Source organism: Pseudoalteromonas sp. T1lg23B, from assembly GCF_002964665.1.
Lineage (GTDB): Bacteria > Pseudomonadota > Gammaproteobacteria > Enterobacterales > Alteromonadaceae > Pseudoalteromonas.
In genome coordinates this window covers 1-115,343 of the sequence record NZ_PQBZ01000002.1, presented here as the reverse complement: position 1 = coordinate 115,343, position 115,343 = coordinate 1, and the positions used below count along the sequence as shown (strand labels likewise).

Annotated in this window: 86 protein-coding genes, 4 tRNA genes and 3 pseudogenes (1 of these 93 running past the window's edge); 45 read left to right on the top strand and 48 right to left on the bottom strand. The window is 44.2% G+C overall.

The features are described from left to right. On the bottom strand, positions 1-494 hold the start of the coding sequence (locus tag C2M32_RS00790; protein WP_105166652.1) for a malic enzyme-like NAD(P)-binding protein. Its footprint begins 763 nt before the window's first position; the window shows 494 of its 1,257 coding nt (coding positions 1-494); the start codon lies at positions 492-494; its stop codon lies beyond the left edge, outside the window. Between the two features lie 643 nt (positions 495-1,137). Further along, positions 1,138-1,353 (bottom strand): 50S ribosomal protein L31, encoded by a 216-nt coding sequence (rpmE, locus tag C2M32_RS00785; protein WP_070986469.1) that lies wholly within the window; start codon positions 1,351-1,353, stop codon positions 1,138-1,140. A gap of 234 nt (positions 1,354-1,587) precedes the next feature. Here rpmE and priA point away from each other — a divergent pair, with 234 nt between their 5' ends. The 9 genes from priA (at position 1,588) to C2M32_RS00740 (ending at position 10,273) form a co-directional block, all read left to right on the top strand. Beyond that, complete coding sequence (gene priA / locus C2M32_RS00780; protein WP_105166651.1) at positions 1,588-3,756, top strand: primosomal protein N'; 2,169 nt, start codon at positions 1,588-1,590, stop codon at positions 3,754-3,756. A gap of 7 nt (positions 3,757-3,763) precedes the next feature. Further along, the gene (locus C2M32_RS00775) at positions 3,764-4,291 is read left to right on the top strand and encodes an SPOR domain-containing protein (RefSeq protein ID WP_105166650.1); all 528 of its coding nucleotides are present in this window, start codon (positions 3,764-3,766) and stop codon (positions 4,289-4,291) included. Positions 4,292-4,370: 79 nt separating this feature from the next. Next, a complete protein-coding gene (gene hslV / locus C2M32_RS00770) occupies positions 4,371-4,889 on the top strand; it encodes an ATP-dependent protease subunit HslV (protein ID WP_070986472.1) in 519 nt (172 codons plus the stop codon). A gap of 11 nt (positions 4,890-4,900) precedes the next feature. Continuing rightward, positions 4,901-6,229, top strand: a complete 1,329-nt coding sequence (gene hslU, locus C2M32_RS00765; protein WP_105166649.1) for an HslU--HslV peptidase ATPase subunit — start codon at positions 4,901-4,903, stop codon at positions 6,227-6,229. A gap of 48 nt (positions 6,230-6,277) precedes the next feature. Further along, the gene (locus C2M32_RS00760) at positions 6,278-6,652 is read left to right on the top strand and encodes a gamma-butyrobetaine hydroxylase-like domain-containing protein (protein ID WP_105166648.1); all 375 of its coding nucleotides are present in this window, start codon (positions 6,278-6,280) and stop codon (positions 6,650-6,652) included. 122 nt (positions 6,653-6,774) lie between these two features. Then, positions 6,775-7,065, top strand: coding sequence for a hypothetical protein (locus C2M32_RS00755; RefSeq protein ID WP_105166647.1), 291 nt, complete (start codon positions 6,775-6,777; stop codon positions 7,063-7,065). Positions 7,066-7,370: 305 nt separating this feature from the next. Then, on the top strand, positions 7,371-8,807 hold the full coding sequence (locus C2M32_RS00750) for a hypothetical protein (RefSeq protein WP_105166646.1): 1,437 nt from the start codon (positions 7,371-7,373) through the stop codon (positions 8,805-8,807). A gap of 9 nt (positions 8,808-8,816) precedes the next feature. Beyond that, the gene (locus C2M32_RS00745) at positions 8,817-9,002 is read left to right on the top strand and encodes a hypothetical protein (RefSeq protein ID WP_070986477.1); all 186 of its coding nucleotides are present in this window, start codon (positions 8,817-8,819) and stop codon (positions 9,000-9,002) included. Between the two features lie 344 nt (positions 9,003-9,346). Further along, positions 9,347-10,273: a hypothetical protein gene (locus C2M32_RS00740; protein WP_105166645.1), complete on the top strand. Its 927-nt coding sequence runs from the start codon at positions 9,347-9,349 to the stop codon at positions 10,271-10,273. 120 nt (positions 10,274-10,393) lie between these two features. On the opposite strand, the gene C2M32_RS00735 is transcribed toward C2M32_RS00740, so the two are convergent. From C2M32_RS00735 to murB, 9 genes are all read right to left on the bottom strand, one after another. Further along, on the bottom strand, positions 10,394-11,194 hold the full coding sequence (locus C2M32_RS00735) for a VOC family protein (RefSeq protein ID WP_105166644.1): 801 nt from the start codon (positions 11,192-11,194) through the stop codon (positions 10,394-10,396). A 350-nt stretch (positions 11,195-11,544) separates the two neighbouring features. Next, positions 11,545-12,729: an elongation factor Tu gene (gene tuf, locus C2M32_RS00730; RefSeq protein WP_105166643.1), complete on the bottom strand. Its 1,185-nt coding sequence runs from the start codon at positions 12,727-12,729 to the stop codon at positions 11,545-11,547. A gap of 127 nt (positions 12,730-12,856) precedes the next feature. After that, positions 12,857-12,932 (bottom strand) — tRNA-Thr (locus C2M32_RS00725). A gap of 12 nt (positions 12,933-12,944) precedes the next feature. Continuing rightward, positions 12,945-13,019: transfer RNA gene (locus C2M32_RS00720), tRNA-Gly, on the bottom strand. 44 nt (positions 13,020-13,063) lie between these two features. Continuing rightward, positions 13,064-13,148, bottom strand: a tRNA-Tyr gene (locus C2M32_RS00715). Between the two features lie 46 nt (positions 13,149-13,194). Beyond that, positions 13,195-13,270, bottom strand: a tRNA-Thr gene (locus C2M32_RS00710). A gap of 121 nt (positions 13,271-13,391) precedes the next feature. Continuing rightward, positions 13,392-14,096 (bottom strand): type III pantothenate kinase, encoded by a 705-nt coding sequence (locus tag C2M32_RS00705; RefSeq protein WP_105166642.1) that lies wholly within the window; start codon positions 14,094-14,096, stop codon positions 13,392-13,394. Continuing rightward, positions 14,096-15,085 carry a bifunctional biotin--[acetyl-CoA-carboxylase] ligase/biotin operon repressor BirA gene (gene birA / locus C2M32_RS00700; RefSeq protein WP_105166641.1) on the bottom strand — a complete coding sequence of 330 codons (990 nt, stop codon included), beginning with the start codon at positions 15,083-15,085 and terminating at the stop codon, positions 14,096-14,098. The genes C2M32_RS00705 and birA overlap by 1 nt, the downstream gene beginning before the upstream one ends. Continuing rightward, entirely contained in the window at positions 15,078-16,091 is a 1,014-nt protein-coding gene (gene murB / locus C2M32_RS00695; protein ID WP_105166640.1) for a UDP-N-acetylmuramate dehydrogenase, read from the bottom strand. Before murB ends, birA begins: the two co-directional genes overlap by 8 nt. Positions 16,092-16,222: 131 nt before the next feature. Here murB and C2M32_RS00690 point away from each other — a divergent pair. Continuing rightward, a pseudogene (locus C2M32_RS00690) lies at positions 16,223-18,066 on the top strand (M1 family metallopeptidase). Between the two features lie 33 nt (positions 18,067-18,099). On the opposite strand, the gene C2M32_RS00685 reads toward C2M32_RS00690, so the two are convergent. Beyond that, positions 18,100-18,750 (bottom strand): DUF2057 domain-containing protein, encoded by a 651-nt coding sequence (locus C2M32_RS00685; protein WP_158678069.1) that lies wholly within the window; start codon positions 18,748-18,750, stop codon positions 18,100-18,102. 144 nt (positions 18,751-18,894) lie between these two features. On the opposite strand from C2M32_RS00685, the gene C2M32_RS00680 reads away from it, so the two are divergent. The 5 genes and pseudogenes from C2M32_RS00680 (at position 18,895) to C2M32_RS00665 (ending at position 25,926) form a co-directional block, all read left to right on the top strand. Beyond that, positions 18,895-19,266, top strand: coding sequence for a histidine triad nucleotide-binding protein (locus tag C2M32_RS00680; RefSeq protein ID WP_105166638.1), 372 nt, complete (start codon positions 18,895-18,897; stop codon positions 19,264-19,266). Positions 19,267-19,476: 210 nt separating this feature from the next. Next, a pseudogene (locus C2M32_RS00675) lies at positions 19,477-20,109 on the top strand (response regulator transcription factor); the annotation flags it as partial. Continuing rightward, positions 20,069-20,167: pseudogene (locus C2M32_RS21135) on the top strand (hypothetical protein); the annotation flags it as partial. The pseudogenes C2M32_RS00675 and C2M32_RS21135, both read left to right, overlap by 41 nt. A gap of 107 nt (positions 20,168-20,274) precedes the next feature. Further along, complete coding sequence (locus C2M32_RS00670) at positions 20,275-22,434, top strand: ATP-binding protein (RefSeq protein WP_105166637.1); 2,160 nt, start codon at positions 20,275-20,277, stop codon at positions 22,432-22,434. A gap of 201 nt (positions 22,435-22,635) precedes the next feature. Continuing rightward, the gene (locus tag C2M32_RS00665) at positions 22,636-25,926 is read left to right on the top strand and encodes a methyl-accepting chemotaxis protein (RefSeq protein WP_105166636.1); all 3,291 of its coding nucleotides are present in this window, start codon (positions 22,636-22,638) and stop codon (positions 25,924-25,926) included. 44 nt (positions 25,927-25,970) lie between these two features. Here C2M32_RS00665 and C2M32_RS00660 read toward each other — a convergent pair whose 3' ends face one another. Next, positions 25,971-26,756 (bottom strand): amidohydrolase, encoded by a 786-nt coding sequence (locus C2M32_RS00660; RefSeq protein ID WP_105166635.1) that lies wholly within the window; start codon positions 26,754-26,756, stop codon positions 25,971-25,973. Beyond that, positions 26,744-27,838 carry a methionine aminotransferase gene (locus C2M32_RS00655; protein ID WP_234401196.1) on the bottom strand — a complete coding sequence of 365 codons (1,095 nt, stop codon included), beginning with the start codon at positions 27,836-27,838 and terminating at the stop codon, positions 26,744-26,746. The genes C2M32_RS00660 and C2M32_RS00655 overlap by 13 nt, the downstream gene beginning before the upstream one ends. A 159-nt stretch (positions 27,839-27,997) precedes the next feature. On the opposite strand from C2M32_RS00655, the gene C2M32_RS00650 reads away from it, so the two are divergent. The 3 genes from C2M32_RS00650 to C2M32_RS00640 are packed head-to-tail and all read left to right on the top strand — an operon-like array spanning position 27,998 to position 29,831. After that, positions 27,998-28,612: a methylthioribulose 1-phosphate dehydratase gene (locus tag C2M32_RS00650; protein WP_105166633.1), complete on the top strand. Its 615-nt coding sequence runs from the start codon at positions 27,998-28,000 to the stop codon at positions 28,610-28,612. After that, positions 28,609-29,292, top strand: a complete 684-nt coding sequence (mtnC, locus tag C2M32_RS00645; RefSeq protein WP_105166632.1) for an acireductone synthase — start codon at positions 28,609-28,611, stop codon at positions 29,290-29,292. Before C2M32_RS00650 ends, mtnC begins: the two co-directional genes overlap by 4 nt. Further along, entirely contained in the window at positions 29,289-29,831 is a 543-nt protein-coding gene (locus C2M32_RS00640; RefSeq protein WP_105166631.1) for a 1,2-dihydroxy-3-keto-5-methylthiopentene dioxygenase, read from the top strand. The genes mtnC and C2M32_RS00640 overlap by 4 nt, the downstream gene beginning before the upstream one ends. Positions 29,832-29,871: 40 nt before the next feature. Here C2M32_RS00640 and C2M32_RS00635 read toward each other — a convergent pair whose 3' ends face one another. Together C2M32_RS00635 and mtnA are read right to left on the bottom strand one after the other, a co-directional pair. Further along, positions 29,872-31,830 (bottom strand): S9 family peptidase, encoded by a 1,959-nt coding sequence (locus tag C2M32_RS00635; RefSeq protein ID WP_105166630.1) that lies wholly within the window; start codon positions 31,828-31,830, stop codon positions 29,872-29,874. A gap of 45 nt (positions 31,831-31,875) precedes the next feature. After that, positions 31,876-32,892, bottom strand: a complete 1,017-nt coding sequence (mtnA, locus tag C2M32_RS00630) for an S-methyl-5-thioribose-1-phosphate isomerase (protein WP_105166629.1) — start codon at positions 32,890-32,892, stop codon at positions 31,876-31,878. Between the two features lie 123 nt (positions 32,893-33,015). On the opposite strand from mtnA, the gene mtnK reads away from it, so the two are divergent. After that, on the top strand, positions 33,016-34,218 hold the full coding sequence (gene mtnK, locus C2M32_RS00625) for an S-methyl-5-thioribose kinase (protein ID WP_105166628.1): 1,203 nt from the start codon (positions 33,016-33,018) through the stop codon (positions 34,216-34,218). Between the two features lie 63 nt (positions 34,219-34,281). On the opposite strand, the gene C2M32_RS00620 is transcribed toward mtnK, so the two are convergent. Next, complete coding sequence (locus C2M32_RS00620; RefSeq protein ID WP_105166627.1) at positions 34,282-36,057, bottom strand: DUF885 domain-containing protein; 1,776 nt, start codon at positions 36,055-36,057, stop codon at positions 34,282-34,284. 304 nt (positions 36,058-36,361) lie between these two features. On the opposite strand from C2M32_RS00620, the gene C2M32_RS00615 reads away from it, so the two are divergent. The 10 genes from C2M32_RS00615 to hemB all read left to right on the top strand — a co-directional run bounded on the left by C2M32_RS00615 (position 36,362) and on the right by hemB (position 45,528). Next, a complete protein-coding gene (locus tag C2M32_RS00615; RefSeq protein ID WP_105166626.1) occupies positions 36,362-37,363 on the top strand; it encodes a GGDEF domain-containing protein in 1,002 nt (333 codons plus the stop codon). Between the two features lie 126 nt (positions 37,364-37,489). Further along, positions 37,490-38,245 carry a bifunctional demethylmenaquinone methyltransferase/2-methoxy-6-polyprenyl-1,4-benzoquinol methylase UbiE gene (gene ubiE / locus C2M32_RS00610; RefSeq protein WP_105166625.1) on the top strand — a complete coding sequence of 252 codons (756 nt, stop codon included), beginning with the start codon at positions 37,490-37,492 and terminating at the stop codon, positions 38,243-38,245. 8 nt (positions 38,246-38,253) lie between these two features. Beyond that, positions 38,254-38,856, top strand: coding sequence for a ubiquinone biosynthesis accessory factor UbiJ (locus tag C2M32_RS00605; RefSeq protein ID WP_105166624.1), 603 nt, complete (start codon positions 38,254-38,256; stop codon positions 38,854-38,856). 10 nt (positions 38,857-38,866) lie between these two features. After that, positions 38,867-40,471 carry a ubiquinone biosynthesis regulatory protein kinase UbiB gene (gene ubiB, locus C2M32_RS00600; protein ID WP_105166623.1) on the top strand — a complete coding sequence of 535 codons (1,605 nt, stop codon included), beginning with the start codon at positions 38,867-38,869 and terminating at the stop codon, positions 40,469-40,471. Positions 40,472-40,534: 63 nt separating this feature from the next. Then, on the top strand, positions 40,535-40,765 hold the full coding sequence (gene tatA, locus C2M32_RS00595) for a Sec-independent protein translocase subunit TatA (protein ID WP_105166622.1): 231 nt from the start codon (positions 40,535-40,537) through the stop codon (positions 40,763-40,765). Next, positions 40,766-41,080 carry a Sec-independent protein translocase protein TatB gene (gene tatB / locus C2M32_RS00590; RefSeq protein ID WP_105166621.1) on the top strand — a complete coding sequence of 105 codons (315 nt, stop codon included), beginning with the start codon at positions 40,766-40,768 and terminating at the stop codon, positions 41,078-41,080. A 25-nt stretch (positions 41,081-41,105) separates the two neighbouring features. Further along, positions 41,106-41,849 (top strand): twin-arginine translocase subunit TatC, encoded by a 744-nt coding sequence (gene tatC, locus C2M32_RS00585; RefSeq protein WP_105166620.1) that lies wholly within the window; start codon positions 41,106-41,108, stop codon positions 41,847-41,849. A gap of 34 nt (positions 41,850-41,883) precedes the next feature. Then, positions 41,884-42,669, top strand: a complete 786-nt coding sequence (locus C2M32_RS00580) for a TatD family hydrolase (RefSeq protein ID WP_105166619.1) — start codon at positions 41,884-41,886, stop codon at positions 42,667-42,669. A gap of 1 nt (position 42,670) precedes the next feature. Continuing rightward, positions 42,671-44,503, top strand: a complete 1,833-nt coding sequence (locus tag C2M32_RS00575) for a sensor domain-containing diguanylate cyclase (protein ID WP_105166618.1) — start codon at positions 42,671-42,673, stop codon at positions 44,501-44,503. A gap of 14 nt (positions 44,504-44,517) precedes the next feature. After that, entirely contained in the window at positions 44,518-45,528 is a 1,011-nt protein-coding gene (gene hemB / locus C2M32_RS00570; RefSeq protein ID WP_105166617.1) for a porphobilinogen synthase, read from the top strand. Between the two features lie 38 nt (positions 45,529-45,566). Here hemB and C2M32_RS00565 read toward each other — a convergent pair whose 3' ends face one another. The 3 genes from C2M32_RS00565 to C2M32_RS00555 form a co-directional block, all read right to left on the bottom strand. Next, the gene (locus tag C2M32_RS00565; protein WP_105166616.1) at positions 45,567-45,965 is read right to left on the bottom strand and encodes a hypothetical protein; all 399 of its coding nucleotides are present in this window, start codon (positions 45,963-45,965) and stop codon (positions 45,567-45,569) included. 177 nt (positions 45,966-46,142) lie between these two features. Next, positions 46,143-48,230 carry an elongation factor G gene (gene fusA / locus C2M32_RS00560; protein WP_105166615.1) on the bottom strand — a complete coding sequence of 696 codons (2,088 nt, stop codon included), beginning with the start codon at positions 48,228-48,230 and terminating at the stop codon, positions 46,143-46,145. A 233-nt stretch (positions 48,231-48,463) separates the two neighbouring features. Further along, positions 48,464-49,765, bottom strand: coding sequence for a GntP family permease (locus tag C2M32_RS00555; RefSeq protein WP_105166614.1), 1,302 nt, complete (start codon positions 49,763-49,765; stop codon positions 48,464-48,466). A 1,088-nt stretch (positions 49,766-50,853) separates the two neighbouring features. Between C2M32_RS00555 and C2M32_RS00550 the strand changes: the two genes are divergently transcribed. Further along, positions 50,854-52,182 carry a sensor domain-containing diguanylate cyclase gene (locus C2M32_RS00550; protein WP_234401189.1) on the top strand — a complete coding sequence of 443 codons (1,329 nt, stop codon included), beginning with the start codon at positions 50,854-50,856 and terminating at the stop codon, positions 52,180-52,182. 21 nt (positions 52,183-52,203) lie between these two features. Here C2M32_RS00550 and ylqF read toward each other — a convergent pair whose 3' ends face one another. Then, a complete protein-coding gene (gene ylqF / locus C2M32_RS00545; RefSeq protein ID WP_105166612.1) occupies positions 52,204-53,148 on the bottom strand; it encodes a ribosome biogenesis GTPase YlqF in 945 nt (314 codons plus the stop codon). Between the two features lie 158 nt (positions 53,149-53,306). Between ylqF and C2M32_RS00540 the strand changes: the two genes are divergently transcribed. Both C2M32_RS00540 and C2M32_RS00535 read left to right on the top strand, forming a co-directional pair. After that, positions 53,307-53,843 (top strand): YaeQ family protein, encoded by a 537-nt coding sequence (locus tag C2M32_RS00540; RefSeq protein WP_105166611.1) that lies wholly within the window; start codon positions 53,307-53,309, stop codon positions 53,841-53,843. 8 nt (positions 53,844-53,851) lie between these two features. After that, positions 53,852-54,472, top strand: a complete 621-nt coding sequence (locus C2M32_RS00535; RefSeq protein WP_105166610.1) for a PGAP1-like alpha/beta domain-containing protein — start codon at positions 53,852-53,854, stop codon at positions 54,470-54,472. Here C2M32_RS00535 and C2M32_RS00530 read toward each other — a convergent pair. Beyond that, entirely contained in the window at positions 54,469-54,678 is a 210-nt protein-coding gene (locus C2M32_RS00530; protein ID WP_105166609.1) for a hypothetical protein, read from the bottom strand. The genes C2M32_RS00535 and C2M32_RS00530 overlap by 4 nt on opposite strands. A 371-nt stretch (positions 54,679-55,049) precedes the next feature. On the opposite strand from C2M32_RS00530, the gene C2M32_RS00525 reads away from it, so the two are divergent. Next, the gene (locus tag C2M32_RS00525; protein ID WP_105166608.1) at positions 55,050-55,523 is read left to right on the top strand and encodes a Dps family protein; all 474 of its coding nucleotides are present in this window, start codon (positions 55,050-55,052) and stop codon (positions 55,521-55,523) included. Here the strand turns inward: C2M32_RS00525 and C2M32_RS00520 are convergent. The 4 genes from C2M32_RS00520 to C2M32_RS00505 all read right to left on the bottom strand — a co-directional run bounded on the left by C2M32_RS00520 (position 55,491) and on the right by C2M32_RS00505 (position 62,444). Then, a complete protein-coding gene (locus C2M32_RS00520; RefSeq protein WP_105166607.1) occupies positions 55,491-55,916 on the bottom strand; it encodes a hypothetical protein in 426 nt (141 codons plus the stop codon). The genes C2M32_RS00525 and C2M32_RS00520 overlap by 33 nt on opposite strands. 28 nt (positions 55,917-55,944) lie before the next feature. Further along, positions 55,945-58,002 (bottom strand): S9 family peptidase, encoded by a 2,058-nt coding sequence (locus tag C2M32_RS00515; protein WP_105166606.1) that lies wholly within the window; start codon positions 58,000-58,002, stop codon positions 55,945-55,947. A 119-nt stretch (positions 58,003-58,121) separates the two neighbouring features. After that, entirely contained in the window at positions 58,122-61,265 is a 3,144-nt protein-coding gene (locus C2M32_RS00510; RefSeq protein ID WP_105166605.1) for an efflux RND transporter permease subunit, read from the bottom strand. A gap of 15 nt (positions 61,266-61,280) precedes the next feature. After that, a complete protein-coding gene (locus C2M32_RS00505) occupies positions 61,281-62,444 on the bottom strand; it encodes an efflux RND transporter periplasmic adaptor subunit (protein ID WP_105166604.1) in 1,164 nt (387 codons plus the stop codon). A gap of 259 nt (positions 62,445-62,703) precedes the next feature. On the opposite strand from C2M32_RS00505, the gene C2M32_RS00500 reads away from it, so the two are divergent. Together C2M32_RS00500 and C2M32_RS00495 are read left to right on the top strand one after the other, a co-directional pair. Beyond that, positions 62,704-63,888 carry a tetratricopeptide repeat protein gene (locus C2M32_RS00500; RefSeq protein ID WP_105166603.1) on the top strand — a complete coding sequence of 395 codons (1,185 nt, stop codon included), beginning with the start codon at positions 62,704-62,706 and terminating at the stop codon, positions 63,886-63,888. A 107-nt stretch (positions 63,889-63,995) separates the two neighbouring features. Further along, positions 63,996-65,768, top strand: a complete 1,773-nt coding sequence (locus tag C2M32_RS00495; protein WP_105166602.1) for a PKD domain-containing protein — start codon at positions 63,996-63,998, stop codon at positions 65,766-65,768. 151 nt (positions 65,769-65,919) lie between these two features. Here C2M32_RS00495 and C2M32_RS00490 read toward each other — a convergent pair whose 3' ends face one another. From C2M32_RS00490 to C2M32_RS00480, 3 genes are all read right to left on the bottom strand, one after another. Beyond that, positions 65,920-68,796, bottom strand: coding sequence for a TolB family protein (locus C2M32_RS00490; protein WP_234401188.1), 2,877 nt, complete (start codon positions 68,794-68,796; stop codon positions 65,920-65,922). 324 nt (positions 68,797-69,120) lie between these two features. After that, positions 69,121-69,972 carry a D-hexose-6-phosphate mutarotase gene (locus C2M32_RS00485; protein WP_105166601.1) on the bottom strand — a complete coding sequence of 284 codons (852 nt, stop codon included), beginning with the start codon at positions 69,970-69,972 and terminating at the stop codon, positions 69,121-69,123. Between the two features lie 124 nt (positions 69,973-70,096). After that, positions 70,097-72,055: a methyl-accepting chemotaxis protein gene (locus C2M32_RS00480; RefSeq protein ID WP_105166600.1), complete on the bottom strand. Its 1,959-nt coding sequence runs from the start codon at positions 72,053-72,055 to the stop codon at positions 70,097-70,099. A 187-nt stretch (positions 72,056-72,242) separates the two neighbouring features. Here C2M32_RS00480 and C2M32_RS00475 point away from each other — a divergent pair, with 187 nt between their 5' ends. The 4 genes from C2M32_RS00475 (at position 72,243) to katG (ending at position 76,837) form a co-directional block, all read left to right on the top strand. Then, entirely contained in the window at positions 72,243-73,469 is a 1,227-nt protein-coding gene (locus tag C2M32_RS00475; protein ID WP_105166599.1) for a porin, read from the top strand. A 130-nt stretch (positions 73,470-73,599) separates the two neighbouring features. Then, the gene (locus C2M32_RS00470) at positions 73,600-74,007 is read left to right on the top strand and encodes a YbaN family protein (RefSeq protein WP_105166598.1); all 408 of its coding nucleotides are present in this window, start codon (positions 73,600-73,602) and stop codon (positions 74,005-74,007) included. Positions 74,008-74,085: 78 nt separating this feature from the next. Beyond that, the gene (locus tag C2M32_RS00465; RefSeq protein ID WP_105166597.1) at positions 74,086-74,466 is read left to right on the top strand and encodes a VOC family protein; all 381 of its coding nucleotides are present in this window, start codon (positions 74,086-74,088) and stop codon (positions 74,464-74,466) included. 160 nt (positions 74,467-74,626) lie between these two features. Next, positions 74,627-76,837, top strand: coding sequence for a catalase/peroxidase HPI (gene katG / locus C2M32_RS00460; protein WP_105166596.1), 2,211 nt, complete (start codon positions 74,627-74,629; stop codon positions 76,835-76,837). A 49-nt stretch (positions 76,838-76,886) separates the two neighbouring features. Here katG and C2M32_RS00455 read toward each other — a convergent pair whose 3' ends face one another. Both C2M32_RS00455 and C2M32_RS00450 read right to left on the bottom strand, forming a co-directional pair. Continuing rightward, positions 76,887-77,534 (bottom strand): histidine phosphatase family protein, encoded by a 648-nt coding sequence (locus C2M32_RS00455; RefSeq protein ID WP_105166595.1) that lies wholly within the window; start codon positions 77,532-77,534, stop codon positions 76,887-76,889. 66 nt (positions 77,535-77,600) lie between these two features. Continuing rightward, positions 77,601-78,422, bottom strand: coding sequence for a 3-deoxy-manno-octulosonate cytidylyltransferase family protein (locus tag C2M32_RS00450; protein ID WP_105166594.1), 822 nt, complete (start codon positions 78,420-78,422; stop codon positions 77,601-77,603). A gap of 300 nt (positions 78,423-78,722) precedes the next feature. On the opposite strand from C2M32_RS00450, the gene C2M32_RS00445 reads away from it, so the two are divergent. Continuing rightward, a complete protein-coding gene (locus tag C2M32_RS00445; RefSeq protein WP_105166593.1) occupies positions 78,723-81,155 on the top strand; it encodes a TonB-dependent receptor in 2,433 nt (810 codons plus the stop codon). A 236-nt stretch (positions 81,156-81,391) separates the two neighbouring features. Here the strand turns inward: C2M32_RS00445 and C2M32_RS00435 are convergent, their stop codons facing one another. Both C2M32_RS00435 and C2M32_RS00430 read right to left on the bottom strand, forming a co-directional pair. Then, complete coding sequence (locus tag C2M32_RS00435; protein ID WP_105166592.1) at positions 81,392-82,492, bottom strand: response regulator; 1,101 nt, start codon at positions 82,490-82,492, stop codon at positions 81,392-81,394. A 14-nt stretch (positions 82,493-82,506) separates the two neighbouring features. Next, on the bottom strand, positions 82,507-86,973 hold the full coding sequence (locus tag C2M32_RS00430; RefSeq protein WP_105166591.1) for a two-component regulator propeller domain-containing protein: 4,467 nt from the start codon (positions 86,971-86,973) through the stop codon (positions 82,507-82,509). Between the two features lie 193 nt (positions 86,974-87,166). Here C2M32_RS00430 and C2M32_RS00425 point away from each other — a divergent pair, with 193 nt between their 5' ends. Then, positions 87,167-88,684, top strand: coding sequence for a response regulator (locus tag C2M32_RS00425; protein ID WP_105166590.1), 1,518 nt, complete (start codon positions 87,167-87,169; stop codon positions 88,682-88,684). Between the two features lie 34 nt (positions 88,685-88,718). Here C2M32_RS00425 and C2M32_RS00420 read toward each other — a convergent pair whose 3' ends face one another. The 3 genes from C2M32_RS00420 to C2M32_RS00410 all read right to left on the bottom strand — a co-directional run bounded on the left by C2M32_RS00420 (position 88,719) and on the right by C2M32_RS00410 (position 93,459). After that, positions 88,719-89,066, bottom strand: a complete 348-nt coding sequence (locus tag C2M32_RS00420; protein ID WP_105166589.1) for a hypothetical protein — start codon at positions 89,064-89,066, stop codon at positions 88,719-88,721. Positions 89,067-89,600: 534 nt separating this feature from the next. After that, positions 89,601-92,309, bottom strand: a complete 2,709-nt coding sequence (locus tag C2M32_RS00415; RefSeq protein WP_199886092.1) for a CHASE domain-containing protein — start codon at positions 92,307-92,309, stop codon at positions 89,601-89,603. A gap of 160 nt (positions 92,310-92,469) precedes the next feature. Next, complete coding sequence (locus C2M32_RS00410) at positions 92,470-93,459, bottom strand: substrate-binding domain-containing protein (protein WP_105166588.1); 990 nt, start codon at positions 93,457-93,459, stop codon at positions 92,470-92,472. A 243-nt stretch (positions 93,460-93,702) separates the two neighbouring features. Here C2M32_RS00410 and C2M32_RS00405 point away from each other — a divergent pair, with 243 nt between their 5' ends. After that, positions 93,703-94,758 carry a hypothetical protein gene (locus tag C2M32_RS00405; protein WP_105166587.1) on the top strand — a complete coding sequence of 352 codons (1,056 nt, stop codon included), beginning with the start codon at positions 93,703-93,705 and terminating at the stop codon, positions 94,756-94,758. A gap of 106 nt (positions 94,759-94,864) precedes the next feature. Here the strand turns inward: C2M32_RS00405 and C2M32_RS20705 are convergent, their stop codons facing one another. Beyond that, positions 94,865-95,188 (bottom strand): hypothetical protein, encoded by a 324-nt coding sequence (locus C2M32_RS20705; protein ID WP_234401187.1) that lies wholly within the window; start codon positions 95,186-95,188, stop codon positions 94,865-94,867. A 459-nt stretch (positions 95,189-95,647) separates the two neighbouring features. Here C2M32_RS20705 and C2M32_RS00395 point away from each other — a divergent pair, with 459 nt between their 5' ends. After that, positions 95,648-96,622 carry a transposase gene (locus tag C2M32_RS00395; RefSeq protein WP_105166585.1) on the top strand — a complete coding sequence of 325 codons (975 nt, stop codon included), beginning with the start codon at positions 95,648-95,650 and terminating at the stop codon, positions 96,620-96,622. Positions 96,623-97,130: 508 nt separating this feature from the next. Here C2M32_RS00395 and C2M32_RS00390 read toward each other — a convergent pair. The 4 genes from C2M32_RS00390 to C2M32_RS00375 all read right to left on the bottom strand — a co-directional run bounded on the left by C2M32_RS00390 (position 97,131) and on the right by C2M32_RS00375 (position 100,806). Continuing rightward, complete coding sequence (locus C2M32_RS00390; protein WP_105166584.1) at positions 97,131-97,373, bottom strand: hypothetical protein; 243 nt, start codon at positions 97,371-97,373, stop codon at positions 97,131-97,133. A 183-nt stretch (positions 97,374-97,556) separates the two neighbouring features. Beyond that, positions 97,557-99,377, bottom strand: a complete 1,821-nt coding sequence (gene glmS / locus C2M32_RS00385; RefSeq protein ID WP_105166583.1) for a glutamine--fructose-6-phosphate transaminase (isomerizing) — start codon at positions 99,375-99,377, stop codon at positions 97,557-97,559. A gap of 79 nt (positions 99,378-99,456) precedes the next feature. Next, a complete protein-coding gene (locus C2M32_RS00380) occupies positions 99,457-100,224 on the bottom strand; it encodes a DeoR/GlpR family DNA-binding transcription regulator (RefSeq protein WP_105166582.1) in 768 nt (255 codons plus the stop codon). A 285-nt stretch (positions 100,225-100,509) separates the two neighbouring features. Further along, positions 100,510-100,806, bottom strand: a complete 297-nt coding sequence (locus C2M32_RS00375; RefSeq protein ID WP_105166581.1) for a DUF6482 family protein — start codon at positions 100,804-100,806, stop codon at positions 100,510-100,512. Positions 100,807-100,985: 179 nt separating this feature from the next. On the opposite strand from C2M32_RS00375, the gene C2M32_RS00370 reads away from it, so the two are divergent. Both C2M32_RS00370 and C2M32_RS00365 read left to right on the top strand, forming a co-directional pair. After that, positions 100,986-102,272, top strand: coding sequence for a beta-ketoacyl-[acyl-carrier-protein] synthase family protein (locus C2M32_RS00370; protein ID WP_105166580.1), 1,287 nt, complete (start codon positions 100,986-100,988; stop codon positions 102,270-102,272). A 301-nt stretch (positions 102,273-102,573) separates the two neighbouring features. Further along, positions 102,574-103,854: a LysM peptidoglycan-binding domain-containing protein gene (locus tag C2M32_RS00365; RefSeq protein WP_442792688.1), complete on the top strand. Its 1,281-nt coding sequence runs from the start codon at positions 102,574-102,576 to the stop codon at positions 103,852-103,854. 54 nt (positions 103,855-103,908) lie between these two features. Here C2M32_RS00365 and C2M32_RS00360 read toward each other — a convergent pair whose 3' ends face one another. From C2M32_RS00360 to C2M32_RS00330, 7 genes are all read right to left on the bottom strand, one after another. Beyond that, complete coding sequence (locus C2M32_RS00360) at positions 103,909-104,433, bottom strand: hypothetical protein (RefSeq protein ID WP_199886091.1); 525 nt, start codon at positions 104,431-104,433, stop codon at positions 103,909-103,911. A 126-nt stretch (positions 104,434-104,559) separates the two neighbouring features. Further along, complete coding sequence (locus tag C2M32_RS00355) at positions 104,560-107,742, bottom strand: lantibiotic dehydratase (protein WP_105166579.1); 3,183 nt, start codon at positions 107,740-107,742, stop codon at positions 104,560-104,562. A 10-nt stretch (positions 107,743-107,752) separates the two neighbouring features. After that, a complete protein-coding gene (locus C2M32_RS00350; protein ID WP_105166578.1) occupies positions 107,753-108,961 on the bottom strand; it encodes a lanthionine synthetase C family protein in 1,209 nt (402 codons plus the stop codon). Between the two features lie 45 nt (positions 108,962-109,006). After that, on the bottom strand, positions 109,007-111,130 hold the full coding sequence (locus tag C2M32_RS00345; protein ID WP_105166577.1) for a peptidase domain-containing ABC transporter: 2,124 nt from the start codon (positions 111,128-111,130) through the stop codon (positions 109,007-109,009). 31 nt (positions 111,131-111,161) lie between these two features. Next, a complete protein-coding gene (locus C2M32_RS00340; RefSeq protein ID WP_105166576.1) occupies positions 111,162-112,406 on the bottom strand; it encodes an HlyD family secretion protein in 1,245 nt (414 codons plus the stop codon). 199 nt (positions 112,407-112,605) lie between these two features. Further along, the gene (gene glmU / locus C2M32_RS00335; protein ID WP_105166575.1) at positions 112,606-113,967 is read right to left on the bottom strand and encodes a bifunctional UDP-N-acetylglucosamine diphosphorylase/glucosamine-1-phosphate N-acetyltransferase GlmU; all 1,362 of its coding nucleotides are present in this window, start codon (positions 113,965-113,967) and stop codon (positions 112,606-112,608) included. 290 nt (positions 113,968-114,257) lie between these two features. Continuing rightward, a complete protein-coding gene (locus C2M32_RS00330; protein ID WP_234401186.1) occupies positions 114,258-114,929 on the bottom strand; it encodes a helix-turn-helix transcriptional regulator in 672 nt (223 codons plus the stop codon). Positions 114,930-115,343 lie beyond the last annotated feature (414 nt).

Here is a 115,343-nt window from a genome sequence, read left to right as displayed (position 1 = left end):
GTGCCATGTTGATCGTCATGAAATACAGGAATATCACAACGCTCAATTAATGCCTTTTCAATCTCAAAACATTCTGGCGCTTTGATATCTTCTAGGTTTATTCCACCGAATGTGTCCGCAATATTAGCAACGGTATTGATAAAATCTTCGGTAGTGCGATGTTTCACTTCAATGTCAATAGAGTCAAGGCCCGCGAAACGCTTAAACAGCAGAGCTTTACCTTCCATAACAGGCTTCGATGCCAATGGACCCAAGTTACCTAGTCCCAAAATGGCGGTACCATTACTGATCACCGCAACCATGTTGCCTTTACCGGTATATTGGTAGGCAGCAGCAGGATCGGCAGCGATTTCACGTACGGGCTCCGCTACACCGGGGCTATAAGCCAATGCGAGGTCTTTTACGGTTTCCGCTGGCTTGGTCAGCTCTACGCTGATTTTACCTGGAACGGGATGAGCATGATAATGTAGTGCTTGTTCACGAAAGTTTGACATGACGCGATTTTTTCCTGCTAGAAGTTAAAAGTGAGAGTGAGATAAAATTCGCAAAATTAGTTAAACAATACCTTGTTTATAAATATATTCAAGCTATTTGAGGTCGATCCACTTAAGCGATATTTAGCCGAAAATCACCACATTTTTACCGACTTTTAACCTAAATTAATTCATTTAATGCAGTCTTACAGTAAAAAAAAACGCCACATTTTTGCTCTGATAATGTGCAAGTTTATCTAACTTTCAAACCAGAGCAAGAAAATTAAAATATCACCATTTTTCTATGATTATAACTACTATTTTTTATATTTTAACGACAGTTAAAAGAAGTTTCTTGTTTTTATAAAAATTTATCATCGGCATTTTTATGCAATAAATGAATCATCGTAAGCAAACCTAACCTCATGTAATGCTTAAAATATAACCATATAAAAATGAAAAACAAATGCATAACAATGAATAATGGAGATAATGAAAATAAATTAGAGTATAAACTCTACCCTGTATTATTTTGCATAACATATGACGCTTTAAGATAAGCAGAGGGTGAAAGGTCGAACATGCTGAGTAGTTTAACCCTATGGGGTACGAAATTTTAGGCACAAAAAAAGCACCCTTAGGTGCTTTTTTAGTCAAACATTTCTTATTTCTTGCTGCTAAGAGCACCGAAACGTTTGTTGAAGCGATCAACACGACCACCTGTATCAAGAATTTTTTGCTTACCAGTATAGAACGGGTGACACTCAGAACATACGTCTAAGTGGATGTCTTTACATAGTGTTGAACGAGTTTCGAACTTGTTACCACATGAACAAGTAGCATTGATCGTTTCGTAATTAGGGTGAATACCTTCTTTCATAGCAACCTCTGGTTAGGCCGTATCGCTCTCCAAACCCGAAGTTTGGCACCATACGTAGTTTATACAAATTAGTGGACGCGTATTTTATGTAACTCATGAGTTTTCCACAAGCAATAAATCAACAAAAATAGTATTTTTTGTACAATTAACCGTATTGCCACCGAGTTAAACTAGGTTTTTTCAGTCGCCTTTAGTACATTAGCAAGCATGTTAAGTTGCCTAACAGGCTCATAGATGTTTGCTGAAGTTGCCATTAAAGTGCCTTTATTTCGCGCATTTGATTACGCGATACCAAAGCACAGTACCGTTACAGTGGGCTGTCGAGTCAAAGTCCCTTTTGGCAATCGAAAACTCGTCGCGGTGGTACTGGCCATTAAATCCCATACCGACGTCCCTGAGGCTAAACTCAAAACTATCGCAGAAGTGCTCGATAGCAGTCCGATTTTATCTACAGACCATATAAAATTTTTACGTTTTACCGCTCAGTACTATGCCCACCCGCTCGGCGAAACCTTATTTACAGCGCTACCTGCCGCGTTGCGAGAAGGTGAGCATCCAGATAAAACCACTGTTGCTACTTTTTCTTTAACAGCAAAGGGTAAACAGCTGCCCACGCTCAGGGCAAAGAAACAGCAGGCATTGCTGAAACAACTCAATGAATCTGGTGAGTCGAGCTTAACCGAACTCAAAGCACTAGGCTTTAGTAAACAGCAAATCAATGGGCTGCTAGACAAACAGCTAATAGCAGAACAAGTCAAACACGATGTTCAATGGCAAAGCCAAACGCTTAACATTGCAGCCAAGCCTAGATTGAATGAGGAGCAAGCCACTGCCTGTAGCGCAATTAATCAACAGGCAGATTTTCGCTGTTTTTTACTAGAAGGTGTAACGGGCAGCGGTAAAACGGAAGTCTATCTGCAAAGTTTGGAGCGCGTGTTACAAAGTGGTATGCAGGCGTTGATCTTGGTTCCCGAAATAGGGCTAACACCACAAACCGTCAACCGTTTTAGACGTCGATTCCCAGACACTCCTATTGATTTATGGCATTCAAATCTCACCGACAATGAACGCTTACATACTTGGAGAAGAGCGGAAAAAGGTAGCTGTGCGCTGGTGATTGGTACTCGTTCTAGTATTTTTTTACCCTTCAAGAGCCTAGGGATGATCATCGTTGATGAAGAGCATGACGGCTCATTTAAACAACAAGAAGGTCTGCGTTACCATGCTCGAGATTTAGCCGCGTACCGTTGTGCCAGCCAGAGCATCCCTTTGGTTCTAGGGACCGCCACACCAGCGTTGGAAACCTTGCAAAAAGCTATCAATGGCAAATATCAACTCCTGACGCTGTCACAACGAGCGCAAACCACCACCGACAATCAATTTTTACTTGTCGATATGAAAGGCCAAAGTGAACAGTTTGGCTTCTCACCGAATACTTTGCAACACATTGAAGTAACACTCAAACGCGCCAAACAGGTGATGGTGTTTTTAAACCGCAGAGGCTATGCACCTACCCTACTGTGTCACGAGTGTGGCTGGTTAAGTCAATGTAATCACTGCAGCGCCAGTAGTACGTATCATAAAGCGATGAGCCGATTAGTGTGTCATCACTGTGGGCAGCAAAGTTTCGTTCCGCCACAGTGTCCCGACTGTGGCAGTACTCAAATCATGCCCGCGGGGTTAGGCACCGAGCAGCTAGAAAGCTTTTTGTCTGAGCGTTTTCCCGACACCCCACTGAGCCGTATTGATAGAGATACCACCCGCAAAAAAGGCGCGTTAGAAGATGCGTTGGCGGATATTAACCAAGGCGGCGCGAGAATACTGGTAGGCACACAAATGCTCGCTAAGGGCCATCATTTTGCTGATGTAAGCCTAGTGGTGATCCTTGATGTAGACAGTGGCCTGTATTCGAGTGATTTTCGCGCCACAGAACATATGGCACAGCTTATTACACAGGTTGCTGGACGCGCAGGACGCAGTGGTGAAGCGGGTAAAGTGTTGTTACAAACACATTTCCCAGAACACCCGCTGCTACAAGATTTGGTCAATAATGGTTATCAGGACTTTGCTCGATACGCACTCAAAGAACGTGAGGAAGCTTTGCTACCGCCATTTAGTCATCTCGCCATATTGCGAGCACAAGCGACAAATGCACAATTGGTATTCGACTTTTTGTCAGATCTGGTTCCAGCTACCCCCTACTGTGGTATACAATTGCTCGGGCCGATCCCCGCACCGATGGAGCGAATGGCGGGTAAGTATCGATATCAATTACATATTCAAGCTTCAGAACGTATGGTGTTACACAACTATATTGCTCAGCTAATGGCTTACATCAGTGAGCACAAGCTGGCCAACCGCGTTCGCTGGAGTATAGACATAGATCCCATGGATACCTACTAAGTAAGTTATGGCACAACACGATTATATAAATAGAAAGCCAAAAAATAACAAAGGCGGTAAAAACTCCGCGCCACGTAAGCCCTTTCCAGCTCTACTTGCTGTGACGGCGCTGGTGCTGGTTGCAGGATTTGCATACGGCCTTTGGTACATTAAACACAATGCAGAACCGGAAAAAGTCACCCCGATTACAGCACCGGCTAAAAAAGCGCCTGAGAAACTACAAAAGCCCGTTATCAAACCCTTTTTGGAAGAGATAAAAGAGCATGAAGTAAAGGTTGAAGTAAAAGAAATTGAAAGCAAAGGCCCCTACCAAATGCAATGTGGCTCGTTCAGAACCCATGCTCAGGCCGAAGAAATGAAGGCCAAAATGGCATTTGCTGGACTCATCGCAGAAATTCGCCGCACCGAGGGCAGCAATGGTGTGTGGTATCGGGTTCGTTTAGGACCATACGACACCAAGCGCAAGGCTGAGAGTGACAAGAATAAACTCAAGCGCATCAAGATCATGGGCTGCGGCATATGGGGTTGGACTTGATTTTAGGCCAATCACCCATATCTTGTAATAATCTGATTAATAAAAGGCGCCTAGAGCGCCTTCGTTTTTAAGGAATACTATGACTACCATCGTAAGCGTACGTCGCGACAACAAAGTTGTTATTGGTGGAGATGGCCAAGTGTCACTTGGTAACACGGTAATGAAAGGTAATGCCCGCAAAGTGCGTCGTCTATACAACGGCAAAGTACTGGCAGGGTTTGCTGGCGGTACAGCGGATGCATTTACGTTATTCGAGCGTTTTGAAGGCAAGCTAGAAATGTATCAAGGCAACCTCACCAAAGCTGCTGTTGAGATGGCCAAAGATTGGCGCAGCGATAGAGCTCTGCGCAAACTCGAAGCATTACTTGCCGTTGCCGATGAAACAGCTTCACTCATCATTACAGGTAACGGTGATGTTGTACAACCGGAACACGATTTAATCGCGATCGGTAGCGGCGGTAATTTTGCCCAATCAGCTGCCATTGCCCTGCTTGAGAACACTGACTTAAGCGCCCGAGAAATTGTTGAGAAAAGCCTGAAAATTGCAGGTGATATCTGCGTATTTACCAACAATTTCCAAACCATTGAAGAATTGTAAGAGGAATTGCCATGACTGCAATGACCCCAAGAGAAATCGTCCACGAATTAGATCAGCATATTATTGGTCAAAACCAAGCTAAAAAAGCCGTTGCAATTGCCCTTCGTAACCGCTGGCGCCGTATGCAATTGAACGATGACTTACGCGCTGAAGTCACCCCAAAAAATATTCTTATGATTGGCCCAACGGGTGTGGGTAAAACAGAGATTGCAAGACGCCTAGCTAAGCTGGCCAACGCGCCATTTATCAAAGTGGAAGCGACAAAGTTCACCGAAGTGGGCTACGTTGGTAAGGAAGTTGAGTCAATCATCAAAGACTTGGTTGATATTTCTTTCAAAATGACCCGAGAGCAACAAGCTAAGAAGCACCAGCATCGCGCCGAAGAAGCTGCTGAAGAGCGTATTCTAGACGCCTTACTGCCACCGGCTAAAGACGCTTGGGGCGAATCACAACCAAACGAAAATAGTTCAACTCGTCAGGTATTTCGCAAAAAACTGCGTGAAGGCCAATTAGACGATAAAGAAATCGATATCGACATCGCCGAATCAGCGCCTCAGGTTGAGATCATGGCTCCGCCGGGTATGGAAGAAATGACCAACCAGTTACAGGGCATGTTCCAGAGCATGACTGGCGAGAAAAAGAAAAAGAAAAAACTCAAAATCAAAGATGCATTTAAGCAGCTCGTTGAAGAAGAAGCCGCCAGAATGGTTAACCCTGAAGAGCTAAAAGAACAAGCTATCTTCTCGGTTGAGCAAAACGGCATCGTGTTCATTGATGAAATCGATAAGATCTGTAAGCGCGGTGAAGCTCAAGGCCCAGATGTAAGTCGTGAAGGCGTGCAGCGAGACTTATTGCCACTGATTGAAGGCTCAACCGTCAACACCAAGCATGGTATGGTTAAAACGGACCACATTCTGTTTATTGCTTCGGGCGCGTTTCAGATGGCAAAGCCTTCTGATCTGATCCCTGAATTGCAAGGTCGTTTGCCTATTCGCGTTGAGTTAGAAGCTTTAACGGCTGGAGACTTCAAGCGTATTCTTACCGAACCGCATGCGTCACTCACCGAGCAACAGCAAGCGCTGATGAAGACCGAGCAAGTGGAGATAAGCTTTACCGACGATGCGATTACGCGTATCGCAGAAGCCGCTTGGCAGGTAAACGAGAAAACCGAGAATATTGGCGCGCGTCGTTTACATACGGTGATGGAGAAGCTGATGGAAGAGCTCTCTTATGATGCGTCAGAGAAAACAGGCGATTCTTTTGTTATTGATGCCGAGTACGTTGAAAAACACCTTGATGCACTGGTACAAGACGAAGACTTATCACGCTTTATTCTTTAATACACTCAAGGCGGAGCCCAGTGCTCCGCTTGCTTCCATGGCAAGTCTATGTATATCGTAACAAAACTCCATTATCACCAACAAAGTCGAAGCTTAGATGTCTATTTTGACGATGGACAGCAGTACACTCTAAGTGCAGAGCTATTGCGCACACACTCACCGTCCGCTGAAGTGCAAGGGCATGGCAAAGGAGAAATGAAGCTGGTGTTAAATAAACACAATGTGGCGATTGCCAGTATTGAGCCTGTGGGCCATTACGCCGTGCGTTTATGTTTTGATGATGGACATAATACCGGCCTGTTTAGCTGGCAATATTTAAGAACCCTATGCGCCGACCATGAAACATTATGGGCACGCTACCTTGAGCGTGTTAAAGCACATCAAGACAGTGAGCACAGCGTCCCCATCAAGTTTATGCCGTAATTTTTTCACCCTTTCCCACCTTGGTTCACTTGTTTTTCTCTAGACTAATTATTCAATATAGGTACAATGGCGAGCTTTCAAAGCGTTACTCCACTTGAAATAAAAGTATAAGAAGGTAAAGCATGTCTTATGAATTACTAAACAGTTTTATGTTGGGCGTTTTTTTGTTTTATATCTTAAAGCTAAGACGTGAAGTAAAAGCATTGTCGAAAATAACCCGCAGTCAATTGCAAGCGTTGATGAACAGCTCTGGTATTGAGTTTCCAAATGAGCAACTTTTCGATACACAGTTTAAGCACAGGGTTACGAACGGCCAGATAGCCAACCCAAAAATGTACGTCATAGACAAAACAGGCTGTACCGAAGAGCAAGCAGAGATGTTTATCACACGATTGCTCAGCGACAACAAGTAACACCAGCTACACTGTTCTTTTCACATACGTTACCACCATTATATAGAAGGGTTGTATTTGATGATGGCTACAGTACGGAGCTAGCATTTAAGACCTAACTACCACCCACAAAAACTATAGGCACGTTACTTAAAACATATAAAAGCACATCAAGGCAGTGACACTATTGATTATGATGATCGAAATGATGCTGGCCGTGGTAGCGGCACTAGTCGCAACTCCGGTGGGACAAACCAAGAGAAAATAGCCCAGCGCAAGTAATGTTTAATTGGGAGGCTTAGCCTCTCATTTTTAGGTATGTGTGAATGAAAAAGTATGATTTCCTAGTCTTAATTTTTTTATCTTCAGTTGTAATATTCACAATAAATCGGGGAGAACGAGAGGGTGTTGAAAGAGAAGAACCCACACTGGTGCCATTTAAAACTCATAAAGAGCAAGAACAAGTAGAAAGCGATGAAGATGGGCAAGTGACTGAAACAAAAAATAGCAACAGTAAAAGCACCATCAATAAAGCACTCTATTGTAATAACCTTAGCCACTTTAATGTCTCACTAACGAGGTCTGAGTACCCTCACCCCGAAGAAGTAGCTTTGTACCTCGATATTCACAATACAAAAATACGACAGCCTGACCCTTTTTCCATCGAAAATAGAACAAATATGACGTTCGAGTTGGCGCTACAGTTAAAAAAAGCGATCATAGCCTCGGACTTAAACAATTATAAAAAACTTATAGAAAGTAGGGAAATAAACCTGTTAAAGCTCGGCAATGACACCATTTACAGCTTCTTTATCGAGTCATATACGACATCAGACTTTCTATACTTACTCATCGACCATGGCTATAAACCCGTACTCAGCGACATAACTAAAACCGTTGATAGCCGTCAAAGTTCTACCCTAAAGTCTGAACTCATCAATTTATTAAAAGGTTATTTACTAAACACCTCAGACGCTCATGCTTTGCGTCACCTCAATGATCTGTTTCTGCTTATGGAAACACCCAGTCATTACGACTTTTCAACGCGCAAGAGTTTAGAAGCATCAATAGCTTCATTATTGAGTGCACCTCTTCTAGGCTTTAACCAAGAAAAAGCTGTAAAATCAATGACATTTTTTGGCTATGAGCACGCTGAAGCGGTGGCGAAAATCGACTCATTATTAAAAAGTCACAAAAGCTTTTCAAAACTACTCAACGAGTATTGTGCAAAACCAACAGTGGCTACAAGCCATGATGCAGCTGAGGATATGGGCTTAACTTATAAGCAAACGTTCGCATTATTCGAGTCGCAACAGCTTATACAGGACCTAACTACACTTTCAAAGCATGAACAATGGGAAATGTACATTGAAAAGGCTAACTTTTATGCTTCTCAACATTCTGAGCTACTGACTATTTTTTACATGCAAGCACTGCAAAGAGGCGCGCCAGAGCATGTTATCCTGTCACTTTATAATATGGGAGTCCAACCACAAAATGAAGACATCGCATTACTCGCTATGCAGAATAAGCTGGGTATATTAGAGAAATATGCACCTATATTCGACTTTGGTTATGTTAGCGAAAACGGGATGAGTGCTATGGATTACTGTATCAAAACCAAGTGCAACCTAGCTGTCGTTAAGTTCTTATTAAAAGAGCAGCCTGATATGAAGATAAGCCAAGCGTCACTTGAAGTTTTAAACTCACCCGAATATCAGGAATACCAAGCTCAAATTCGAGCTTTTAGCTCAACTTATTAGGTAATTAGCATGAAAAAAGTATTTACGTTCAGCAAGAAAAAGCATTGGTTCTCCAGCGAGCCTGATTTAGAACTGCTCAATCAGCAACTTGAAGAGTTGCAAAACCAAGGACTCACTGTTGAGTCAGTAACCCCTGTCGCTAACTTGCTTGGGGCAATTGATTCATACGTCATTTTATTATCCGATCAAAAGTAAGTACGCTAAGCTGCTAACTTCCCCATGAATAATAAACTGTTCGTGGGGTTATGGTACCTGAAAGTGGCAAATCCTCCCAAAGCGCTCATTCGCTATGCTCACCCCCACGCTTTTAGCTGTTAATCGCGCCCGTTTAATTCATCATTCATTAAAATAATTGCAGACCTAGACCATCTTAACCAACATGGTAATTGGAACATTTTTATATATAAATCAATCAAATAAAAACTACCAAGCCAATCTATATACCCTTTCTGTGAAATGAGCTGATGCATACAGATATTGACCCCATTTTAGATACATGTATTATCATTTACTTCAACAGCTTAATTTAGGAAGAAAAAATGAAATATGAAGGATCAATAGCAGCAACTTTATTAATCGCGGGTATGAGTACATCTTTTGTCGCCAATGCGCAAATTTGTGCAAAGCCAAGTATTGTCCAAGATGGCTGTACGTTCCCTGTTGTTGGTGTGATAACCGACGCTGCAAAACCTTTCAAAGATCTTTGGCGTAACCAATGTAACAAGCATGATGTAAACTACCAGACTTTGGGTAAATCCAAACAGGCAAGTGACAGTGAGCTTTATGCTGACATGCGTGCGCGTTGTGATAGCAAATTTAATAAGTATTTAATGTATTCGTTAAACCGAACTTGCCGCACGGCAGCCAGTGGCGTGTACAATATATTAAAGAACGTAGACTCAAGTAAATACTATTTACCTAATCAACGTAAAATTGAAAATGCAACCCAGAGCTATGTGAATAATATCAACGCAGATCAATGCGATATGACACCGGAATACGCGGGGGTGTATGATCCATCGCTTCTGTCTTACATCAACACCACGTTTTATTCTATCGCGCGTCGTCAGCCAACCGCTTACGAGCGATTCGAGTTACTATCTTTTTATGACCCAGATACCTCTCTCAGTGCTTGGCAAAGTGCGGTACGAAGCCAAAGTACACAAATGGCAAGGTTAAGTGGCCCTAAAGCGGTTGTAAGAAATGAAAATTCAAGAAATCAGTATGTGAAGTCTGCAAGCGCATCAACTGGTAGTAATTTAAGATACGAATGGGATTTAAATTATGGCCAACAGTCTGGAGTTAAGTACACCAAAAGCTTCATGACTCGATACAATGAAACGAAAACAATCTATGGTTCACTCAAAGTAACCGACAGCAATGGCAGAAGCGACTTGCTTATCATTAACGATCGTTTCACGACGACCGGAGAGTGCGCGCCAAGTCCAAAACTTGAATGCTACTAAACACATTTGATAAATATCAGGGCGGTTTTAGACCGCCCTTTTGTCATCTACCTTCTTCATATTTACTGTCTCAGTGTTAAATGATGCAGCGCAGCAGCAAGATAGTGACGCCTTGATTCATCAACTGTAAATGGTGTCCATCTGTGACTCAATAATCGAGAAAAACGCGCCTTGTGGGTCACAAATCACCGCATAACGGCCCACTTCCGGTATATTGGTTGGCTGTACACATATCTTAGCACCAAGCCCCGCCGCTTTTTTGGCCATTGCATCACAATCTAGTACCGCAAAATAGATCATCCAATGCGCGGGAGCATTGGTGCTCCATGCTTCGGTCATCTCTACCATGCCCGCTAAAGCGTGGTCGTCATTACTAAAAATCACATAATCCAAGCCTTCAACCGTTTGATGTATTGAGTGCCAATCAAACAATTGTGTATAAAACGCCTCATTTTCTTGACTGTTACGGCTTGCTAACTGATACCAGTACGGTGTATTCGCCTCGAACACTCTACGACTGCCGATATGCTCATTCGCCTGCCACAGTGTTAAGTGCGCACCACTGGGGTCGCTTACAATCGCCATACGGCCTGCATCACCTATCTTATAAGGCCCTCGTGTCAATGTTCCACCTAAACGCTTTACAGTAGCCACTGATGCATCCACATCACGTACAGCAACATACGGCTGCCAAGCACTTTGGATACGTGCAGCTTTTTTATCTTCCGCCATCTCAAACATACCCGAGACCACATCATCTTGCTTTTTGAAGTTGGTGTAAAACTGCCCGTTAGCACCTCGTTCATCATCGAAGTCCCAGCTAAATAACGCACAATAAAAAGGTTTGGCAATCCGCCAGTCTGCAGCACGCAGCTCAGCCCAACAAAATTCATGAAGATGCGCATGGGTTAATCTAGTCATATTTGCCCGCCTTTAAAGAACACCTTGCTTGGTGGTAGTTGAGATTTTCGGAATATACACATCATTACCATAGGAAAGCGCGCAGTCTTTTAACCTGCGTTTGATTTAGAAATGATGACTTTTAAGTATAACAGTATGACAGGAATACAGTTAGGAAATGTATTTGGGGACTCATGATAGCCCCTTAGACATTATTTCATTTGCGCAAGGTGAAACGAGCCAATCTAACAACCGCTGAGAGACTCAACGTCGGATAGCGCTGTCCTTTTCCAACCAGCCAGCCCCAAAACTCAGGCATTAAAAAAGGCCACCTAAGTGACCTTTTTTACAGTGTTACTGCAATCTATTGATTATTCAATGATTGTAGCTACAACACCAGCACCTACTGTACGGCCACCTTCACGGATAGCGAAGCGTAAACCTTCGTCCATCGCGATTGGAACGATTAGCTCAACAGTCATCTTGATGTTGTCACCAGGCATTACCATTTCTACGCCTTCTGGTAACTCAACGTTACCTGTTACGTCAGTTGTACGGAAGTAGAACTGTGGACGGTAGCCTTTGAAGAATGGCGTGTGACGACCACCTTCATCTTTAGAAAGTACGTATACTTCTGAAGTGAACTTAGTGTGTGGGTTGATTGAACCAGGCTTACATAGAACCTGACCACGCTCAACTTCGTCACGCTTAGTACCACGTAGTAGTGCACCGATGTTCTCACCCGCACGACCTTCGTCTAGAAGCTTACGGAACATCTCAACACCCGTACAAGTTGTCTTCGTAGTTTCTTTGATACCTACGATTTCAACTTCGTCGTTCACGTTGATGATACCAGCTTCAACACGGCCTGTTACTACTGTACCACGACCCTGGATTGAGAATACGTCTTCGATAGGCATGATGAATGGCTTATCGATGTCACGCTCTGGCTCTGGGATGTAAGTATCTAGTGCTTCTGCAAGCTCAACGATTTTGTCTTCCCACTCTTTCTCGCCTTCTAACGCCTTAAGAGCAGAACCTTGGATTAGAGGTAGGTCATCACCTGGGAAGTCATACTCAGAAAGTAGTTCACGTACTTCCATCTCTACTAGCTCTAGAAGCTCTTCGTCGTCAACCATGTCACATTTGTTCATGAATACGATGATGTAAGGTACACCAACCTGACGAGAAAGTAGGATGTGCTCACGTGTTTGAGGCATAGGACCGTCAGTAGCAGCAACTACTAGGATCGCGCCGTCCATCTGTGCAGCACCTGTGATCATGTTTTTAACATAGTCAGCGTGTCCTGGACAGTCTACGTGTGCGTAGTGACGAGTTGGTGTATCGTACTCAACGTGTGAAGTTGAGATTGTGATACCACGCTCACGCTCTTCTGGAGCGTTATCGATTGATGCGAAGTCTTTTGCTTCACCACCGTATACTTTTGCAAGTACGTTAGTGATTGCTGCTGTTAGAGTTGTTTTACCGTGGTCAACGTGGCCGATTGTACCTACGTTTACGTGCGGTTTTACGCGTTCAAACTTTTCTTTTGCCATGACGGAACCTATCAGTTTTTGTGTATCTAGATTACATATAAAAATAACCCGCCATATGCGAGCTAAGCTTATTCTTTCAGTTATTTAATGACAAATCAAAGGAAGTATTTGAGAAGATTCTTAAGACTGGTGCTGATAGGCAGATTTGAACTGCCGACCTCACCCTTACCAAGGGTGCGCTCTACCAACTGAGCTATATCAGCACACCAGAATACTGGAGCGGGCAGCGGGAATCGAACCCGCATCATCAGCTTGGAAGGCTGAGGTAATAGCCATTATACGATGCCCGCTTTAGGAACCTGTTCTTAACTACCTCGAACCGTCAAGAATAAAGTGGTGGAGGGGGCTGGATTCGAACCAGCGAAGGCAGTGCCGTCAGATTTACAGTCTGATCCCTTTGGCCGCTCGGGAACCCCTCCACGAAAAATTCTTTCCTAAAGCATCTGCAGATTGCAGTGTAAAAAATGGTGCCGACTATCCGAGTCGAACGGATGACCTACTGATTACAAGTCAGTTGCTCTACCAACTGAGCTAAGTCGGCACTGCTTTAGTACGGGGCGAGATTCTAGAGCAAGGTTTCGGGCGATGCAACAACAATCTGCAAAAAAATGTGAAAATAATGCTTAAGTGCTCAGATTTACGGCAAAATCGCGCTAAAACATTCAAAGTTGAATGTTTTTACGCCAAAACAACAGTCCCTGAAAGACTAAAAAGTCATGAAATGACGTCTCACATTCAAGCTGTTGTGATATAAATTCACCGTATCCTCCTGCACAAATCACCTTTAGGTCACGTTTATCGCACTTTAAACTGGCAATGCCCGCATACACAGCGCCAAGCGTCGCCACCAAAGCGCCATTTTTAACCGCATAGGGCGTATTGGTGCCCAACTCTTGGGTAAATGGACTTTGTGTATCACTGAATACTTTTTGAGTGTTACTCACCACACTGTTGACCATCATATCAAGCCCTGGCAAGATCCAGCCGCCTAAATGATGACCGTTTGCACTAAGCACATCGACTTTAGTCGCCGTGCCAGAATCCACGATGACACAATGTTGGTTAGGATATAAATGGTGACATGCCACGACAGTCAGCCAGCGATCGATACCGAGATTTTGATATTGACTATAAGCACAATGTAACTGACCTAACACGGGTGTCACATAAGCTTGGACGACCGTAATATTCATCTGCTGCGCTTTGGCGATATAAGGTGCCAGCTCATCAGACTTACCCACTTGTGCCACCAGCACCTCACTGATGTCTTCCCAAGGGATCTCGTTTTGAGCGATTAGCTTGATAGCCTGCTGTTGGGCCAAAGCTAATTTGACCGCAGTATTACCCACATCAATTAATAGGCGCATTAGTTGTCCTTACGCAGTGATATTTCACCGCCAAAATAACTTTTTAATTCACCATCCTGACGTAAAACAATGCCTCCTTGTTCATCGATGCCTTCGCACACCCCTCGCCATTGCCGTTGCCCTGTTGTTAAGGTGACAACCTCTCCTGCAAAAGCATTTACCGCGTTCCACTGTACTTTCATCTCGGCCAAACCACTTTTTTGGTATTGCGCCAAGCGCGCCGCTAAACAGTGAGTGAGTACGGCAACCAATTGGTTTTTATCAAGCGCTCCGATATGACTCGACAAGTCTGTCCAAGGTTGATCGATATGAGTTGACGCGCCGTCTGGCATCAACAAGTTAATCCCAATGCCGATTACCAAATGGCAAGGGCCTTCTACTTGACCATCCAGCTCAACCAATACTCCCGCGAGTTTTTTACCATTGAGGTAAATATCATTTGGCCATTTGAGCGCCACGTCCAGTCGGTACAAAGATTTAAGCGCATCATATACCGCCAATCCCACGGCAATGGAGACGCCCATTGCAGCTTGTAGGCCATCATCTAAGCGCCAGTAATAACTGTAATACAAGTTGGCACCAAATGGTGATTGCCATGTACGTCCTCGTCTACCCCGACCGGCTTGTTGCATTTCAGCTACGAGGATCTGGCCAGAAGCCATAGGTTGTCTAGCCTGTACACGACGCATTAACTCACTGTTGGTTGAGTCAATCACCGGTTCCACTTCAATTGGATTTTGACATTGTAACCGGGTTAAATGCTGACTGATCTGCGCTTTATCTAGCAAAGGTAAGCTATGATTGAGACTGTAGCCTTTGCCACTGACGGTAAAAATATCAATGCCCATTTCTTGTAGCGAAGCAATATGTTTTGACACCGCAGCACGGCTAATACCCAACTGTTCACCCAGCAACTGCCCCGACACAAACCCACCTTGATTTAACGCATTAAGAATCGCCAGCTTGTTACCTTGTGGTGCTTTATTCATTCATAACTCCTTGAATGTGAATTTCATCATATTGCCCTATCAGTCGCACTTCATGTTCTAAGCGAACTTGGAACTGATGCCAAACATGCCGTTGAATATATTCAATCATGGCTATCAAATCTGCCGCGCTGCCATTGCCTTGATTCACCAATACCAAAGCTTGCTGTTGATAAACGGCAATATCACCAATTTGGTGGCCCTTAAGACCCAGTTGTTCTATCAACCACCCCGCCGCAAGCTTTTGTTGTTGAGGGTCAACATAATAGACGGGCATAGTGGCAAAGCGCTGTTTGAGTTTTGTCACTACCTCGTTACTCACAATGGGGTTTTTGAAAAAACTACCTGCATTGGCCAGTATCTGAGGGTCTGGTAACTTACTTTGTCGAATATTGATGACCGTTTCACATACTTGCTGGGCCGTAGGTTGCCCATCACGAAGAACCTGTAACGGGCCATAACTCAACTGTGGCTGCCATTGCTTAGTTAAGCTAAGCCCTACTTGCGTGATCACAAAACGGCCTTTGCGAGCGTGCTTAAACACCGAATCCCGATAGCCAAACTCACATTGTCCGTTATCCAGCCTTACACATTGTTTGGTCTCAATATCGAAACCTTCAACATACTCAACAAATTGCGCCAACTCTACGCCATAAGCGCCAATGTTTTGCACGGGTGCGGCACCGACTGTTCCGGGTATCAGTGCTAAGTTTTCTAACCCCGCAATATTTTGGTCGAGTAAATGAACAACCAAAGCGTGCCAGTTCTCCCCTGCGGCCACTTCTACCAACCAGTCGCTATCACGCTCCTCTATTGAGATTCCTTGCAGGGCAATCCTAATCACTGTACCTGCAAAGTCGTCTACAAAGACGGTGTTGCTCCCTTCTCCGAGCAAACAAAATGGCTTTGAAAAATCAATATCTTGGAGCTGTTGCCAAGCACTGATAGTCACCAACTGATGGCATTGACTAGGTAAAGCGAATGTATGTAGGGACTGTAAAGCGTGCACTTCATGGCCTTAACAAATAATTTCAATAGCGCTAGTTTACCTGATCACTTAACTGGGCGCATCCATGTGTGATCTTATCCCTAAGCATGTTATAACATGGCCACTAACACTCCATAATAAGCAAGGATTTTATGAAATTAACAGCCTTCGCGACCAGCCTTGCGCTGGCGGGACTCTCACATTCTGTCATAGCAAACCAAGCTGTAGACCAACACACTTACGCTAATCTAAATGATGTTATTTCAACTCACCTACATTTGGATTTGGACGTAGACTTTGCCGATAAGCAGCTTGAAGGCTTTGTTGAGCACACCTTGGAGTGGAAGAATAGCAATGCTCGCACTTTGGTGCTCGATACCCGTGATTTAGAGATTGATAAGGTCATGTACCAAGGCCGTGATGGCCAATGGCATCAAGCCAATTTTACACTTGCCAAACGTGATGATGTTAAAGGCGCTAAGTTGTCTATACGCTTCAAAGAGCAGGCGAAAAAAGCCCGTATTTATTACAACAGCTTGCCACAAGCTTCGGGATTACAGTGGCTAACACCAGTACAGACTGCCAGTAAAACTCATCCGTTCATGTACAGTCAGTCTCAGGCTATTCACGCTCGTAGCTGGATCCCAGTGCAAGATACGCCAGCTATGCGCGTAACATACTCGGCGCGTATCAACACCCCAGAGGATGTACGAGCAGTCATGAGTGCTGACAACTCGGGCGCGCTTATCAAAGATGGTGATTACTGGTTTGACATGCCGCAGGCCATTCCACCGTATTTAATCGCTATTGGTGCGGGTAATCTTGAATATAAAGAGATGTCACACCAAACAGCCATTTTTGCAGAGCCACAAATATTGGATGCATCGGTTGCAGAGTTTAATGACACGCAAACCATGATCAACAAAACCAATGCCATGTATGGTGAATATGCATGGGGTCGCTACGATTTACTAATGCTTCCTCCAAGCTTCCCATTGGTGGGATGGAAAATCCTCGTTTGTCTTTTATCACGCCCACCGTCGTCGCAGGGGATAAAAGTTTAGTTAATCTTATCGCCCATGAATTGGCTCACTCTTGGTCTGGTAACTTAGTGACCAACGCCACGTGGGAAGATTTATGGCTGAATGAAGGTTTTACCTCATACGTTGAAAATCGCATTATGGAAGAGGTATTTGGTCGAGAACGTGCGGTGATGGAACAAGCCCTTGATGCGGCAGGTTTACGCGCACTACTAAAAACAATTGCTGCGCCAGATACACGTTTAAATCTGAAGCTAAATGGCCGCGATCCTGACGATGCCTTTAGCTCTGTCCCTTACACCAAAGGTCAGCTGTTTTTGATTTATTTAGAAGAGCAGTTTGGTCGTGAAAAGTTTGATGTATTCGTCAAAGAGTACTTTAAAACATACGCCTTTAAATCGGTTACTACTGCGGAATTCGTTGAGTACTTAAAGAAAAACTTACTTGAGAAGTACCCAGGTGTGGTCAGCTTGGAAAAAGCCAAAGAGTGGATCTTTGAACCTGGCTTACCAAGTGACGCGCCTAACCCCACGTCCGATGCCTTTGACAAAGTCGATGCGCACACACAGGCGTGGCTAACTGGCAAGCAAGACTTAAATAGCTTACCAACCGACAGTTGGAGCGTTCACGAGTGGTTGCACTTTATCAACAACCTTCCTCGTGATCTTGCACTCACCAGAATGAGCGAATTAGACAAGGCATTTAACCTAACCCAATCAACCAATGCGGAACGCGCATTTGCTTGGTATATGCTAGCCGTAGGTAATGGGTATGAAGCCATCTATCCAGCTCTAGATAAACATTTAACGGGTATTGGCCGTCGTAAGTTGATCGTACCTTTGTACAAAGCGCTGGTAAAACACGGCAAACGCGACTGGGCCTACCAGGTTTACCAAAATGCTCGTCCGGGTTACCACCCATTAGCACAAGGCACGATTGACGCTATTTTTGAGTAATACGCAGTCAATTAATTTCAAAATAAAGGGCCATTATTGGCCCTTTATTCTTTCTAAAAATGCCGCCCTTTGCGCCTCATTGGCTTGCTGCCACCAAAACTCTAGCATGGAGTAGGCATCGGGATGTGAAACACCTTTAGCGGATTTATTGCTAGGTGGCGTACTGCTAGGTGGCGTACTGCTAAGTGGCGCACTGCTAAGTGGCGCAGCAGCAGTTACCGACTTGACTGTTCCCTTCCCTTTGGCAACTTGCCGCTCTGGCAGTGCACTTGGGCGATACTTCAAGGTTTTAAGTGCGAGCGTCTCGCCATTTGGCAATTGCAGTGCAGCACTGGGATGTTTTGCAAATTGCTTCGCCAAATCGACCGTCTCTGGCCGCTGAAATACCACCTGATAATCGCCTTCATTCATCAGTTCAACAATTACCCAAAACGGCTCTGATTCAATGATCTCATGTTCGTCATAGTTTAATTCATATAAGTCATTGTATTTTAGTTTTAATATATGACGACCAGGAGCAAGCTCTAACTCAGTGACTTTACTAAACAATGAATGTTCGACTTCTTGTTCATTCACTTGTAAAGGGTACAGTTCGGTCGAAAAATTTACCGTCGCACTGTTGGCATAAGCAAAGCTGTGTAACGCAAGTAACGCTATGAATAAACCAAATATCTTAACATTCATTCTATATCCTTTCTTTTTGTGGCGATCTACATTTGCAGTTTGACAGGCAGTGTAAACTTTGTCATTAGTGTAACCATTCAACCTTAGTATACCCACCATGCCGTTCCATGATTGAAACAGTGCATGTATTTAGTAGGATCTAACATGACAGATAGCACAATTTTCGACAAAATTATCAACAAAGAAATTCCAGCAGAGATTATTTATGAAGACGAGCACACGCTTGCATTCAAGGATATCAACCCGCAAGCGCCCTTCCATGTTTTGGTGATCCCCAAACAACGCATTGCAACCATTAATGACGTAAATGAAGACAATGCTCACCTTGTTGGCAACTTATATGTTGTTGCCGCAAAGCTCGCTAAGCAACACGGTTTTGCCGAAGATGGCTACCGCGTGGTGATGAACTGCAATGAACATGGCGGACAAACAGTGTACCATATTCACTTACATATGCTCGCCGGACAGGCCATGGGCTGGCCACCATATCAAAATAAGAAAAAAGAACTATTCTAAACTATTCTTTGTTAAGCAATGTAAACAGTTAAGTTATTATGCTGAAAAACAAAACTTAACTTATATCAAAAGCTTAACGTTTTAATTGGATAATATGTTACTGCTCATGATGTTATCAAGCAGTAACATATACCAAATACTTCTATGCGTTGATGAAAATACTAATACAAAAGGGCGGAACCTCATGTTAGCATTAAGTCATCAGTTTGAATGAGAGTGTTAGTATCAATGAGCAGTTCTGCCTTTTTGTTATTAGATAAAAATCCAATTAATACCATAGGTATCAACGTTCTTCAGCCATTGCTTAAAACGCAAGGGTTAGAAGTTATTACCAGTACCAACATCGAAGATGTACCTGAAGGGACAAGAATCCTATTTATCGAAACATCACCCAAAGATGCGTGGAATACGCTCAAAGAGCAGCTCTCTCGATTACAAGTCAATTGCGACATCGTTCTTTTTAACCTTGATGAAAACCCAGAGTTGGCCAATAGAGCACTATTAAGTGGTATTCGAGGTGTTTTTTATACGACTGACAATGCGGATGTACTGATGAAGGGGATCCGTCTATTGATGGAAAACCAGCTATGGTATCGACGTGAAATCATGTGCAACGCACTTAATCGTATGTTGCAGTTTAATAAAGATGCGTTGCATAAGCTTACAGAAGGTGACATCGAGCCGGTAAAACTCACTAAACGAGAAAAGGCAATAATCTCCTTAATGAGTAAAGGTGCTAAGAATAAAGAAATCGCGGAAGACCTCAATATCAGCCCGCATACAGTTAAAACACACTTATACAGCGCATTTAGAAAAACCAAGTGTCGTAACCGTATCGAATTACTATCTTGGGCCCAACAAAATATCCCAGACGAAATTCGCTAGGCGCTCTATTTATTAATTGCGTTAAGGAAACAGTCGCTTTGGCGACTGTTTTGCTTCTTTACTCCCTCACCACAAGTCTCTATGCTAACCCATTAAGTGCCCAGCATAATAAATAATAACAATATGTTTGATCCTAAAACTCTGTACATCACCAGCGCTGCGATGATGGCGATGATGGTATTACTTAACTTTCTCACTTGGCGAACGAACAAAGATACGCCGGGCACCTTGCTCTACATATTTTATCCTTTGGTGTTGTTTGCAGCCGTGATCGGATTCTCGGTGCATAGCCAGTTACACTTATGGCAGAGTATTGGTTTTGCAAATGCATTACTGTTCACCGCCTCAATCATTCATTGCTTCTCAATATCACAATTTCTAAATTACAAAGGTATAGAACTGAAGCTGTTTCTGTGCACCACCGCCATACTCTTTGTTGGATTGGTTTACTTCAGTGCATTTGATGACAATTTGCGTTACCGAATTTTAGTATCAGATCTACAACACATTGCTGAAACTATCTTTTTACTTTATCTATTTTTACGCTTTGCCCGTCCTTTGTATCCTAATGGCACGATTGTCTACACCATCATTTTATTGTTGGTTATGAGTGCGTTTACTGCGCGTACGTTTTTAATGGGAGATGTCACCCAATTTAGTTTACTCGACGACAACTGGTTTGTGACGACGTTATTCATTAACGGTGTGTTAGCGCCCATATTTTACGCCACAGGCATGGCGCTACTCTGTAACGAAAAACGAGAGTTGAATCTCAATCGACTCACAGAAAAAGCACAAAAAGATTTAGAGATCAGAGGGCTATTCCTGTCTACAATCAGCCATGAAATCCGCACCCCGCTTAATGGTATTTTAGGCAGTGCCCAGCTGGTGTTAAACCGAACAACCAATCACCGTAATAAGGCTTACTGTGAAGCTATCATTAATTCTGCGGAATCACTTAACTTACTCATAGACAAGGTGTTGGACTATGCCAGTTTAGACCAAAGTGACGAAGCCTTGTATGAAGAAGATGTCGAGCTAAAAAGTTGGTTGAACAATTTATGTCTGCTGCTCAGTCCGCTTGCTGAACAGAAAAAGCTGTCGTTTGAGTTAGTGTATGATTTGCCAGATCAAGCCTGTTACTATTGCGACCAGCAAAAGCTGAGACAAATCGTGATCAATCTCGTTGGCAATGCCATCAAGTTTACCGACAAAGGCAGCGTCAAAATCCGCGTAGAGCTGGTCAAAGAAACCAATATGAACCACACCGTTCGCTTTAGCGTTATCGATTCAGGTCCCGGGATCGATAAAGAAGATATCGACAAATTGACTGAACCTTATGTACAAAGTAGTGCTGGAAAAATAAAAGGCGGCACAGGACTTGGCTTGGCAATTACTAGCCGTCTACTTGAGCGCTTAGGTTCACAGCTAAACATTAACAGCGCGATAGGCCAAGGCAGCGTATTTAGTTTTGATGTGACCCTGACACTGGGAGAGTTGAGCCTTGTGGAGCAGCGCCACCACAACCCTGACTGTCTCATTGGCCTAAATGTGTTACTGGTTGAAGATTTAGATTTAAACCAAAAAATTGCCATTGAATTTATGGCAGCCGATGAGCATAAAGTAAAACTCGCCACCGATGGTCAAAGTGCTATTACGCTGCTACAACAATACCAATTTGACGTCGTATTACTGGATATGAACCTGCCAGATCTGACAGGTCAAGAAGTGATGCGTAAGCTGAAAAATATTGAACACAAAAACAAGCGGACGCCCTTTTTAGCGTTTACCGCCAGCCTCAGTCCAGATGAGATCAAAGAGTATTTAACTCTCGGTATCAAAGATATTGTTGGTAAACCGATTAAACAAGAAAAACTTCGACAAGCTCTAAGCGACTCACAAAGCGCGCAAAAGCCAAACATCAGCATAGAGCTAACCGACACACTGTATGATGATACCGCCGTTAACTCACTTAAAAGTGGCTTTAGCGAAGATGAGATCTCCTCGGTTTATAATGAGTTTGTCTTATCCGCCCGCAATAAACTTATTCACATTCAACAATTGGAAGAGGTTAACACAGATCAATGTATCAAACTGCTTCATCGCCAAGCAGGCACCGCCTTGCAATTAGGTTTTAATCGCTATGGATTGGCACTGAAAAAAGTTGAGCGGCGCTTACTCGACGGAAAATCTAGCGATGGTGAACTCACTCAGGCCATGAATTTATGGCAACAGAGTTTGGAAGCTTATTTAAGTTTTATAAGAAAGAGCACTTTAGGCTAGAACACTCGACAGTGAGGTGTTGCGGTATCGCACACCTCACAATACTGTATCATACTTTTTTGCTAGCAAAAAACCTTCCCCCCACCATATTTGCCGATTATTTAGACACTATTTTCTCGACGCAAACGAGAATTGTTCTACACTTTCTATCAGTCTGTTGTTTGGTTAGCACTTCTACAAATTGGTAACAAGGAATATGTTATGCGCAACTTTATCAAGCATATCACCACGCTTAACTTAACGAAAAAACTCACTATTGCTTTTTTGCTGGTTGCTTTGATCCCCACCGCTGGCATTATTGCTATTGCGCTGTATCACGCCTCCTCTGCACTGCAAGCGCAGTCATATGCACAACTTGGTGCAGTGAGTGAAGTTAAAAAGAACGCCGTACTTAGGCACTTTGATGGGGTACGCGATAAACTGCAAATATTGGCTATCAGCCCACATACCGCCAGAGCAGCCGAATCGTTTACCTATGCCATCGCCAATTTGGATACGCCTACTCATATCCCACAGAGCTTAGATAACTTTTATCAAACACAGTTTGCGAATAAGTTTGTTGCAGAAAATCCCAATACACAGCCACCTACAGGGTTGCTAGAGACGCTCACCCCCGAAGGGATTGAACTACAAACCCGCTACATAGCAAACAATACTTACCCTTTGGGCGAAAAATCACGGCTGATCAGTACAGGGCATTTGGATAGTTACGATCTCGCTCATGGTGAGTTTCATCAATACTTCACCGAAGTCTCTGATATATCTGAGCTATACGATTTATTTATAATCGACAACCATACAGGCCTCGTCGTATATTCAGTGTTCAAAGAGCTCGATTTTGCCACATCTTTAATTGAAGGCCCCTACGCCGATAGCAATTTAGCTAAAGTGTTTAATGCCGCCAGAACGCTCGAAGCGGACCAAACCTATGCCTTTGTTGATTATGAACCCTATCTTCCCTCATACAACGCCCCAGCTAGTTTTATCGCCGCTCCCATTGAAATTAAGGGAACTGCTGGTGCAACCTTGGTATTTCAGCTCTCTGTGACGGCCTTAAATAGCATTATGACTGAAAGAGAAGGGCTTGGAGAAAGTGGTGAAACCTATTTGGTTGGACCCGAAGGGCTGATGCGATCGGATTCCTATTTAGACCCACTCCATCACTCAGTGGTTAACTCATTTAAAAACCCAGCAAAGGGCAGTATCAACACCGAATCTTTTCGCTTAGCTATCGCGGGACAAGCGGGGCAAAAGCTGGTCACCGACTACAATGGTCATAGCGTGCTATCGGCATACACGCCCGTCAACATTATGGGCGTGCAATGGGCCCTACTATCAGAAATAGACGAAACCGAAGCATTTGCAGCCGTTAACCAACTTACACAAGTCTTGGCTATCATGCTACTTGTCTGTATCACCATCATCATCATTGCAGCACTGTGGTTTGCTAAAACACTCACAAAACCTGTTCATGCTTTGGTTTCAACCATGCGCCGGGTTGAACACGAAGGGGATTTTTCATTGCGCGCGCCCGTGTCTACCAGCGATGAGATTGGAGAGTCAGCCCAAGCGTTCAATTCGATGTTAGATGCATTGCAGGTATCGTTAACCGCCACTAACCGTGTTATGAACAAAATGGCTGATGGCTGCTTTTCCGACCGTATAAAAGTTGAGTGTAAAGGTGAACTGGATGTACTAAAACAAGCGACTAACCATTGTGCAAGTACATTAGACAGCGCCATTGGAGAGATTAATAACATCATTAAGTCGATGTCCGAAGGACAATTCGATGGCCAAATACATGCCACCATGTCTGGCGATCTGGCTAAGCTCAAAGACAATGTGAACCACTCTCTTTATTCTTTAGATAACACCATGAATGCCATTGTTCATGTTATGAAAAACGTTGAACAAGGAAACTTCAAAGAACAAATCAACATTGAGGCAGGGGGCAAATTAGAACAGTTGAAAAACTGTGTGAATAATTCCGTGCAGAGTTTATCTGGTGCTGTGGATGATGTGAGTAAAGTAATGAACGCCATTCGTAACGGTGACTTGAGTAAGCGCATTAGCCTACCGCTACAAGGACAATTAGAAACACTAAAAGATGACATTAATTTCAGTGTCACCAATTTGGCCGAAGTGATTGAAGATATTTGCAGTGTCATGGCTTCTGTCAGTCAGGGAGACTTTAAGCATGTGGTTACCTGCCAAGCAAATGGCCAACTCGGAAAGCTTAAAAACGACATCAACCTGTCGATTGAATCCCTTGATGTGGCCGTCAGCGAGATTTCATCTGTCATGACAGCCATCAGTTATGGGCGCTTTGACCGAACCATCGAATCTGCGATGAAAGGCCAGCTGCATTCCCTCAAAACAGACATCAACCGCTCAGTCAACAATCTTAGTCAAGTCATTGCTGAACTTGGCAGCGTGATGGCGGCGATGTGTGAGGGTAATTTCAGTCTCCAAATTACCTCAGATTTACAAGGCCAACTACTACAACTCAAAGATGATGTGAATGGTTCAATCGCGGTCATTAATGACGCCATAAATGAAGTGACACAGGTGCTAAGCGCATTAGCGAAAGGTGATTTAACACACACCATTGACGGTAACTATGAGGGTGTGTTCAATACCTTGAAAAGTGATGTTAATGCCACGATTGCCAAGTTAACAGAGGTTATTGAGAGTATTCAATGCACCGCTCATAACGTATCACAGAGCGCAGCTGAAATTGCCGATAGCAATACGGAGATCAGTGCGCGCACTGAGGAGCAGGCAGCTAATCTAGAAGAAGCTAGCGCCAGCACCAGCCAAATGCTGGATGCATTAACCCAAGTCTCAAACCAATCCGGCTCTGCTGTTAAACTAGCCCGTAATGCGGAAGAAACGGCCAAAGAGGGTGGAGAGCTGTCGAATGAAACGGTGGTTGCCATTCACGAAGTGGATAAAGCCAGCAAAAGTATAAACGAGATTGTCTCTGTGATTGATGGTTTAGCGTTTCAAACCAACTTATTGGCGCTCAATGCTGCGGTTGAAGCAGCTCGGGCAGGCGAAAACGGTAAAGGCTTCGCGGTTGTTGCCAATGAAGTCAGAGAATTGGCTGGCCGCAGTGCTTCCTCCGCCAAACAAATCAAGGAAATCATCGCCAATAGCAACGAGAAAGTTGGTCAAGGGATTGAAATGGCCAATAGCTCAGGATTGAAGCTGGAACAAATCGTCTCAGCAGTCTTAGAAGTCAGTGAGATCATAATTAAAATCAACAATTCCACCAACAGTCAACAACATGCCATCAAAGAAGTTGATCAAGTGGTACAACGGCTCACTGATTTAATTCAAGAGAATTCAGCCATTACCGAAGAAACCATGGCCGCAGCTAAGCAAATGGCCGAACAATCCCATGAAATGCGTCGCCTTTTAGACTACTTCAATTTGGCCAAAGACACCCCCCAAGCGACATTGCTGGTGCACCAGTACAACGCATCTTAATCGGAGCCCTCACTTTTAACTATCACTAAAAGTGAGGGGCGTGGCTAAATGCTCAGTGTGAACGCGTCTGCATCCAAGTGTGCAGGAAAACCCGTTCTAAACTGAACTAATTCATCATGCAACAACGTGACCACACACACACCCTGTTGCTCATCATTAACACCCGAGATTGGCTGGCCAAGATAATCATATGCCGCCGTACCACCAGAATGCGCGACGCCATTACCATCATCACCAATACGATTACATGCCAAAACATAACATTGATTTTCTATCGCGCGAGCGATTAATAAATGGTCCCAAGCATAGCGTCTAACTGCCGGCCAATTAGCCACGTTTATCATCACATCATAATCATTCAGGCTGCGTTGAAATACCGGGAAACGTAAGTCGTAACACACCTGAGGCAAGATCCTAAATCCCTTGATGGTAAAAACTTTTCTTTGCTCACCAGCAACAACATGCGCGCCCTCGTTCCCTAAGCAAAAAAGGTGGCGCTTATCATAAAACTCATAACGTCCATCGGGCCACACCCAGTAAAAACGATTTGCTTTCTTGCCTGCTTGTTGCACCAATACAGAGCCGGCAACCACGGTTTTCAAGCGCGCAGCTGTGCACTTCATCCATGCAAATATGGGCCCTTCTTCAGGCTCTGCCACATCCAAGTTTATAGCAAAACCAGTGGCGAACGTTTCGGGCAAGACGAGTAAATCAACGGCTTCACCCAGTGTCAGCATACTATCTAAATTAACCAAGTTTTGTGCAACTTGGCACCAATGTATATCACTTTGAACCAATGCAACTTTTAAACTACTTGCTATAACTGACATAACTTCTCCGCGGCTTTTAATAACGTTTCAGTGTGCTTGGCAAAGCATAAACGGATAATTTTATCACCCGGTGGCGACTCATAAAAAACACTCAATGGAATGGCGGCAACCCCCACTTCTTTAGCCAAATACTCACAAAATGCCACATCATCAAGCGGTGAAATCGCTGAATAATCCAACAGTAGGAAGTAAGTCCCCTCACTGGCTAAAATTTTGAAACGACTCCCCTTAAGCGCATCAACCAATACATCGCGTTTTTGCTGATAAAACATCGCTAGTTCGTCAACATGATGACCATGTTCACTGAGCATATCAGTGAGCGCAAACTGTGCAGGCGTAAAACTAGAAAACGTCACATACTGATGAACCTTACGAAACTCTTCGCTTAGCTTGCTTGGCGCAACACAGTAACCCATTTTCCAGCCTGTACAATGGAACGTCTTACCGAAGCTGGAAATGACAAAACTGCGTTCAAAAAGCTCTTCGTCTGCTAGAGCGCTTAAATGAGGCTGACCGTCAAACGTAATGTGTTCATACACTTCATCACTAATAAGCAGCAGATCGTGCTCAATAAGTATTGATTTTAGTGCTGCTCTATCTTTATCAGTCAAGATCTTCGCACTAGGGTTGTGTGGTGTATTGATGATGATTGCGCGAGTTTTATGGGTCACCTTGCTGGCAACTTGTTGCCAATCAATGCTGTAATCTGGAGAGCGCAGAGCAATATGGACCGCTTTACCACCAGCCAATTCAATCGCAGGTGCATAACTATCGTAGGCAGGGTCAAAAATAATGATTTCATCTCCCTGATGCGTTATGGCCTGTATTGCCACGAACAATGCTTCGGTCGCGCCGCTGGTCACTGTGACCATACTATCTGGGTGGACCGTCTGCCCATAACGTCGCTGGATTAAACAGGCAATTTGCGTTTGTAAACCTGTGATGCCTGATGAAGGAGAGTATTGGTTCAGGCCAGAATCGGCGTAATGTGCTAACTGTTTTTTAAGGAAGTCAGGCGCATCAAACTCAGGAAAACCTTGCGATAAATTAATCGCCTGATACTGATTAGCCAGTGCGGTCATTTGACTAAAAATACTGGTGCCTAGGTGTGGTAATTTACTTTCCAATGTCCTTCTCTCTTTGATGATGGTGCAAAACTAAAAGCGATGTTATTATTACACAAATAGATGTATAGCCGTCTAAATATTTTTATTTTCTTTGCCAGAACAAGGTAACACAGGATGAACAATGATGCTGCTAAATCAGCACTAATTGAAACGGGTAAATGGGTTAGTCAGCGCGGGTGGGTGCCAGCAACAGGCGGTAACTTTTCGATCAAAACGCACACTGGGTTTGTGGTCACTGCTAGCGGCTATGATAAAGGTCATTTAGCCTTTGAACATTTCTTGGAACTGGATACCGAGGGTAAGGTCACTGCTGGTCAGGGCAAACCTTCAGCCGAAACCGCATTACATTTGAAGTTATATCAACTGGTGCCACAAACAAGGTGCGTGTTACACACACATTCCGTCGCAGCGACTGTATTATCACGATTTGAGACGAGTCATGTGCTAACCATCAACGGCTATGAAATGCAAAAGTCCTTGTCGGGCATACATAGCCATCAAACACCACTAGAAATCGCAGTGTTCGATAATGATCAGGATATTGATAGACTCGCAGCACGAGTTGCCGAGCACCATCAACACGCTCCAATTCAACACGCGGTATTAATCAGAGGGCATGGCTTATATGCGCTGGGTAATAGCGTCAACGAAACACGTCGCCATATTGAAGGGCTGGAGTTTTTATTTGCCTGTGAACTAGAAAGAATCAAGTTGGAGTCAACAAAATGATAAAGGCCATAGTGACAGATATTGAGGGCACCATCACACGCATTTCATTCGTGAAGGATGTCCTGTTTCCATATGCGGCTAAGCACCTCGAACACTTTGTAAAAACTCATCATCAACGCGAAGATGTCAGTACACAAATCCAAGCTGTTCGCAAAGAGCTGAATAACCCAGATGCTAGCATTGAAGAGGTTATCGCCGCATTGTTAGGGTGGATCAAAGCGGATAAAAAAGTGACTCCACTGAAGCAATTGCAAGGCTATATTTGGCAGTCGGGTTATGAAGAAGGTGACTTCACAGGACATATCTATCCTGACGCTTACGAATTCCTGTGTGCGCAAAAAGCCGATGGTGCTGATTTGTATGTCTATTCCTCCGGATCTGTAAAGGCACAGCAATTGCTATTTGCTCATTCAGACTTTGGCGATATTCGCCATTTGTTTAGCGACTATTTCGACACTCAAGTCGGTGCCAAGCAAGAACCACAATCTTATCAAGCCATATTAGCCCAACTTCCTTACCCACCTGAGCAGGTCTTATTCTTAAGTGATGTTGTGGCGGAACTGGATGCGGCTAAAGCGGCGGGTATGAAAACATTACAACTTTGGCGTGACGCTCAACCACAAAGCGCGGCTCATCCAGCTATTCATAACTTTAACGACTTTGAGGCGCATAACCTATGAGCCATCTAACTATTTTTCTAGACCAACAACCCAATGAAGCGCAATTAAGTACATCGGATGTCACACTCATCCAACAACAATTACAATCCGTGGGGGTCTGTTTTGAACAATGGCAAGCTTCACAAACTATTCTCGATGATATGAGCGAAGCAGATATCAAGCAGGCTTATCATCAGGATATAGCGCGTGTACAAGCTGATGGCGGTTATCAAACTGTAGACGTTATCTCGCTGGCTAAAGGTAATCCCAATGCCGCACAACTGCGAGAAAAATTTTTGTTTGAGCATACTCACAGCGAAGACGAAGTGCGATTTTTCGTAAAAGGACAAGGCCTGTTTTGCCTACATATTGATGAAAAGGTCTATCAAGTACTGTGTCAACAAGGCGATTTGATCTCTGTGCCTGCCAACACCGCACACTGGTTTGATATGGGTAGTGACCCTGAGTTTACTGCCATACGTTTTTTCAACAATGAGGCGGGTTGGGTAGCGCAAAGCACAGAGTCTGACATTGCCAAACGTTTTCCCACGTTAGACTAAACCCATTGAAAAAGGCGACTCATGGTCGCCTTTTTCATCGTTAGAGTTTTAAGTTCTTATTTAAGAAAGCTAAAACGGTATTGTAATACTCTTGACGATGCTTCGCTTTGTAGAAGCCATGTCCTTCGCTTTCCAACAACATGTATTCAAAAGGGCGCTCAGCTTTTTTTAATGCTGCAACCAAAGACTCCGCCTGCTCAATTGGCGCACGCTGATCCTCGCCACCATGAACAATGAGTACATTTGCTTTTAGCTTATCGACATTGTAGCTAGGTGAAAAATCTTTATGCACCTTTGGATCGCTACCAAGTACTTCTGTCAGATAAGTGCGGCCTGTTTCATGCTCAGAAATATCACCTTCTTCAAACATCAGTGGTAAATCATAAACCCCAACAACGCCAATAGCACACTTAAATAGGTCAGGTTCTAAAATAGAGCTTTGTAGTGCAGAATAACCACCAAAGCTGGCACCCATAATGCACATATTGTCAGGATTGATGTAGCCTTGCTCAATCACGTACTTAGTGCCATCGATGATATCAAACTGAATTTCGCGACCCCATTTTTGATGTCCGGCTCGTTCAAACGATTTGCCATAGCCGCCCGAGCCTCTAAAGTTTACCGTCAATACGGCTATGCCTCGGCTGGCCAGTAGCTGTGTATCCACGTTAAAGCCCCAAAAATCACGCGGACCATGTGGACCACCGTGAGGCATCACCACGAGCGGTAAATTTTTCGCAGCCTTACCCGTTGGCAAGGTTAAATAGCCATGAATTGTCAGACCGTCTCGCGCCTTAAATGAAATAGGTTTGGTTGCTGACATCTCTTCGGGTTTGATCCACCCACGCTCTGAAAATAAAAACTTTAGGTTTTTCTCTTTCTCACTGTACAAATAGTATTGTCCTGGGTTGGTATCACTCCACGCATATACCACACTATGTTTGCCGTCTCTGCTAGAACTGACTATTTGCACTTGTGAGCTCGGCAAAGAGGCCAATAACGACTTGAGCTTAATGCTGCTTTTTGAATCTCCATCTATAAACGCATAGCTCGGATACCCAGACTCTAATTCAACGGCGTAAACTTCTTTACTATTGAGGTCAACCCAAATGTTGGTTGGTGATACCACATCATCTTGAAATACTAAGTTGGTTTTACCCGTCGCTAAATCAAGTTTATACAGACCTTCGGGTTGGCCATTGTCGCTAGCCGCAAGAAATACTTCCTTGCCTGACGCACTAAACGCCACGGGTCTAATGCTACGTAACGCGCTGTTCTCAAGTTTCAAAGGTTGCCACTCTCCTCCCTCTGGAGGACGCACAAAGAAGTCAAAGTCCACGTAGTTTTCGGTAGAAGATACAACCCGTACATTGCCCTGCCGGTCTGTTAAAAACCAACCATTTTTATGTGGCGAGCCCGCAACTCGCTTCCGATAACCAGTATCGACATTCACTTCATAAACAATGGTTTTTGGTTCTCTAACGTTATTCCATGGATGCGTCACAATCAGAATATGCTCTTCATCATGTTCCAAAGGGTCGAGAATGAAGGAAGTGCCGTACAAAGGCGTGGCTTTACGCACCGCAGATCCTGTTTGCATTTCTCCTTTGTAGCCTACGAGATAACGCTTTCTACTACCATCCGCATTCATGGCAAATAACTCACCGTAATATTTAGGGTGAGACTTCCAGCCGCTGATATACTGCTTTTCCATCACCAAGCGATCATCACCAGACCATTCATAGCGGCCCACTTGCGCATTTTCACTAAAATTGACACCGCTGATAATTTTGCTCTTTTTTATATCCAATACATAGAGATTATTCTTACCCTCTACTTTGGAGATAAAAGCCAAATATTTGCCATCTGGTGATATTTTTACATTACGGTAAGCAAAGTCTTTACTGAAGTGTTCAACTGGAATTAGCGATGACGCTTGCGCCACACTGAGTCCGCCCCATACCACTACAGTCAAACATATTTTTATTAGTTTACTCATGTCGTCCCTTTCAACTGGTAAAGTGATTTTTCTAACATTGTACCCTTATTTGAACATACCGCCTATTAAGTCTTGCTGTGAATAAACCCCACTATTTAATATCCAACCAGTGACAAGGTTTGCTGGGGTTACGTCAAAAGCAGGGTTATATACCTTAGCATGCTGCGGTGCCCACTGGCATGACCCAAAGCTACCACTTACCCCTGTGACTTCTTGAGGATCTCGCTGTTCTATTGGAATGGCTTCCCCATTTGGACAAGCTCTATCTAGCGTTGTCTCAGGCGCAACCACATAGAAAGGGATCTGATGATGCTTGGCCAATACCGCCAGATTATAAGTTCCTACTTTATTGGCAAAATCACCATTTGCCGCAATGCGATCAGCACCGACAAAAATCTTATCTACCTGACCCAACTGCATCAAGCTGGCTGCCATATTGTCACAAATCAGAGTATAAGGAATATGCCATTGCGCCAGCTCATATGCTGTTAATCGTCCGCCTTGTAACAAAGGCCGAGTTTCATCAACCCAAACATGAATGTGTTTTTGCTGCTGATGCGCCTTATAGATAACACCTAAAGCGGTACCAATGCCCGCCGTCGCGAGCGCGCCTGTATTACAGTGAGTCAGAATATTGTCCCCTGGGCTCACCAGCTCAGCACCCAAAATCGCCATCTCATCGCACAGTGCCACATCTTCATTAAATAATTGCTCAGCCGTATTAACGAGTGCGCTTAAATAGTCTTCTTTGGCTAACGCGATGCGCATTTTAGCCATGCAATGCATTAGGTTTACCGCCGTAGGTCGAGTGGCTTCCAAATCATCAATGGCTTGCGCCAACTGTGCTTTGTTTTGCCCCTGCTCGGCCAAATAGGCCACTAACAAGGTTGCTGCCAGACCAATTAAGGGGGCACCGCGAACTTTAAGAGACAAAATAAGCGATTGCATTTGTTCTACGCTATCACATACGTGCCACACCTCCTGATGCGGAAGTAAGTATTGATCCAACACTGATAACTCGTTGTTTGTATATTTTAAACTACGGGCAATTAAGGTTTGCATAACTATTCTCGCTCAAAACTAGTGAGGCTATTTTACTCTTTTAAAAAAAGAAGTATAGACATCTAAACACTTATAAGCATAGAATGCTGGAAGTGTATTTTTTTTTACTGAAGGCCGCATATCATGGTTGACTACATCGCTTTCGATAGCGCTCAAGCACTTGAGTATGTAAAAAACCAAACGAATTTTTTCGCACCAGATGCCGAGCTTAGCTGTTATGAGTTTGGCGATGGCAACCTGAATCTCGTATTTAGGGTTCACGATCAGCAACAAAACAGCGTGATCTTAAAACAAGCTCTGCCATACGCCCGTTGCGTTGGCGAATCATGGCCATTGACGTTAGACCGCGCACGCATCGAAGCCAGTGTACTCATCAGACATGGTGAAGTTTGCCCGCAAACCACCGTAAAAGTGCTACATAGAAATGACGCACTCGCTATCACAGTGTTAGAAGACTTAGGGCATATGCAAATTTTACGTGGACAGCTATGTGAGGGTCACACTTATCCAAATTTGGCAGCAGATATTGCAGACTATCTGGCAAAAACGAGTTTTTTCCATAGTGACTTTTATCTCAGCCCAGCACAGAAAAAAGCCTTAGTAGTAGAGTTCACGAACCCAGAATTGTGTGCCATCACAGAAGACTTGTTTTTCGACGACCCATATCGCCAAAGCGAGCGCAACAACTACCCTGATGAACTACAGCCACAGGTTACTGCTTTGCAAAATAACCTAGCTTTAAAACTTGAGGTAGCTGAACTCAAAGCCAAGTTTCTCAGCTCTCCACAAAGTTTGCTTCATGGGGATGTACACACAGGCAGTATTTTTGTTGATCAAACCAATACCAAGTTGATTGACCCAGAATTTGGTTTCTTTGGCCCTATTGGCTTTGATTTAGGTTCATTTATTGGCAACCTACTGCTTAATTATTGTGCCCAGCACAAACGTGCGGTTGAGTTACCAAAAAGAAGAGACCTTCACGCGTATCTTTTAAATAGCATCCAAACCTGTGTCGCACAGTTTGAGCAAACTTGGTTGCAGCTTGCCAAAACGCAAACGCGCGACTTATCGTTGCAAGCACCTGGGTATGTACAACGCTTTATCAACCAAGTTTTACGTGATGCCTATGGCTTTTGCGGTACAGAATTGATTCGCCGCACCATAGGTCTGGCACATGTAGCGGATATTGACGGCATCGAAGATCAACAAGCCAGAATTGCGGTACAACAACACGCTTTGTTGCTCGGTGAGCAACTGATCTTGCAAGCGCCTCAGTGTGAGACAAAAGAAGACTTGTCACAACTACTGATCAGTCTATTGTTATAGCTTTGCTATCGTAAAAAAAAGCAGCCACTTCAAAGGCTGCTTTTTTTATGTGTTAGCATCGTGTTATGAACTAGCACCAAGTTGCGCCAAGGTACGCTCGATGTACTGATTGATTTGTTCTTCCAGTACATACAGCGGAATAGAGCCATGACGTAAAACTTGATAGTGGAACTCTCTGAGATCGAAGTGCTCACCCAACTTTTGCTCGGCATCGGCACGTAGCCGTTTAATCGTCAACTCACCAATTTTGTACGATAGCGCTTGGGCGGGCCAAGAAATATAGCGATCGGTTTCAGTTTTAACGTTATGTAAAGACAACGCCGTGTTGTCGCGCATAAAGTTCATTGCCTTTTCACGACTCCAACCATACATATGCATACCAGTATCAACAACTAAGCGCGCAGCACGCCACATTTCATAGGTCAAACGACCAAAGTTACTATACGGGTCTTGATAAAACCCCACTTCTAAACCTAGGTACTCAGAGTACAGTCCCCACCCCTCACCAAAGGCAGAAATATATTCATTACGTCGATAGGCAGGTAAATGATCCATTTCCTCATTCAAAGCAATCTGCAAATGATGACCGGGTACTGCTTCATGCAGAGTAAGCGCTTCTAGCACGTACAAAGGACGTTTATCTAACGCGTAAGTATTTACCCAGTAATAACCTGCTTCTTGATCGTTACTGGCGGGGAAATAGCGTCCCGTTGTATATTTCGGTGCAATGCTCGCTGGTACAGGAGCAACGCCATAAGGACGCCTTGGTAAGGTGTGAAATAATTTAGGTAACTGTGCATCAATACGTTTTGATATAAAGGTCGCTTCTTTTAACAGTTGCTCTGCTGTGGTGGCATAAAACTGAGGGTCGGTTCTCAAAAACTGGGTAAATTCGGTGAAAGTACCATCGAAACCAACCTGTTTAATGATCGCTTCCATTTCGCCACGGATCCTCGCCACTTCTTGCAAGCCAAGCTGATGGATTTGTTCGACTGTCATATTCGTCGTAGTGTAATGTGCAACGCGATTTTCATAGTACGCTTGACCTTCAGGTAAGTCCTTGAGCGCAATTGTATCGCGTGCCGCAGGTCTATACTGCTCAGTGAAAAACTTAAGATAACTTTGGTAGGCAGGCATCACCTTCTCGTTTATCACCTTTTTCGCCCGAGCTTGTAGTGCAGCAAACTGAGCGTCCGGCAATCTTGCGCTATTGGTGTTAAATGGTGAGTAAAATACCGACTGAGTTGCGTCTTCAGAAATAAACCCACTGATCGAGCTTTCATAGCCCTGAAGAACCACTTTAGGTAATACACGCCCAGTCTCTATCCCCTTTCGCATCCAAGCCATGTTTTGTTCAAAAAAGCGCGGGATTTGGTCCAACCGAGATAAATACAATTCGAAACCACTGGCATGGCTAAAATCATTCGCCCCTATTGCCTCTATAGCAACACGAGAATGAAAACCTCCTTCCGACGTGAGTGGCATATAGTGCTTCTTAAAGCGGTATGCATCGGCCTTATTCTGAATTTGTGAACGTAAAATGGTGAGATTAATTTGATTCTCGGCGCTAAGTTGTGACTCAGGTATATCGGCTAAGCGCAACAAAAATGCCTTACGCTGTTGATATTGCTCCTCGAGAGCGGCTGCACTCAAGTTAGGTAGATAATAAGTCGCATCCAATGATTGGTTCTTATATGGCTCAACTTGTTTTCTGTATAATTCAACCTCATGCGCGAGCTCGGTAAATTCACTATCCGCGGATTTTGGCGTGAGCTGACAACCAACTAGCAACGCACTCAACAATGATACGTTTAACAATAACGCAAAGTTTTTAATCACTTTTATTTCCTACTCTTCGGCATTTTGAACGACTCTAACCGAGCCTGTATACATACTGCAAATAAAAGAGTTCAATCCGTTAAATTGCAATATGCCGAAATAGCAGGCAAACTAAGAAAAATTGCTGATAAAAAAAGCGAACAGTCGCATTATTTTAACTTTTCTATTTCAAATATGCGCTTTTTGCTTTTAAATACCCGTTGCACCCAATGCTTTGATTAGAATCATAACGGTGAGACATAACCCAGCCTAAGAGGGGGGGTCGTTCAACTAAACAGATAGCTTTATTATTGCGGTAAATGAAATGATGTTCCATGACTCCATGGCTAATGCACAAGAAAAGATGACACAGGTTTGCCTGTTTTTAGAGCAATATCATTTGCCACCTACGCCCATGAACTATCATGTCGCATACACGTATATCAGTAAGTGTGACCAAGCACTTAATAAAGCACTTGAACAGGCAATCAACAACAAGCAAACCATAGATAGCATTTATATTGAGCATCTATATTTTGAGTTCTTGAACCCTGGACATAAAACCGAAACGGAGTTGTTGCAAAATGTAGACGGTGTACTCACCAACCTGTCCAGAACGACCAACGAATCACACAAACAGATTTCTAGCTTTGCGCAATCCATCAGTGCCTGTATACAAACGCTAGATGAAGGTAATTTAGCGAAAAGTCGCAAGGCCATAGTACAATTAAGCCAGACCACTGAAGGCTTGTTGCAACAACATCAAATGTTTAAGACGCAAATGAAAAAAGCCCGTTTGATGTACATCAAGTCACAACAACAGTTACAGCAATTGCGTAAGCAGCATATCATTGACCCACAAACGGGACTTTATAAACGTCATTATCTAAATCAACAAACACAAGCTTGGATGGCCAAAGATAAGTCGATTTGCGCGATTGCAATTCAGATAACAAACCTTGATGATTTTACCCAACAATATGGCGACCTTGTTGGAGATGTGGTGCTCAATCGCGTCGCAAAAAAAGTGCAAAAATATGTGTTTGAGAGCGGACTGCCAGGGCGCACTCGCAAGCAGGAGTTTACGGTTTTATTAGCCGATATTGAACCGAGTACTGCCAATGTGATCGCGGAAAAAATCAAAAAAGGGGTCGAAAGGCTCAAGTTCGTCAGCACTAAAGGTAATATGGAGCTACCCAGAATCGAACTTGCGCTGGGAATAACCAAACGATATCAAGAGCAAAGCTTCGACGAATTAGCACATAAAGCACATTTAGCAGCACATAAAGCCCATCTTTGCGGACAAACAAGCTTTATCGCCCCTTGATCCTAACACCCACTATATTTTGTTGATTAAATCAGCCAAATTCTGCTGCGTATAAATTGCACCTGAGTCACGCAATCAAGTACACTAGTGTACAACTTTGCTTAACCGCCCATTCAGAGACGTACCATGAAAGAGTCGCAACAAAACACCACAGATTTCGGTTATAGAACGGTCGCCCGAGAAGAAAAAGCTTCAATGGTCGCTGATGTATTTCATTCCGTAGCCGCCAAATACGACATTATGAATGACCTTATGTCATTCGGTATTCATCGCTTGTGGAAACGCCAAGCCATTGCTTGTTCAGGCGTTCGTAAGGGTCATACGGTACTAGATCTTGCCGGTGGTACGGGAGATTTAACCGCTAAATTTAGCCAATTAGTGGGCGATACTGGTCGGGTAATTCTGGGCGATATTAATGACTCAATGCTTAAAGTGGGACGCGATAAATTGCGTGATCTCGGACTGGTAAGCAATATCGAATATGTACAGATGAACGCGGAAGCTTTACCTTTTCCGGATAACAGTATTGATGTCATCACCATTGCATTCGGGCTACGTAATGTGACCGATAAAGATGCCGCGCTTCGATCAATGTACCGCATCCTAAAACCGGGTGGCCGCTTATTAATCCTTGAATTCTCGAAAACGGACAGCGAAGCCCTCTCAAAGATTTATGACTTCTACTCTTTCAACCTATTACCTACAATGGGTAAACTGGTTGCCAACGACAGTGAGTCATATCGCTATCTGGCAGAGTCAATCCGTATGCACCCAGACCAAGAAACACTCAAGGGCATGATGGAAGACGCAGGCTTTGAGCAAACCAGCTATCAAAACATGACAGGTGGTATTGTGGCATTGCATCGCGGCTTTAAATACTAGAGGGTGGCATGATCAACACGCTGTTGACGGCAGCTGCCGAACGTATACTCAACAAAATATTAAGCTTGGAGCCTAGCTTGCTAACATCACTTAGCAAGATACAACATCAAGTGCTAGCAGTGGAAATCCGTGACTGGCAGCAAACTTTTGCGATCACCTTCACGGGTCACAGCTTTATGTTGTTTAACCACTACCAAGAGCATGTTGATTGTCACATCAGTGCCAGCATTGATACTCTGTCACAATTAAAAGATCCGAGTCAGTTAACCCGCTTGATTAGACTCGGAGAACTTGATTTAGAAGGGAATTTACACTTAGCTCAGGCTTATAGTCAGATATTCAGTGAACTGGATATCGACTGGGGTGAACACTTATCTATGTATTTTGGCGATGCCGCAGCTCAGCTAATCGTGCAACAGCTACGTCACGCCAAACAACGTGCTCAGCGAGTGGATGGTGTCCTAAAAACGACAACCATAGGGTTGTTTCAAGATGAGCTGAAAGTCACCATTCACCCGTTAGAAATGGCACAATTTAAAGCACATACCCGAGAACTAAAACAACATGCCGCTGTGCTGGAACAGCGCATTAACCAACTGCTAGCTCGCTAAGGAAACCAGTTTGGCCATCGCTCGTTTATACCAAATCACACACACGTTACTCAGCTACGGGCTTGACGATTTTATCCCCGAGAATAAACGTCCTTGGTTTGCCCGCATAGCAAGAGGCAGTTTGTTTTGGATCCGCAATAAACATCACGATAAAGCCATTGGGGCAAGACTGAGATTAGCACTACAAACGCTCGGCCCGGTGTGGGTCAAGTTTGGGCAAATGCTTTCAACCCGCCGAGATCTGCTGCCGCTTGAGGTGGCTGAAGAATTAGCGCTATTACAAGATAAGGTTGCCCCATTCGATGGTGCCCAAGCACAGCAGTTGATAGAACAAGCACTACAACTCAATGACATCAGTGAGTTGTTTTCCCAATTCGAGCAAATTCCACTCGCTTCCGCGTCCATCGCACAAGTTCATACAGCCACACTCGCGCACAATGAACAAGAAAAAGAAGTGGTTATCAAAGTCATTCGGCCCGGTATAGAGCAACAAATTCAAGCTGACTTAGCGTTGATGACCCAATTCGCCCGCTTGTTGGTTAAGCTGTTTAAACCCAGCCGCCGTCTTCGTCCTGTAGAAGTTGTCAAAGAATACAAAAAAACCTTGCTTGATGAGCTTGATTTAATGCGCGAAGCCGCAAATGCGATTCAGCTAAAACGTAACTTTACCGATTCAGAGTCCTTATACATTCCAGAAGTTTACAGTGATCATTCACGCACCAATGTTCTGGTGATGGAACGCATCTATGGTATCCCTGTTTCTGACACCGAAGCACTCTTAAAGCAAGGTACTAACATGAAGCTATTGGCTGAACGTGGTGTCGAGGTGTTCTTTACGCAGGTATTCAGAGATAGCTTTTTCCATGCCGACATGCACCCTGGTAACATTTTTGTATCTCGCAACAACCCCCATAATCCTCAGTATATCGGTATTGATTGTGGCATTGTCGGCACGTTAAATAAGGATGATAAACGCTACCTTGCTGAGAATTTTATTGCCTTTTTTAATCGTGACTATCGTCAAGTTGCGCAGCTGCATGTTGACTCTGGCTGGGTGCCACAGGACACCTGTGTAGAAGAATTTGAGTTTGCCATTCGCACAGTGTGCGAACCAATTTTTAACAAGCCTCTTGCTGAGATTTCATTTGGTCACGTGCTAGTCAATCTGTTTAATACAGCGCGACGTTTCAACATGGAAGTTCAGCCACAGTTGGTATTATTGCAAAAAACCTTGTTGTATGTAGAAGGATTAGGCCGCCAACTGTACCCACAGCTAGATTTATGGCAAACCGCTAAGCCCTTTTTAGAACAATGGGTTAAAGAACAAGTTGGTCCGCTCTCTGTACTCAAAAAAATGTACGCTAATTTACCTTTTTGGGCCGAGAAAATGCCTGAAATACCCGATTTGATTTACCACAACCTAAAGCAGAATAATCGCCAGTTAAATGCGCCAACAACAAAAAACAGCAGTAAACCAATACTACTAGGTATGTTGGCATGTACCTTACTCATTTGTGCCAGCCTAACGTATCTGGCGGAAGATTGGTTGGTAAGCGGACTGGCTTTGTCGTCAAGCTTTGCCTTATTTGTTGGCGCATGGCGCAAAATAGGGTGATATTTTACGCACTGGGCGTATAATCACTAATCATTCAACTTATCTACTACAAATGGAGTCATCATGGGTTTAGGTGGGATCAGTATTTGGCAGTTATTAATAGTCCTAGCCATCATTGTTCTACTGTTTGGAACAAAAAAATTGCGCGGTATTGGTAGTGATTTAGGCGGTGCCGTAAAAGGTTTTAAAAAGGCGATGTCTGACGAAGAAAAATCAGCAGCTCAGCTCACTGAACAGAAAAAACAAGACGCGAATAGTCCTGCTGAACAAGATAAGAAAGATAAGGCACAGTAAATGGGCATGTGGGAGCTTGTGGTCGTGCTGGTAGTTGGCTTAATTGTGTTAGGCCCAGAACGCCTGCCTGTTGCCATTCGCACGGTCAGCCGCTGGATCAATACTGTAAAATCTGTTGCAAACTCAGTTAAGGCCGAGGTCAACGAAGAGTTACGTGTACACGAGCTACACAACAACTTAAAAAAGGCTGAGCAACAAAATATGCAGGATTTACCAGACGACGTGAAGCAATCTGTCGATGAGTTAAAAAAAGCGGCCGAGTCAGTAAAGCATAGCTACAAAAACGCCTCAGAGCCGTCAAACAAAACCGATTAACGTGTAAGAAGTAAAAGAGTAACCAATGTCACAAGCCCATCAAAGCGGTTTTATTAGCCATTTAATTGAGCTTAGGAATCGTGTCATGAAAGCGCTGTTGAGTATTTTACTCATTTTTATCGCTTTAGTGTATTTTGCCAACGACATATACAGCTTTGTGGCCTCCCCTTTGGTGTCTAGCTTACCCGAAAATAGTACGATGATCGCAACGGATGTCACAGCACCGTTTTTTGCGCCCTTTAAGTTAACGTTATTTGTCGCATTATTTGCCGCAATTCCCATGATTTTACATCAAATTTGGGGGTTTATCGCACCTGGTCTTTACCAACATGAAAAACGTATGCTGATCCCAATTTTGCTCTCTAGCATCTTACTTTTTTATGCGGGTATCGCGTTTTGCTACTTCGTGGTCTTGCCGATTGTGTTAGGCTTCTTCACTAGTGTTGGTCCCGACATGATGACTTTGTCACCGGATATCAGCAGTTATCTCAGCTTTGCACTCAAGCTCTTTTTTGCGTTTGGCGTCGCTTTTGAGATACCGGTAGCCATTATGTTGCTGTGCTGGAGTGGCGCGACATCTACACAAAGTTTGAAGGAAAAACGCCCTTACATGGTCGTGGCCGCCTTCGTTGTAGCCATGTTCCTCACCCCACCTGATGTACTATCGCAAACTTTGCTGGCCATCCCTATGCTCATGTTGTTTGAACTGGGTTTGCTCTTAGCCAAACTGTATACCAAAGCACCGAGTGAAAAGGAAGCCAATGAGTGACAAGCCGATAGAACAAATACTGGTGAGTTAGCGGATGACGATACAATACACCGACGCTGGCGTTAACCTCACCAGTCATCAGTTCGAACCTGACTGTGATGATATCGTGGCACGTGCAAGACTCGCAGGCGTGACCGAGATGTTGCTCATAGGAACAGATGTTACTGAGTCAATGCAAAGCCTTGAACTTGCCAAGCGTTATGGCTTTGTCAGTACCGCTGGTGTTCATCCGCATGATGCAAAAAGTGTCAGTGACAACTACATTCAACAATTAAATGCATTATTATCGCAACCAGAGGTTGTCGCGGTTGGTGAATGTGGGCTTGATTTTAATCGAGACTTTTCTCCTCGCCCGCAACAACAGAATGTTCTGCACGAACAACTTACATTGGCACAGCAGTTAAAGAAACCGGTTTATCTGCACGAGCGAGATGCTTTTAGTGCAATGCAAGCTCAACTCGAACGCGTTAACGTTAAAGGCGTATTACACTGTTTCACTGGAGATGCCCAAGCGCTCTCTTTTTATCTCGATTATGGGTTAATGATTGGCGTAACCGGTTGGGTGTGCGATGAACGTCGAGGCGCGCTACTACAAGAGTTGGTGCCACTGATCCCCGATGACCGTTTGCTTGTCGAAACCGATGCACCTTATTTAATACCAAGAACAATAAAGCCAAAACCCAAATCTCGGCGCAATGAGCCTGCGTTTATCTGCGCTGTTGTACAGCAAATTGCCCAGCTCAGAGGGCAAAGCGAAGCGCATGTAGCAGCCTGCTCTAGGGCCAATTTTGCACGTTTATTTGCAACTGGGAAAAACTGACATGATCCGTTATATTTCCCTGCTATTTTGCTTGTGTATTGCCTTGTCGACAAAAGCGTTTGAAGTGCCTGAGGATTTTAATAAGTCTCTGTCACTGCCGTTTGCTTATACTCAAAACAACAGTGAAAATCTGGCAGAGTTAGAGCTAAGTGCACCATTGTGGCAACCAGTACCCAGCGGTTTTCTGCAGCTCAGCCATACCATGCAAACCATCTGGCTCAGAGTCCCGCTAAGTAATAGTTCAGATCTGGATTTACCCTTACTACTGAGTATTCATAACAATCAGTTGGATGAGGTCAGTGCGTTTGTACCACAGGCAAACAAATCGATTCTAGTAACGCCGTCGGTTCATCACGCAATAGGCGAGCAACGACCTATTTTACATGAGGCACAACTTGTGCCATTAAAGCTTCCCGCGCATCAACATACCGTTGTATACATACGCGTTAAAAACAGCGAACAAACATATTTGCCCTTGAGTTTATGGCATCCTATCGAATACCTTAAATACACCAGCAAATTCAATTTGCTCTATGGCATTTTGGCCGGTTTGATACTTGCTATGGTGCTCACCAACGCAGCCATGTATTCATTTACCCGCAAGCAATATTTTTTATATGGCGGGTTGGCCATTTCGGCCATTTGGTTGCTCAACGTACATTTGTACGGATTTAGCCACCGATATATTTATGGCGATTGGGTGTGGCTACAGCAATATGGCCAAACGTTGTTTATGTTACTGTCAACATGGCTATTTATCCCGTTGCTAAAAACAACCCTAGTGCCCAAGTCCGCCATACGCATTCAGCGCGCACTCAATATGCTGTTTCAAGTGAGCATAGTCATTGCCATTGGTTTGTCGTTATTTCCGCATCGTATTGCTTTACCCATAGCCTTTGCCTACTGCTTCGCACTGGCTAGCACTTATATTTGGGTAGCTGTGTCTGCGTGGCAACGTGATGCATTCTCCCACAAAACCTATTTATTACTGTTTTTGCTGCTGTTTTTAGTGCTGAGCTATCAATGCGCCTTTGAACTTAACCTGCTCTCGGGGGCGGTACTCGACAGGCCGTTAACTTATGTTTGCTATTTGATGATAAGCCTAGCCATCAGTTACGCGTTGGCCAGACGTTATATCCAAGACCGCGATGACAAAATAAAACAACAACAGGCTCGTCTGGCTCAGACGCGTGCCGAAGATGCGCTACTAAAAGAGCGAATTCATTTACAGGCACAAGCACAAGAAGAGCTGGAAAGCAGTATTGATGAGCGTACCTTTGAGCTCGAAGTGACGTTGCGAGAACTCGAAGAGAAAAATCGCGAGTTAGAAAAGCTTAATATGGAAGATGCGCTGACTAAAGTCAAAAACCGCCGCTACTTTGACAAGCGGATCATGATGGAAGTCAGACGCTCCCGTCGCGAACAAACCACGCTCAGTGTTGTGATGCTCGATATAGACCATTTCAAACAAATCAATGACAACTATGGTCATGTAGTTGGCGATCAAGCCATTTGTGCAGTAGCAAAAATGATTGAACAGCACCTCAAGCGCCCTTCTGATGAGGTGTTCCGTTATGGTGGTGAGGAGTTTGTGTTGCTACTGCCAAATACTCAAGAACAAGGTGCTAAAGAGCTTGCCGAACAGATCCGTGAAAATTTAAGTCAGGTCCAGTTTGATTTTGGCACAGCTCAACTCAGCATGACACTGAGCGCAGGTATCTACAGTGCCATTGCCAGCGATAGTAAAAACCCAACCATCTTTACCGATTTAGCCGATAAAGCCTTATATCAGGCGAAACAACAAGGGCGTAATCGGGTAATTGCCTATAAATAATTTAGGAGAATATTGTGGCTCAATCTGGATTAGATTTATTCCCTTACACGCGAATGCGCAGAATGCGCCGCGACGATTTTTCAAGACGTTTGATGAGTGAAAACCAGCTGACCGTCAACGATCTCATCTTTCCCGTTTTTGTTCTGGAAGGTAAAAATCGACGTGAAGCCATCGAATCGATGCCCGGGATTGAACGCCTATCGATAGACCTACTCATTGAAGAAGCCGCACAGCTTGTCGCGCTCGGTATTCCTGCTATTGCGATATTTCCAGTCACACCTGCTGACAAAAAATCTCTAGAGGCGGAAGAAGCCTATAATCCTGAAGGGCTTGCACAACGAACTGTGAGAGCGCTAAAAGCGGCATATCCTCAATTAGGGGTTATCACGGATGTCGCACTCGACCCATTTACCGTACACGGGCAGGATGGCATCATTGATGAGGGTGGGTATGTGATCAATGACGTGACCACTGAGGTGTTAATCAAGCAAGCTCTGTCTCATGCCGAAGCTGGAGCCGATGTTGTTGCGCCTTCCGATATGATGGATGGCCGTATTGGCGCCATTCGTGAAGCATTGGAAGCAGAAGGCCATATTCACACGCGGATTATGGCTTACTCAGCGAAATACGCATCAAGCTATTACGGCCCTTTTAGAGACGCCGTTGGCTCAGCTGGAAACTTAAAAGGTGCCGATAAGAAAACTTATCAAATGGACCCAGCCAACTCCGATGAAGCGCTACGAGAGGTTGCATTAGACCTACAAGAAGGGGCTGATATGGTGATGGTTAAACCTGGGATGCCTTATTTAGATATCGTCCGCCGAGTGAAAGACGAATTTCAAGTACCAACTTTTGCTTATCAGGTCAGCGGAGAGTATGCCATGCATCGTGCCGCTATTGACAATGGTTGGCTTGCTGAACGTCCCTGCATTATGGAATCATTACTAGCGTTTAAGCGCGCAGGAGCAGATGGCATTTTGACTTACTTTGCTAAACAAGCTGCCATTTGGTTGAATGAGAAGTAACATGTAAATATAAAAAATGCGTCGTCATTGGCGCATTTTTATTTATTTGATAACAGTTGATTTGCTCTGTCAAAGTCCGCTTCACTCAGCGACCAACTGTAAAATGATTTAGCCGTATTGTCATTCGTTTCCACCACAAAGAAAGTTAACAAAAGCAATTTCTTACGATATATACGAACAATGTCTTCGCGGCTAATATAGTGTGTACGCAAGCCTGATGAGTAGCATATGCCCGCTTTATCAACCTGCACAAATCGTTTTTTCGCCAATGCAAGCGCCAAAGAAACTAGGCTCGCTCCAATCGCGGAGTATACTAAAACGGAGATGGGCAAATTCACGAAGTCAAATAAGACCACGACCCTAAAGAGCCCAAGAAGTACTAATAGAAAAAAACCATAAAGCAGCCAGTTTACCGACAAATAGACTGTTCTCAACACACACCTCCTTATATTTTTTTATCATTCACATGATATTTGCTTATTTTGCATACAGCAATAATAACACTGATCGTTCCCAAAAAAACAACTGTTTACATGAAATTTTTATTTCCTTACATGTATAAAAAAACCGCTTAAAAATCAAGCGGTTTTTTAAATTTCAAAAAGTGCTTAAGATTACTTAGCCGCTTTCTTCTCTTTTTCTGCAGCAATTACAGTGTCAGCAACGTTTTGCGGACATGGTGCGTAGTGTGAGAACTCCATAGAGAACTGACCACGACCTGAAGTAATTGTACGTAAGTGACCGATGTATCCGAACATTTCAGATAGAGGTACGTCACCCTTGATGCGAACGCCCGTTAGGCCCGCTTCTTGGTCTTTGATCATACCACGACGACGGTTAAGGTCACCGATTACGTCACCTACGTTGTCTTCTGGAGTGAACACGTCAACTTTCATGATTGGCTCAAGAAGCTGTGCGCCCGCTTTAGGGATAGACTGACGGAATGCACCTTTCGCTGCGATTTCGAACGCGATTGCTGATGAGTCAACTGCGTGGAAACCACCGTCGAATAGCTCAACTTCAACGTCTAATACAGGGAAGCCAGCAAGAACACCCGTTTCCATCATTGACTTGAAGCCTTTCTCAACTGCAGGCCAGAATTCTTTAGGAACGTTACCACCAACAACGGTAGACTTGAAGGTAAAGCCTGAACCTACTTCGCCTGGCTTGATGCGGTAATCAATCTTACCGAACTGACCTGAACCACCTGATTGCTTCTTATGCGTGTAGCTATCTTCAACTTCTTGCGTGATAGTTTCACGGTAAGCAACCTGAGGCTGACCAACGATTAGGTCTACGCCGTAAGTACGCTTAAGGATGTCTACCTTGATGTCTAGGTGTAATTCACCCATACCTTTAAGGATAGTTTCGCCTGAATCTTCGTCAGTCTCAACTTGGAATGACGGATCTTCTGCAACCATCTTACCGATAGCGATACCCATCTTCTCGTTACCGCCTTTATCTTTAGGCTGTACCGCGATTGAGATTACCGGCTCAGGGAAGATCATCGCTTCAAGTGTACATTCATGCTTAGGATCACAAAGCGTGTGACCAGTTTGTACGTTCTTCATACCAACAACCGCGATGATGTCACCCGCTTGCGCTTCAGAAATCTCGTTACGGTCATCTGCTTGCATCTCAACCATACGGCCGATACGCTCAGTTTTGCCTGTTGCAGAGTTAAGGATTGTGTCACCCTTTTTCATGCGGCCAGAGTAGATACGGATGAAGGTAAGTGCACCGAAACGGTCATCCATGATCTTAAACGCAAGCGCTTTAAGAGGCTGATCAGCGTCAACAGTTGCAACTTCACCAGTAGGCTCACCTGTTTCTGGATCAGTTAGTGGCTGAGGATCAACTTCTGTTGGTGCAGGTAGGTAATCAACAACTGCGTCAAGTACTAATTGAACACCTTTGTTTTTGAACGCAGAACCACAGTAAGTTGGGAAGAATGCAAGGTCACGAGTACCTTTACGGATACAACGCTTGATATCTTCGATAGAAGGGATTTCACCTTCCATGTACGCTTCCATTAGATCGTCGTCTTGCTCAACAGCAGACTCGATAAGTAGCTCATGGTATTCTTCAACTTGGTCTACCATGTCAGCTGGAACGTCTTTTACTTCGTAGTTTTCAGGAAGACCTGAGTCATCCCAAACGTATGCTTTCTTTTCAAGTACGTCTACAACACCACAGAACTCGTCTTCGATACCGATTGGTAACGTCATAACAAGTGGGTTAGCTGCAAGTACATCTTTAACCTGCTTTACTACGCGGTAGAAATCAGCACCCATACGGTCTAATTTGTTTACGAAGATAACACGTGCAACTTCTGATTCGTTCGCATAACGCCAGTTAGTTTCTGATTGTGGCTCTACACCACCTGAACCACAGAATACACCAACACCACCGTCAAGAACTTTTAATGAACGATATACTTCAACTGTGAAGTCAACGTGTCCCGGAGTATCGATAACGTTTAAGCGGTGACCTTTCCACTCACACGTTACAGCAGCTGACTGGATTGTGATACCACGCTCAGCTTCTTGTTCCATGAAGTCAGTAGTAGACTCACCGTCGTGTACCTCACCGGTTTTGTGAATCTTACCTGTAAGCTTTAGGATACGCTCAGTGGTGGTAGTTTTACCCGCATCAACGTGCGCGAAAATACCAATGTTTCTGTACTTCGATAAATCTGCCATTGTTTTGCTCTATTTAAAGTAGAAAAATTATTCGGCGGGAGTATATCACCTCTTATTGCGAACATCATCCTTGATATCGCTTAAAATGCGCACAATTTGTGAAAAAGTTTTTATTCGTGGCGATAAGTAATAATAAACACAGCAACTATTGGGTTATCTAGATAAAATCAACAACAATGCTGCAAGTTTGGCAAACTGAGGCATTTTAAGCCCCGTTCACCGCAATTATACCGCTAAAATAATATAAATAGACTAAGGATAAGACCCAACCCTAATAATGGAACAACCACTGTTAGCATCGCCAACGGCCAATATGCTGCCTGATGTGTTTCTTTACAAATCGCTCGAACAGTGGTGACGACATAACCATTGTGAGGCAAAGTGTCGATGGCTCCCGAACTAATCGCAACCACACGATGTAATTCCGAATTGTTGACCCCCAAGTCCATATAATGCGGTGCAACCAGCGGTAATGCGATGGCCTGTCCACCAGAAGCGGAGCCCGTTAAACCGGCTATCACACTGACCGCAATCGCCGCACCCAGTAATTCGTTACCGGGGATTTGCGTCATTAACGCCACGGCCTCATTAAACGCGGGGGTAACTTTAGCGACAGCACCAAACCCTACCACCGCGGCGGTATTACCAATCGCCACGAGTGCCCCCGTTGTCCCTAGATTAATAGCCTGCTGCAAATTTACGAAATGTTTGTAGTTACAAATTAAGATACTCAACACTCCACCGAGTAACGCGACGATGAGCGCACTTTGTTGTAGTGCTTCATGTAGGGTGAATGAGAGTGCTAGCACCACAACTAAAGGAACCAACCCTGTGATTGGGTGTGGCAACCTTCGCTTTGACTCAATCGGATCATCATCTCTGGCCTCAAACACTTCACCATTTAACTGTGCTTTTCTGATCATGCGCATCAGTAAGAAGTAACCCAACACCGCCATGAATATGGCCACCACTAAGCTTTCTTGCCACGCCGCATAGGGTGATGTTCCCAAATATTTAATTGGGATCCAGTTTTGGATTTCTGGAGAACCGGCTGAAGTCATCGTAAAAGTGACGGAACCAAATGCCAAAGTGGCGGGAATAAATCGCCGTGGTAGATTGGCATCCTTAAACAAACTCAATGCCATCGGAAATACGGAAAAAGCTACAATAAACACACTGACGCCACCATAAGTAAGTAACGCACAGGCCAAGACAACGGCTAATACCGCATACTTCATGCCTAATTTAGAGACAATATAGTGGGCGATGGCGTCCGCTGAACCAGTATCTTCCATAAACTTGCCAAACAATGAGCCAAGCAAAAACATAAAAAACCAAGCTTGAACAAATCCGCTAAAGCCCGCCATATAACTACTGATGAATGCGGGTTGTTCTACAACAGGAAATACCGCTATTTGGCTGGTCAGTGCCACTAGCAAGGCACATAAAGGAGCAGAGATAAACAAGTTAACGCCCCTGAGCGTAAGAGCTATCAATAACGCCAACGCGCCGATGAGGCCAACCATGCTAAGCATACAATTACCTTATAATTATTATGTGTATTTGCGTATTTGTTATACTGCAAAATCTCCCTGGATCGAATACTCTGTGATGAAAAAATGCCACAAATGCGCTAAGTTACTCGGGGTGACTTATGAAAATTCGCAACAATGAGAATCCCCAACAGAGCATCCTTCCCTACCGCAAATTACGTCGATGCACGATGTATCGAGTATTTAGGCATAATTAGATTGATGGTACACAGCCACATTATTGGTTTGCACTAGCCAGAACATTATAAAAACCAAATAGTCACTTTTATATTACATAACGCGCTTTAGAACCCCTGCAAATAAAAATGAAAATTAATCTCAACTAGGTGTTGACACCCCTGCAAATCTAATTGATAATCAATCTCAACAAGGCGAGATTGACGGCTCACCTTGTTAGATAACTCATCTTGTTTCTCGACCCTGAAACAGACGTGTGGCGCACGCTAACAGCCATAGGTTGAGTGTGTTTGTAACAACGCCCCTTGATACAATCACTTTCAACCAACTCACTATTTTACTTGCTACATTGCTCATATCGGTGACGGTAGATATGACATGAAAAAGCCCCTTGTGGGCTTTTTTTATTTCTGCAATCGACACGTATGAAAATACACGCTCTAAATGAAAATTATTTGCAAATAGGTCTTGACCAATTACAAGATCTAAATGATAATCAATATCAACAAAGGCGAAATCGCTATTTTGTTACTCTAATTGTTTTAACACCCTGAATTCGTTTGGCATACGTACACTGCTCGGTGTGGGAAGCTTGCTAGTACATTGCTTGTTGGCCCATGCATTCACAATTTTACTTGCTACATTGCTCATATCGGTGACGGTAGATATGACATGAAAAAGCCCCTTGTGGGCTTTTTTTATTTCTGAACGATGCAGTGTAAACGAGCTGTAATTAGCTGTAATCGACTATAAAATCAACACTCTGTATCATAAACGGTACTTCAGCGTGAAATACAATAACTCAAATGACCCATGCTCGACGCCGCTGCAACCTTATTTTAACGTTGTTGCTATTGGCGGGATTTACCTTCACCAGTTGGTTTAGTTTTCATATGGCGCATAATTCGCTCAGCGAAGGCATCGTGGACGATGCATTGCCGTTGACCAGCCATCTGATCAGCACTGATCTGCAAAAACAGTTACAAGCGCCCATCTATGTTGCCCAAAGCATGGCGCAAAACCATTTTGTCCACTTGTGGCTTAATGACAGCGATGCCAGTGTCGATCAGCTATTCGCCTTTTTAGATAAAACCAAACAGCTATTCCAAAGCCAGACCAGCTTTCTAGTCGACCATAAAACACTCACTTATTACCATTATGATGGCCGTACGCATAAGTTAAATTTAAATAGTCAGGAAGCGCAATGGTACCAACAAGCCATAACACCATCACAAAGAGACTACATTCTTAATGTGGATGTTACACCGCAAGATAACTTTGCGGCCATCGTGTATGTAAATCATAAAATTTTGCTCAATGACGAATTACTTGGTGTCGCCGGCGTTGGCATTCAGTTATCAGACCTACAATCGCTCATTAATCAATACCAAGTCCAGTATCGACGTAAAGTCTACTTCGCAGATCATCAAGGTCGCCTGTTGTTCTACAATCAATCTTTGCTACCCAATCGCACTGTTGAGTCTGAATTTAATTCTCATCACAGTGCCATAACAACGCAAGCCAACTATAAATTCTCTATTCAACAAAACGGTGTAGAGCGGCTGATAAATAGTCGTTACATTCCTGAACTAGGTTGGTATCTGTTAGTCGAGCAAGAGTTCACTGCGCAAACCACATTAACGGATGCGCTGATCGCAAATTTGTTACTGGGTGTTGTGATAACGCTGTGTATCTTAGCGATAGCACAGTTGACCTTTAATCAGTACCAATCTCGTCTGGAGGCCATTGCGCTTACCGATAAACTTTGCAACGTATTGAACCGTCAAGCTTTTGAACCTCAACTGCAAAAACATATCACAAGAGCCAAAATGGGCCGAGTGCCTTTGAGCTTATTACTACTTGATATTGATCACTTTAAGCAAGTGAATGACCAACATGGTCACTTGGCGGGCGACAGAGTGTTAAAGCACTTCGCTCAGCTATGCCAATCTGTGGCACACAACAGCGATATTATATGTCGTTGGGGTGGTGAGGAATTTATGATCTTAATGCCCAACTCTTATCTCAATCATGCCCAGCAGCTGAGTGAAAAGTTGAGAGAAAAGCTTGCTGCCTGTAAGTGTGAAGTGCCCATTACAATAAGTGTTGGCGTCGCCCAATACCACCCTTTGGAAACTGAGGATGAGTTTATCAAACGCGCCGATGATGCTTTATATCGAGCAAAAAATCAGGGGCGAAACAGAGTTGAGTTGGCTGCTTAACCAAGCAGCCATGTTAGGCGTTTAGCGACGATTCTTGCGCGCACGAGCACGTCTTTGTTTCTTCTCTTCCTCTTTGGCCGCTTTTTTCGCCTCGGCTTCTGCCCTAAGCTGCGCCACCATCACTTCTTCCTCTTCGCGCATTTGCGGTGTTTCCATAGTGATGCGGCCAATGATTGCGTCGCGCAATTCATTGATTAGAATTTCAGACATCTTGTAGGTATCAATCTGATTTCCACCGCGAATACAGCCTCGCTTTTTACCTGCTATTTCGATAAATTCCCAATCTTGCTCTGGTAATTCGTCCAGCTTGTAGCGCGCTTTAAGTAATTCAGGATACGCATGTAGTAAATATTCTGCGGTATAACTGGCCACTTCCTCATAATCTATCGCGGTGTCTCTGATAGCCCCCGTTGCAGCCAAGCGATAGCCTGAATTTTCATTTTCAACTTTTGGCCATAGCATACCAGGCGTGTCATATAGCATAATGCCATCATCTAGCTTAATGCGCTGTTGTGCTTTTGTGACAGCAGGCTCGTTGCCTGTTTTAGCCACAATTCGTCCTGCCAAAATATTGATCAACGTTGATTTACCTACATTGGGGATCCCCATGATCATAGCTTTTAGCTGTTTGTCAGCACCAATTTTGTGGGGTGCCAGCTTTTTACACAACTCGTTTATTTTGTGCACCTCAGCAGCCTTATCATGACCAAAAGCGATGGCTTTCACGCCACTTTCTTGCTCAAAATACTCCATCCACTGCTCGGTTAACACTGGATCGGCTAAATCCGCTTTGTTTAGTATTTTGATGACCGGTTTGTCACCTCGAAGGGCAGATACCATCGGGTTTTCACTACTGTAAGGAATACGTGCATCCAGCACCTCAATAATCACATCCATCTGCGGCATGATCTCTTTAATCTCATTACGAGCTTTATTCATATGCCCAGGGAACCACTGGATGGCCATCATTTTCTCCTACAGGTAAAAATCAAAACGCCATTTTACCTAGGTAATCACAAAATTACCTTAATCTAAGCAAAATTTTATCTTTTTACCGTCAATAACACCGTTTACGACCATAACTCCAGTATACTGCGCGCATCATTTTTCTCTGGCACATTCATATGGCATTAAAGTCAACTATTATAAAAACACAGCTATCACTCAGTGATATGGATAGACACATTTACCAAACCTGCTCAGTGACGGTTGCACAGCATCCATCAGAAAATGAACAGCGATTAATGGTTCGGCTACTTGCATATGCACTGCAATACCAAGAACAACTCGAGTTTACTAAGGGCCTATGTGCTGATGATGAACCTGAGATTTGGGTAAAAAATTATAGTGATGAAATTGAGCTGTGGGTTGATTTGGGTTTACCCGATGAAAAACGCGTGAAAAAAGCATGTAATAAAGCGAAACAAGTTGTGCTTTATACCTACGGCGAAAATACGCAAACACTATGGTGGCAAAAAAATCAGGCTAAGCTCAACGGTTTTGACAACTTGTCGGTGATTAGCTTACCTTATTCAGCAACACAGCAATTGGCAGCAATGGCAGCTCGTTCAATCTCTTTAACCGTAACGGTACAAGACAAAGAGATATGGATCAGTGATGAACAGCGTAGCGTGCACCTGATACCGGAGCAACTAAAGTAGGAGTCAAAATGGCGATAAAGCGTGTCGTGGTACTACACGGTTTGTACATGTCTGGTTTCGTAATGCAGCCTCTGTGCTCTCGATTAACCAATCAGGGGTTTGAAATACTTAACCTTAGTTACAACACTTTGACGCCAAACAAACACTCAATTTTTACTGCCATTGACGAGTTTATCGAAGACCAACCCACTGCGTTGGTCTGTCATTCAATGGGCGGTTTGGTAGCGCGTGCCTATTTAGAGCATAACTCACTACCCAGCCAATGTGTGAGCAAAGTGATTACATTAGGTACGCCACACAAAGGTAGCGCCATTGCTAAACACATGCATGACAAGGGCCTTAATATGCTGCTCAAAAACAGCATAGAATTTTTGCTCAGTGACAATCAAGATTGGCCTTTTAAAGCAAAGTTATACAGTATCGCTGGAGACCTACCCATTGGCCTAATGCCATTGCTAAAAAAAGGTAGTCGTTCAGATGGTACGGTATTGTTAGAAGAGACCAAGCTCAAAGGTATGGCTGAACATAAAGTGTTTCATTTAAGCCATACCAGCATGATTTACTCTCGTCAGGTAACCGAGTATATCCTAAAGCTACTTAATCAGGACGATCTCGACCAACCGAACTAGTGATCACCGCTCTGTGCTATTTTGTATGCAACCAACGCGATAATACCTGTGATCAGCGGGATCGGTGCCGCAATGTAGCCAAATGCATCAGAGTTAGCAAAGCTTGCGCCCGCAAGATGACCGATCAAGCCTATCAAAAATGCAACTAACGCGATTACAACAACAATAATCTCCGACTTATGCTGTGATTTAGTTTTACCGTGCATAATTACTCTCCTTCAATAATAACCTTGTGGTTTCCAGTCCATTATGCGCCCTCATACAGGGTAATTTTTGACCTACATCAAACCTAGATAGACACAATTTAGGCCACATGCACGCCTTATGTTTTGGATCAATTTTTCAACGATCCTCGCTATAAGTAATGAAAAGTTGGCAAGCTTTATTCCCAAGTCCATACCAAATAATGAGTTTTTGATCGCAGGGTAGAAAACTCACGTATAACCCACATATATAAAATTATTGGGGCAATCGTTTTACTTTGATTTATTTTTTCGATTGATTACATAGATTTTAGTCGATGGGAATTCAAGCGGCTTTCACCCATACTAGTGAACATCAAAACAAGGAGCTTAATATGAATACTACGAACTCAATTGGTTTAGACCATCAAAAAAGCCAATCATTGGTGACATCACTAAATACACTACTGAGTAGCTATCAGATCCAGTACATGAATGCGCGCGGCTTTCACTGGAACATCAAAGGTCGTAATTTCTTTGAGTTACACCAGAAGTTTGAAGAAATTTACAACCTGCTTTTAGAAAAAGTGGATGAAATTGCGGAGCGTATTCTCACCATTGAGGGTAAGCCGTTACACGCTTTTTCGGACTATCTAGAGACCAGCAAGATAGCCGAAGCGAAAAATATCAGTGATGGTGCAGACGCTTTAAACAATCTGTTAAGTGGGTACAAAGTCTTGATAGCCATGCAACGTGATATTCTTGAACAAGCGGGCGACGCGCAGGACGAAGGCACAGCAGCGTTGATGAGCGATTACATTAAAGAGCAAGAAAAGCTAGTCTGGATGCTTAAAGCCTATCTCAACTAAGCGCTCTATATTGTCTTTATGGTGCGGCTGTGAGTTTACCAACTGTGCCATGTTGCTATGAAAACAAATACTGGTTGTGGTGCCTTGCCACAACTGCGTCAAAACGTGGCGGGCAAGTACATTTGCCCCCACGTAGTCAACGTGTTTCAGACCGCGTTGCGTAACGCCGGAAAAGTATTGACGAGTGTCTTCCATACTATCAGCAGTGCTCATTTCAAACTCACTCATGTCTACAACCGCATACGCTATACTTTCTGCGGGAAATTTACTGGCATAGGTACGTAAATCTTCCTGAAAGGCCAGTACACCTTCTTTATTGAATGCGCCTTTGAGGCTCATATAAGCATAGGGTGGTTGCATATAAACACGCCAAAGGCCATGCGCTAAAAACATCTAAAACACCTTACTAATTATAATGCTATCATGAAGATAGCAGGGCTATGAAAAACGTCATTTCCAGTGCTTTATCCTGCAAACTTTTGAAGCGTCCAGATGCTCCCCCATGACCCGCATCCATATCCGTCTTGAATAACAACAAATTATCATCCGTCTTTACTTCTCGCAACTTGGCAACCCACTTCATTGGCTCCCAGTATTGCACCTGTGAGTCATATAAACCGGTTGTCACCAGAATATGCGGATAATCTTGCTGTCTAAGATTATCATACGGTGAATAGTTCAAAATGGTTTGGTAGGCAGTCTTGTTATTTGGGTTACCCCATTCGTCATATTCGTTAGTTGTTAGTGGGATAGACTCATCCAACATCGTGGTCAACACATCCAAAAATGGCACATGACAGCCCACGCCTAAGTACAACTGTGGCGCTTGATTGACAATGGCTCCCATTAACAAACCGCCCGCACTGCCACCAGAGGCAAATACCTTGTTTTTATCTGCATAGCCCTGCTCAACCAAGCTCTTTGTGACATCGATAAAATCATTAAAGGTATTTTGCTTGTGCGCTTTTTTCCCCTGCTCATACCAAGATCGCCCTAGCATTTCAGAGCCACGAATGTGCGCGATAGCATACACAAACCCTCTGTCTAGGAGTGATAAAGTAGCGCTTGAAAAACTCGGATCGATTGTAATACCGTAAGCGCCATAGCCGTATTGCAGCATTGGGTTGGTGCCATCTTTGTGGAACTTTTCTTTGTGATATACCAGCGATACTGGAACTTGAACCCCATCTCTGGCTGTTACAAATAACCTCTTAGAAGCGTAATTACTGGCATCAAAACCACCCAACACCTGCTGCTGCTTGCGCAGTATTTTACGACCCGTTTTTAAGTCACAATCATACACGGTGCTTGGTGTCGTTAAGCTAGAGTAGTGAATTCTCACGGTGCTGGCACTCGATTCAGGGTTATAGCCGATCCCCGCGTAAAAACACTCATCGTCAAAACTAAGGTGGTAACTTTCTCCGTGGTAGTTGTGTACAACAAAACGGATCTGACCAAGTTCCCTTTCTGTAATGACGAAATGGCTATCGAATAATTCCATACCCTCTATCAAAATATGTTCGCGATGTGCTATCTGTTCCTGCCACTTTGATATGTCACCAATGGTTGTATCACTTGCTTTAAGCAAACGAAAATTCTTAGCTTGGTGATTAGATAAAATATAATAATTTCCTGCGTGTTTATCGATACCAAACTCATGGCCCTCGATACGTGGGAACAACCGTTTGAACTCACCCAATGGTTCATTTGCATCCAGCACCATCACATCACTGGTTTCAGTCGCAGCAAGATGAACATAGATCTCACTTTGATCACGGCTTTTACCCAGTTCCATGTAAAACTGTCGATCTTGCTCTTCATATACCAAAATATCATCACTTTGTGGTGTACCAAGTAAATGACGATAAACTTGATAGCCAAGTAAAGTTTGCGGGTCTTTTTTAACGTAAAAGACGGTTTTGTTATCGTTTGCCCAAACTAATTGTCCCTCTGTGTTTTCGAGCACATCCGCGAGGTATTGATTATTAGAGAGATCTTTGAAGCGTATTGAGTATATACGGCGGCCATCTGTATCTTCACTATAGGCAAGCAAGTTATCATTTGGACTGACGTTAATTTCGCCGATATCGTAATATTCATAGTCACGGGCTAGCTGGTTAACATCCAATAGCAAGGTTTTATTAGTGAGCTGTTCATCTGTGGCACGAAAATGACTCGCGTATTCATCATCACCTTGTACATCGCTGACGTACCAGTATCCACCATCTTTCACAGGTACTGAGCTGTCATCTTTAACAATGCGACCTTTGAGCTCCTCAAACAAAGCATCTTGTAGTGATTGATGTGCCGACATGTGATGATCGGTAAAGGCATTTTCTTGTTTAAGGTGCGCAATGACCTGATCATCCTTTCGGTCGTCATCTCGCATCCAGTAGTAATTATCGATTCGAGTATGTCCATGATGCGTCATACTGTGTGGGATTTTTTTTGCAATGGGTGCAGACACTTTATCAGTCACTACGCTGTTCCTATTTTCTTTTTTGTGCAGTCTAACATAACTTTTATTAGCTTGGCGGGAATGTAAACACGTAAAAAAGGGCCAATTATCATAATTAGCCCTTTTTATAATTACTCTGCTTAATTAGGCATACGCTGCTTACTCGGAGCAGTAACAACCCGTTTCAACGCTTGAAAGAATGCCCTAAATACCGCTCTGACATCCGTCATAATGATATACAAACAAGGCACCAACAGTAAGGTGATCAAGGTTGCGAAAATCACGGCAAAACCCAGTGATACAGCCATGGGGATCACAAACATCGCCTGTAAGCTGGTTTCAAACATTATGGGTAAAACACCGGCGAACGTGGTGATAGAGGTTAACGTTATCGCCCTAAAACGTGCGCAACCTGCATTGATCACCGCCTCTTTTAGTGTCATTCCTTCTTTGCGAGCTTGATTCACAAAGTCAGTCATTACCAACGAGTCATTGATTACTACGCCTGCCGCAGCAATGATCCCGTATGTTGACATCATGCTCAGATCTAGTCCGAAGAATAAATGCCCCCAGATGGCACCGACCAAACTGAATGGGATCACAGACATTACAATCAAGGGTTGTGCATAACTTTTCAACGGTATGGCCAACAGTATGTACACAATCAACATACCCACAATGAAAAATACCAGTTGCTCGTTGGCCTGAGCCTGCTGCTCTTCAACCGACCCACCTAATTTGGTTTTTACCGAAGGAAATGATTTTAGCAGCTCGGGCAGAATGTCATCATCAATGCGCTTGGTGACAGCATTGGGCTCAACGACTTCCTCATCAATGTTTCCATACACATAAACAGTACGATAGCCTTCCTCTCGACGAATATAGCTGATCCCTGGCTTTTCAATCAGTTCAACGACATCACCTAACATCACATCTTTACCTTCAGGTGTGGTGATCACGGTATGTTTCAACGATGAAAATGCTTCGCGAGTCAGTTTTGGATAACGTACCATCACGCGTACTTCTTCACCATTTCGGATCACACGCTGCGCTTCTCCACCATAAAAACTAGCCCCCACTTGCGAGCCTATATTTTGCAGGTCTAGACCCAAGTCGTAGGCGACTGGTTTGAGTATTAGTTGAATTTCCTTACTGGCAGGGTCGATGGTTGAGCTAATATCAAAAAGCCCTTTTTCATCTTGTAACATACGTATTAGCTGTCTACCCGCCGCGTTTAAGGTATCAATATCGGAGCCGTAAAGCAGATAACCAAAATCACCATCTCCCCCTATGTTGATAACTTCTTCCTCTATAAGGATCGATTTCACACCGGCGATTTCAGGCATTTTCTCACGCCAACGACGGGTTAGTTCAAAGGTATTAAATGGCCTAAGTGGCTCATCTACCAGTGGGGCCAACACTCGACCTTCGGTACGTCCTTCATTCATAACCATGACATCACGCACCATTTTTTGACCGTACTCTTGTTCTATCTCTTTATCCACCGACACGATCAGTTCTTCTAACTGGCGAATTGCGGAAATAGTTTGTTCATCCGATGCGTTATCATTCATGGTTAAATTGATTGCTGGAAAATCATGCGGTATTTTCGGCACAAATAGTGTGCGTACAGTGCCACTGGTGACAAGCACAATACTCATAATAAACATACCAATAAAGGCAAATAGTACCGTCCAACGCCACTGTACGCATAGCGTCACAAATCGTTTATAAGGCCCGTTTACAAAGCCAAAAAAACGCTTGTTGAAACGGACACGCCAACTGTTTTCTGGCATCGGAGCAAATTTTGTATGGGCAATATGTGCTGGCAGGATCAATTTTGATTCAATTAAACTAAACGCCAAGCACAGTAAAACAACCCCCGCAATTGACACAAAGTTGGAACTATCTGGACCACTTGAAAACATCAGTGGTACAAAGACAGCCATCGTAGTTAACACCCCAAATGTTGCAGGAGTAGCAACACGTTTAGCACCACGCACCACACTTTCAACACCCGGACCGTTCTTTTCTATTTCTGTATAGGCACTTTCTCCAATCACAATCGCATCATCGACCACTATCCCCAGTACCATGATGAACGAAAAGAGCGAGACCACGTTAACGGTAATATCCAACAGCGGCATCGTCATTATCGCGCCTAAAAAACAAATAGGTAGGCCAACCATAACCCATAACGCTAGCTTAAAACGTAAGAAGATGGAAAGCATGATGGCGACCAAAATCGCCCCTTGAAAAAGATTGCTCTTCATCATATCGAGGCGACCATTGAGGTAGTAGGTCATGTCAACGAGAGGATCGATTTGCACCCCTGCTGGTAGTTGCTCATTTTTATGCGCAATATAGTCTTTAACCGTCTCAGCAATTGGGATCATGTTTTGTTCTTTGGTCGCTTTGACCGCAATATATACGGCATTGTTGCCATTGAGTTTGAAGTACCGTTCACCCTCGGTAAAAGCATCCTTGATCACAGCGACATCTTTGAGTAACAACTTCGCGCCATTTTCTCCTACCTTTACCGGTAATTGACGGAACTGTTCGCCATTGTATGACTGATTTTCGACCCGCACAGAAATGATCCCTGCATCGGTACGCAACTGACCTGCTGATATATTCGTCGAATAACCACGTACAGCCTTTGTCACATCACTTATGGTGAGGTCGTATTGGCGCAACATATTTGGGTCAATTTCTATGGCGATTTCATCCAAAGGGACACTCACCTCAACCAAAGACACATTGCTCAACTGCAATAATTCGTCTTCTATATTCTTGGCTATAGGCTTTAAGTCCGTCAGTGGCAAATCGGCCGAAACGGTCATACCAATCACATCTTGACGAAATTCTCTTTGGCTGACAGTTAGCGGCTCCATCGCAGCAGGAAACGTGGCGATACCATCAACTCGAAGCTTCACCTTGTCCATGACGTCGGCCAGTTCAACATCAGGGTCAATCTCTAATGTCGCACTACCACCATTACGAAAAGCTCGATATACCCCTTCTTCAATTTCGGTAACATCTTTGAGCGCTTCTTCTATTTTGACCAGAATACTTTCTTCAATCTCCTGCGGTGATGCTCCAGGATAATTCGCTTGTATATTTATGTAGTTTAATTCCACATTCGGAAACATTTGTCTCTGAATGGAAAAATAAGAGGCAATACCCACAATGATAATAAACCACATCAACAGGTTAGCCGCGACAGTATTATTAGCAAAGTAGGCAATAACGCCCGTTTGTTTTTCGTGCTGTTGTGTACTCATTACTGACCCCAGCCTTTACAAGGTTTGCTTTGACGCTTTGGCATCAGATGAATCAGCGCCAGCAACTTTGACTGCCATACCCTTTTGCGGATACTCCGGTACAGTCGTTACAATGCGTTCATTGCCATTGAGGCCAACATTAACATAGAAATATTCACCTTCTTCACGAATGACTTGAACCTTACGCGGCTCTAACTTGTTCTCATCATTTAACAACCAAACGGTTTGGTTGTTTACTAAATCTTGTGGAAGCTTGTATATACGACTTAGTGTTTTACCCGCAAAATCCACTTGTACAAACGCACCAAACTTCAGTGCGGGTTGTTTAGACTCCAGCCCGTAGGGATCATCAATTCTGACAACCAAATTAACCATTCGGGTTTGCGTATCCACAACCCCTAAATCTCTGTCGATCACAGCTTGGCGTGTGAAGCCGTTCAACCCGCTTTGCGTCACTGTGGCTGGTATGCCTTCAATGCGCTCAGGTAAGAAAGCACTGTCAAATCCGGCAATGGGGATCACAATCTCAGCGGCTTCAATGTTATTGAGTTGCGCAACCGGTGTACCTACGCTCACAAACTGGCCTAAACCAATACTACGAGAAACAACCAATGCATCATAAGGAGCGACAACTTCACAGTTATCTAAATCTCTCTGCGCTCGCTTGAGTCCAGCCTCTGCGGACTTAACCGCCGCTTTGGCACTCATCAACTGGGGCTTGCGTAAAAATAGGTCGGTATGCTTTTTACTCGGAAAACGTCTCGCTTCATCAGCGGCGACCTCAGCCAACGCTTGCTCCTCGATTAACGCAGCTTTAGCACGAGATAATTCAGCTTCAGCCTGTAGTAATGCGGCCTCATAATTATCTTTTTCGATACGCATTAATACATCGCCACGGGCAATAACCCCACCGGGAATAAAGCTCGGATGCCAATACGTTACTTCGCCAGATACCTGCACGGATAGATTCGTTTGCTCATATGGCTTTACTTCACCATAACTATTGATGATGACTTGATGATCCAACGCTGAGATTGACTCCACTTCAACCACGGGTCTGCTGTCAACGGGTTCCTTTTCTTTTGGATCTGCAGCTACTGCATTAATACCCCACGCACCAAGTCCGCCGAGAGTTAACACTGCAAAAGGCAGAATCCACCTCATTATGTTCGTTTTCATGACTGCACCTTGTGTAATTTTCCTACACCTATCATAACAAGTTTATGGCTGAGAAAAACGTGACATTTGTAAGTTTCTATTACATATTTTAGGGCCAGCTCAAAATGCCATGAATGGACCTAAACTCGACGTGACTTAAACCGTGAAAATGCCTCCGTTACGCGACCTAAACATGTACCAGTTTCCCGCGCTGAGATAACAATTGTAAATTGTCTCTAGAAAGATTACATTTTTGAGTGATAAATAAGGAAGTATCACAATGAAAAGACTCTTAGCATTATCTTTAATACTACTCCTAGCAGGCTGTAAGCAAACCCAAAAAGTTGAAATAAAAGCGCCACTTGAAAGACCTTCCAGCCTTTTAAACCATAGCATTTTTACCCGTTTAACTGTCGAAAATGAAGCCAGTATCTTTGCGCTGCCTGACGCGGAGCGGCAAAAGTTCATAGCCTATTCAGAGGCGCAAAAACAAAAAAACATCCGCGCCGATACCATCATTGCTGACTATCTGGATAGTAGCCTCGACAGATTCAGTTACGATGGCGCCACACATAATGCCACCGATACGCTCACAAAGAATGAAGGTAATTGCATTAGTCTCGCGATTTTAACTCAGGCCTATGCCAATATACTCGGCGTAGAAACAAGCTTTAGAGAAGTTGCCACCATGCCTGTGTATAAAAAGCAGGACCAAACCATTTTGGTATCTAATCACTTTAAAACAAAGCTATACGCCCCACCCGAACAAGATGATGAGAATTGGTTATATGCGATTCGCCCAGGAACGGTCGTAGACTACTTCCCTGCACGAGACTTAGTGTTTATCGGTAGCGCTACATACGCTGATTTGGTCGCCAAATATTATGCGAATCTGGCCACTGAAGCATTACTGGCAGAGCAATTTGATACAAGCTATTCCCTCGTGTCCCAGGCCCTTGAGTATGCCCCATATGACCCGGAATTGATTAACCTAGCGGCTATTTTACATCGCCGAGTGGGTGACACTGATACCGCCAAAAAGTTGTTTGAATTTGCCGTGCGCAATAAACTAGTAAGCAGTAACTTACTTTATAGCTACAGCTATTTAGCGCAACAACTTGCAGATAAGCAACTACAACAAGACCTAGAAAAAAGATTGTTGGATAACGCAAAAACGCCGTTTGATTTTTTACAGCTTGCCGAGCAAGAAATTGCCAAGGAGCGCTATTTTAGTGCAGAAGAAATGTTAAAAGAACTGGTAGTAAGCACGCCCTACATTCCCGAACCTTACTTTGCGTTAGCGAAGATTTACTACCTTCAAGATAAAAAAGAAAAGGCCGCAAAATATTTACAGTACGCGATCGAAAAATCGGAAGATAGAGAAAAACAAGGGGTTTATCAGGCGAAGTTGAACACGCTCAAGTTTGTTGGCGGTAGTTATAACCAAAACAAAGAACAAAATTAAACTCAATGTTAATTTATTATTAACAACTTATTTACCTGTGCGTTTTTTCGTTCTACCTTAGATGTGTCTAACTTTTAGACAAAACTAAAAACATGTAAGGATCAACAATGAAAAAACGCTATTTTCTCCCAGCTCTAGGTATCGTTTCAATGACCGCTTTAGCACAAGCGCCATTAACAGAAGAGCAAATGTTAAACTTCACAAGCAAAACGACCGAAACCATCATCGGTAAAACAGAAACACTGAACCTAGCACTCAGTGGTAAAACCAACACCATCTCACAAACTATTTCGCACCCAAATGCCAGTTACATAAAACTACATTTTAAAAACATTAACTTAAATGGTGGTGGTAAACTTGTTGTCAGAGCAACTGATAATAGTGAACGTTATGAATACACCGCGTCTGACATGCGTAAAGCGACGCTAGAAAAGGGTGATAACGGAGCCAGCAACTTTGCAGCAATGTCAGTATCAAGTGATACAGTTGTTGTCGAATACACTCCTGGTCAGGCTAATAACGCTAATTTAGGCACACCTGTCATCGATTATTATCACTTTGGCACCGAAGATCAGCTCAGTGCTGCTGATGTTGACACATTATCAACCTGTGGGGTTAATGAGCGTAGAGACGTTCAATGCTGGGCACAGTCTCACCCTACAGAATTTGAACGCAGTCGTCCGGTTGCACGCTTAGTTATCGGTGGTCGCAGCTTATGTACTGGTTGGCGTGTTGGTGCCGACAACCACATGTTTACTAATAACCATTGTGTGGAAACAGCATCAGAGCTTACATCTACTGAAGTATGGTTTAATTACCAGCACACCAGCTGTAATGGCAGCACTAAAGAGACAGTAGTTAAAGTTACAGGTAAAGATTTCCTAAAAACAGATTACACGCTGGACTACACATTATTTACTGTTAACGACTTTGAGTTAACAGAGCCGTTTGGTTATTTTGGCTTGGATGTACGCGATGCAACACAAGGCGAGCGCATCTATATCCCACAACACGGTTCAGGTAATCCAAAAGAACTTTCTATTGAATCAGACCAAGACAGCAATGGTTTATGTCAGGTGAATGAGGCCAACGCCAATGGTCGTGGCACTGGAACTGACCTGGGTTACTACTGTGATACGATAGGCGGCTCTTCAGGTTCTCCTGTACTTGCAGCTGCAACCAACAATGTTATCGCACTACACCACCTCGGTGGCTGTACCAACAAAGGCGCTAAAATCAGTAAGATTTGGCCTCAAGTTGCCAGCCAGTTTAACAATCAAATCCCAGTGGGCGATCAGCCTGGTAGTGACCCTGTTCCAGCGGCTCGTTTCACCTACAGCTGTGACAAGTTAGCCTGCCAATTCGATGGTTCAGGTTCAAGCGTGCCTGGCGGTTCAATCAATCAGTATGAATGGCAGTTTGGCGACAACAGTAGCAATGGTTTCGGTAGCAGTGTCGCACACACATACACCAATGGTGGTGATTACTCTGTAACGCTAACAGTCACCGATGATCAAGGCCAAACCGCCGCTCTGAGTAAAACGATTTCTGTTTCTGATGCAACCGACCCTGCACAGCTTCAACGAGGCGTAACAAGAACTGATCTATCCGGTGTAAAATACTCTGAGCAGTACTTCTACTTTGACGTGCCGATGGGCGCGACTAATATTACCTTCAAAATGGCTGGCGGCACGGGTGATGCGGACTTGTATGTGCGTAAAGATGAAAAACCTACTACATCTACATACGACTGTCGTCCTTACCGTTGGGGCAATGGCGAAACCTGTACACAAAACGATGGCGCGGGTAGATATCATGTCATGATAAGAGCATTTTCAGCATTTAATGGCGTACAGCTAACTGCCGACTATACTAACTAAGGCATATCGGGAGAATATGGGTAGAGCAGCTTATTTCTTGTTCCACCCAGTTAGGTGTACATCCTGACATGCACTTCATTCTCCATATCTGTTTTATACTCAAGGCGACACGGCAGTGTCGCCTTTTCTTTATATTTTTCAGACTATTAGATTATAAGTCATACCATAAGCCTAACCAGGCTCTATTTTCATCTTCAAAGCTATCCCCTTCCACGCGACTCAAACCCGCATCAATTTTGAAGTCACTTAAGCCTGCTGGGGCAAATTTACCCAGCCAAGTTTGCCCATTGAACCCCATTGACCATTTAATACCGTAACTTTGTGCAAATATCTGTTCATCGAGTTGATGTTGTTGGTAGTACAACCATGGGTAGCGCTCTTTTAGCGTTATAGCCCCACCAAAGCCTTCATATTTATTCCCTTGGGCAGTATAAAACGGCAGCTCTGGTGCCATGATGAGATTGACCAATCGCATTTCGCTCATTAGCGACGAGCTGAATCCGCCTAAATGTAGGCTCTGCTCTTCCCGCTTAGCGTACTGATAAGATACCATCATAGGAATGTGAAAAGCTTTACCAAACAGGCTCGCTGAAAGGTTTTGTCCTTGCCAATCATGCCCAGCTGTTTGCCCCTCTACCCAATGACCCGATAACTTTTGACCAATTGCGAAAGACTGTTGATCATACAACCAAGACTGCTGTATGCCTGCCCGTTGCCAGCGGTGTGAAACCGACTGATGCTGCTGTTTTTGCTTGCCAAACAGACCAGCAAACTGAGCCTGTAACGTCAATTGCCCCCATTGGTAGCTCTGACTAAGCTGTGCAAACATGCCATGTTGCTCTTCGTCAACCAAATCTAAAGATGTTTTCGCAACGCTGTTGATTGCAAAATCAAAACCATGTACATCCAGTTGCAACTGTCCATCTTGATAGCGTAACTTGGCAAAATTACCTTGAAGCCCCCCGTGTGATACATCATGCGTATGACCAATGTGCCAGCTCAGCCGTTCCAAAAAGTCCGACCCTTTTAAGCCAACATCAAGCAAGGTGGTGCTTGCCGAGGCATATTGTGCTCCCAAAGTCAGCGAGGCATCCTGACGCCAAATATCATACTGTTGCGATGGCATGTCAGCTGGATACACTTGCGCTGGTGGTAACTGAATGGCATACGTGTTGAGCGCCTGTTGTTCGGCTATCTCATGCGCGCTGTCTGGCCGTACTCTAGGTTCAAGCTCATTCACTAACTCGCCTTGCAATGCTGGCAACTGATACATATCCACCCCCTCAAAGCCACTCGACAAATAAAGAAGCTCTCCATTTTTGTAGGCAATGGGAAACTCAAATAGTGCTTGCCCCTGAGTCAGCTTGTACAACGCACCGGGGATAAGTTCATATCGATAAATATCCAAAGCGCCGTTCTTACCTGCCACAAAGTACAGTGCATCTCCTTCTGGCGACCAACTTGGCTGTGTTAGGTATTGATAATCTTTGGGCAAGGGCACAGGCTCAGTCTTCTGAGTCATGACATCTTGTATATACAACTGCCAATCTTCATTTATGCTGTGTTTCAAAAATGCCAGCTTTTGCTGCACAGCATTAAATACCGGAAAGTCATATAAAGTGCTTAACTGCTTATCGAATAACGGCGTTACCTGTAGGCTGGGCAAGTGAATTTTAACCAGCTCTGAATAGCCATAAGTCACCTGTTCCGCATAAATGGTTTGTCCATTGCCAGCGAACGAAAACCGCCGTATTGCTTGATTTTGAGTAAGTTGTTCAACTTTGCCTGAGGCAAGCGACCAACGAAACAATTCACCTCTGCGCAGCTTAGGGTTTGTTGTATCTGTCGTAGAGGCGACGAAGTACAGCGTTTTATTGTCTAACCACTGAGGATAGCGAATACCTGAAAAGTTGATGGGCTCCAGTGAATGGAGCAGCTTTTTAGCAAACACTTTGGGGCGCACTTCTGCCACATCTTGTGGATCTTCCTTTAGCAAGTCGCGCTGCTTATCCATAAACGTTCGCTCTGCATCGGGGTCATCTTGGGTTTGGTAGACGTTGAGCTTAACTCGCCCTTCTTTATCACGCTCGACAATGGCTAACTGACTACGATCAACCGACAGCACAGGGCTACTGGCACCATATCCATACTCTTGCCACAAGGTACTGGTAAGCTCGGGCTCTTGTTGTTCTTTGGTCATTGCCTGATAGGTATATTCAGCAATGAAGCGTCGGTACAATGTCGCAGGATGCTCTGCAAACACCCCCTTGAAGGCGCTGGTAAAGTCTCGAGAAGTTACCGCGCGCATCCGCGTCCATACCGCATCAAGTGTTTGCTGTGAATAACGTTGCTCCAACCAAGCGAGAAACCGAGCCCCCAGCAAATAGGCCATCGACTTAGATTTATATTCATGGTTTCCATCATTCAACTGTTGATAGCTAAGTAAGGCACCTTGTTGCGCCAATTCCCGCAACAGCGCTTCACTGTAATTATCGTATAGCCTGCCACGTCCCGTCATTTTTGACTCCACCAGCGTGGCGTATCCTTCTGCCACCCAGCGCGGCATCATAGCTTCTGAGATGTCATACAAGTCCCATACATCCCGTAACGCTTGTTTCCATGTACCTCGACTAGGCTGTGAAAGGTGAACTAAGTGTATGTATTCATGCAATATAAGTAGCTGCTGCCAACTATTGTGGTTAGCAATGACAGTGTCCGATTGCGGCGGGGTTGTAAACAAGGCCATAAGTGGGTTGTCACTACTTGGCAGTGCAAACCCATTCGCTGCATGGATGGGATCAAAAATGACGACATCCGCCTTTGCATTTAGCCCTCGGCTTTGTTGCTGCCACACTTTTTCACGTACAATTTCTAACTCTTTGGCCGCGCTATTGGCCCATGGCTTGTGACCTTGAGTATAGTGAACGTTAAAGTGCTCGGTCTGTATCGTGTACCAATTAGGCGCCGCAAAGGCTAGCGCCGCCCAGATTGAAGTAACGAGCAGGCCCACGAGTTTAAGAGCGCTCACACATATCCATTGTAAAGACATAAATTCTAAAACCTCAAAAGCTTGGATGTAGTCAGTATGCCAAATAATCAGCGTTAACTTGCCTGACACAGAAATAAAATTGTAAGTAATGATGACGACTATGCCATGTCATTCCCTATCACTGGGCACGGACCGCCTTGAATCGTATGAGAGTATAGCTTGTATAGACAACTTTAGTTATGTAACGAGAGAGTCAAAATTATGAAGACAATTGAAAGTATTAGGACTAAGCACTTACTGATAAAAACGCCATGCCACACGCTTAGTGAGCATACACTAAGCGCATGGCATGTATTAAAAAGGTCATAGCCAACGTATGATCGTCGCCAAGGTATGACTTTGCCCAGGCTCTACACACGCTTTATCTTCCAGCACGTTAGCCGCTTCTAAACACAACATAGTATGATATTCATCATCACGGAAATTAGTGAGCCGTTTAGATTTTTCTACCCAAGGGTTCCAAAGCACACAAGAAGTTGAGTTTTCTCTGGCCACTTCAATTACCCCTTCTGGAGTATGAATTGTTTGCACAGCTTTAGCTTGCGTATACACCATGTCTGTTTCACGCGTAAATGTAATCACATCATGTTGCGTAAACGGGCCTTCACCAAACTCGATATAACGCGCGCCCTGTAAACCATCCACTTGCGTTTGTTCAATCGCTGAAGTTGGAAAGTAAGTGTGCAACGCTTGGGATAAGGTAAATGGTTCTTTTCCTAAATTGGTGTTGGTCAAACGAACTTCAAGTTGCTCGGAAAACCTAAACTCCACTTCTAGTTTAGATTCATATGGCCAGAAGGTCTTGTCCACTGAGCGCATAGGCAACGATAAACGAACTAAAATATGGTCGCTGTGCTCATCTACACTCTCAGCACGCCAAAGTAGCTTGCGTGCCACGCCATGAATCGGCCAATCGACTTTTTCATGTACGCCAAACCAAGGCCAACAAATGGGAATACCACCACGAATTGCCTTTCCCTCTTGGTAATCTTCATCAGCCGACACCCAGATCAGACTGTGCTTGCCCTTTGGCGTAAACTCACTGAGTTGCGCCCCCTGTAAAAACACTTTGCCTGTGCATAACGGACTATCGACATTAATGTATTCAAGTCCACTTTCAGTATGTCGAATCGAAACTGATGCTGATAATTCCATATCTCACCTTGTTATTGAATTACTTACTGTCTGCTACATTACCGAATAAGTACCTTGAGAGTAAATAAATAACGGCCAAGATGAAGGATACTCATCATTGGCCATTATAGTGAGGTAAAGCTTGTCATACTTTAAATTGCCCTACCAAGCTTGTTAGCTTAGCAGACAACTGATTCATTTTTTCACCGCTTGTCGCAGCGTTATTAGCAACTTCTGTCACACTGTCCGCTGCATTTTTAATATCCACTACATTGCGGCTGATATCTTCAGCCACATGCTGTTGCTCCTCAGCGGCGGTCGCAATTTGCGTATTTACGTCGCTGATGGTTTGAATCGATTGAGTGATCTCTGAAAATTGAGTTTGTGCAGAGCGACTCAGCTCTACAGTTTGTTCAGTTGCACGTAAACTCTTACGCATATCTTGTGAAACTTGTTCGGTCATTTTGTGTAGTTTATCAAGTTGAGCCGCAATCTCTTCGGTGGACTCAGAGGTTCTTTGCGACAGGGCCCGCACTTCATCAGCCACCACAGCAAAACCACGACCATGCTCACCTGCACGAGCCGCCTCAATAGCGGCATTCAGCGCTAACAAATTGGTTTGCTCTGCAATGCCACGGATCACACTTAAAATAGACATGATATTTTCACTTTCACTATCCAATTGTGTGATATCTGAAGTCGCGCTGGTTATCACCGATGCAAGATCCGCTACGCTGGATACCGTTTTAGTGATCACCTCTCGCCCTAACAATGATGCACTTTGAGTTTGCGATGCAAGCTCGGCAGCGTTCGCACAACTGGCCGCCACTTCATTGGCTGTCGCAGCCATTTGGTTTATAGCGGTTGCGACCATTTCCAGTGCCTGTTGCTGTTGTACAGTAGATTCTGTTAGTTCTCCCGCTTGAGAGGAAGTAGCCTGAGCGGTTTGTGTCACTTGCTGCGCACACTGGTTAATTTGCGTAACCAATTGTGCAATAAGGTTTAAAAACAGATTAAAGCTATTGGCCAACTTACCTGTTTCATCTTTGGTCGCCACCTCTAATCGCTGCGTAAGATCGCCTCCCCCTTGCGAGATCACCGTTAGACCATCACTGACCTCGACAATGGGGCCAGATATCAGCCGAGCTATATAAGTAGACAAGGCCACAAACACGGCTATTAGTATCGCACTCAATGCGACGATAGTGATGGTCATGGTATTGGCTGACGCCATCACTTCGCGCTTTTGCACTAACCCAATAAATTTCCAGCCCAAGCGTTTTGAGGTATAAATATTCGCAAAAAACTCCTTACCATCCACGTTTGTGCTGTAGGTTCCTGAGTTATAATCTGCGAAGTCAGCAAAAGCGCTGCCAGATATCTCTGTTAAGGGTTTAAAGGTATGCTCTGCATTACTGGCATCCGCCAATACTGTGCCCGTGTTTTCAACTAACAATAAATAACCGGTCTCACCTAAGCGAATTTTCTTCACAATATCCGTTAAACCGCTGAGCGAAACATCCATTCCTTGCACACCAATCACACGTCCATTGTCCTTGATGGCTTTCACCGTCGAGACGATGACCATATCATCAGGTGCCCAATAATATGCGTCTGTTCTGGTTGTTTCGCCATTACTGTGCTCACCCGTTTGATACCAAGGCCGAGTACGAGGGTCATATCGAGCGTTGACTTCACCTTGCGGCCATTGAATATATCCACCTTCAACATTCCCCATATAAATGTATGAAATCCCGGGGTGAGTTTGACCAAATAGCTCAAACTGCTGATAGGCAGACTTTTCTATTTCGTGGTTTTGCATGGAGTTGAGCTGTGTTGCCGCGCTGGTATTTAAATATGTTTTAACCTGAGTACGCGCCGCTAGGATTTTTGGATGACTGGCAAGATAATCTACATTCTTCGCTATTTCGCCAAAAAACATGCTGATGCCGTTGTCAATTTGCAGCGCTTCTCGATTTGCCAATTGTGCAAAATTATCTAATGATGCTTGTCGAGTTTGCGAAATCATCAACCCTGCAATAATTAGCAGGGGTAACACAATCGCTGAAATAAAAGCCAGACGCAGCTTTTGCGAAATACTCATAACGCGACCATCCACATTTATCGTATAAAAAATATAGTTATCAAGTCACAATATGGTCAAGCTGATAGTTTCTAATAGTTTGAATTTATTTATAATCGTATCACTGTTTCTAATTTGAGGTATTTAGTTAGAATAGTCTACCCTATACATACAAGTAACTATCAAAGTAACTCAAAAGTGGGTAACCATGCATAAATTAACACCTCTTGTGCTCGCAATGGGCCTATTTCCAGCGCTATCTGAAGCAAATAACGCGGAAATAGAAAAGCTAAAACAGCAACTTGCTGATTTACAGAAACAAATACAGAAACTTGAAGCTAAGTCCGGCGAAAAAGAAGCAAAAAAAACTTCTGGAATAAAAGTGGGCGGCGCAGTACGGACCAACTTTAGCCATACTTCGTATAATGACGGCAACAAAAATCGTGGTGGTGATTTTGATTTCGATATTTTTAGGGTCAATTTCTCTGGCGATATAGGCGATGTTCAGCTGAATGCCGAAATTCGCTTTTTTGATTATATGAGCGCGGTTAAATATGCGTACGTAGGCTATGATTTTGCCAAAGACTGGCAGGTGCAAGCGGGTATTACCAAAGTGCCCTTTGGCAACTGGCCTTACAATTCACACAATTACTTCTTTAACACTACCTACTATATCGGCCTAGAAGACGACCATGATTTGGGCGTGTTGTTCAAGCGTAAGCTCAAAGACAATTGGCAGCTAGACATCGGCTTTTTCAAAAATGATGAACTAGGTGGGGTCGATGGCTATGTTGAAGACCGCAGCGACCGCTATTCGTATGACATAGTCGGATACCGTAATGCGGATGATGGCGTGTATGATGACCCAACTCAGCCATTAGGCGAATACAACACCTTAGCTGGGCGTTATGCGTATCACTTCAAGCACAAAGGTGGCACGACCGAAGTCGGCTTTTCCGGCCAAGCTGGCGGCTTGCACAACGGTATAGAAAAAGCGGGTGATTATCACTCATGGGCCGTGCACGTAAATAGCCACGTTGGCCCTTGGAACTTTCAGTTGCAACACGGTGAATACAGCTACGATATGGACGATGCGAGCATAGATCGCATGGCCGTTGGTGCTTATGCTTTTTATGACAGCATTGCAGCCGAAGCGATGACCTCAAACCTCAACGTCGCTTATAGCTTACCGGTAAAGTGGGGGGCCATCACGGGTCTGCAATTTTACAATGACTTTGGTATTATTTACGACAAATCGGACAATAGTGAAGACACTTGGATGAATGTCACGGGAGTGTCGGTTGCCGCAGGTGGTTTTTTCACTTACTTTGACTTTGTGAATGCGAAGAATCAACCATTCGTAGGCGGATCTATTGCCGGAGACAGTGATGATACTGAGCGACGTTTTAATATCAATATTGGCTACTATTTCTAGCACTTAAATCTTCTACAATAGTGTCAAAACGCATCAGTAGTGAGGCAATCACCGCTGATGCGATAAAAACTCGCAAACTTATTGCGCTGTGATAAGCTTTAAACATCAACCTCATGCAGTGAGCACAACTATGGCAAACAAAGTAACAGCGCTTTTCAATCGGTGTTTCTGGCTACATGTTGCTGGCATCAGTTTTGTTGGTTTAGGCTTTGTGGGTATTGTGCTTCCAGTGATGCCGACCACGGTATTTTTTATCCTTGCGCTGGCTTGTTTTACCCGCTCTAATCCTCGACTGGCCAATTGGCTGCTCAATCACAATAAGTTTGGTCCGACTTTGCAACAATGGCATGATTATCGAGTGATCCCTGTAAAGGGTAAATGTTACGCTGGCTTGGGAATGTTACTAGGGTTCATTATTCTCACCTATAATGCACCACCACTGTGGGTACTGATCTGTGTTGCCCTATGTGAACTGATGGTAATGGCCTACATTTGCTCTAAGCCATCACATCCACCAGCTGCCATCAATCCAAAATAAAGTCTTTCATTGACAAAGCATTGCTTATCTAACCGGCCCTTTTATACTGGCTAAATCAAGCTTTATGAAGGATAAGTCGTGAATTTGAATCAGATCACACTTGGCGTGCAAAATATAGAGCTCGCCACTGCGTTTTATCGTCAATTGGGTTTTTTGCAAATTGTTGATACGCCCCATTATGCTCGCTTTGAATGCCCAAATGGCGCAACCTTTTCACTCTCTCTTGAAGACAACATGCATCCTAATGGCAGCACCATTTATTTTGAGCATGAACAACTGGATGAATGGGTCGCTGAGCTCCAAAAAAACGGCATTTCCTTTGATAGTCTACCTGAAAACAAACGCTATTTATGGCGAGAAGCACAGCTACGTGACCCCAGCGGTAATCGAATCAAACTCTACTGGGCTGGAGATAACCGCCTCAACCCTCCATGGCGTGTGGAGCGTCGCGACGACTGACTAGGCCATGAAAAAAAGCGATGACTGCAATCGAGATAAGTCACTGTATTACGCCGAAGATCCGCTTTATAGTCTAAAATATAGTCAAAGCGCTTAGCTGAGTGCACACACAAGCTAAGTGCTTTGTCATTTTTAAACCTCAGTCAATAAGGTATAGAGCATGGATAAGAGCAACGAAAATGCAGCAGGTAAATGCCCAGTTATGCATGGTAGTAATACGCGTCTTGGAGACCAAAGAACCAAGAATACCGATTGGTGGCCCAATCAATTGAACTTAAGAATTCTTCACCAAAATGACAAAAAAGCGAACCCTTTGGGCGAAGGATTTGACTACGCAAAAGCCTTTAACCAACTTGACTTGTCCGCCGTAAAACAAGACCTACACGCAATGATGACTGATTCGAAATCATGGTGGCCTGCAGACTTTGGCCATTACGGACCCTTAATGATACGTATGGCGTGGCATGCTGCAGGCACCTACCGAACTGCGGATGGTCGAGGTGGCGCTGCAACAGGTAATCAACGTTTTGCCCCGCTCAATAGCTGGCCGGACAACGCCAACCTTGATAAAGCACGCCGCCTGCTTTGGCCCATAAAACAAAAATATGGTAATGGTCTTTCTTGGGCCGATCTATTTATCCTCGCAGGTAATGTCGCACTGGAGTCTATGGGGTTAAAAACTTTCGGCTTTGCCGGTGGGCGTGAAGATATTTGGGAACCAGAAGAAGATATTTATTGGGGGATTGAAAAGGAATGGTTAGATAACAGTCGCTATTATGGTGAACGGGACCTTGAGCACCCTTTAGCTGCCGTACAAATGGGCTTAATTTACGTGAACCCAGAGGGCCCCGATGGCCATCCAAACCCCGTGGCTTCTGGCAAAGATATCCGCGAAACTTTTAAACGTATGGCAATGGATGATGCGGAAACCGTTGCACTAACCGCAGGTGGCCACACATTTGGTAAGTGTCATGGCGCGGCACCTGACTCTCATGTTGGCCCCGAACCCGAGGCTGCCCCTGTAGAGCAAATGGGTTTTGGTTGGCGCAACCAGTACGGCTCAGGTAAAGGTGCAGATACCATTACCAGCGGTATTGAAGGCGCATGGACGCCAACCCCAACGCAATGGGATAACAGTTACTTTGATGTGCTACTGGGCTACGAGTGGACCTTGTCTAAGAGCCCTGCTGGTGCGCATCAATGGGTGCCTGTTGATTTGGCGCCACACCATCATGCCCCCGATGCCGAAGATGCCAATAAGCGAGTGGGAATTATGATGACCACTGCCGATATGGCAATGCGTGAAGATCCCCAGTACCGTGAGATCTCCAAATACTATCACAACAACCCTGAGGCATTTGCTGATGCGTTTGCCCGAGCGTGGTTTAAGCTCACACACCGCGATTTAGGACCGAAGTCACGTTATTTGGGACCGGAAGTTCCTGATGAAGATTTAATCTGGCAAGATCCTATTCCTGCTGTCGATCATGAACTGGTTGATCAACGCGATATCGACCACTTGAGTCTACAGATCCTAGCATCCGGATTGAGTGTCTCAGAACTGGTTTATACCGCTTGGTCATCCGCATCTACGTTTAGAGGCTCTGATTGCCGTGGTGGTGCTAACGGAGCAAGGTTGAGATTAGCCCCGCAGAATCAGTGGCTGGTAAATCAGCCGGAGCAACTGCACAAAGTACTGATGACCTTAAGTCAGATACAACAAAACTTTAATGACTCACAAACAGGTAACAAAGCCATTTCTCTTGCCGATATGATTGTGTTGGCAGGCGCCGCTGCAATTGAGAAGGCAGCCAAAGATGCCGGAGTTGATGCCGTGGTTCCCTTTACCCCTGGGCGCAGTGATGCCAGTGCTGAACAAACCGATGTAGAATCATTTGGCTTACTTGAGCCCATTGCAGATGGATTTAGAAACTATCAAAAAGATGAATACAGTGTCTCGGCTGAGGAGTTACTGATCGATAAAGCCCAACTACTCACCTTAACGGCACCAGAAATGACCGTGTTGATAGGTGGACTTCGCGTGTTAAATGCCAACTTTGAGCAACGTCCACATGGTGTATTAACCACGCGTCCAGGCACTTTGAACAATGACTTTTTTGTCAACTTGCTAGACATGGACACTGAATGGAGTCCAGTTGATAACAAAGCACAAACCTTTGTGGGCCGTTGTCGAGAAACAGGTCAACAAAAATGGCAAGCAACCCGAGTTGATCTGGTGTTTGGCTCAAATTCTCAACTTCGGGCTATCAGCGAAGTCTATGCCTGTGAAGATAATAAGATAAAATTTATACAAGACTTTATTTTGGCGTGGAACAAGGTGATGAACGCTGATCGTTTTGATATTCGCTAAACGAATTCTATTGTTACTTAAAGAGCACGACATATCGTGCTCTTTGTCTTTACTCTGATAATTTGGGCACCTTACCCCACGCAACACAGCGCCAGCCATCTTCCTGATTACTTTCATTTTCAAAGATACAAATCCCACCTGTGGGGACTTTGAGATTGCTCTCATTAAACTGATTATCTATCACATGACTAAAACGCATAATGCCGTTGCTACTGACCATTAACGTGGTTTTATCGCGCTGATGACGTAACATGGTCTGAGCAAATGATAACCACCCCTGACGCAGCTCTTCTGGGTCTACCAACCAACCGCTAGGGACTTCTCCATGACTGTTCCAACGAGCGATCACAGCTTTGCCCGCATCTAAGTTGCCATCACCCAAACGTAACATGACGTCATTCTCCGTCTTGTTTTCATCGGGCCCATAATCAATTTCATTTAAGAATTCCTCACTGCGAATATGCTCTGCCTGCAAACCTAACGCGGCACATATCAACTGGGCGGTTTGTTGATGACGCTTTAGTGGGCCCGCATAAACGGTATGAGGAATCCAACCATTTGCCAATAAATATTGGCCAACGGCTGTACCTTTTTTTGTTTCAACCAAATCAAGATCGGTACGAGCGCCAACCCTGGTGGGCGTATCTGTAGGTAAAAATGTATTGCCGTGTCTTACCACTATTAAGCGTGTTGTCATGGAAATATCCTGTTATCAAGGAGCACTTAATGCTCACTCCATATATCATTGCAAATACGTTTGCCGTTACGGGTTAAGTTTATACTCACCATCACTGGCAATAATAGCCTCAGCTCGCTGAATGTCTTCAGGACTGTCGACTCCACTCATGCCAGTACGACCCTGATAGCCGACCTTGACCATTTTAACGGCGATATTATTTTCCAAAAAGCGCATTTGCTCCAACCCCTCACAGTGCTCATAGGTACTTTCAGGCATAGCAAAATATGCTTCCAACGCTTTGGCTGTATAGCCATACAAGCCAATATGCCTTTTCACTGGTGACAGTGTGCTCGTTTGGCGCATCGACGCTTCCTTACGAATGGCTGGGATAATATTCTTGCTAAACGTCAGAGCAAGTTGCTCTGTGTTGATCTGTACGGTTGTGCCACTGAACGGGGTTACTTGCTTAACTTCTCTTAGTTTATCTAACTCTTGCCATGTTAGTTCCACATACGGCGTAAACACCTCGCCAACTTCACTGGCTTTGTATGACTCTATTAACGCACTGATAAACCAAGGTGGACACAACGGATTATCCCCTTGCAAGTTAACAATAAAATCTGGTTTTTCAGTGAGTTGTTGCAATACGTCAAAACAGCGTTCCGTGCCACTATTACATTGCTCTGATGTCATCAGATAGGGCACTTGATGTTGCTCACACAACTGGACTATTCGCCCATCATCGGTTGCAACCACATAGTCACACTCGCTTTGGGTTTCACACACATAACGCGCAATATCGGCAACGCGCAATAACATCTCTTTGCCTGCGATTTTCAACAATGGCTTCCCCGGCAAACGGGTGCTGCCATATCGGGCGGGGATCACTATGAGCGTTTTGTGCATGCAATAAGTCCTTAAATATATTCTGTGATACCCGTTGTTTAAGAAACAAGACACGGGACATTAGGCTCTATTATAGAACGTCTATCTACTCGCTTTAAAGGCCTGATCCCAACTCTACCACTATGCGACAGATTTTATTTATAAAACATCAGCTTCATGTAATAAAACGCGCGATTAAGTAAGTGTGCTGTTAACTTGGCTTTAATGACTCACAAAGGTCATTCATTCGACATGATTTCTGTTGCAATCTAAATGAGAACCATTAATATTCGCAACCTCGTTTTCTAGTCGGAATTTTTTATGCAGTCTTTTAACCTATCATTCATTACCCTAGCATGCTTGGCTGGGGCCACAGCACAAGCCGCTGAACAAAGCCGTTACGACAGCGAACCCACCGTGGAGCGCATCAGCGTCTATGGCAAACAAAATGATGTGGTTATGGACTCTGGACTGGCTACAAAATCGAACATGTCATTAATGGCAACCCCTGCGGCGGTCGTCATCATTGACGAAGCCATGATCAAAGCACAAGGTGCCAATAACTTACAGAACTTGGTTCGCAATATCAGTGGGGTCACGCATGCTGGCAACAACTATGGTATTGGTGACAACCTTGTTGTGCGAGGTTTAGGCGCAAACTATACCTACGATGGCATGTATGGCGGCGCGGGACTCGGCAACACTTTCAACCCAACCCGATCGTTGACTAATGTTGCATCTGTTGAGGTATTAAAAGGACCAGCCACTGGTTTATACGGCATGGGTAGCGCGGGTGGGGTTATTAACTTAATTGAGAAAAAACCTCAGTTTGAGCAGCACAATACCATGCACATTGAACTAGGCCAATGGCAAAGCTATGCCATGAGCTTGGACTCAACCAGCGGTATCACAGAGCAGTTAGCATATCGTTTTGTCGCCAAACATGAGCGTAGTGACGGCTTTCGAGCGCTAAACAATGACCGTGATGAGGCCTACTTGTCATTTCGCTATTTGCTTGACGACAAACAAGATTTAACGCTTGCCACCGCTTATATCAAAGATAGCATTGCCGTTGACTCGATTGGACACCCTATTCGTATCTACAATGCTGAATCTGTTGGTAACCAATCGGCAGGACAAGTCACTTGGGAGGATTTAATCAATGACCCTAACGGGGCGGGTATCCAATTGAGTGACGACCAGCGCAAGCAATTAGCAAGTTCATTGGCGGCAAATGATGGACTGACACCCTACTCATTTGGTCACGCTGGACTTATCTCCCCGATGGCCAGTGACAACCAAGGAGAAGAAGTACGCGTTAAGTTAACGCATACCCTTTATTTGACTGACAACCTGTTCTTAAATCAGCAACTTCAATACCGAGAGTATGACACTGGGTTTGCCCGTCAAACGGGCGCTTACAACTACGTTTATTGGAACCGCAACGGTACTATCAACGCCTCCCCTCGTGCGCCCTTAGTCCTAGATGGACAACTGTACCCTTTTGCAGCAAGACGTCAGGAATATCGTAAGGTCAGTGCAGACGAGCGTTCATGGCAATACTTCGCCGATCTGCGATATGACTTTAATTTTGCAGATATAAATCAAGAACTACTGATCAACGCCAACTATGAAGATCGTGATATTCGCTTCAAGCAATATTCCATTTATGATGCGGACAAAGTGATTAAAAATAAACAGGGTGAAGTGATATATCAGGGCACATTACCTTATATCTTAGATATTAGAACACCTAATTGGGCGCAGGGCAGCTTCGAGGATCATGACCCACTTAATACCGCCAACTACAATAAAACCGTCAGCGCTTGGGGCACTGGGGTACAGCATGTCGCCTATTTTAATAATGGCTTTACCACCCGTGTTGGTGTGGCATTTAACGAAATTAAGCAAAGCTACGAACATTTTGGTGTCGATGCTCGTTATCGCGCCAGTGCAGCACAGCCGACACCTGAACAAAACACCTCTGACAAAGGCGCCACTTACAATCTGGGTTTAACCTACATGCCAACCGATAACCTTTCGGTGTTTATCAACCATGCAAAAGGTCGAACAGCTTACGGCATTCTTGATAGCGTATCTGGCACGCAGCAAGACCGTGATGATTCTGAATCACTGAGTAATGATATTGGCTTACGCTTCAAAGCATTCGACGATCAGCTACTTGCATCACTGGTGGTGTTTGAGAGTGCCCGCACAAATCTACAATATAACAACCCTGATTATGACGATGCGGTGTCCGCTGCGGATGTGCCTCGCTATTTCTACAATGGTAAAGAGCAAACTAAAGGCGTTGAATTGGATTTAAATGCGCACCTAGATGAGCACTGGAAGCTCAATGTAAATGCCGTCTATCAAGATGCTCGTGATAAAACCAATCCAAACAATAAAACAACTTATAACAGCCGCCAAAAAGGTGTGCCGTATATTAGTGCTGGTACTTGGCTAAGCTACTCTCAGCAATGGGCTGCGTTGTCACACCCACTAGAATTCAGTGTTGGTGCAAATTATGTTGATAAACGAAGTACGCATTCAACATCATTCGGTATCCCTGACGGGTATGTCCCCAGTTACACGGTGTTTGACTCTGCATTGAGCTACGCGGCTGACAACTGGACTGTACAACTTAATCTAAACAACCTCTTTAACAAAAAGTACTACAGTAAAGCGATGTTCCTAGGTGGAATGCCAGGGGAAGAGCGTAACGTTAAACTCAGTTTTAGCATAAGCTTATAATGCTCTGTAGGCACAGTGCTGCTGAGCACCGTACCATGGGGCGTCGTGCAAACGTCGCCCCTCTTTTAGCGGCTATTCAGGTCGAACCCATTCGGGCCGAACCCATTCGGGTCGAACCCATTCGGGTCGAACCCATTCGGGTCGAACCCATTCGGGTCGAACCCATTCAGGTCGAACCCATTCAGGTCGAACCCATTCAGGCCGAACCCATTCAGGTCGAACCATATAACTAAGTGCTACTCACTCTCGTCGTCTTGACGCGTTACCTGCCATTGGCTCATGAGTTTTAGCATTAACTCACTCGCCGCATCAAAGTCGTATTCATCCAAAACATTACTCAATTTCAGCAAATAACCTTTGCAGCGTTCATCATGCATAATGCCCAGCAGCTCTTCCACAACATCCGCTGCATCGGTATCGCTGTCTTCTAACATGGTTGCTAAGCTTGCCAGTTTGTTGCTCACCTGTGCGGTATTGAGTGCTGTATTTAGCGTTTTGTCAGCAGCTTTATAATGAGGCTTTAATGCACGCAGGGCATGTTTAATACCGCTGATCAATGGTGCGATCTGTTGGCCCACTCGGTCAATATAGGGTCTCAGTTTTAATGTATGCTGCATACAGGCTTGTTCCAATTCAGCCGCAGCCCCCTGTAATTCATAGGCACCTATATTCCCTGCCAGCGCTTTTAGAGTATGCGCCCAATTCAATGCTAAGGCAGAAGCTGTGGGCTCGGCTTCTGATAGTTCTTCAACAGGGTATAAAGACATCATCTGTTCATACTCATCTAGCAGTGAATTTTGCTTATCAACAAAGCGTTTTAGCAGTTGTATATACAAGGCCAGATCACCACCTGTTATATGTAGTCCTTGCCTTGGATTTAAGCCATGAATATCAGTGAATACAGTGACATCCTGCTCACTTACCTTAATCGGTTTGGTGTCATGATTGACCGTGCTGGGCTTAACCCATTGCTGTATGGTGGAAACCATATGGGCAATATCAATCGGCTTAAAAATAATATCGTTCATACCACACGCTTTAACAGCATGCTGGTTATCTTTGGTCACACTTGCTGTCATGGCGATAATCGGTAGTTGCGCTAAGTTTGTTTGAGCACGTATTTGTCGCGTGGTCTCGTAGCCATCCATGTGCGGCATTTGACAATCCATCAGCACACCATCGAACGTGTGCGTTTGTAGTGTACTTAGTGCCTGTTTCCCATTGCCGGCGACTGTTACCTTAGCCCCCTGCTTAGTCAACAATGCGACTGCGAGCTCTTGATTTAATTCATTATCTTCTACAAGTAGCAGGCTGATCCCAGCGAGTGGTTGACTCATTGAATCCTCAGAATTCACAGGCTGTTCTGGTTTTTTTTCGCCGCATAACGTCTGCAAGTACGAATATAACGGGGTTGGGAAAATCGGTTTGCTAATAATATACTGTCGTCATCGTCTATTACTTGCTCTAAATGGTGTGTATCGTAAGGTGCCATCAAAGCGACCAAGCCACTGGGTTTATGCTCTTTGTACGAGGTAATGAGGTGCTGAGCCTGTTGGTCGACAAAAATTATATCGGTCTGCGCAAACTGTTCGAAAAGTTGCTCTGTTTGATTTGCACTGTAATAGTGTGTTTGTATGCCTGCATGGTGTAAGTATGTAGACAACACTCGACTTGCGTACTGATCATCATCAACGATGAGGGCATTTTTAATCGCTAAATGGGGCTTTGTTATCTGCTCATCTGTAAGGCATTGCAAAGACAAAGTAAAACAGAAAGTACTGCCTATCTCAGGCGTACTTTGACAGTCGATTTTACCTCCCATCAGTGTGACCAATTTCTGACTGATTGCCAAACCCAGTCCCGTACCACCGTATTTACGCGTAATGGATGAATCCGCCTGATTGAAAGACTCAAACACTCGCTGCTGTTGCTCGGTGGTCATGCCTATACCAGAATCAATGACAGCAATAGCCAGCGTCACCTGATCATCTAACTGTTGCTCAAGGGTGACATTAATCATGACTTGTCCATCTTGCTCGGTAAACTTGACTGCGTTGCTACCAAGATTGAGTAACACCTGACCGATGCGTAACGGGTCGCCCTGTAGCTTTTGGGGAATATGTGGGTCTAATGAAACATTGATCATCAGCCCTTTTTCTCTGGCCTTCATACTGAGTACATCAACGCAGTTTGAGAGTACTTCTTCAATGGAAAAAGGTACAAGTTCAATGTCTAGCTTGCCGGCTTCAATTTTAGAAAAGTCGAGAATGTCGTTAATAATGCCGAGTAAAGACTCGCCACTACGGTGAATTTTCTCAACGTAATTGCGCTGCTTACGATCCAGTTCGGTATCGAGAACCAAGTAACTCATGCCTATGATGGCATTCATCGGCGTACGAATTTCATGAGACATATTAGACAAGAAGTCGGACTTAGCCTGTGTGGCACTCTCTGCGGTTTCCTTGGCTTGCTTTAATGCCGCTTCTAATTGCTTCGCATCTGAGATATCCATATTGATACCAAAAATGCTCTTATTTTGGGCACTGGCATCATGTTGCATACTGCGGCCAATCGTTAAGATCCACTTCCACGTACCGTCAGCGGCACGCATACGATATTCACAACGAAACATAGAGGTTTGTTTTTTTAGATAGGCAATCAAGGTATCCTGTACGTGATCAAAGTCATCCGGATGGATCAAGGCACGCCAGCGAGCAACACTTTTGCCATATTTTTGCTCTAGTTCATCATCCAAATAACCCAGCATGGATGACCAAGTGCTGTTAGTCACTAAAATATCTTTATAACTATCCCACTCCCACATACCCGCATTCGCACCTTGCATGGCAAGCTCTAAGCGTTGTTCTGCATCTTTAAGTTCACTGTAAGACAGCGAATTGCCAAGCGCCACAGCCAAGTGATTCCCCACCACTCTTAGAATACTCAATTGAGCATCGCTATAGGCCTGCTCATCATTGGACTGTAGGGTAAAAATTCCCAGTACTTTGCCATCCACAATCAATGGCATACAAAATGCCGTTTGAGTTTTCGCACCATTTAGGCTGTCATCAGCCTGTAACCCATACCCCTGCCAACAGGCGTCGCTGTCTAGCAGCAACTCGGTGTTGTGCTTAATGCTATAGCTTTCTATCGTCTGTGCATCCTTAACAGACAGTTCCAATACGGATAGCGGACGGTCATTTTGCTGTGCAAAAATGAAGTCCACACATTTGCCCTTTTCGTGATAGACCCCGACGGCAAAGAAGTCACATGTTAATGTCGCGCGCAGATGCGTATATATCGTGTGGCAAATCGCGCGCATATCATGGCTTGCAGCCGCATCCTTACCCACTTCAGCCAGCACGACAATTTCCTGCGTTCGTTGCGCTACCCGTTGTTCCAAACGCATGCTGGCATTACTCAAGCGCCTAAAGCGTAACGTCACCGCAGCGCTGATGAATAGTAGCAACAACACCGGCAGAGAAATTTGAAACCATAGGGTTTGATACCAAGCAGGACTGCGTATTACTTTGATTGAAATACCCTGACGGTTCCATACTCCGTGGTTATTACTGCCTTGAATACGCAATTCATACTCACCCGGTGGTAAGTCTCGATAGGTGACGGTGTGATCAGTGGTAATATCACTCCAATCACTGTGGTATCCAACTAGCCAAGTGCGATATCGGTTGTCTAGGGTGGACTGATAATCCAGTGCTGAAAAATGTACACGTAAACTGTGGTTATCTGGCGTCATGACTATTGGCTGAGTAAAATCTCTCACGCTTTGTTCATCAATCCACGCCTGTGTAAACACAAGCTTAGGTATTTTCCGGTTTACTCCCACCTGCTCAGGCACAAAACGCGTGATACCATCGACTCTGCCGAACAAGATCTGCCCTTGGCTAGTTGTTTGTGATCGCGCAAGAAAGTGATTGTTCGCCAGACCATCGTGTACGGTAAAATGATGGAAGGCATGCGTTTGTGTATCTAGCTTGTATATACCACTTGAGGTAGCCAGCCATAGATACCCTTGTTTGTCTGCAATCATGGACTTAATAGCAAATGATGCCTCGGAAGCAGTGTTGGCATAGCGCATAAATTGCCGGCTTTTAAGGTCATAACTGGTTAGTCCGTTATTGGTTGCAAGCCATATTTTTGAATCATACTCCATCGCCTGATTGACATAATTGTCACTCAAACTGGCCTCATCACTATGTGCTATAAACTGTACAGATTCACGACCATTGGCTGTTACCCTAAACACGCCTTCACCATCAGTCCCTATCCAGGCTCGCTGTTCGCTGTCAATAAAGACGAAATTGGCATCCACATTTGGCACCAAGGTCGTGTATTGTTCACTGCCGATGCGCCAACGCGTCACAGCGTTTTGTCCAGACAGCGCCAACCATGCCCATCCCTGTTGATCAAAACTAATATCTTCGACAGAGTGACGAGGGTCGGACAGCCAAAACAAATCCACAGCATGAAGCTCTTTGCTTTGCTCATCAACACGGTACAAGCCAAAATTGGTGGCAGCAAAAAGTTGACCATATTGATTTCGAGCAAGCTTATGAACTCTTAGGCGGTAGTCACCAGTCAACACATCACGACCAACGAAAGGAGTAAATGTCTGTTTGCCATCAAAGTGCACCAAGCCTCGGCCGGTGCCCAGCCATACTCCCCCTTGGCGAGCCTCAGCCATACTTAAAACCTGCCTGAACAAGCCTGACAGCAAGTAATCTTGCAAGTAGTTTTGATGCGACGTAAACATGGGGGGATTTGGATATACCTTGATGATCCCAGAATAGCGCGTTGCGGCCCATAGCAAGCCGGTCTCATCAATCAAAACCTGACGCACATCACGGCTAGATAACAATGCCAGTTCCGAAACATGGGGTGTATTTACAAATCGTTGTTTAATAATTGAAAAACGATAAATTCCCGCAAAGGTTGATAAAATAATCTCCCCTTGATGGTGTAGCATTTTTGACACACTGGGTAGGCCACCTTCAGGTAAATCAAAAATTTTATACTGCCCAGTATCAACACTGAAAACCCCAAAGCTGCGCCGTGTGGCAACCCACATTCTACCTTGCGCATCAAAAGACACCTGCCTGACTTCATTGTGATCTAACTCACTAGAACTCATATCAAAACTCACAAATTGACCAGTCTGTCTGTCCAGCTTATGTAGGCCATGAGATGTTCCCAGCCAAATGGCTCCGCTCATATCTTCACTGATGCTCCAGACACGATTCTTCCCTGAAAAGTCCGGTGATTGCTCGTCAAAAAGAAAGCGTTTAAAGGTTCCTTGTTCGTCTACTAACTGATTCAGACCACCGCCATTTGTGCCAACCCACAAGGTGCCATCTTGGCTTTCAAACAATGTTTGTATTTTGTCAGACCCCAAAGAGTCTGCTTGCTCGGGATCATGGCGAAAATGCACAAATGACTGCTCACCTTGTAATAGGTTCAAGCCCCCACCCCAAGTGCCCGCCCACATCCGACCTTGGCTATCAAACAGAATGGTCGCCACACTGTTAGCAGATAACGAATCAGCCCGACTCGACTCATTTTTGTAGGTGACAAATTGATAGCCGTCATAACGCATGACGCCATCCGCACTGGCAAACCACATAAACCCTTGAGGGTCTCTGGCTACGGCATAGATTTGAGGGTTGGAAAGTCCGTTATAGGCCGAAATATGCTCAACTTTTAACTTACCACTGTCTGTAGCATGGGCTATATTCAAGCCAATAAACAACAGCAACACACCAAACATGATGGGCATTAAAAACAGTTGAGGAAGTTTCACACGACACTCCAGATTGGCTATGGTATTAAATTAAAAGTGTATTTTAGCTATCAGACCCGATGGCATTTGTTGCAGCTAAACCTAAATTATAACAGTAATTTCATAAAGCTAAGGATATTTACCCTTCATGGTGTATCTGATTATTCGTATGCTATTACTAATAGACCAACCTTGGATGATGTAGCGAGTATTTATGGCCTTTCACGCGAGTCCGCTAACAGTATTGATTGTAGAACCGTTTGAAGCGGTGAGGACAATGATAAGCAACGTTTTGAATGAAATTGGAAATATAAAAGTAATTCAAAGCTCTAATGGTAATGATGCTCTTGAAAAGCTTGCCTATAATGACGTCGGTTTGATCATCGGTGAATGGCAGTTACCAGGGCTCTCTGGTATTGAGTTTTTGACGCAAGTACGTACTACGCCTCGTACCGCGAAAATTCCCTTTTTAATGATGTCTTCAACGATTGAGCAGGCACATGTTGTCAGTGCAATACAATGCGGTGTCTCTGAGTTCGTAGTTAAGCCCTTTTCAAGTAAACAACTTAAAGCGCGTATTCAACGCGCTTTAAATCGACCCGTTCGCGCGTTTCAGGGTGATTCATCACTGATAACCGCGCCTGCTCAGGAAGAACAAATACAATTGCTGATTGTGGATGATGTTGCTGACAACATCAAAGTCATCAGCGATATTCTGCGTAGAGATTACAAAGTGCGCGCAGCGCTCAACGGTAAAAAAGCCTTACAGATCTGTGCAGCTGAACCGCAACCCGATATCGTTTTGTTGGACATCATGATGCCAGAAATGGATGGCCTAGAAGTGTGTCGTCGCCTCAAAGCCGATCCTAACACCCAGCACATCACCGTCATATTTCTAACCGCTTTAGAACAAACAGAACATGTGATTAAAGGGTTATCTTTGGGTGCGGTAGACTACATAACCAAGCCCGCCAACCCGGCAATCGTTAAATCCAGAGTGCAAGCGCACTGTCGTGGCATTGAGTCAAACCGCTTAATGCGCGCCCAAATCGATACAATGCTCGAAAATACCAGACTCAGAGATGAATTTGATCACCTGAACCAAAATGAGCTCGTCAAACCGCTGTCACATATGCAGTATTCTTGCGAGTTATTATCAACTCACTTACATCAGCCGGAAAAAGCCAAACACTATCTTGATGAAATTAAACACAGCTGTACACAGTTACAACTTCACCTTGATAGCGTGGCTGCGCTTGGCAAAATTGAGCGCAATGATTATCAACTTAACCCTCAGTCACATAACCTACAATGCGTCGTTGATGACGTGTTAGCTAGCCTAGCCAGCATGCTCAAACAGCAGCAGTTGAGTGTACATACCTCCATAGCCGCTGATCTGGAGTACCTCGGCGAATTAACGCTCACCCATACGTTGTTGAGCCATTTAATAAAAAATGCCCTTGAAGCTTCAAAAAACAGGCCTAGTATCAATGTCAACGCCAGTCAAAGTGAAGACCATGTAGTGATCACCATACATAACTCGGATACGATTCCAATACAGGTTCGAGAGCAGTTCTTTGACAAGTTCGTCAGTTTTGGCAAACCCGGAAGGTTGGGTATGGGTACTTACATCGCTAAATTGCTGGTTGAAGCACAAAATGGAACGGTGGCCTTTCGCACAGATGATAATCTAGGTACCGAAGTCTTTATCCACCTTCCATTGGGTAACTAGCCACTCAACCAGCCTTTGATGGCTCAGTAGGTCGCTATTTAACAACTTTTAAATAACTAGGTGCTTCATCAGGGCGAAGTGGCACCTTAGTACCGTGAGCTAAAGTTTCTGCCCGTAGCGCACTCACTTGATTAAATACCGTTTTAACGCCGTAATATTGATCCATGTCCTTATCACCTTCCAATAAATCGCCTAGTTCAAGCATTAGGTAATAAGCTGTATTTTGAATTTTTTCAGGCACTTGCTCCTCAGGCTCTCCCTTGATAAAGAAACTTCGAAGCCAAAACTCAGCACGATTGCAGCCATGTCCTTGCACAATCATGCCCACAGCTAATGCCATGGCAATCATCATTAACACAATAAAAATTAGTATGGGTTGCATCCTGTTGCTTCCTCCACATAGATAAAATGGTGCGATACGTCATTAAGCCTGTTGGGTTATCTAAAAACCCTGTCATGCATGCGGGTGCAGTGTATTAGCAACTACACATTGCGTGGCACAATTGTTTTCACAGCCTAAAAACGACACGAGTGAATATGGGTTTGCATTTGTAGTTCTTTGTATAAACCCAATGTATTTACCTCGAAAAAATATGAACATTCGAGTTTCTATACAAGCGCTGTTTATATTATCAGTAATATTTCACACGGTAGGGCTATGATCACTAGCCACATTGAACATCCATAGGATAAATATCATGACTTGCCCCACTTTGGTGCTAGCAGGCACGCTGTACCGACTGATAAATCACAGAAATGTTAATTAACATATAAAAATATGTCAATGTGAAATACGCAGGCACCATACCACTTTTCACCTTAAAAAAGCACCTTAAGTACTTGGAAATAAGATAATAAATCAGCCTAAGTACACATGTAGTTGCTGCGTATTAGGCTTTAGCAGCATCTAAGGCATTCAGCTCGCTTTGCCATCACGTCTTGCCAACAGCTCACCGACTTGAAACAACAACTCATTTTGTTCCACGGGTTTTGCCACATAACCATCAAAACCCACCTGTTCATATAAGCGCTTATCTTCTTCATAGGCATTGGCTGTAAGCGCAATAATCGGTAACTCAGGGGCTAATTGCTTGATCTGCTTGCAAGCTTCAACACCATCCATGTGTGGCATTTGAATATCCATTAGGATCAGACTTGGTGTGTGTGCTTTAACCGCTTCGACCGCTTCAAGACCATTATTGACCAACGTGACCCGCGCTTTGGTTGAAGCTAACATGGCTTTCACAACAACCTGATTAATATCGTTATCTTCGGCTACCAGTATATCAACACCTGCTAGGTCTAAAATGGGCATCTCTAAAGGCGCTGTGGCTGGCTTTTGATGTGATTTTTGCAAAGGTAGAGTGACATTAAATACACTGCCCTTGTTTGGTTCGCTTTGCACATCAATGCTACCATGCATCATGCTCACCAAAGAGTGAGTAATCGCCAACCCTAGGCCCGTGCCGCCATATTTACGAGTGGTTGATTTATCGGCCTGTTCAAACCGTTGGAACAGACGGCTTTTCTCTGCCTCATTCATGCCAATGCCACTGTCTATGACATGAAATACCAAATGTTCGCTTTGTGGCAACTCACGGATCAATACCTCAACTTGTCCTTCGGAGGTAAATTTAATCGCATTAGATACAAGGTTTAGCAAAATCTGGCGTACACGCACCTCATCACCCAACCAATAATCGCTCAGCACATCGATATCAAATCTTATACTAATACCCTTTGCAACTGCGGTCACCGATAACTCGGATTTAAGGTTTTCAACTAGCCGCATAAGGCTAAATGGCTGCTCTTCGAGCGTCAGCTTGCCAGCTTCTATCTTGGAAAAATCTAAAATATCATTAATGATAGTGCGCAATGCTTTAACTGAATAAATTCCTTTTTCTAGCAGTTCTTGTCCCTGAGCACGCAAAGGCTCTGCTTTTAATAACTGTAACGTACCGTACAGCCCGTTCATGGGAGTTCTGATCTCATGGCTCATGTTTGCCAAAAACTCAGATTTTGCATTAGTGGCTTGCTCCGCGAGTTCTTTGGCTTCAGAAAGCGCTCGCTCGTGATTCAGTTGTTCCGTCAAATCATAAGCAATGCCTAAAAATCCAAACACTTGCTGCTGTTCATCGGTCAAAGCGGTAATACTCAACCTAACTTGAATATGCTCACCACGCTTGGTGATATAGGTCCAGCGGTTGGTATCAATCACTCCCGTTCTAGCTTTGGCAACAAAGCACTCAAAGCCAGGAGCAATGTCCACCCCCAACTCTTTGCTGAGCACGCGGCCATGCTCTATAACCTCACTTTCCAAATGAAATACCGCAGGGCTCGCCTGACCCACGAGCTCACTCGCCTGATAGCCTAATAGCCGCTCGGCTGCTGGGTTAAACAAGGTAATAACGCCTTGCTCGTCGGTGGCGATAATGGCATAGCTGGCTGAGGTTAAAATACTTTGTTGAAGCATATTAATTTCACTGGCCTGCTTAGTGCGCAGTGCAACCTCTTGCTCTAAATGAATATTGGCTTGTTCCAGCGCGACGCCTTTGGCCTTTGCCGCTTCCAAACGCTGTTGTTTAAGCTGACGTTTTTTGAGTAACACCGATTGAATACTAAACGCCAGAATAGCCAACAAGAATGACAAGCCAATCACCCAAATAGCGGATTGTAGCGGGCGTTTTAACTCAAGCCCGTAAATAAACGCAGGTGTTGCACTTAGAGACACTTGCCATTGGCGACCAAACAATGCCAAACGCTTGTTCTGGCTATACTCACTCAGTTGATGGTTATTATCCCCGTGAGTGAAAAAAACAATGCCGTCATCTGGCGTCACATCGGCAATGTGCATGACAATATCGTCACTTAACGAACGCATGGACGAGAGAATTTCATCAATTAAAATTGGCGCATAACTCCATCCCACAACATGCTTCAATCGCTCACTTGCTTTGAATGACACATCTGAGCGATATATCGCCATTAAAATCAAAAAGCCCTGCTGCGCTTTATTATTGGCTTGAACCAAAGTGATGGGCGCTGTTAATCGAGGTTCATCACTCATCGCAGCCTCTAAAGCAGCTCGCCGACGCATCGACTCCGAACCAATATCCAAACCTACGGCACTGGCATTGCGTCGCTCTGGTTCAATAAATTGAATGATAAAACGGTTTTTATTATGAGGGGTAAGCTGTTTGACTTGGAAGGATTTGTCTGGCCGTTGTTGCTTTGCTTGCTCGACAAACTCAGCTTGTTCATGCGGCTCCACTAAACGAATTACACCAATCCCTCTAGCTCCTGGAAACTCTCTGGTGAAATCTCTAGCACTCATGTAACGCTGCATCGCAGCGTAATCAAACTTGTTCTCTCCCGTTGCTGAAACCGCGCCCCTCAAACCAATAATACCGTATTGATATAATGCAACGCGCTGCTGAACACCCTCGGTAATTTGCTCTAGCCGAAGATGTAACGCCTGATGTATTTTTTGCTGGCGTAAAGACTGTTGCTCCTCAAACTGTACCTTGCCGTAAAACAGTCCAATTATCATGATTAAGATGGGTAAAATCATCACCTTAAATAGTGAGACAGGCTCTCCTGCGGCTTGCTTAACGGCGTTTTCCATCTTGATGATTTCTCTGTGAGCCACACTGTGGCATTTGCTTATCGAAAGACTGGTCGAAATTAGATTGAGTATAGAATCAACATATCACAATGCCAAACCAAATCACTGACTACACACCTAGAGCTTCACACTTAAGTATCAGCACAAGCAAAAATGCCCATCAATGATTTGTGGTACAGGTTGTCGCATTAGCCTGGTGGCAATAATGATAATCTAGAAAATATTGAGACTGACTCGGCGCTTTTGCTTTTGTGATCACGTCAAAAAGTAAACTCGCGCCCAGTTTTCCCATTGCAAATGGGTTTTGACCAATATTTTCGGTGGACAACCCTTTCGCTAAGGCCTGTAATTGCACATTTTCTGTATCAGCAGACACGATGGTCAATGTGCCATTGGCTATCTGCTCTTTGAACGGTGTCAGTGCTTCAATATAATCGCTGTTGAACTGTGCAAACCCCGCCACCGCCAGAAATATAGGAGGTTTAGGCTGTTTAATAATATTGAGTAACTGGCTCAACGCATCCTCTCTGCGCCCCATGGTATAAAGTGGGCAACGCTCATATTCACGCCACCCATGAGTGGCTGATAGCCGCTGCTGATCATTGCCAAATAGCGCATGCCTTACACCACGAATACGCTCATTTAGGTTAGGAGTTGTTTGATGACCCGATTGAATACACACCGCTTGCAATGGCTCTGTTTTATATTTTTTGGCCACCTCTGCCAATGCTTTACCAAAGTCAAAGTTATTGGTGCCGACATAGGCCAGTCGATATGCGTGATGCTGAGTCAATAAATCAGAGTCAAAGGTGATCACTGGGATGCCCTTTTCTTTGGCTTCTTTGAGCGCGCCTTCAACCAAATAAGTTGAGTCGGTAGTGGAAATCAATAAACCGTCAATCTCTTGCTCAACCAGTTCTTTTACGATTAAAACCTGAGTGCGCACATCTTGATAATCATCTGCGCCTTCATAAATACATGTCAGGTTTTTATGTTGTTTGGCAAACGCCTGACAGCCATGAAAAGACTGCTCATAAAACGTATCGTTTTTAGTTTTACCCACTACCGCAATTTTTATTTGAGCCACTGCGTTAAACGCGAGGCCCAGCACAGCTAACATAGCCAGCTTTACTTGTTTTTGTTTTATCATGGATTTAACACTTGCCGCACAACCAATAAAGCAACAGCAATACTTTGGTTAACAAAACATTACTATAACCCAAACATCTAGTTAATAAAGTGATTATTGCGATAAGCACGCGTTTTTCATCTAAAGAATACTTCACCCCTATAAATTCGCGCAAAAATCAAACAGCTTTTTTATTTTATGCTTAACTTATTGTTAACTATGATTTTCTAACTCATATCAACCACAATCAAAGGAATGTATATAATGCACCGCTATTTACTATACCCCCTATTTTGCTTGTTACTCTTAAGTAACGTGTGTACCGCCGCCCCCCAGCTTTCAGGGAGCCTGCCTGAGAAACGACATAAGGAAAAGGATGAACAATCTCCCCCACAGGAGTCGTTTTTCAGAAATATTCAGCCCTTTGAGGGAACCGAAATATACGTAGACTATGGTCGGGGCAATGATTTAGATGGTGCTTTGGATGTGCAATACAGTTTTAAATATGTTTTTGGCAGAGATATGAACTTCGAAAAAGAAGGCGACTTCGACTGGAATGCGGCCTTCTCTTTCTCGGGAGAGTTTGATTTTTATCTCGGCACTCGCAACTCAGGACCCGTTGTGGGTCGGCGCTACAACCCTGGGCTACAACTAGCGTGGGGCACCGTTAAACGTGATGGTGTTATAGAGTGGCGCCTATCGTTAGAACACGAATCTAACGGACAAACAACCGACTCTCTGCCGACCTTACTGAGCATTGCCAGAGACAATAAAGCTGAATATGCACAGGATCACCCAGACATAGACAACTATTATTACCTACAAATGGCAACAGAAACGGTTAGTCGTGGCAGTGATTTTTTAGCAGTCGGCGGTGTATATCGTGTCAACTTAAACAATGTAGCGTATCAAGATTGCCACTCAAAGCTCTCTTGCTTTGACATTCATCTAAAGTTTAGAAAGGTACTAGGCGATCCTGAAGATGAGGTGTTTTGGGATGTCACCAAACGACTCGACCAACTAGAAGATTACCAAGGCACCGACATTACTTTTGTCAGCCAATTTTCAATTGAGGACAGAATATTTAAGCTATTGGGTGGCCCAAGTACGCTATCACTAAGATATCGCTCGGGAGAAATTTGGGGCGGCGACATGGGTACGAATAACACCTTTGATTTGAGTTTTACCTCACACCTACACGTAACCAGTGAAGTTCAGCTACCCATTATTTTTTCGTACCATGCCGGTTACCTAGAAGAGCTGTATAAGTACTCCGAAAAAGCCCATTACCTAAGAGTGGGACTTGCGTTGAATTTTTAGCGTAACAGTAAGGCCATGACCATAATGCTCACCAAATATGGCACTCTTCATTCCTTTTTGGAGCTCAGAGTGCCATTTATACGAAGTGATTGAGACTCTCTGTCTGTCATTTCACAAGTTCGATAAACTCACTGCGACGCCATATAACAGCGGCAATAATAGCCAGTGGCAATATAACAAATGCTCCTATTGTTTCTAATAAAGCGCTATCTCTATATAAAAACATTAAGGTGACAGCTGGAATGGTCATTAGAGTGAAAATACGGTACATCGGCCCAGACTCTGTTCGATATACCAACGCAGTTTTGCAATCTGGACAGTTGAATGTTTTACCATCAACTCTGTCTATTGGAGCACTAACTTTAGATATCGGGAACTTCCACCCGCAAGCCGGACACCGTCTCGAACGTTCAAGTTTTTTATTAGTCATCGTCTTGTCTCTCATAAAAGGCAGGCATATCAAATATCGATGCCTGCCCGCTTTTTGAAAATGTTAAATAGATGGCTGCTGCTTACTCGCTCCAACCGCCTCCTACACCGACATTAGGAGTACCAAACAATGCCTTCCAACGTACCTTAATATGGACAGTCACTCATGTACCTTAATACCTTAATATGGACTACCTTAATACCTTAATACCTTAATATGGACAGTCACTCAAACTTGAAACCTTGAGTGCCTTGTCTAAGCTTTTAATTCTTCAAAATCAAACCAATTCTAAGTTCAAGGAGTGAACGATGGGATTAGCAAGGAAATACCTTAATATAAATACCTTAATATGGACAAATACCTTAATATGGACAGTCACTCAAACTTGAAACCTTGAGTGCTTTGCCTAAGCTTTTAATACTTCAAAATCAACTCAATTCTAAGTTCAAGGAGTGAACGATGGGATTAGCAAGGAAACGGCAAATCAGTTTGTCGGATACGCCTTATTATCACTGTGTGTCACGCTGTGTTCGTCGAGCATTTTTGTGCGGTGAAGATAAACTCACGGGCAAATCGTACGAGCATCGTCGCGGCTGGGTAGAGCAGCGCCTGCTGTTCTTAGCGAAGGTGTTTTGCATCGATGTGTGTGCCTATGCGGTCATGAGTAATCACACCCATGTAGTGCTGTATGTAGATGCTAAAAAAGCTCAGAGGTTGAGTGATAAAGCAATGTTACTACGCTGGCACAAGATGTTTAAAGGCTCAAAGCTTACGCTCATGTACTTAAATGGAGAACGCTTAGATGAAGGTCAGCGCCTCCTTTTAGACAAAGAGATAAAAGAGTATCGGAATAGACTCTCAAGCATCAGTTGGTTTATGCGTGTCCTTAATGAAAACATCGCTCGTAGGGCGAATAAAGAAGATAAGTGCACGGGTCATTTTTGGGAAGGGCGGTTTAAAAGCCAAGCGCTATTAGATGAAGCGGCTTTGATGGCCTGTATGGCTTATGTAGATTTAAACCCTGTTCGAGCAAAGATAGCAAAAACACCCGAAGGGTCAGCCCATACCAGCATAAAACTGCGCTGTGAACATACTAAAGCAGGTAAACAACCAAAACAGCTTGCACGCTTTGTGGGCAGCCCCAGAAAACATATGCCAAAGGGTTTACCATTCGAACTTAAGTCTTATTTAGAGCTTGTTGAACTCACGGGTAAATGTATTCGCACAGACAAACGTGGCTACATAGCGCAACACGAAACGCCCATCCTGCAACGATTAAGCATTCAAGCCCACAACTGGATAAAACTCACCACGCAATTTGAGAGGGTGTTTCATGGCGCAGTCGGTAAAACACATAATCTTGACGAGTACTGCGCGCGACAACAATATAAACGACGGCGATGTATCAAAATTAGCGAAGTGTTATTTACCTGAGAACCAACTAACAATTATCGCACCCAACGTAATATGCTGTAACAGGCAGGCCTCATTGCGCTTAAAATATTGGGTAATTTGTGAAAAATCATTCTGTTGAAATAATCACTACTCAATAACGGGGTATTTTTGGTTACATGGTTCACCAAATGACGTGAGCTGGCTAGGAAAAGGCTTAATTCGCGTGTTTTATCTCTATTTTTAAAGTACTATTTTTAAAGTGACTGTCCTGTTTAGTTGATAAAATCATCGGTGATTTATATAAGTGCTGGTTTTTCTTCAATGAAGAAACTAATACGTACTGGCTTTCCATAGATAGACATGAAAAAGCGCAAATTGAGCTTTCAGATTTTAACGGGTCTGACATTCTCAAAATAGAGAAGCAATTCATAATAAAAGCAAATTGGTGTTTTAACGATTTAGAATTCCTTCTTAATTTCTAGTAAGTTAAAGATACATAACAGAAATGACGAAAAGCCGATCAAAGGTCGGCTTATCTCTATTTGAATTAGCTTAGCTCCCAAGGTAAGTCTCTACGACCGTTCACAGGCTTTAATATTCCTGAATATCTTAGTCGCTGGGCGGCCCACCTTAAATCGTACTGCCACGTATAAAGCAAATCACCCGATAATCTGAGCTCTTTTTCGTAGGACTCCCATACATACCGTGCAACATCTTTTGGCCATCCTGAACCACCTCTTGATTGTAGGCATTCAATGATCCAACCTTTCATGTCCTCTCTAGTAACCATAACTTTCCTTTACGCTTAGATAAATCGATCACAACTCTAAAGTATAATTACAGAGTTATCTCCATTATCAAGCCCTCGGCCAAGCTATTTTAGTATGAAACTTTATTGTTTGGGATGATACTTTATTGTTTGGGGTGAAACTTTATTGTTCACCCACAAAAAAAGGCGCTTTCGCGCCTTTTCTTATTCAACCGTTACTGATTTAGCTAGGTTTCTTGGTTGGTCTACATCGGTGCCTTTGATCACGGCTACGTAGTATGAAAGTAGCTGTAGTGGGATTGTATATACAACTGGCGCTAGGATGTCTTCTACGTGATTTACGTTAATCACGCGCATGGTTTCATCAGACTCAAAGTGTGAGTCTTTATCTGCGAATACGTAGATGATACCGCCACGGGCGCGTACTTCTTCCACGTTTGATTTCAGCTTTTCAAGTAGCTCGTTGTTTGGTGCTACCACGATGATTGGCATGTCTGCGTCAATCAATGCCAGTGGGCCGTGTTTTAACTCGCCCGCAGCGTAGGCTTCTGCGTGAATATATGAAATTTCTTTCAGCTTCAACGCGCCTTCCATTGCGATTGGGTATTGTGAGCCACGACCTAAAAACAATGAATGGTGCTTATCGGCAAACTCTTCTGCCAAGTCTTCGATGCTGCCCGCTAGTGAAAGAGCTTCTTCCAGTTTGTTTGGCAGCGTTTTTATGGCATTAACAATGACGCTTTGTTCTAGGCCTTTTTCTTGCGCAATCGACGCAGTTAGCATCAATAACCCCACAAGTTGTGTGGTGAACGCCTTAGTTGAGGCAACGCCAATTTCAGCGCCCGCTTTGGTCATAAACGCCAAGTCTGATTCACGGACCAGTGATGAACCCGGTACGTTACAAATTGTCATCGATGCCATGTAACCTTGCTCTTTAGCAAGGCGCAGTGCCGCTAGGGTATCTGCCGTTTCACCAGATTGAGAAATTGTTACCAACAGGCTATTTTCATGAACAAATGATTGGCGGTAACGGAATTCAGAAGCGATTTCCACGTTACAACTTACGCCAGCAAACTGTTCCAACCAATAACGTGCCACCATGCCTGAATGATAAGAGGTACCACAGGCGATGATCTGCACATGTTTTACATCTTTGAAGATCTGCTGTGCGCTGTCACCAAAGGCACCCACAGCTACACGATCGTTGTCTAGGCGACCTTCCAGCGTATTTCGCACCGCAAGTGGTTGCTCATAAATCTCTTTTAGCATGTAGTGGCGGTATTCGCCCTTACCTGAGTTGTCTTGGGTGATGTTAGACTCAACCACTTCACGCTCAACTAATTCGCCGTTGAGATCGTAAATTTCTACGCTGTCACGGGTAATACGCGCAACATCGCCTTCTTCTAAGAAGATAAAGCTGCGAGTAACAGGTAACAGAGCTAACTGATCAGAGGCAATGAAGTTTTCACCAAAGCCTAGGCCAATGACCAGCGGGCTGCCTGAGCGCGCAACAATCATTTCTTGATCGTTGTTTTTATCAAAAACCACCGTGCCATACGCACCTTCAAGCTGCTTAACTGCGGCCTTTACCGCATCAAGTAGACTATCGTGCTGTTGGCGAAGTTGATGAATTAGGTGCACCATGACTTCGGTATCGGTATCTGACAAAAACTCGTATCCATCACCTTTTAAGGCATCGCGCAGTGGCGCGTGGTTTTCGATAATACCGTTATGTACTAGCGCGATTTCGCTATTTGAGATGTGTGGGTGCGCGTTGCTTTCTGTCACGCCACCGTGTGTTGCCCAGCGCGTGTGTGCAATCCCTGTAGAGCCTTTCACATTGGCTTTTTCGAGCGCTTGTTCAAGGTTAACCACCTTGCCCACAGCTTTCACCGTGTTTAACGTGTTGTTGAGGCTCAATGCCACGCCAGCCGAGTCATAGCCTCGGTACTCTAGGCGCTTTAGGCCCTCAACTAAAATCTTATTTACTGGGCGCTCTGCTACCGCCCCTACAATCCCACACATAGTTGCTCCATTTTGCACGTTGGTGTTGTCATATTAATCTTGCTATACAAGGTGTTGTCGTACTTGCATAACGCTGTATTTATAAAGCTGCACAAATAACCGTCACGCCACTTTGTGCAATGGCCTGACGTTTGTCGTCGGCTAGATTTTCGTCTGTGATCAAGGTTGTAACTTGTTGCCATGGCAACTCAAGGTTAGGAATTTTTCGTCCTACTTTGTCAGACTCAACCATGACTATCACTTCTCTGGCCGCCTGTGCCATTAGTTGACTCAGGCCCACCAGCTCGTTAAAGGTTGTGGTGCCGCGCGCTACGTCTATGCCATCGGCACCAATAAACAACTGATCAAAATCATAAGAACGTAGCACCTGCTCTGCAACCTGCCCCTGAAACGACTCAGAATGCGGATCCCATGTTCCTCCGGTCATCAATAATGTCGGTTCGTTCTCCAATGATAGAAGTCGATTGGCAATATTCATGGCATTGGTCATCACCACAAGTCCACGCTTGTTAGATAACTCGGGGATCATGGCTGCGGTAGTGCGGCCACTGTCAATGATGATGCGGTTATGATCTTTAATCAGCTTAGCGGCGGCCTTAGCAATCGCGGTTTTACGACGTGAATCTTGTTCACCATTGGCGCTGCCCACGATCTCCTGCGGCAAGGCCACTGCGCCGCCGTAGCGGCGTAATAATAAACCACTCTTTTCTAACGCGGTTAAATCCTTTCGAATCGTAACTTCTGAAGTTTCAAATTCAGCAGCTAATGCTTCAACGCTCACTTCACCCTCTTCATTAACTCGACTAAGGATAGTATGGCGGCGCTGTTGGGTATTTCGTTTAGTCATGAACCGTTCAGAAAAGTTTCGTTTCGTAATTTAGGCGTAGTTTAAACGAAACTTATTGATGTTGACAACTGCAAATTAAGGTTTCTTTTGCGTGACCCATAACCTGTTGCAGCTTAGTGTTTAAAATTAGCTTTCGGTGGGTAAATATGTGCTTATTTTTCAATAGGTCTGGTTACTTGGGCTTGGTGCGTACCATGGCGTATTTAGTTGCCAGCTATGGCGCTTACGCTGATGTGCGAAGCAGCCATAGCAGATGAAAAGTCCCTGTTGTGAGCCGTTATAGGCTTAATGCACAAGATGTAGCTTGGTTTTTACGCTACCGACAGATTCTGACGCAACCATCTCATCGTAAGCGCTTTGCATTTCGAAAGTAACGGCGGTTACCCCCAAATTGGCCAATGCCACCTCGGCTTCACGCAATGAATTAAAGGTCTGTGTTTCTCCTCGCTTATTGGTCAGTAGATGATAGTTTCCGTGTATATCAACGCCACCCGCTAAATAATGGTTAGCATCCGCATAGCTCAGAATAACGGGATCTAGCATGAACTGGCTCAATTGTGCTTTTAATTCACTTTCTAACATAAATCACCCATACATTTTTTGTTCTGGACTTAATTAAACGTATGACGTTGCCTTTTCGCTCACATTCGCATAAAAAATTCACCGACCGCAGTGTCATGATTTTGCAACGGCACATGCTTAGTATTGCTGAGCAATATTCGCGTCTCAAGCACGACGCAATTTAATTGAAAAGGATAAACATGAGAAGAATCGTTGTTACAGGTATTGGTGCCATCTCACCCATAGGCGATAGCGCGCACACCAGCTTTGAAAATTTACTGCAAGGCAAGCACGGCATACGACCAATTGAGCACTTTGATCCGGTGCAATTTGCCTGCAAAACAACCTTTGCTGCTCAAATTAGTTCACAGTTAGATGCGCATACACTGGCACCATTTAAGCATATGGACGACAGCGCCCGCACTAAGCTACTCAAAAAAATGGACCGCCACCAAATGTTCGCCATGATAGCCGCCGCAGAAGCAATTCATGAAGCAGGGCTTGATAACCTTACCAATGAGAGATTGCAGCACCGCATAGGGGTTAACTTTGCAACGGGCGTAGGTGGCTTAAACAGTTTGGAACTGTGCGCGGCCAAAGCAGCCAGCGGTAAAAAGCAGTCTCCTTTTGGAAATTTAATGTTCTTGCCTAATCTTGCTGCTGGATATGTTGCTAGCCACTGGAATTTCGGCGGACCAAACAACGCGCACTGCACAGCCTGTGCGGCGAGCGCACATTCAATGATTGATGCCTGTAATGCCATTAAAAGTGGTGAAGCTGACATTATCGTCGCAGGAGGCGCTGAAGCTTCTGTCACACCAGTTGGCATCGCCACATTTAACGCACAAAATGCGCTGTCGACCAGAAATGCAGATCCCATGACGGCCTCTCGTCCATTCACCCGCGACAGAGACGGTTTTGTGATGGGCGAAGGCGCTGCATGCTTGGTGCTGGAAGAGTACGATCATGCCATCACTCGTGGGGCAAAAATATATTGTGAGATTGTCGGTTTTGGTAGAACCAGCGACGGCTACACCGGACAAGCCCTCAGCGCCCCTCATCCACAAGGCTCTGGAGCACAGCGAGCAATGCAAAATGCGCTCAATATGGCGGGCCTTAACACACAAGATGTTCAGTACATCAACACCCATAGCACCAGCACCGCAGCCGATAGTATCGAAGTATTAGCCATAAAAAATACCTTCTCTGACCACGCCGCGCGCATTGCTGTGTCTGGCACCAAGTCACAAACAGGACACTTGCTAGGGGCTGCCGCAGCCATTGAGGCAGTCTTTACGGTCCTAGCGTTAAAGCATCAAACGCTGCCATTTACCCTGAATCTAACATCAGATAATGTCGACCCTGATTGTCAGGGTGTTGACCTTGTTATGCAATCGGCACGGCAAGTTGAGGTTAATGTGGCACTGTCCAATTCATTTGGTTTTGGTGGCACTAATGCGTCTATTGCCTTTAAGACGCTCGACTAGCACGCTGAGTTGGCATGCTTATCTGGCGATAGTACTGTGGCCTGCCCGCAGGCCAAGTGCACACCGCTGACTATGTGTCGCAGGTCCCCACTCTCAGCACCTTGCGCTTGTGGTGTTCAATTCACACCGTGTTTATCATAGGAACATCGGAATATGATTGTAAGCATTCACTTACCGTTCATTACCTGCAATAAAAGAACTCGATTCATATCATATTAATCCCATCATTTTACATTAGGCAAACTTTACACCTACCGATCCTCTTGTTTACAATCGGTACAAATAACGCAGAGACTACTTCATGATGTATGTATTTCGCTTCACACTTTTATGTTTGCTGCCGCTGATGAGCGCCTGCACCACAACTCCAACGTCTACTAAACCACCATCACTGTCAAAGACGACCACCGCTAACGTGACCTCCAACACCGCTGACAAAAAAACGGTCACCGTACAACATTCAAGCATTGACGAGCAGAGCGATGATGTATGGCAGCGTATTCGTTCACAGTTAACCTTTGCCCCTTCAGCGCATGAAAGCGTACAGGCGCGTGTTGATTGGTATTTGTCACATCCCAACTACATGCATGTGATAAGCGACAGAGCCAAACCATTTCTGTTATATGTTGTAGAACAGGTTGAACGTCGGGGGCTCCCCATAGAGCTGGCCTTAATGCCTTTAATTGAAAGCGATTTTGACACCACCGCCTATTCTCACAAGCACGCTTCAGGTCTTTGGCAACTCACACCTCTAATTGCCAAACATTACGGCGTAAAAATTACCCCTTGGTATGACGGTCGACAAGATATTGTCGATGCCACCAATGCCGCGCTAGATTTTTTGAGCTACTTACATAAGCGCTTTGATGGCAATTGGTATCATGCCATTGCGGCTTACAACACCGGAGAAGGACGCGTAGCCCAAGCCATTAAGCATAATCAACAGCGTGGTAAATCAACTCACTTTTTTGATTTACCTTTGCCCAAACAGACTCGTCACTACGTGCCCAAACTACTGGCAGCTGCCCAACTGCTGCGTAGCCAGCAAATGGAATTTCCAAAGATCCCCAACCATACAGCAATTGCGGTTTTACCCTTAACCCAAGGCGTGATCCTAAATACAGACAAAGCTTGGCGTACACTTCAAACCCTTAACCCAGGCTACACTCGCTTCCCAGCCTTGTTGGATGGACCAGAACACATCGTCGTGCCTGCCTTACAGGCTGACCAATGGCAAGACTATGTGGCCAAACTGCCCGCCATGCCAAGCAAACAGTGGCAACATTACTCTATCAAAAAAGGGGATAGTTTAAGCGTCATTGCGCAGCGTCATGCATTGACGGTCTCTCAGCTTAAAACGTTTAATCAATTGAAAAGTAACAATATAAAGATTGGAGACACGTTACTGCTGCCCATTTTAGCAGATCAGCAAGTGGACTATACAGTGCGCACTGGCGACAGCCTATGGCGTATTGCCAAACACTTCAACATCAGTGTGAATGAAATTAAAAAGTGGAATGCGCTATCAAAAGATGTGTTACAGGTTGGCGATACACTTAAGTTATTTTTATCAAAAACTTAAATTTAATCACTTGTGTATACAAGCTAGTCGATGTGATCACAACGACTAGCTACCTTAATGAAATTTAACCGCTTTACTAGATCTGGTATAGCGGCGCTTTTCTGGATGTGTCCACGTACCGTGTTTTAAGTACTGAGTAGACACCTCCATCTGACCATCAACAAAGCGGCTGGTAGACTTCACTTGCGTAATACCATCCTGATTCCCAGCCACATCTTCGTAGGCGACAAAACTGCCGTCATCTTGCACCTCCATGGTGCCTTGAGTGTAAAAGCCAGCGGTGGTGAAGTAAAAAAACACCACCTTTTGTTTACTTTTATCCCAAAAAATCAGAGATTCGCCACCGTACATACCCTCATTGATGGAATGTAAAGTACGCACGGCCGTGCCATTTAAAGCTCGTTCCCAATGGCTAACATCCTGCATGGCAGGTTTACCGCCAGCAACAGGAAAATCTGCCTGCCAAGTTCCTAAGTATGGCTCAAATATTTTCAGTTCAGAAACCAATGATTTCGCTGCCGACACGCCATAACTGTGTAGTAATAAAAAACCTAAAATCAATAATTTAAATGTTTTCATCTGACACTCTTAGATAACTTCTCAGTAGCCTGAAGCCTTTGAGCTTAGTTATTCATATCCATTTGAGCAAACTTATATACGTCACTAAGCGGCGCGCTAACACCGCTCGACAGCGATGTGATTGCTTTACTGTTGTTTATTCGCTGAAAAATATTTGCGGCGCAGCAAGTCGTGGATCACCAGTTCTTGTTCACGCCCATAGGCTTTAAACATGCGGTTATTATGCATATGCAGTAACGAACCTAGTAAGGAATCGCGGCTACAGTTTAAAGCGCCTTGTGCAAGCAAGGCATTCAGCTTGGCAACCACAGGAGCGGCTTGCGTCTGCCATTGAGTCAGTAAACTAAACAGCGCGTTTTGTACTTCATCATGTGCAGAGGGTACCTGCTGATTGAACTGCGCAAAGTCACTGTCCAAGGTTGCTTGATAATCTCGATAGCGATTACCTAATTGTTTTCTCAAGGTATTGCTTTCACTAAACTCTCGACCAAAGCCATCTCTCAAGCGACTGATTAAAGCCAAACGCGCTTCATCATCATATTCAAACAAAGTCAGCAATCTGTCTGTGTATAGCAGCGCCACACGCCATCTAAGCTGTTCATCATACTCATCTAACAACGCACAAGTCTTGGCGATTAAAATACTGTCATACATAAACAGCGACTCAACCAGTGCCATGGACTCTGGTCCGCCATAGCGTTCAACTTCCCGCTCATAGGTCATCAGTTCAACTTTGTGTAGTTCACCGCTTTCAATCATGGGGTCTAGCAATTGGTTTAATAGCGGGAGTAACTGACCACATAGTATCTCTGGCTCGCCATGAAAACGCAGACGAAGGTGCCAATCAGGATCGCCGTAGCGAATGAAGAACCACTTTTCAAACAACGCGTGCTGCTCTTCAATCAGTGGCTGTAAACGCTCGCTAAGTAGTTGTTCTAAAACAGAGTTACCAGAGTATATCTTTAAACTTAGCCACTCAGATCCAGCACTAAATCGGCGCTTGATAGGCGTAGCGGTAATGTTGGCGATTGGATTATCGCTAGAATGCCTGTGTACCGAGGCATTGTCGTTAAAAAATGGCACAACAAGCTCATTGTTGTAATGGTGGCCTTGTGCATCAACCACTCTGGATTGATAGTGGCTGCTCAGCACTTCTTTGAGCTCGATATGGGATTGTCCTTTCGTTTCAGACAGCAAAATTGATAACATATCAGCATTGCGCAGGTTCAGCTGTAACACGTTGTCAGCAATCGCGTAGCTGACCTCAGCATCGAGCTGGTACTTGGTCATTAGCGCGTCTAGCTTATCGCTATCAAGTTGCCCTTTTCGGTAAACCGCTTCGAGCGCTTCTCTTGGAATACGCCACGTTTTCTCATTTAAAATCAGATTATCGAGCATAATGCGCGGCACAAACGCACTACGCTCAGTGCTCGAAGGCATACGGAAATTGGGAGCTCGCCCTGATTGATGTTGCAGCATACATAAAAACTTGTAAGCACTTAGACTACGCGCTGAATAATTGTGGGCACAAGATAAACGTGGCACCACCTGTTTATTGAGTCGTTTGCTCCAAAGTTTGACTTGCAGTCCTTCAACCCAAACATGTAAATCTGATAGCGGTATTTGGTACTCATCAGCCAAACTACTATCAGCCATAAATACAATTTCATACTCTCGCAAGTGTGGCCTTGCAACCACATTGCCGGGGCGTCCTTCTGGCATGTGAACCACCTCAGCAAAAATAACCTCACTTGAGTGGGCCTGCTCTTTTTGCAGCTCCGCTCGCACATTGTTTTTTAGTGATTCATCGAGGTGACAAAAACGTCCAAGTAAATTAGCAGACGAAGGCCCAGTACAACCGCTAAGTTTCACAATAGGATGCTGTTTATCATCTTGATAAAGGCTGATCATAGCTGCAAATGAACTTGGGAATTTATGTACCACATCCTGATTGGTTACTTTTGCTTTTAGTTCTTTGCTCTTTAACACGATACAGTCTCGAGCTCTATTTTCGGGCAAGCTAATCGCTTCATCAATGATGGTATCCATTGCGCAAGCATTGCTACTACCGCTTGCTTGCTGCTGCGATTTTTTCCCTAACATGAGACCAGCTATGAGCGGCGATTCGTAGCCAGTTTCATCCGATATGCCAATGCCAGACTCGTCATCTAAAATCACATCCAACGGCACAAACTGGCCCTCAAAACGTGCATTGAACTGATTAATAAAGTTATTCAATGTTGACGTTTTTGAGTCAGCGCTGAGCCCAGCTATCAATTCCAACTGCTTTCTCAAACGGCTCATTTCCATTTCGCTCAACTGGCATTGTGCAAAGTCTCGATATACATCCGATTGAAACAGTTTGTTTTCCTGAACTTTAATTGGCAATTGCTCTAAATGCGCGAGAATTTGTTTATATGGCGCTATTTCACCACTTCTTTGCGCGTCTAATTGCTCAATTTGCGTTAACGCGGTCGCAAGATGATCCGCAGTATGGAGCTCATTAATCGCTTGCAACGACTTCAATAAAGCCGAGTCAGGAGACTCCCCTGTCAGCGGTAAAGGTATATCGGCCTGGAGCACGCCTTCGTCGATTAAATCTTGGATGTATGATTCAACATCCGCTCTGTCAGCCTCTGGATATTGATGGTGAAATGCCTCAACCAATGCATTAAAGCTCTTACCCGTTTTCGCTATCGATAGTGCAAACTTAAAGTATTCATCACTGTCTACGGCACTCAAGCGATATTGCATCGTATCGTCAGAGATATAACTCTCGATATAACGGCATTGCTCCGCAACAAAATAATGCGAAGAGTTTGGTTTATAAGTTAAATGTTCTGAGCGAGAGGCATGTTTAATAAAGTGTTCTTTTAAAGCCGAAAGGTAAAACATGTCTAGTCGCGTGTTGCGCTTATCAGCACTATACGGACCACTGATAATACTCGTATTATCTGATATTTGCCCTTGATGTACGCCTGAAAACAAGCCAAATGGTGTCGCCCGAGAACACATCCGTATCATATATTTTAGCAACGCCTGAGCGACTTTTTTACCCTGTTTAGAGTCAGGCTTATTCCGCCACAGCTCAATGCGCTCAAGTAACGAAGGACTGGCCAAATAAAGCGCTTCCATTACCCCAGGCATTGCAAGCCAGTCGTTAAGAATGGCGTTGTTATCGGCATCACTGGCACCAAATGCGTGCAAGTATTCAGTCGCTAGACGCGGCGTGCGTATCACAAAAAAAGGAGCACATTGAATGGGTTTAATAACCGCTTTTGATTGCTTAGAATTATTATTATTATTCATTCTCTATTCCTTATGCCATTAGCATACTGTCAATCCAGCTAAGATCGTCATTCAGCGCACCGAGCAGGCACAATCCAATACCTGAATAGCCCGTCAATAGACTGAAATCTTCTTCATAGCTCTTACTTAGCCCACTAAAGAAATAAAACGCTTCAAGTCCTTGTTGCTCAAATTGCTCTAACGCGTGATCAAGCCAAGTCGTCACCACTGCTTCAAGCTGAGGATGTGGCATTAACTGGTTTAACGCTTGGTAAATAGTCATAATTCCCAAATAGCCATGACATAGTCCAGCGTCTTTCACATAACCGGTTGTCACATCACGAGGGGTATTTTTTAGGGCAACCTTGAGTGCTTGCTCAACATAGTTGGGACTACCCAGCGCATGACCCGCGCGCGCTAAAACCACTGCAATGGTTAAATCTCCATAACACCAACCTAAACGCGAAGCTTCATGTGGCTGGCTAGCACAAGAGCTAAAACAAGACAGACTGTCAGCGTTTTCAATTTGCTGCGCTAATAACCAATCACAGGCGCCCTGCACAAGCTCCGTTACTTGTGACTTTAAAGCTGGGATCTCTAGTGCGGGTAATAGTGCTGCGATAATACCCGGTACACCATGCGCAAGACCAAGGTTGAACTCAGGCTCATCTAGACAGTCTTGATCTAACCGATAAACTGACTTGCTGGGTTGTGACCAAGTAATATGGCCGTTTTCCAATCGACTGGCTGTACTTTCAAAGCCCTGTACGATGACGCTATATAATGCTTGCTGATCACTGTAACGCAAACGTCTTGCTGCATAGGGAGCATAACCGGCTAAGCCTAAAACGTACTCAATCTCACCACGCCAAGGGGTATGATCCAAGGCGTTCGCGAATAAAGCATCAACATCTTCCAATAGGTCGGCGTCATAATCGTCTTGATTCGCCTGATTGAGGTACTCCAACAACCACGCCTGTCCGGCAAGGCCTGTACTTAACTCCAAGCTTTGCGCTTCCAGCCCCTCTTGTAGCGCATCTAATTTCTGCGCGAACAGCGCTTCATCCACCCAATCAGGGTTGTATTCGTGTGCCTTGTATAGAAACAGCAAATGTCCAGCTAAGCCGCTTAAAAACCCATGATGAGACTCGTTCTTTGCACTAACGAGATTGGCCAATTGGTGAATTATATTTTCTATTTTTTGTTTTTTTTCCAAAGGCATGGAGAGTGTACTTTTCATGCTTATCCTTAAGGTATCCGTTTTATCTTTATGAGCACTTAATTATTATGCTTCTTCTGTATTCGCTTCTTTATACTTGGTTAGCTTTATTTCTCTGTCCGCTGACGCTATCGTTTCTTTACGGTGTGCAATGATCACCCGTGTTATTTTCAAACGAGATACCGCATCATTGATGTCTGATTCAAGGCTGGTGTCCAAATGGCTGGTTGCCTCATCCATAAACAATATTTTGGGATTTTTATATAAGGCTCTGGCCAGAATAATACGCTGTTTCTGTCCCCCTGAGAGACTTGAACCCATATCACCTATTAAGCTGTCATATCCCATTGGCATAGCACTAATATCATCATGAATAGCTGCTAATTCAGCACAATACACCACATGAGCCATATCAATAGGTGTTTCGAAAAATGCGATATTATCTGCCACTGATCCGGACAATAGCTCATCATCTTGCATAACCGCCGCGATTTGTTGACGATATTGACGAGCTCCCAATTGCTCAAGTGGAATACCATCAATCAAGACTTCACCATTTTTAACGGGGATCAGGCCTAGCATAATTTTAAGTAGGGTTGATTTACCACAACCGGATGGCCCAGTGATGGCGACCGATTCGCCGGCGTTAATTTTCAGACTTAGCTCATTGAGTACATTTTTACTGGCATCTGAATACGCAAAGCTGACATTTTTAATCTCTATATTGCCCACTAAGGTATGGCGCTTTACTTGGTCAGGTTGCAATTGCTCTTTGTTGGTCAACGCGATGTCTGCAATTCGGTCAAAATGCAAACCAAGCATTTTAAATTCGATAAACTTCTCGATAAGATTTGCGGTTTTATCCATAAACTGGCGCTTGTAAGCCATAAATGCGAATAGCATACCGGTACTGAAACCGCCTTGAATAACAAGGTTCGCCGCAAGATACACAACCACAATGTTTTCTATGCCAAACAGCGCTCTGTTAACAGCATCATAGCCAATCTGAAAGTTCCCTAAACGAATATTCTGATTAATGGCGTTGGCATAGCGGTTTTGCCACTGACCTTCTCGCTTCACTTCGGAGCCAAATAACTTGATGGTCTGGATCCCTCTTACGGTTTCCATAAAGTTGGAGTTTTCTTCCGCACGAGCCATGATTTCTTGTTCGCTGATGGTGCGAAATGGCTTGTACATGGCTATCCGTACTAAGGCATATAACACCACAGCCACCAGCACCACGGCTGATAGTAAAGGGCTGTAGAAAAAGATCATCGCCAACGTGATCACCGCCATCAAGCCGTCGATTATTGCTTCGATGACGCCTGTGGTCAGCAATTTTTTTACCTGCTGCAACGAGCCAAAACGTGAAACCACATCTCCCATATGGCGGGTCTCGAAGTAACTCAGAGGTAAACGCACAAGATGATGGAACAAGTTGGCACCCAGTTGAATGTTCATTTGATTACCAAAATGCAACAGGGTGAAACCACGCAAAGCATTGGTGGCAATTTCAAATACCATCACTAAAAAGAACCCCACCGCCAGAACGGTTAATAATGAGGTATCTCCCGTGAGCACCACATCGTCAATCACCAATTGAATGTAATATGGCGAGGCTAACGTAAACACTTGTAGTAGCATTGAAAGCACAAATATCAGCGTCAGTGAACGCTTCAAGCCTGTAATGCGACTCCAAAAGTCAGAAAACTTCAGTGACGGCCTAGCTTCTCGTTTTTCAAAGTTCTTGGTTGGTGTCAGCTCTAGCGCAATGCCGGTAAAGTGTTTAGAGGCCTCTTCTAGCGTAAAAGTTTTTTCGCCGGCGGCTGGGTCATGGATCACAATTCGCTTTTCATTGGCCTTTTTGAGTACCACAAAGTGGTTCATATCCCAGTGCAATATGCACGGGGTTTGCAGCGCATCCAGATCGTCTAGTTCAATCCGCAGAGGGCGCGAGGTTAGCTCCAATTTTTCAGCAAAGTGCATGATATCGAGTAACGTCGCACCTTCTAACGAGATGTTAAATCTCTGCCTTAAGGAAATCAGATCACTGTGAAAACCATGATAGGCCGCAACCATCGCTAAACTAGCGAGGCCACATTCAGCCGCCTCTGACTGCAAAATAATGGGCAGTGATTTCCTTGACCAGAACTGTAGCTTAGCCACAGGTGAGTTGTCTTCAATGTGCATGTTAAGCCGCCTTGTTTCTCATGTTTACAGCTTATAGCTGACCTTGAATGCTGAATATTGGATCAAACAACCACCTCAGTAGCGATCGTTCTTCGATGATTATGTCTGCGTCGAGCGTCATACCTGGACGTAACGCTGACGCTTTGCCATAAGCCTGAACTTCTTGATTATCAAGCGCAACCACGACCCGATATGCTGGGGCTGAGATAATGCCTGGGGTATTGGTTTCATCTGGGAAAATAACGCTTTGACTGACTTCAATCACCTTACCGTCATAAACACCGAACTTTTCATATGGGAACGCATGATATCGCAACCGTGTTTTTTGGCCTTCGTTGACAAAACCAAACGCCGATGTCGGTACAAAAATAACGGCTTGCATTTGGCTGTTCTCTGGCAACACAGTAAGAAGGTTCTGTCCTTCCATCACATTCTTACCTACCTTCGCCATTAAACCACTGACAAGACCTGACTTAGGTGCTCTAAGCTCCCCCAAACGCTGCTGTTCAACGGACGACAAGCGAATTTGTAAGTCAGCTTTTTGCGATTGTAATTGGGATAAATGATTACTCTGCTCTAGTGGAAGTTTTTCGAGTTGATTATCGAGTTGCTCAATCTGACTCAATAAAGATAACCGTTCGGACTGAATGCTAGACGCTTGCTGTTTTAAAGACAGTAATGTATCGCGCTGTCTTTGCAACTCCAACTCAGAAATGTAGCCACTACCTTTGAGGGTACTGATCTGTGACACCATGGTTTCATTCAGCTTCAACCGTTCGGCAAACGTTTGAGATTGTTGCTCAAGCTCAGCTAGACGTGCTTTTGCTGTCGCTTTTTGTTGCTCCAGTTCAGTGATTGCCAGCGAATTTTGTCTCTTTTGGTGTAATAATTGCTGTTCCAGACTTTGCAGCTGAAAACTGTACTGATTCAGTAACGCCTGATTCAACTCAACAGCATGTTTACTGTGTTTAGCCGAGGCAATCCGTAAAATGGGGGCACCTTGGGCAACATATTCCCCCTCATTAACCAAAATTTCTGAAATCACACCCGTTTGCGGCGCTTTGAGTCTCAATATCCCCGTGTTGGGTTCTACCACACCACTAACACGTTCTTTGCGCGTATATTTACCTATTGATAGAAAAACAATACTGATCACCACCACTGTGCATATTAAAATGGTCAGTGTTTTGAATAGTGGCGGTTGTACTAACGAAACAGCCCCTTCTAGTCGATGCCGCTTGTGTTCCATGACTTCTTTGCGGAATAAATTTTCCATAACTCTACTTCGGTAATATTATTGTTAATATTTGTTCAATTAAGTTGACAATGTATCACGACAAGTAACAAAAAGGAACTTGACTACGACGTCACCAATTTAACGACATCCGTTGATATATCTAGCGCAGAGCAAAGTTAGGAAGCAACTAAAAGCTTCATGTTGGTGTGCACAAAAACATCATACACACCAATGTCAGTTAGGACTTTTTCACAGGTCTTTGCCAGCCTGATAAATTACGTTGTTTACCACGAGCAATTGCAAGCTGTTCATCAGCAACTGTCGATGTGATGACCGATCCTGCTCCAACGGTCGCTGTGTCACCTATCGTTACAGGTGCCACTAGCGCTGAATTTGAACCAATAAATGCATTGTTACCGATAACTGTTTTTGACTTGTTTACACCATCGTAGTTACAGGTAATCGTGCCAGCACCAATATTTACTTTTTCACCAATGTCGGCATCACCAAGATAGGTAAGGTGGTTCGCTTTCGAGCCCTTACCCAAACGGGTTTTCTTCATCTCAACAAAATTGCCTATGTGCGAATCTTCTTCCATTACAGCTCCTGGGCGCAGTCGTGCAAATGGCCCCAGTGTGCATTTATCTCCAACCTGTGCATCTTCTATCAATGTGTTTGCTTTGATCACCACACCGTTACCAATAACACAGTTTTTAAGCACACAGTTCGGTCCAATCACCACATCATCACCAATTGCTACTGACCCTTCGAAGATCACATTCACATCTATCTGTACATCTTGACCTGTCGTCACAGTACCGCGCACATCTATGCGGCTAGGATCAGCCAAGCTGGCACCGTTTAACATGAGCGACTCTGCTTGCCACGCTTGATAAGCGCGTTCAAGCCCTGCCAGTTGTACACGGTTATTCGCCCCTTCAACTTCCATCGCATCATCTGGTTGAGCTGAGGTGATCTCTACACCGTCATTGTGGGCCATAGCAACGATGTCCGTTAGGTAATATTCACCTTGCGCATTGTCATTTGATAGCGCGTCCAGCCACTTCTTTAGTAGCCGCCCATTTACAGCCATAATTCCAGTATTGATTTCTTTGATATTGAGCTGTTCAGGTGTGGCATCTTTTTGTTCAACAATACCTGTTAGCTTGCCATTTTCACGCAACATGCGCCCATAACCATTTGGATTATCTAAGGTTACAGTCAATACCGACATACCATTTTCTGGTGTCACTGCAAGCAAACGCTCAAGCGTCTCTGTTTTAGTCAGTGGCACATCTCCATACAGAATAAGCACTGTGTCTTGGTCTTCAATATGCTGTTTTGCAACAGCAACGGCATGACCTGTACCGAGTTGCTCTTCCTGTAGCACCCAATTTACTTCATTGTGAGACAAAGCAGTTTGTAGTTGTTCTCTGCCATGTCCATAGACTAAATTGATACTTTTTGAACCTAAGGCCACTGCGTTATCAATAACATGCTGCACCATTGGCTGACCCGCGACAGGGTGGAGCACTTTTGGTAACTTTGAACGCATGCGAGTACCCTTACCCGCGGCTAATATAATTGTAGTGAGTGACATCGAAATAGAATCCCGTATTACGTTTTAAGGGCGCTTTGTACTTTAGCATTTATGCGCATATTCTAACTGAAATTATCCGCATTATGAAAAGTTTCGCATCTAACATACCGACTCTATCTCGCGCTGAGACTGACACCTTACTTTCACTGATGATTCCATCCGCTGCCTTTTGTTTACTGGCAGCACATACAGCGCTTTTCATTCACTTTATTTCTAATTATGGCCGCTCTCACGCGACTTACCTGTGTGTTCTTCAGCTATCGATCACGACACTTAGTGCTCTACTGAGCTTATATCAGGTTTTTAACAAGACATTTTACAATGGCCTGCTGACGGTTAGCACTGTCCGTCTTAACAATACAATTTGATAAATGGAAATTAACGGTTCTCTCAGAGATACCTAGTATTTGGCTTATCTCCCAAGAGGTTTTACCTTCACACGCCCAAACCAAGCAGTCTTTTTCTCGTTTGGTGATGTTTACACTGCCTGTTCTACAACGAATGGCCGCATTTAATAAATACGGTGACAGTATCGTCCAATACCAATCAATCATTTCAATGCTGCCAAACGTTTCTACTGTTTCAGGTATATCAAATATGATCCCACCAGCTATTCCTGCAACACCTCGTAATGGCAACAAATACAGCCCACAACAACTATCTTTATAATCAATAACCTGTGAAAGTGGTTTGATTCTTAACCCGTTCTTACAGTGAAGATAACCGGCGTCGGTATCTAGACACTTGGCAAGATCCCTGTCTATCTCACCAAAATAGTTAAGTTGATATGACTGAGCGGACAGAGGGTTATAATCTAAAACCCCGAGTACGTTATAGCCACACTCTAATGCCTCTTTCTTTAGGATTGAGGTTAAGTCTTGTGTATCACCAGCTTTTTCAAAGTCAGCCATGAGTACATTTATTTTGTTAAAGTTAACAAGCGAGACATTTTCATTTGTCATTTTTAGCTCTTTCATTTTAAACCCCGTTATTTTACTAATTGCGAATTCAATCAAGGAGTGAAATGATTCTGTCCCAATAAAAACATAGCGTCAAATTTGAAAAAATATAAATAAAAGCAAATAAAACAACACCTTAACTTTAATTATTATCTAACATTAAGCTTCTATCTTAATTGATAATAATAGCTTCGAATTATGCAAAAAACGCAAAAGCTTATCTAAATCCTCCCTCCAAACAAGCTGAGCGATATCAGTATTAAAATACGCTGGAAATAAGCCTAACTAGCCCAGTTGCCGGAGACTTTGGTGCTGAGGGAGACTTTGGTGCTGAGGGAGACTTTAGTGCTGAGGGAGACTTTAGTGCTGAGGGAGACTTTAGTGCTGAGGGAGACTTTAGTGCTGAGGGAGACTTTA

Coding starts and splice junctions, on each gene's coding strand:
- rpmE (WP_070986469.1), bottom strand. CDS start 1,353: ATGAAAGAAGGTATTCACCCTAATTACGAAACGATCAATGCTACTTGT.
- priA (WP_105166651.1), top strand. CDS start 1,588: ATGTTTGCTGAAGTTGCCATTAAAGTGCCTTTATTTCGCGCATTTGAT.
- C2M32_RS00775 (WP_105166650.1), top strand. CDS start 3,764: ATGGCACAACACGATTATATAAATAGAAAGCCAAAAAATAACAAAGGC.
- hslV (WP_070986472.1), top strand. CDS start 4,371: ATGACTACCATCGTAAGCGTACGTCGCGACAACAAAGTTGTTATTGGT.
- hslU (WP_105166649.1), top strand. CDS start 4,901: ATGACTGCAATGACCCCAAGAGAAATCGTCCACGAATTAGATCAGCAT.
- C2M32_RS00760 (WP_105166648.1), top strand. CDS start 6,278: ATGTATATCGTAACAAAACTCCATTATCACCAACAAAGTCGAAGCTTA.
- C2M32_RS00755 (WP_105166647.1), top strand. CDS start 6,775: ATGTCTTATGAATTACTAAACAGTTTTATGTTGGGCGTTTTTTTGTTT.
- C2M32_RS00750 (WP_105166646.1), top strand. CDS start 7,371: ATGAAAAAGTATGATTTCCTAGTCTTAATTTTTTTATCTTCAGTTGTA.
- C2M32_RS00745 (WP_070986477.1), top strand. CDS start 8,817: ATGAAAAAAGTATTTACGTTCAGCAAGAAAAAGCATTGGTTCTCCAGC.
- C2M32_RS00740 (WP_105166645.1), top strand. CDS start 9,347: ATGAAATATGAAGGATCAATAGCAGCAACTTTATTAATCGCGGGTATG.
- C2M32_RS00735 (WP_105166644.1), bottom strand. CDS start 11,194: ATGACTAGATTAACCCATGCGCATCTTCATGAATTTTGTTGGGCTGAG.
- tuf (WP_105166643.1), bottom strand. CDS start 12,729: ATGGCAAAAGAAAAGTTTGAACGCGTAAAACCGCACGTAAACGTAGGT.
- C2M32_RS00705 (WP_105166642.1), bottom strand. CDS start 14,096: ATGCGCCTATTAATTGATGTGGGTAATACTGCGGTCAAATTAGCTTTG.
- birA (WP_105166641.1), bottom strand. CDS start 15,085: ATGAATAAAGCACCACAAGGTAACAAGCTGGCGATTCTTAATGCGTTA.
- C2M32_RS00685 (WP_158678069.1), bottom strand. CDS start 18,750: ATGAATGTTAAGATATTTGGTTTATTCATAGCGTTACTTGCGTTACAC.
- C2M32_RS00680 (WP_105166638.1), top strand. CDS start 18,895: ATGACAGATAGCACAATTTTCGACAAAATTATCAACAAAGAAATTCCA.
- C2M32_RS00670 (WP_105166637.1), top strand. CDS start 20,275: ATGTTTGATCCTAAAACTCTGTACATCACCAGCGCTGCGATGATGGCG.
- C2M32_RS00665 (WP_105166636.1), top strand. CDS start 22,636: ATGCGCAACTTTATCAAGCATATCACCACGCTTAACTTAACGAAAAAA.
- C2M32_RS00660 (WP_105166635.1), bottom strand. CDS start 26,756: ATGTCAGTTATAGCAAGTAGTTTAAAAGTTGCATTGGTTCAAAGTGAT.
- C2M32_RS00655 (WP_234401196.1), bottom strand. CDS start 27,838: ATGACCGCACTGGCTAATCAGTATCAGGCGATTAATTTATCGCAAGGT.
- C2M32_RS00650 (WP_105166633.1), top strand. CDS start 27,998: ATGAACAATGATGCTGCTAAATCAGCACTAATTGAAACGGGTAAATGG.
- mtnC (WP_105166632.1), top strand. CDS start 28,609: ATGATAAAGGCCATAGTGACAGATATTGAGGGCACCATCACACGCATT.
- C2M32_RS00640 (WP_105166631.1), top strand. CDS start 29,289: ATGAGCCATCTAACTATTTTTCTAGACCAACAACCCAATGAAGCGCAA.
- C2M32_RS00635 (WP_105166630.1), bottom strand. CDS start 31,830: ATGAGTAAACTAATAAAAATATGTTTGACTGTAGTGGTATGGGGCGGA.
- mtnA (WP_105166629.1), bottom strand. CDS start 32,892: ATGCAAACCTTAATTGCCCGTAGTTTAAAATATACAAACAACGAGTTA.
- mtnK (WP_105166628.1), top strand. CDS start 33,016: ATGGTTGACTACATCGCTTTCGATAGCGCTCAAGCACTTGAGTATGTA.
- C2M32_RS00615 (WP_105166626.1), top strand. CDS start 36,362: ATGATGTTCCATGACTCCATGGCTAATGCACAAGAAAAGATGACACAG.
- ubiE (WP_105166625.1), top strand. CDS start 37,490: ATGAAAGAGTCGCAACAAAACACCACAGATTTCGGTTATAGAACGGTC.
- C2M32_RS00605 (WP_105166624.1), top strand. CDS start 38,254: ATGATCAACACGCTGTTGACGGCAGCTGCCGAACGTATACTCAACAAA.
- tatA (WP_105166622.1), top strand. CDS start 40,535: ATGGGTTTAGGTGGGATCAGTATTTGGCAGTTATTAATAGTCCTAGCC.
- tatB (WP_105166621.1), top strand. CDS start 40,766: ATGGGCATGTGGGAGCTTGTGGTCGTGCTGGTAGTTGGCTTAATTGTG.
- tatC (WP_105166620.1), top strand. CDS start 41,106: ATGTCACAAGCCCATCAAAGCGGTTTTATTAGCCATTTAATTGAGCTT.
- C2M32_RS00580 (WP_105166619.1), top strand. CDS start 41,884: ATGACGATACAATACACCGACGCTGGCGTTAACCTCACCAGTCATCAG.
- C2M32_RS00575 (WP_105166618.1), top strand. CDS start 42,671: ATGATCCGTTATATTTCCCTGCTATTTTGCTTGTGTATTGCCTTGTCG.
- fusA (WP_105166615.1), bottom strand. CDS start 48,230: ATGGCAGATTTATCGAAGTACAGAAACATTGGTATTTTCGCGCACGTT.
- C2M32_RS00555 (WP_105166614.1), bottom strand. CDS start 49,765: ATGCTTAGCATGGTTGGCCTCATCGGCGCGTTGGCGTTATTGATAGCT.
- C2M32_RS00550 (WP_234401189.1), top strand. CDS start 50,854: ATGGCGCATAATTCGCTCAGCGAAGGCATCGTGGACGATGCATTGCCG.
- ylqF (WP_105166612.1), bottom strand. CDS start 53,148: ATGGCCATCCAGTGGTTCCCTGGGCATATGAATAAAGCTCGTAATGAG.
- C2M32_RS00540 (WP_105166611.1), top strand. CDS start 53,307: ATGGCATTAAAGTCAACTATTATAAAAACACAGCTATCACTCAGTGAT.
- C2M32_RS00535 (WP_105166610.1), top strand. CDS start 53,852: ATGGCGATAAAGCGTGTCGTGGTACTACACGGTTTGTACATGTCTGGT.
- C2M32_RS00530 (WP_105166609.1), bottom strand. CDS start 54,678: ATGCACGGTAAAACTAAATCACAGCATAAGTCGGAGATTATTGTTGTT.
- C2M32_RS00525 (WP_105166608.1), top strand. CDS start 55,050: ATGAATACTACGAACTCAATTGGTTTAGACCATCAAAAAAGCCAATCA.
- C2M32_RS00520 (WP_105166607.1), bottom strand. CDS start 55,916: ATGTTTTTAGCGCATGGCCTTTGGCGTGTTTATATGCAACCACCCTAT.
- C2M32_RS00510 (WP_105166605.1), bottom strand. CDS start 61,265: ATGAGTACACAACAGCACGAAAAACAAACGGGCGTTATTGCCTACTTT.
- C2M32_RS00505 (WP_105166604.1), bottom strand. CDS start 62,444: ATGAAAACGAACATAATGAGGTGGATTCTGCCTTTTGCAGTGTTAACT.
- C2M32_RS00500 (WP_105166603.1), top strand. CDS start 62,704: ATGAAAAGACTCTTAGCATTATCTTTAATACTACTCCTAGCAGGCTGT.
- C2M32_RS00495 (WP_105166602.1), top strand. CDS start 63,996: ATGAAAAAACGCTATTTTCTCCCAGCTCTAGGTATCGTTTCAATGACC.
- C2M32_RS00485 (WP_105166601.1), bottom strand. CDS start 69,972: ATGGAATTATCAGCATCAGTTTCGATTCGACATACTGAAAGTGGACTT.
- C2M32_RS00480 (WP_105166600.1), bottom strand. CDS start 72,055: ATGAGTATTTCGCAAAAGCTGCGTCTGGCTTTTATTTCAGCGATTGTG.
- C2M32_RS00475 (WP_105166599.1), top strand. CDS start 72,243: ATGCATAAATTAACACCTCTTGTGCTCGCAATGGGCCTATTTCCAGCG.
- C2M32_RS00470 (WP_105166598.1), top strand. CDS start 73,600: ATGGCAAACAAAGTAACAGCGCTTTTCAATCGGTGTTTCTGGCTACAT.
- katG (WP_105166596.1), top strand. CDS start 74,627: ATGGATAAGAGCAACGAAAATGCAGCAGGTAAATGCCCAGTTATGCAT.
- C2M32_RS00455 (WP_105166595.1), bottom strand. CDS start 77,534: ATGACAACACGCTTAATAGTGGTAAGACACGGCAATACATTTTTACCT.
- C2M32_RS00450 (WP_105166594.1), bottom strand. CDS start 78,422: ATGCACAAAACGCTCATAGTGATCCCCGCCCGATATGGCAGCACCCGT.
- C2M32_RS00445 (WP_105166593.1), top strand. CDS start 78,723: ATGCAGTCTTTTAACCTATCATTCATTACCCTAGCATGCTTGGCTGGG.
- C2M32_RS00435 (WP_105166592.1), bottom strand. CDS start 82,492: ATGAGTCAACCACTCGCTGGGATCAGCCTGCTACTTGTAGAAGATAAT.
- C2M32_RS00425 (WP_105166590.1), top strand. CDS start 87,167: ATGGCCTTTCACGCGAGTCCGCTAACAGTATTGATTGTAGAACCGTTT.
- C2M32_RS00420 (WP_105166589.1), bottom strand. CDS start 89,066: ATGCAACCCATACTAATTTTTATTGTGTTAATGATGATTGCCATGGCA.
- C2M32_RS00415 (WP_199886092.1), bottom strand. CDS start 92,309: ATGGAAAACGCCGTTAAGCAAGCCGCAGGAGAGCCTGTCTCACTATTT.
- C2M32_RS00410 (WP_105166588.1), bottom strand. CDS start 93,459: ATGATAAAACAAAAACAAGTAAAGCTGGCTATGTTAGCTGTGCTGGGC.
- C2M32_RS00405 (WP_105166587.1), top strand. CDS start 93,703: ATGCACCGCTATTTACTATACCCCCTATTTTGCTTGTTACTCTTAAGT.
- C2M32_RS20705 (WP_234401187.1), bottom strand. CDS start 95,188: ATGACTAATAAAAAACTTGAACGTTCGAGACGGTGTCCGGCTTGCGGG.
- C2M32_RS00395 (WP_105166585.1), top strand. CDS start 95,648: ATGGGATTAGCAAGGAAACGGCAAATCAGTTTGTCGGATACGCCTTAT.
- C2M32_RS00390 (WP_105166584.1), bottom strand. CDS start 97,373: ATGGTTACTAGAGAGGACATGAAAGGTTGGATCATTGAATGCCTACAA.
- glmS (WP_105166583.1), bottom strand. CDS start 99,377: ATGTGTGGGATTGTAGGGGCGGTAGCAGAGCGCCCAGTAAATAAGATT.
- C2M32_RS00380 (WP_105166582.1), bottom strand. CDS start 100,224: ATGACTAAACGAAATACCCAACAGCGCCGCCATACTATCCTTAGTCGA.
- C2M32_RS00375 (WP_105166581.1), bottom strand. CDS start 100,806: ATGTTAGAAAGTGAATTAAAAGCACAATTGAGCCAGTTCATGCTAGAT.
- C2M32_RS00370 (WP_105166580.1), top strand. CDS start 100,986: ATGAGAAGAATCGTTGTTACAGGTATTGGTGCCATCTCACCCATAGGC.
- C2M32_RS00365 (WP_442792688.1), top strand. CDS start 102,574: ATGATGTATGTATTTCGCTTCACACTTTTATGTTTGCTGCCGCTGATG.
- C2M32_RS00360 (WP_199886091.1), bottom strand. CDS start 104,433: ATGAAAACATTTAAATTATTGATTTTAGGTTTTTTATTACTACACAGT.
- C2M32_RS00355 (WP_105166579.1), bottom strand. CDS start 107,742: ATGAATAATAATAATAATTCTAAGCAATCAAAAGCGGTTATTAAACCC.
- C2M32_RS00350 (WP_105166578.1), bottom strand. CDS start 108,961: ATGAAAAGTACACTCTCCATGCCTTTGGAAAAAAAACAAAAAATAGAA.
- C2M32_RS00345 (WP_105166577.1), bottom strand. CDS start 111,130: ATGCACATTGAAGACAACTCACCTGTGGCTAAGCTACAGTTCTGGTCA.
- C2M32_RS00340 (WP_105166576.1), bottom strand. CDS start 112,406: ATGGAAAATTTATTCCGCAAAGAAGTCATGGAACACAAGCGGCATCGA.
- glmU (WP_105166575.1), bottom strand. CDS start 113,967: ATGTCACTCACTACAATTATATTAGCCGCGGGTAAGGGTACTCGCATG.
- C2M32_RS00330 (WP_234401186.1), bottom strand. CDS start 114,929: ATGACAAATGAAAATGTCTCGCTTGTTAACTTTAACAAAATAAATGTA.